This is a genomic window from Duganella sp. GW821-FHT07F09, from assembly GCF_059418705.1.
In genome coordinates this window covers 1-114,552 of sequence record NZ_JBWKQJ010000009.1, presented here as the reverse complement: position 1 = coordinate 114,552, position 114,552 = coordinate 1, and the positions used below count along the sequence as shown (strand labels likewise).

96 protein-coding genes, 1 tRNA gene and 1 pseudogene (1 of these 98 only partly in view) are annotated in these 114,552 nt (G+C 63.5%); 46 read left to right on the top strand and 52 right to left on the bottom strand.

Translation table 11 applies throughout. The features are described from left to right. Positions 1 to 2,002, top strand: partial view of a phosphocholine-specific phospholipase C gene (locus AC07P1_RS22995; protein ID WP_494698024.1) — the 3' portion only. The gene continues 176 nt to the left of window position 1, outside the view; only the last 2,002 of its 2,178 coding nucleotides appear in the window; the start codon falls outside the window, past its left edge; the stop codon is at positions 2,000 to 2,002. A gap of 19 nt (positions 2,003 to 2,021) precedes the next feature. Continuing rightward, complete coding sequence (locus AC07P1_RS22990; protein WP_494698023.1) at positions 2,022 to 2,735, top strand: PEP-CTERM sorting domain-containing protein; 714 nt, start codon at positions 2,022 to 2,024, stop codon at positions 2,733 to 2,735. Between the two features lie 85 nt (positions 2,736 to 2,820). On the opposite strand, the gene AC07P1_RS22985 is transcribed toward AC07P1_RS22990, so the two are convergent. From AC07P1_RS22985 to AC07P1_RS22940, 10 genes are all read right to left on the bottom strand, one after another. Next, positions 2,821 to 4,293: a hypothetical protein gene (locus tag AC07P1_RS22985; protein ID WP_494698022.1), complete on the bottom strand. Its 1,473-nt coding sequence runs from the start codon at positions 4,291 to 4,293 to the stop codon at positions 2,821 to 2,823. 1 nt (position 4,294) lies between these two features. After that, positions 4,295 to 4,861 (bottom strand): hypothetical protein, encoded by a 567-nt coding sequence (locus tag AC07P1_RS22980; RefSeq protein WP_494698021.1) that lies wholly within the window; start codon positions 4,859 to 4,861, stop codon positions 4,295 to 4,297. A gap of 404 nt (positions 4,862 to 5,265) precedes the next feature. Beyond that, positions 5,266 to 6,732 (bottom strand): ribonuclease G, encoded by a 1,467-nt coding sequence (gene rng, locus AC07P1_RS22975; protein ID WP_315214086.1) that lies wholly within the window; start codon positions 6,730 to 6,732, stop codon positions 5,266 to 5,268. A 62-nt stretch (positions 6,733 to 6,794) separates the two neighbouring features. Beyond that, positions 6,795 to 7,415 carry a Maf family nucleotide pyrophosphatase gene (locus AC07P1_RS22970; RefSeq protein WP_315214088.1) on the bottom strand — a complete coding sequence of 207 codons (621 nt, stop codon included), beginning with the start codon at positions 7,413 to 7,415 and terminating at the stop codon, positions 6,795 to 6,797. Positions 7,416 to 7,428: 13 nt separating this feature from the next. Further along, positions 7,429 to 7,899, bottom strand: a complete 471-nt coding sequence (gene rlmH, locus AC07P1_RS22965) for a 23S rRNA (pseudouridine(1915)-N(3))-methyltransferase RlmH (protein WP_090323211.1) — start codon at positions 7,897 to 7,899, stop codon at positions 7,429 to 7,431. A 6-nt stretch (positions 7,900 to 7,905) separates the two neighbouring features. Next, a complete protein-coding gene (gene rsfS / locus AC07P1_RS22960; protein WP_090323208.1) occupies positions 7,906 to 8,598 on the bottom strand; it encodes a ribosome silencing factor in 693 nt (230 codons plus the stop codon). Continuing rightward, entirely contained in the window at positions 8,599 to 9,258 is a 660-nt protein-coding gene (locus tag AC07P1_RS22955) for a nicotinate-nucleotide adenylyltransferase (RefSeq protein ID WP_494698020.1), read from the bottom strand. It lies immediately after the preceding gene. An 8-nt stretch (positions 9,259 to 9,266) separates the two neighbouring features. After that, positions 9,267 to 10,181 carry an oxygen-dependent coproporphyrinogen oxidase gene (gene hemF, locus AC07P1_RS22950; protein ID WP_494698019.1) on the bottom strand — a complete coding sequence of 305 codons (915 nt, stop codon included), beginning with the start codon at positions 10,179 to 10,181 and terminating at the stop codon, positions 9,267 to 9,269. Between the two features lie 5 nt (positions 10,182 to 10,186). After that, positions 10,187 to 11,455, bottom strand: a complete 1,269-nt coding sequence (gene purD / locus AC07P1_RS22945; RefSeq protein WP_494698018.1) for a phosphoribosylamine--glycine ligase — start codon at positions 11,453 to 11,455, stop codon at positions 10,187 to 10,189. 6 nt (positions 11,456 to 11,461) lie between these two features. Then, a complete protein-coding gene (locus AC07P1_RS22940) occupies positions 11,462 to 12,187 on the bottom strand; it encodes a YebC/PmpR family DNA-binding transcriptional regulator (protein ID WP_363503040.1) in 726 nt (241 codons plus the stop codon). A gap of 140 nt (positions 12,188 to 12,327) precedes the next feature. Between AC07P1_RS22940 and AC07P1_RS22935 the strand changes: the two genes are divergently transcribed. From AC07P1_RS22935 to AC07P1_RS22920, 4 genes are all read left to right on the top strand, one after another. After that, a complete protein-coding gene (locus AC07P1_RS22935; protein WP_494698017.1) occupies positions 12,328 to 13,242 on the top strand; it encodes a DMT family transporter in 915 nt (304 codons plus the stop codon). 31 nt (positions 13,243 to 13,273) lie between these two features. After that, entirely contained in the window at positions 13,274 to 13,660 is a 387-nt protein-coding gene (locus tag AC07P1_RS22930) for a methylglyoxal synthase (protein ID WP_494698016.1), read from the top strand. Positions 13,661 to 13,889: 229 nt separating this feature from the next. Continuing rightward, positions 13,890 to 14,864, top strand: coding sequence for a quinone oxidoreductase family protein (locus AC07P1_RS22925; RefSeq protein WP_494698015.1), 975 nt, complete (start codon positions 13,890 to 13,892; stop codon positions 14,862 to 14,864). Beyond that, on the top strand, positions 14,861 to 15,358 hold the full coding sequence (locus tag AC07P1_RS22920) for a DUF6328 family protein (protein ID WP_494698014.1): 498 nt from the start codon (positions 14,861 to 14,863) through the stop codon (positions 15,356 to 15,358). Before AC07P1_RS22925 ends, AC07P1_RS22920 begins: the two co-directional genes overlap by 4 nt. A 122-nt stretch (positions 15,359 to 15,480) precedes the next feature. On the opposite strand, the gene AC07P1_RS22915 is transcribed toward AC07P1_RS22920, so the two are convergent. Continuing rightward, complete coding sequence (locus AC07P1_RS22915) at positions 15,481 to 17,835, bottom strand: hybrid sensor histidine kinase/response regulator (RefSeq protein ID WP_494698013.1); 2,355 nt, start codon at positions 17,833 to 17,835, stop codon at positions 15,481 to 15,483. Positions 17,836 to 18,068: 233 nt separating this feature from the next. Between AC07P1_RS22915 and AC07P1_RS22910 the strand changes: the two genes are divergently transcribed. Then, on the top strand, positions 18,069 to 18,248 hold the full coding sequence (locus tag AC07P1_RS22910; RefSeq protein ID WP_315214116.1) for a CsbD family protein: 180 nt from the start codon (positions 18,069 to 18,071) through the stop codon (positions 18,246 to 18,248). A 77-nt stretch (positions 18,249 to 18,325) separates the two neighbouring features. Here AC07P1_RS22910 and AC07P1_RS22905 read toward each other — a convergent pair whose 3' ends face one another. Next, positions 18,326 to 19,018, bottom strand: coding sequence for a DUF4136 domain-containing protein (locus tag AC07P1_RS22905; RefSeq protein ID WP_494698012.1), 693 nt, complete (start codon positions 19,016 to 19,018; stop codon positions 18,326 to 18,328). A gap of 230 nt (positions 19,019 to 19,248) precedes the next feature. Between AC07P1_RS22905 and pepN the strand changes: the two genes are divergently transcribed. From pepN to AC07P1_RS22890, 3 genes are all read left to right on the top strand, one after another. Further along, a complete protein-coding gene (gene pepN / locus AC07P1_RS22900) occupies positions 19,249 to 21,915 on the top strand; it encodes an aminopeptidase N (protein ID WP_494698011.1) in 2,667 nt (888 codons plus the stop codon). Positions 21,916 to 21,956: 41 nt separating this feature from the next. Beyond that, on the top strand, positions 21,957 to 22,958 hold the full coding sequence (locus tag AC07P1_RS22895) for a class 1 fructose-bisphosphatase (RefSeq protein WP_494698010.1): 1,002 nt from the start codon (positions 21,957 to 21,959) through the stop codon (positions 22,956 to 22,958). 117 nt (positions 22,959 to 23,075) lie between these two features. Continuing rightward, positions 23,076 to 23,151: transfer RNA gene (locus AC07P1_RS22890), tRNA-Thr, on the top strand. A gap of 477 nt (positions 23,152 to 23,628) precedes the next feature. On the opposite strand, the gene AC07P1_RS22885 is transcribed toward AC07P1_RS22890, so the two are convergent. The 4 genes from AC07P1_RS22885 to relB all read right to left on the bottom strand — a co-directional run bounded on the left by AC07P1_RS22885 (position 23,629) and on the right by relB (position 26,592). Beyond that, complete coding sequence (locus AC07P1_RS22885; RefSeq protein ID WP_494698009.1) at positions 23,629 to 24,360, bottom strand: hypothetical protein; 732 nt, start codon at positions 24,358 to 24,360, stop codon at positions 23,629 to 23,631. A 149-nt stretch (positions 24,361 to 24,509) separates the two neighbouring features. Beyond that, on the bottom strand, positions 24,510 to 25,418 hold the full coding sequence (locus tag AC07P1_RS22880) for an S-4TM family putative pore-forming effector (protein WP_494698008.1): 909 nt from the start codon (positions 25,416 to 25,418) through the stop codon (positions 24,510 to 24,512). Further along, positions 25,415 to 26,290 carry an SMODS domain-containing nucleotidyltransferase gene (locus tag AC07P1_RS22875; RefSeq protein WP_494698007.1) on the bottom strand — a complete coding sequence of 292 codons (876 nt, stop codon included), beginning with the start codon at positions 26,288 to 26,290 and terminating at the stop codon, positions 25,415 to 25,417. Before AC07P1_RS22875 ends, AC07P1_RS22880 begins: the two co-directional genes overlap by 4 nt. Before the next feature lie 101 nt (positions 26,291 to 26,391). Next, positions 26,392 to 26,592: a type II toxin-antitoxin system RelB family antitoxin gene (gene relB / locus AC07P1_RS22870; RefSeq protein WP_494698006.1), complete on the bottom strand. Its 201-nt coding sequence runs from the start codon at positions 26,590 to 26,592 to the stop codon at positions 26,392 to 26,394. A gap of 243 nt (positions 26,593 to 26,835) precedes the next feature. On the opposite strand from relB, the gene AC07P1_RS22865 reads away from it, so the two are divergent. Next, entirely contained in the window at positions 26,836 to 27,246 is a 411-nt protein-coding gene (locus tag AC07P1_RS22865; protein WP_494698005.1) for a BPSL0067 family protein, read from the top strand. Beyond that, positions 27,233 to 27,655: an STY0301 family protein gene (locus AC07P1_RS22860; RefSeq protein ID WP_494698004.1), complete on the top strand. Its 423-nt coding sequence runs from the start codon at positions 27,233 to 27,235 to the stop codon at positions 27,653 to 27,655. The genes AC07P1_RS22865 and AC07P1_RS22860 overlap by 14 nt, the downstream gene beginning before the upstream one ends. Before the next feature lie 79 nt (positions 27,656 to 27,734). Here the strand turns inward: AC07P1_RS22860 and AC07P1_RS22855 are convergent, their stop codons facing one another. The 5 genes and pseudogenes from AC07P1_RS22855 to AC07P1_RS22835 all read right to left on the bottom strand — a co-directional run bounded on the left by AC07P1_RS22855 (position 27,735) and on the right by AC07P1_RS22835 (position 31,502). After that, entirely contained in the window at positions 27,735 to 28,046 is a 312-nt protein-coding gene (locus AC07P1_RS22855; RefSeq protein WP_494698003.1) for a lysozyme inhibitor LprI family protein, read from the bottom strand. 190 nt (positions 28,047 to 28,236) lie between these two features. After that, positions 28,237 to 28,770 (bottom strand): annotated as a pseudogene (locus AC07P1_RS22850) (hypothetical protein); the annotation flags it as partial. A 12-nt stretch (positions 28,771 to 28,782) separates the two neighbouring features. After that, complete coding sequence (locus tag AC07P1_RS22845) at positions 28,783 to 29,541, bottom strand: DUF899 domain-containing protein (protein ID WP_494698002.1); 759 nt, start codon at positions 29,539 to 29,541, stop codon at positions 28,783 to 28,785. A gap of 22 nt (positions 29,542 to 29,563) precedes the next feature. Then, on the bottom strand, positions 29,564 to 30,235 hold the full coding sequence (locus tag AC07P1_RS22840; RefSeq protein WP_494698001.1) for an NHL repeat-containing protein: 672 nt from the start codon (positions 30,233 to 30,235) through the stop codon (positions 29,564 to 29,566). Positions 30,236 to 30,281: 46 nt separating this feature from the next. After that, on the bottom strand, positions 30,282 to 31,502 hold the full coding sequence (locus tag AC07P1_RS22835) for a helix-turn-helix domain-containing protein (protein ID WP_494698000.1): 1,221 nt from the start codon (positions 31,500 to 31,502) through the stop codon (positions 30,282 to 30,284). A 102-nt stretch (positions 31,503 to 31,604) separates the two neighbouring features. On the opposite strand from AC07P1_RS22835, the gene AC07P1_RS22830 reads away from it, so the two are divergent. Then, a complete protein-coding gene (locus AC07P1_RS22830) occupies positions 31,605 to 31,997 on the top strand; it encodes a VOC family protein (RefSeq protein ID WP_494697999.1) in 393 nt (130 codons plus the stop codon). Positions 31,998 to 32,056: 59 nt separating this feature from the next. Here AC07P1_RS22830 and AC07P1_RS22825 read toward each other — a convergent pair whose 3' ends face one another. Next, positions 32,057 to 32,398: a helix-turn-helix domain-containing protein gene (locus AC07P1_RS22825; RefSeq protein ID WP_494697998.1), complete on the bottom strand. Its 342-nt coding sequence runs from the start codon at positions 32,396 to 32,398 to the stop codon at positions 32,057 to 32,059. 2 nt (positions 32,399 to 32,400) lie between these two features. After that, entirely contained in the window at positions 32,401 to 32,754 is a 354-nt protein-coding gene (locus tag AC07P1_RS22820; protein ID WP_494697997.1) for a type II toxin-antitoxin system RelE/ParE family toxin, read from the bottom strand. 264 nt (positions 32,755 to 33,018) lie between these two features. Between AC07P1_RS22820 and AC07P1_RS22815 the strand changes: the two genes are divergently transcribed. Then, positions 33,019 to 33,708, top strand: a complete 690-nt coding sequence (locus tag AC07P1_RS22815; RefSeq protein WP_494697996.1) for a hypothetical protein — start codon at positions 33,019 to 33,021, stop codon at positions 33,706 to 33,708. A gap of 122 nt (positions 33,709 to 33,830) precedes the next feature. Here AC07P1_RS22815 and AC07P1_RS22810 read toward each other — a convergent pair whose 3' ends face one another. Together AC07P1_RS22810 and AC07P1_RS22805 are read right to left on the bottom strand one after the other, a co-directional pair. Beyond that, entirely contained in the window at positions 33,831 to 34,019 is a 189-nt protein-coding gene (locus AC07P1_RS22810) for a hypothetical protein (RefSeq protein ID WP_494697995.1), read from the bottom strand. 93 nt (positions 34,020 to 34,112) lie between these two features. Next, positions 34,113 to 34,523 carry a response regulator gene (locus AC07P1_RS22805; RefSeq protein ID WP_494697994.1) on the bottom strand — a complete coding sequence of 137 codons (411 nt, stop codon included), beginning with the start codon at positions 34,521 to 34,523 and terminating at the stop codon, positions 34,113 to 34,115. Between the two features lie 249 nt (positions 34,524 to 34,772). On the opposite strand from AC07P1_RS22805, the gene msrA reads away from it, so the two are divergent. The 8 genes from msrA (at position 34,773) to AC07P1_RS22765 (ending at position 42,958) form a co-directional block, all read left to right on the top strand. Further along, a complete protein-coding gene (msrA, locus tag AC07P1_RS22800; RefSeq protein ID WP_494697993.1) occupies positions 34,773 to 35,276 on the top strand; it encodes a peptide-methionine (S)-S-oxide reductase MsrA in 504 nt (167 codons plus the stop codon). A gap of 139 nt (positions 35,277 to 35,415) precedes the next feature. Beyond that, positions 35,416 to 35,811 carry a DUF1842 domain-containing protein gene (locus tag AC07P1_RS22795; RefSeq protein WP_494697992.1) on the top strand — a complete coding sequence of 132 codons (396 nt, stop codon included), beginning with the start codon at positions 35,416 to 35,418 and terminating at the stop codon, positions 35,809 to 35,811. A 313-nt stretch (positions 35,812 to 36,124) separates the two neighbouring features. Continuing rightward, positions 36,125 to 37,813, top strand: a complete 1,689-nt coding sequence (locus AC07P1_RS22790; RefSeq protein WP_494697991.1) for a glycosyl hydrolase family 18 protein — start codon at positions 36,125 to 36,127, stop codon at positions 37,811 to 37,813. A 3-nt stretch (positions 37,814 to 37,816) separates the two neighbouring features. Continuing rightward, positions 37,817 to 38,833 carry a cupin-like domain-containing protein gene (locus tag AC07P1_RS22785; RefSeq protein WP_494697990.1) on the top strand — a complete coding sequence of 339 codons (1,017 nt, stop codon included), beginning with the start codon at positions 37,817 to 37,819 and terminating at the stop codon, positions 38,831 to 38,833. Between the two features lie 60 nt (positions 38,834 to 38,893). Continuing rightward, positions 38,894 to 39,643 (top strand): YoaK family protein, encoded by a 750-nt coding sequence (locus AC07P1_RS22780; protein WP_494697989.1) that lies wholly within the window; start codon positions 38,894 to 38,896, stop codon positions 39,641 to 39,643. 6 nt (positions 39,644 to 39,649) lie between these two features. Next, complete coding sequence (locus AC07P1_RS22775; protein WP_494697988.1) at positions 39,650 to 40,135, top strand: arsinothricin resistance N-acetyltransferase ArsN1 family B; 486 nt, start codon at positions 39,650 to 39,652, stop codon at positions 40,133 to 40,135. A 117-nt stretch (positions 40,136 to 40,252) separates the two neighbouring features. After that, a complete protein-coding gene (locus AC07P1_RS22770) occupies positions 40,253 to 42,493 on the top strand; it encodes an ATP-binding protein (protein ID WP_494697987.1) in 2,241 nt (746 codons plus the stop codon). A gap of 9 nt (positions 42,494 to 42,502) precedes the next feature. Continuing rightward, positions 42,503 to 42,958 carry a response regulator gene (locus AC07P1_RS22765; protein WP_494697986.1) on the top strand — a complete coding sequence of 152 codons (456 nt, stop codon included), beginning with the start codon at positions 42,503 to 42,505 and terminating at the stop codon, positions 42,956 to 42,958. On the opposite strand, the gene AC07P1_RS22760 is transcribed toward AC07P1_RS22765, so the two are convergent. After that, entirely contained in the window at positions 42,945 to 44,564 is a 1,620-nt protein-coding gene (locus AC07P1_RS22760) for a response regulator (RefSeq protein WP_494697985.1), read from the bottom strand. The two genes, AC07P1_RS22765 and AC07P1_RS22760, sit on opposite strands and share 14 nt — an antisense overlap. Before the next feature lie 129 nt (positions 44,565 to 44,693). Between AC07P1_RS22760 and AC07P1_RS22755 the strand changes: the two genes are divergently transcribed. Beyond that, positions 44,694 to 45,290: a biliverdin-producing heme oxygenase gene (locus tag AC07P1_RS22755; RefSeq protein ID WP_494697984.1), complete on the top strand. Its 597-nt coding sequence runs from the start codon at positions 44,694 to 44,696 to the stop codon at positions 45,288 to 45,290. A 7-nt stretch (positions 45,291 to 45,297) separates the two neighbouring features. On the opposite strand, the gene AC07P1_RS22750 is transcribed toward AC07P1_RS22755, so the two are convergent. Both AC07P1_RS22750 and AC07P1_RS22745 read right to left on the bottom strand, forming a co-directional pair. Continuing rightward, on the bottom strand, positions 45,298 to 46,431 hold the full coding sequence (locus tag AC07P1_RS22750; protein WP_494697983.1) for a branched-chain amino acid ABC transporter substrate-binding protein: 1,134 nt from the start codon (positions 46,429 to 46,431) through the stop codon (positions 45,298 to 45,300). 230 nt (positions 46,432 to 46,661) lie between these two features. Then, a complete protein-coding gene (locus AC07P1_RS22745; protein WP_494697982.1) occupies positions 46,662 to 48,491 on the bottom strand; it encodes a hypothetical protein in 1,830 nt (609 codons plus the stop codon). A 204-nt stretch (positions 48,492 to 48,695) separates the two neighbouring features. Between AC07P1_RS22745 and AC07P1_RS22740 the strand changes: the two genes are divergently transcribed. From AC07P1_RS22740 to AC07P1_RS22715, 6 genes are all read left to right on the top strand, one after another. Then, on the top strand, positions 48,696 to 49,079 hold the full coding sequence (locus tag AC07P1_RS22740) for a hypothetical protein (protein ID WP_494697981.1): 384 nt from the start codon (positions 48,696 to 48,698) through the stop codon (positions 49,077 to 49,079). Between the two features lie 75 nt (positions 49,080 to 49,154). Further along, positions 49,155 to 51,575 carry a catalase gene (locus tag AC07P1_RS22735; protein ID WP_494697980.1) on the top strand — a complete coding sequence of 807 codons (2,421 nt, stop codon included), beginning with the start codon at positions 49,155 to 49,157 and terminating at the stop codon, positions 51,573 to 51,575. 345 nt (positions 51,576 to 51,920) lie between these two features. Beyond that, positions 51,921 to 53,501 carry an MFS transporter gene (locus AC07P1_RS22730; RefSeq protein WP_494697979.1) on the top strand — a complete coding sequence of 527 codons (1,581 nt, stop codon included), beginning with the start codon at positions 51,921 to 51,923 and terminating at the stop codon, positions 53,499 to 53,501. Positions 53,502 to 53,506: 5 nt separating this feature from the next. Then, on the top strand, positions 53,507 to 54,670 hold the full coding sequence (locus AC07P1_RS22725) for an HlyD family secretion protein (RefSeq protein ID WP_494697978.1): 1,164 nt from the start codon (positions 53,507 to 53,509) through the stop codon (positions 54,668 to 54,670). After that, positions 54,667 to 56,091 (top strand): efflux transporter outer membrane subunit, encoded by a 1,425-nt coding sequence (locus AC07P1_RS22720; protein ID WP_494697977.1) that lies wholly within the window; start codon positions 54,667 to 54,669, stop codon positions 56,089 to 56,091. The genes AC07P1_RS22725 and AC07P1_RS22720 overlap by 4 nt, the downstream gene beginning before the upstream one ends. Before the next feature lie 20 nt (positions 56,092 to 56,111). Beyond that, on the top strand, positions 56,112 to 56,507 hold the full coding sequence (locus tag AC07P1_RS22715) for a lysozyme inhibitor LprI family protein (protein WP_494697976.1): 396 nt from the start codon (positions 56,112 to 56,114) through the stop codon (positions 56,505 to 56,507). Positions 56,508 to 56,677: 170 nt separating this feature from the next. Here AC07P1_RS22715 and AC07P1_RS22710 read toward each other — a convergent pair whose 3' ends face one another. From AC07P1_RS22710 to AC07P1_RS22675, 8 genes are all read right to left on the bottom strand, one after another. Beyond that, on the bottom strand, positions 56,678 to 57,136 hold the full coding sequence (locus AC07P1_RS22710; protein ID WP_494697975.1) for an AraC family transcriptional regulator: 459 nt from the start codon (positions 57,134 to 57,136) through the stop codon (positions 56,678 to 56,680). A 25-nt stretch (positions 57,137 to 57,161) separates the two neighbouring features. Further along, the gene (locus tag AC07P1_RS22705; RefSeq protein WP_494697974.1) at positions 57,162 to 60,290 is read right to left on the bottom strand and encodes an efflux RND transporter permease subunit; all 3,129 of its coding nucleotides are present in this window, start codon (positions 60,288 to 60,290) and stop codon (positions 57,162 to 57,164) included. Between the two features lie 9 nt (positions 60,291 to 60,299). Beyond that, the gene (locus tag AC07P1_RS22700; RefSeq protein WP_494697973.1) at positions 60,300 to 61,484 is read right to left on the bottom strand and encodes an efflux RND transporter periplasmic adaptor subunit; all 1,185 of its coding nucleotides are present in this window, start codon (positions 61,482 to 61,484) and stop codon (positions 60,300 to 60,302) included. 20 nt (positions 61,485 to 61,504) lie between these two features. Further along, positions 61,505 to 62,974 carry an efflux transporter outer membrane subunit gene (locus AC07P1_RS22695; RefSeq protein ID WP_494697972.1) on the bottom strand — a complete coding sequence of 490 codons (1,470 nt, stop codon included), beginning with the start codon at positions 62,972 to 62,974 and terminating at the stop codon, positions 61,505 to 61,507. Then, a complete protein-coding gene (locus AC07P1_RS22690) occupies positions 62,971 to 63,678 on the bottom strand; it encodes a CerR family C-terminal domain-containing protein (RefSeq protein WP_494697971.1) in 708 nt (235 codons plus the stop codon). Before AC07P1_RS22690 ends, AC07P1_RS22695 begins: the two co-directional genes overlap by 4 nt. 276 nt (positions 63,679 to 63,954) lie before the next feature. Continuing rightward, positions 63,955 to 65,307: a hybrid sensor histidine kinase/response regulator gene (locus tag AC07P1_RS22685; protein ID WP_494697970.1), complete on the bottom strand. Its 1,353-nt coding sequence runs from the start codon at positions 65,305 to 65,307 to the stop codon at positions 63,955 to 63,957. A gap of 48 nt (positions 65,308 to 65,355) precedes the next feature. Continuing rightward, on the bottom strand, positions 65,356 to 66,135 hold the full coding sequence (locus AC07P1_RS22680) for a 2OG-Fe dioxygenase family protein (protein ID WP_494697969.1): 780 nt from the start codon (positions 66,133 to 66,135) through the stop codon (positions 65,356 to 65,358). Positions 66,136 to 66,139: 4 nt separating this feature from the next. Then, complete coding sequence (locus AC07P1_RS22675) at positions 66,140 to 66,610, bottom strand: MarR family winged helix-turn-helix transcriptional regulator (protein WP_494697968.1); 471 nt, start codon at positions 66,608 to 66,610, stop codon at positions 66,140 to 66,142. Between the two features lie 172 nt (positions 66,611 to 66,782). Here AC07P1_RS22675 and AC07P1_RS22670 point away from each other — a divergent pair, with 172 nt between their 5' ends. Together AC07P1_RS22670 and AC07P1_RS22665 are read left to right on the top strand one after the other, a co-directional pair. Next, a complete protein-coding gene (locus AC07P1_RS22670) occupies positions 66,783 to 67,910 on the top strand; it encodes an HD-GYP domain-containing protein (RefSeq protein WP_494697967.1) in 1,128 nt (375 codons plus the stop codon). A 54-nt stretch (positions 67,911 to 67,964) separates the two neighbouring features. Continuing rightward, positions 67,965 to 69,827 (top strand): CHASE domain-containing protein, encoded by a 1,863-nt coding sequence (locus AC07P1_RS22665; RefSeq protein ID WP_494697966.1) that lies wholly within the window; start codon positions 67,965 to 67,967, stop codon positions 69,825 to 69,827. 108 nt (positions 69,828 to 69,935) lie between these two features. On the opposite strand, the gene AC07P1_RS22660 is transcribed toward AC07P1_RS22665, so the two are convergent. Then, complete coding sequence (locus AC07P1_RS22660; protein WP_494697965.1) at positions 69,936 to 70,754, bottom strand: sugar phosphate isomerase/epimerase family protein; 819 nt, start codon at positions 70,752 to 70,754, stop codon at positions 69,936 to 69,938. Next, a complete protein-coding gene (locus tag AC07P1_RS22655; protein ID WP_494697964.1) occupies positions 70,751 to 71,587 on the bottom strand; it encodes a phytanoyl-CoA dioxygenase family protein in 837 nt (278 codons plus the stop codon). The genes AC07P1_RS22660 and AC07P1_RS22655 overlap by 4 nt, the downstream gene beginning before the upstream one ends. Before the next feature lie 107 nt (positions 71,588 to 71,694). On the opposite strand from AC07P1_RS22655, the gene AC07P1_RS22650 reads away from it, so the two are divergent. Further along, positions 71,695 to 72,630, top strand: coding sequence for a LysR family transcriptional regulator (locus tag AC07P1_RS22650; protein WP_494697963.1), 936 nt, complete (start codon positions 71,695 to 71,697; stop codon positions 72,628 to 72,630). A gap of 114 nt (positions 72,631 to 72,744) precedes the next feature. Here AC07P1_RS22650 and AC07P1_RS22645 read toward each other — a convergent pair whose 3' ends face one another. Further along, entirely contained in the window at positions 72,745 to 73,785 is a 1,041-nt protein-coding gene (locus AC07P1_RS22645) for a M29 family metallopeptidase (RefSeq protein WP_494697962.1), read from the bottom strand. Positions 73,786 to 73,953: 168 nt separating this feature from the next. Here AC07P1_RS22645 and AC07P1_RS22640 point away from each other — a divergent pair, with 168 nt between their 5' ends. Together AC07P1_RS22640 and AC07P1_RS22635 are read left to right on the top strand one after the other, a co-directional pair. Next, entirely contained in the window at positions 73,954 to 74,400 is a 447-nt protein-coding gene (locus AC07P1_RS22640) for a hypothetical protein (RefSeq protein ID WP_494697961.1), read from the top strand. 93 nt (positions 74,401 to 74,493) lie between these two features. Further along, positions 74,494 to 74,922: an apolipophorin gene (locus AC07P1_RS22635; protein ID WP_494697960.1), complete on the top strand. Its 429-nt coding sequence runs from the start codon at positions 74,494 to 74,496 to the stop codon at positions 74,920 to 74,922. Between the two features lie 44 nt (positions 74,923 to 74,966). Here the strand turns inward: AC07P1_RS22635 and AC07P1_RS22630 are convergent, their stop codons facing one another. The 4 genes from AC07P1_RS22630 to AC07P1_RS22615 form a co-directional block, all read right to left on the bottom strand. After that, positions 74,967 to 77,063, bottom strand: coding sequence for a tetratricopeptide repeat-containing diguanylate cyclase (locus AC07P1_RS22630; protein WP_494697959.1), 2,097 nt, complete (start codon positions 77,061 to 77,063; stop codon positions 74,967 to 74,969). A gap of 166 nt (positions 77,064 to 77,229) precedes the next feature. Further along, positions 77,230 to 79,041, bottom strand: coding sequence for an ABC transporter ATP-binding protein (locus AC07P1_RS22625; RefSeq protein ID WP_494697958.1), 1,812 nt, complete (start codon positions 79,039 to 79,041; stop codon positions 77,230 to 77,232). After that, positions 79,031 to 80,785, bottom strand: a complete 1,755-nt coding sequence (locus tag AC07P1_RS22620; RefSeq protein ID WP_494697957.1) for an ABC transporter transmembrane domain-containing protein — start codon at positions 80,783 to 80,785, stop codon at positions 79,031 to 79,033. Before AC07P1_RS22620 ends, AC07P1_RS22625 begins: the two co-directional genes overlap by 11 nt. Positions 80,786 to 80,913: 128 nt before the next feature. Next, the gene (locus AC07P1_RS22615) at positions 80,914 to 81,774 is read right to left on the bottom strand and encodes a phasin family protein (protein ID WP_494697956.1); all 861 of its coding nucleotides are present in this window, start codon (positions 81,772 to 81,774) and stop codon (positions 80,914 to 80,916) included. Between the two features lie 271 nt (positions 81,775 to 82,045). On the opposite strand from AC07P1_RS22615, the gene AC07P1_RS22610 reads away from it, so the two are divergent. The 7 genes from AC07P1_RS22610 (at position 82,046) to AC07P1_RS22580 (ending at position 89,605) form a co-directional block, all read left to right on the top strand. Beyond that, positions 82,046 to 83,320, top strand: a complete 1,275-nt coding sequence (locus AC07P1_RS22610) for an amidohydrolase family protein (protein WP_494697955.1) — start codon at positions 82,046 to 82,048, stop codon at positions 83,318 to 83,320. Positions 83,321 to 83,530: 210 nt separating this feature from the next. Beyond that, positions 83,531 to 84,055 carry a GNAT family N-acetyltransferase gene (locus AC07P1_RS22605; protein ID WP_494697954.1) on the top strand — a complete coding sequence of 175 codons (525 nt, stop codon included), beginning with the start codon at positions 83,531 to 83,533 and terminating at the stop codon, positions 84,053 to 84,055. Beyond that, entirely contained in the window at positions 84,052 to 84,576 is a 525-nt protein-coding gene (locus AC07P1_RS22600; RefSeq protein ID WP_494697953.1) for a GNAT family N-acetyltransferase, read from the top strand. Before AC07P1_RS22605 ends, AC07P1_RS22600 begins: the two co-directional genes overlap by 4 nt. A gap of 103 nt (positions 84,577 to 84,679) precedes the next feature. Continuing rightward, positions 84,680 to 86,311, top strand: a complete 1,632-nt coding sequence (locus tag AC07P1_RS22595; RefSeq protein WP_494697952.1) for a methyl-accepting chemotaxis protein — start codon at positions 84,680 to 84,682, stop codon at positions 86,309 to 86,311. A 115-nt stretch (positions 86,312 to 86,426) separates the two neighbouring features. Beyond that, positions 86,427 to 87,929 carry a putative bifunctional diguanylate cyclase/phosphodiesterase gene (locus AC07P1_RS22590; protein ID WP_494697951.1) on the top strand — a complete coding sequence of 501 codons (1,503 nt, stop codon included), beginning with the start codon at positions 86,427 to 86,429 and terminating at the stop codon, positions 87,927 to 87,929. Positions 87,930 to 88,168: 239 nt separating this feature from the next. Beyond that, positions 88,169 to 89,083, top strand: a complete 915-nt coding sequence (locus tag AC07P1_RS22585; protein ID WP_494697950.1) for a hypothetical protein — start codon at positions 88,169 to 88,171, stop codon at positions 89,081 to 89,083. Between the two features lie 75 nt (positions 89,084 to 89,158). Then, positions 89,159 to 89,605, top strand: coding sequence for a hypothetical protein (locus AC07P1_RS22580; protein WP_494697949.1), 447 nt, complete (start codon positions 89,159 to 89,161; stop codon positions 89,603 to 89,605). Between the two features lie 35 nt (positions 89,606 to 89,640). Here the strand turns inward: AC07P1_RS22580 and AC07P1_RS22575 are convergent, their stop codons facing one another. Further along, positions 89,641 to 92,976 carry an alpha/beta hydrolase-fold protein gene (locus AC07P1_RS22575; protein WP_494697948.1) on the bottom strand — a complete coding sequence of 1,112 codons (3,336 nt, stop codon included), beginning with the start codon at positions 92,974 to 92,976 and terminating at the stop codon, positions 89,641 to 89,643. Between the two features lie 654 nt (positions 92,977 to 93,630). Here AC07P1_RS22575 and AC07P1_RS22570 point away from each other — a divergent pair. Continuing rightward, complete coding sequence (locus tag AC07P1_RS22570; RefSeq protein WP_494697947.1) at positions 93,631 to 96,300, top strand: TonB-dependent receptor; 2,670 nt, start codon at positions 93,631 to 93,633, stop codon at positions 96,298 to 96,300. A 91-nt stretch (positions 96,301 to 96,391) separates the two neighbouring features. Here AC07P1_RS22570 and AC07P1_RS22565 read toward each other — a convergent pair whose 3' ends face one another. Then, positions 96,392 to 97,045, bottom strand: a complete 654-nt coding sequence (locus tag AC07P1_RS22565) for a glutathione S-transferase family protein (RefSeq protein ID WP_494697946.1) — start codon at positions 97,043 to 97,045, stop codon at positions 96,392 to 96,394. Positions 97,046 to 97,195: 150 nt separating this feature from the next. On the opposite strand from AC07P1_RS22565, the gene AC07P1_RS22560 reads away from it, so the two are divergent. Then, positions 97,196 to 97,759 carry a TetR/AcrR family transcriptional regulator gene (locus tag AC07P1_RS22560; protein ID WP_494697945.1) on the top strand — a complete coding sequence of 188 codons (564 nt, stop codon included), beginning with the start codon at positions 97,196 to 97,198 and terminating at the stop codon, positions 97,757 to 97,759. 191 nt (positions 97,760 to 97,950) lie between these two features. On the opposite strand, the gene AC07P1_RS22555 is transcribed toward AC07P1_RS22560, so the two are convergent. After that, positions 97,951 to 99,780 carry a M2 family metallopeptidase gene (locus AC07P1_RS22555; protein WP_494697944.1) on the bottom strand — a complete coding sequence of 610 codons (1,830 nt, stop codon included), beginning with the start codon at positions 99,778 to 99,780 and terminating at the stop codon, positions 97,951 to 97,953. A 77-nt stretch (positions 99,781 to 99,857) separates the two neighbouring features. Beyond that, positions 99,858 to 102,287, bottom strand: coding sequence for a TIM-barrel domain-containing protein (locus tag AC07P1_RS22550; RefSeq protein ID WP_494697943.1), 2,430 nt, complete (start codon positions 102,285 to 102,287; stop codon positions 99,858 to 99,860). Positions 102,288 to 102,492: 205 nt separating this feature from the next. On the opposite strand from AC07P1_RS22550, the gene AC07P1_RS22545 reads away from it, so the two are divergent. The 3 genes from AC07P1_RS22545 (at position 102,493) to AC07P1_RS22535 (ending at position 107,341) form a co-directional block, all read left to right on the top strand. Continuing rightward, positions 102,493 to 103,818 (top strand): MFS transporter, encoded by a 1,326-nt coding sequence (locus AC07P1_RS22545; RefSeq protein WP_494697942.1) that lies wholly within the window; start codon positions 102,493 to 102,495, stop codon positions 103,816 to 103,818. Positions 103,819 to 103,978: 160 nt separating this feature from the next. Further along, complete coding sequence (locus tag AC07P1_RS22540; protein ID WP_494697941.1) at positions 103,979 to 105,610, top strand: alpha-D-glucose phosphate-specific phosphoglucomutase; 1,632 nt, start codon at positions 103,979 to 103,981, stop codon at positions 105,608 to 105,610. Between the two features lie 57 nt (positions 105,611 to 105,667). After that, positions 105,668 to 107,341, top strand: a complete 1,674-nt coding sequence (locus AC07P1_RS22535; RefSeq protein ID WP_494697940.1) for an alpha-amylase family glycosyl hydrolase — start codon at positions 105,668 to 105,670, stop codon at positions 107,339 to 107,341. A gap of 93 nt (positions 107,342 to 107,434) precedes the next feature. Here AC07P1_RS22535 and AC07P1_RS22530 read toward each other — a convergent pair whose 3' ends face one another. From AC07P1_RS22530 to AC07P1_RS22510, 5 genes are all read right to left on the bottom strand, one after another. Beyond that, on the bottom strand, positions 107,435 to 109,309 hold the full coding sequence (locus AC07P1_RS22530; RefSeq protein ID WP_494697939.1) for a sensor domain-containing phosphodiesterase: 1,875 nt from the start codon (positions 109,307 to 109,309) through the stop codon (positions 107,435 to 107,437). A 285-nt stretch (positions 109,310 to 109,594) separates the two neighbouring features. Further along, positions 109,595 to 111,895 carry a GH92 family glycosyl hydrolase gene (locus AC07P1_RS22525; RefSeq protein WP_494697938.1) on the bottom strand — a complete coding sequence of 767 codons (2,301 nt, stop codon included), beginning with the start codon at positions 111,893 to 111,895 and terminating at the stop codon, positions 109,595 to 109,597. 93 nt (positions 111,896 to 111,988) lie between these two features. Next, on the bottom strand, positions 111,989 to 112,357 hold the full coding sequence (locus AC07P1_RS22520; RefSeq protein ID WP_494697937.1) for a DUF3325 domain-containing protein: 369 nt from the start codon (positions 112,355 to 112,357) through the stop codon (positions 111,989 to 111,991). After that, entirely contained in the window at positions 112,354 to 113,943 is a 1,590-nt protein-coding gene (locus tag AC07P1_RS22515; protein ID WP_494697936.1) for a PepSY-associated TM helix domain-containing protein, read from the bottom strand. Before AC07P1_RS22515 ends, AC07P1_RS22520 begins: the two co-directional genes overlap by 4 nt. Beyond that, positions 113,940 to 114,251, bottom strand: a complete 312-nt coding sequence (locus AC07P1_RS22510) for an iron transporter (protein ID WP_494697935.1) — start codon at positions 114,249 to 114,251, stop codon at positions 113,940 to 113,942. The genes AC07P1_RS22515 and AC07P1_RS22510 overlap by 4 nt, the downstream gene beginning before the upstream one ends. Positions 114,252 to 114,552 lie beyond the last annotated feature (301 nt).

The window sequence follows — 114,552 nt, the reverse complement described above, 5'->3', positions numbered from 1 at the left end:
CCATTACTTCGGCACCCTGGAAGGGGTAAGGGGATTCGGCGATCCGTTTCCGGTTCCGGTGATGGACCGGCAAAATCTCTTCAATCGCAAATCGGTCTTCGTGCAGCGCTTCGCCGGCGGGGCGCCGGTGCCTGGCCGGCCCAACTGGCCCCAGGGCCGCGCCATCGCGCCGTTCCGGCTCAATACGGTGCAGGACTTTCCAGTCATGCGCGTGGCCGGGACGCCACATTCCTGGCTCGACGCCCAGCTGGCCTGGGACCACGGAAGGATGAATGACTGGTGCGCGGTCAAGCAGAACCACTCGATGGGCTATTACGCCGACGCCGACATTCCGTTCCAGTTCGCGCTCGCGCGCGCTTTTACCATCTGCGACCATTATCACTGCGCAACCCAGACCGGTACCAACACCAACCGGCTGTTCCTGTTTACCGGTCACAACGATCCTCTGGCGGCCGCAGGCGGCCCTTCGACCGACAACAGCCGCGACGACTTCAATCCGGACATGTCCACCGATTACTTGTGGACCACCTATCCGGAGCGGCTCGAAGCGGCGGGTATCAGCTGGCAGGTCTACCAGAACATGGCGGACAACTTCACCGATAACTCGCTGGCGGGATTCCGCTCTTTCCGCAACGCGTGGTATCGCCGGCCGGGCTATTCGCAATCCTTGCGCGATCGCGGCACCACGACGCGCGACCTCGACCTGCTCAAGGCCGACGTGCTTGCCAACCGCCTGCCGCAGGTCAGCTGGGTCGTCGCCACCGCCGAAGGCTCGGAACACCCGGGTCCATCGAGTCCCGCGTCGGGCGCCGACTACATCGCGCGCGTGCTGGACGCCCTGACCGCCAATCCTGAGAGCTGGAGCAAGACGGTCCTGCTCATCAACTTCGACGAGAACGACGGCTTCTTCGACCACATGCCACCGCCGGCGGTCCCGGCGTACACGAGCTATAGCGGCAACCCGGCGCAGTCGCAGCTGGCCGGCGCGTCGACCGTCGACACGACCGGCGAGTACCATCACGTGCTCAACGGCGCCGATGCACGGACGCACCACCGCCCCTACGGTCTCGGGCCGCGCGTGCCGATGTATGTCATCTCGCCGTGGACCAAGGGCGGCTGGGTGAATTCGCAGGTGTTCGACCACACATCGGTGGTGCGTTTCATCGAGGCGCGTTTCGGTGTGCGCGAGCCGCTCATCAGCCCATGGCGCCGTGCGGTGAGCGGCGACCTGCTGTCCTGTTTCGACTTCGCCAACCCGAACGACAACGGGTTCAAGCAACTGCTGCCGGAAACGGCTGCGCGGCGTTCGATGGCGCTGAGCTTGCCAAATACCAAGGTGCCCGCAACGCCGACCAGCCTGGTGGCACCCGTCCAGGCCGCCGGCGTGCGTCCGGCGCGCGCGCTGCCCTACGAACTCCAGGTGCAGGCGCAGGTGCCAGCGGGCGGTGGCCAGGTGGAGCTCAGATTCGACAACCTGGGCGAAGCCGGCGCTGTGTTTCATGTGTACGACCGCCTGGCGTTGGAGCAGGTCCCGCGCCGCTATACGGTCGAACCTGGCAAACAGCTCACAGGCCGCTGGAACACCGCATCCGCCTACGATCTTTGGATACTGGGACCGAACGGTTTTCATCGCCACATCGTCGGGGACGTGCGCGGCGCAGGCAACGCCGCATGGCCGGAGATCAGCCTGCGCGCCGAACGCAGCGCCGGCGAGCTGGTCATCGACCTGGTCAACAATGGCGCACAGCCATGTACCTTCGAACTCACCGCCAACAAGTATTACGCGAACAAGCCGTTGGAAGTGCGCGTGGTCGCACGCTCGAGGAGCACCGTCCGCCTTTCCCTGGCATCGAGTTCCAACTGGTACGACTACAGCGTGCGTGTGGCTGGCTTGCCGGGCTGGTTGCGCCGCTTCGCCGGCCATCTGGAAAACGGCTTGCCGTCTATCAGTGACCCTGCGATGCGCGGGGCAGCGCAACTCGACCAGTACCGCGTCGTTTGACTTTTACAAGGAGCTTTTCATGAAGTGCAGATTTCTCGTTGCCGCGGCGTTGTTCGCCGTGGCGTGTAGTGGCAAAGCTGACGTCATCTATGGTCAGAACCTCGTTGTCAACGGCGATGCCGAAGCAGGCGTGAGCGGCTGGACCGGCTACCCGGATTACAGCATGGTCCAGTCGGTGGACTATGGCAACAATTGGGTGCTGCCCACCCAGCCCGGCCCGGTCGATCGCGGAACCAAGATGTTCGCCGGCTTCGGCCAGTACGCCGTGGGCGTTCAGACCCTGGACTTCGGCGTGCCGACGGCCCATAACAGTTCCTATTCCCTGAGCGGATGGCTCGGCGGCTGGACCGACCAGGGCGACAACGCCCTGTTCTATGTGCAGTTTCTCGATGCGGCGAACAATGAGATAGGAAACGCCGCGATCGGTCCCGTCACCCCGCAAGATCGCGGCAACCAGACCGGCCTGTTCTACCGGGAATCTGCGGGAATCATGCCTGCTGGCACCAGCAAGCTATCGTTCTGGCTGTCGATGGAGCGTCTCGTTTCGGGCGACAACGATGGCTATGCGGACAACCTGTCCTTCATCGCGCGGGATACCGCCAGCGTGGTACCGGAACCGGGCATGGCGGCGATGTACTTGCTGGGCTTGGGCATGTTGGCCGGGGCGCTGCGCCACAAAACGCGCGCGCTTATGTCCGGGTCAGAAACTGCATCACAAGGGGGCGATCGATGAGCGGGCCGACCTCGGCGAAGTGCTTGCAGTGGACGGTGGCGACGGCATACATGGGTTGGCACCCATGAGGATGTGCGCCAGCGAATCACATGAGCATGACGTGGTGGGTCAACATCTCGGAGTGGCCCACTAGCGTCACCTCCACGGGCGCATGGTGCTGCGCCTCGGCGCTACCGGCGTCGGTATGTGGCCGGGCATTTGCCTCCGTCGAAGCATGTGCCGCTTCCTGCGCGGCGGGGAGTTTGTCGGTGACCGGCTTCGCCGTCGCGTTGGTGGTGTTTGCTGCGGGACGAGCTTGGTTCGGCGATTGCGCGATTGTGCCGTCCTCGTCGCCGGGGTCGTCACCGCCCCCACCACCGCCGGCGTCCTTCAGGTTGTGGTGCAAGATATACGATCCAGGCTTTTCCCCAGCCCAGAAGCATTTGTCGCCGACGGTGATGTGCTGTACCTGAATCTGGCCGATCGAATCGACGGCGGTCACTTTTTCCCAGCGCACCGAGGCTTGCTCGCCGTCCTGGCGCACCGCCACCTGTTTGCCAAGCAAATCAGGAGCCAGCACCAAACCCTCCGGTGTTGGAATGGGGGCGGTGTCCGAGCATTTGAGGCTCGCGCCGCTCGCGGTGGTGATCCGGAAGCCCGCTGCGGTTTTAATCTGGGAATAGCTGACCACTCCACGTCCTGGTTCCAGCGTACGCTCGTCGGCCAGCAGCATTTCGTCGCCGACCGTGATGTCACCGGCCAAGCGTCCGTCGGGCAGGAGGGAGTCGATACTGACGCAGGCTCCGACGTCGCCATCGCCGCCGCCACCGCCGTTATCGCCACCCCCTCCATCATCGCCGCCGTCGGCTGGAGGTGTGGGAGTATCGTCGGGAGGGGTGTCGTAATTGCCACCGTCGGCGCTGCCGCTTCCACCGCTGGTCGCGTAATCGTCCGGCGGGATGTATAGTGCGGCTTTGCTGGGGTCGGCGGCCCATGCCTTGCACGCGGTTTGATAGTTTGGATCCGATGCAAACTGCGTGGTCGCATAATTGACCATGCTGGCCTGGAATGCGCTCGAGCGGGGATCTGTCGTTGCCGATAGCGCCGTATAAGTCGCCAGCATGTCGTAGTAGAGATTTGGATTGGCTATTACACCGGCTACCTGGAGGTTGCCGCCTGCCTGGTGATCCTCCATCGCCACGATGAAATTGAACGCCGCCGCTTCGCCCTCCCGGGTGTAGCAATAGTTCTCCAGCGCGGCAGGTGAGACGGCGATGTTGTGCGCGTCTGTTGTTGCATTCACTCCGTGCCCGACCTCGTGTACAACCGTTTCTTTCAAGGCATCGTCAAAGCTAATGTTTTGTTTAATGGCCGTGTGCTGAACCTCGTCCGTATTCACCCGGATTACGCCGCCACTGATAATGCCGTTTTCGGATTTGTAAGCTAGAAAAGCCGAATGTTCCGTGCCGGTTACATAATCAATATAAGTTTTCCCGGCTATTAATCCGTCAACGCGTGAATGCATCGTGCCAGACGATAATGACGAGCTTATCTGCTGCAGGGTTGGAGTGGCAGGCATATTATTTTTCAGTCCGTGTTTTGTACGAGGTTTTCGAAAGCTCTATCATTGCGGCACATTGGCCAGTTTCTAAAACACTGATAGCCACGTCGAATTTTCCTTGCTTTGGAAATTTGAATTCGTATCGGCGGGCTGGAGTATAGGGTAGGGCAGGTTCGGTCAGTACCCGCTCGCTCGATGGCGAGGCAGCGACCTGGAAGAACTTGCTTAAATCTTCCTGACTAAGGCAAATCGCCTTGTTTTTGGCGATGAAATGGAGCGTTCCACCTGTGTCCCGCTCTGCAAGTCGATTGACGGTGGAATAATGAAGAAACGTGAGTTGCGCTGTTTCCCTGTCGTCTTTGGATGATGCCGAATTGCAGATTTGGAATTTCCCCTCGGTTGGATCGTCGAATGGGGTACACTTCGTATGCAATTCAACCGCTAATACCCGCGCCACCTGTTGGGGGGAAATAGGCTCGGATGATAATGCGATGGATTTTATCGCGGACAGCTTGCGGGCCGTATCGGCATTGATCTCCGCAGCGACGCTGTCGTATGAGGACAGCATCATTAATGCGGCGTACATAACTGCGCTCCAATGCCTAGGAAGTCGATTTTTAATTCGCATGCCCTTGCTCTCATCCTCATATTCAACGATTCAAATATAACATGCTCAAAAAGCAAACGTTAAATAATTAATGTATCGTAAAGTATTGCAATGTACATTGATGTAAGAATGTGAAGGTTGGTAGTTGAAGATTGGCCGGAAATTGCGATGCAGCGGCGCGCCATTGATTGTCGTCAGTAGCGGGTGCAGTTCGATACCTGTGGTTACTTTCCGAGTCGAGGGTCGGAGATGTGGAGAGATTTGCTAAGGCGAGGGATTTCCGCCATTCCAAAGTATATTGACGTTCTTGAATGCCGGCAGCGACGATTATCGTTATCCGGCACGATAGGTGCGACACTGTCGCACCAATGTAGCCCATCCACCTACATCAAGATCACGTCGTACTGCTCTTGATGGTAGGCTGTCTCCACCTGCAACGAGATTTTCTTGCCGATGAAATCCCCCAGCATCGCCAGGTGCTGGGACTCCTCCTCGAGGAACATGTCGACCACCTCCTGCGAGGCGAGAATGCGGAATTCGCGTGGGTTGAACTGCTTGGCTTCGCGCAGCAGTTCGCGCAGGATCTCGTAGCAGATGGTACGCGAGGTCTTGACCTGGCCTTTGCCGGCGCAGGCCGGGCAGGGTTCGCACAGGATGTGCGCCAGCGATTCGCGCGTGCGCTTCCTCGTCATCTCCACCAGGCCCAACGCCGAGAAGTTCGACACCGACACCTTGGTGCGGTCGCGCGACAGCGTCTTTTTCAGCTCCTGCAGCACGGCGTTGCGGTGCTCGTTGTTCTCCATGTCGATGAAGTCGAGGATGATGATGCCGCCCAGATTACGCAGGCGCAGTTGGCGCGCGATCGCGTGCGCCGCCTCCAGGTTGGTTTTGAAGATCGTGTCGGCGAAATTGCGCCCGCCGACAAAGCCGCCGGTGTTGACGTCGATGGTGGTCATCGCCTCGGTCTGGTCGACGATCAGGTAGCCGCCGGATTTGAGGTCGACGCGCCGGCCCAGCGCGCGCAGGATCTCCTCCTCGACGCCGTACAAGTCGAACAGCGGCCGCTCGCCGGTGTAGTGCTGCAATCGCGGCAGCACGCCGGGCGTGTAGGCCTTGCCGAATTCGACCAGGTTCAGATAATTCTCGCGCGAGTCGACCTGGATGGTGGCCGTGTCGTCGTGGACGAAGTCGCGCAGCACGCGCTGCGCCAGGCTCAAATCCTGGTGCAGCAGGGTGGTGGCGGGTTTGGTTTTCGCGCCGAGCGTGATCGCGCCCCAGGTCTTGCGCAGGTATTCGACGTCGGCGGCGATGTCGGAGTCCGAGGCGTCCTCCGCCTGCGTGCGTACGATGTAGCCGCCTTTTTCGTCGGCCGGCAGCAGGCTTTGGAGCCGCGTGCGCAGCGCTTCGCGCTCCGCTTCCTTTTCGATCTTTTGCGAGATGCCGATGTGGGCGTCCTGCGGCAGGTACACCAGCATGCGGCCGGCGATGGAGATCTGCGTCGACAGGCGCGCGCCCTTGGTGCCGATAGGGTCCTTGATGACCTGCACCGTCAGCACCTGGCCGTCGAACAGGATTTTTTCAATCGGGGTGGGGGCGGCGTTTTGGCCGCCGTCGTGCGGGCGCGCCTCCCAGATGTCGGCCACGTGCAAAAAGGCGGCGCGTTCGAGGCCGATGTCGATGAAGGCCGACTGCATGCCGGGCAGTACCCGCACCACCTTGCCGGAATAGACATTGCCGGCCAGGCCGCGCGTGAGCGTGCGTTCGATGTGCAGCTCTTGCACGGCGCCTTGCAAAATCAGGGCGACCCGCGTTTCCTGCGGGGTGATGTTGATCAGGATGTCTTCGTTCATTTGTCTCGGCGGCCGGCTGGCGCGGCTTCTGTGGCTATGTGAAGACTGATCATACACGCCACTTACGGCAGCGGCAAACCCGCCTGCCGCAGCAGCTGCGCGGTCTCGTACAGCGGCAGCCCCATGATGCCGGAATGGCTGCCGGCGATGTGTTCGATGAATTGCGCGGCGGGGCCCTGGATGCCGTAGCCGCCGGCCTTGTCGTACGGTTCGAGCGTGGCGCAATAGGCGGTGATGGCGGCCGGCGACAGCACGCCGAAACGCACTTCCGACACCTGCGTGATTTGCCCGGTGAAGTCGGCCGAATGCACGGCGATGGCGGTCAGAACCTGGTGGGTGCGGCCCGACAGCTGCGTGAGCATGGCGTTGGCTTCGGCGCGGTCGGCAGGTTTGCCGAGGATTTGGCCGTCGATGGTGACGGTGGTGTCGGCGGTGAGCACGGCGCGCGGCTTGAGGTGGCGGCGCTGCACCAGGTTGTAGCCGAAGGCGGCTTTTTCCTGCGCCACGCGGGCCACGTAGTCGAGCGGCGCTTCGCCTTCGATGACGTCTTCGGTGACGTCGGCGCCGCGCGGACCGTCGGCGCGCAGCAGCAGCAGTTCAAAATCGATGCCGATCTGGCGCAGCAGTTCGCGCCTGCGCGGGCTTTTGGAGGCGAGGTAGATCTTTTTTTCGACCAGTTTCATTTTTTCCGACGCATCAAACTCTGTGGTAAGGGTGGTTCTGGGTGATCGACCAGGCACGATACAGTTGTTCGGCCAACAATACCCGTACCATACCATGAGGGAGCGTCATACTGGAAATCCGGATCAGCCCTTCGGCACGGGCCTTGAGCTCCGGATCGAGGCCGTCGGCCCCGCCGATCAGGAAGGCGGTGTCGCGCCCGTCCTGCTGCCAGGCTTCGAGCTGCTGGGACAAGCCGACCGAGGTCAGGTCCTTGCCACGCTCGTCGAGGGCGATGATGCGCACCGATTTGGGCAGCGCCGCCTCGATGCGCTCGCGTTCGAGCGCCATCGCGGTGGCGGCTGTCTTGCTGCCCGAACGGTCGACCGGCTTGATTTCCTTGAGCACGATCTTCAGTTCCGGCGGCATGCGCTTCGCGTATTCGGCGAAGCCCGTTTCGATCCAGGACGGCATTTTATGGCCGACCGCAGCGATGATCAGCTGCATCGTGGATTATTCCGCGACTTTTTTGATACGCTTGATGACCGTCTTGGCCGGCGCTTCGTCCGCTTTCGGCTTGGCGGCCTTCGGCGCTTTCGGCTTCGGCGGCAGGGCTTTCAGCGCTTCGGCCGAGGCGACGGCGCTCTTGGTCTTGCCGACCTTGATGGTTTTGCCGACCGGGATGGCGGCCTTCTTGGCGGCCGGTTTCTTCTCGGCGGCCGGTTTGGCGGCGGCGGCTTTGCGGGCCGGGGTCTTCTTCTCGATCACCGGCGAGGCGTCGACGGCTTTTTTGCCGGCGGCCAGGTGGCTGGAGATTTTCTTCGGCTCGTCGGCTTCCTCGCCTTCCTTGGTCGACTTGCGCTTGGCGGCGCCCAGCTTGACCGGCTTGTCGCCCCAGATTTCTTCCAGGCGGTAGTAGGCGCGGATCGGCGCTTGCATGATGTGGACGATCATGTCGCCCAGGTCGACCAGCACCCATTCACCGGTGTCCTCGCCTTCCATGCCGTAGACGTCGCCGCCGGCGGCTTTGACCTTGTCGCGCACCGAGGCGGCCAGCGCCTTGGTTTGGCGGTTGGAGGTACCGGAGGCGATGGCGATGCGGTCGAAAAGGCTGGTCAGGTGGGTGGTGTCGAACAGCGTGATGTCTTGTGCCTTGACGTCTTCGAGGGCGTCAACGACGAGGGATTGCAGTTTTTTGATGTCCATTTAGCTTTTGTATAGATTGTGTTGTTCAATATAGTCTAGCACTAGCGGCGGGATAAGCGAGTTTGCCTGTTCCCCCCGTTGTAATGCCGCACGTATTTCGGTGGCGGAGATATCCACCGCGAAGTCTTGTGCCAGATAAGTCAGACCGTGCGGCGTGTTGCGGATTTGTTCAGGCGTTCCCATACGACTGGAGAACGCCGCGGCGACCGCCGGCGGAAGGCCGGCGGCGCCTATGTCGAAGCCAGGGCGGGCCGCTACGCAGATATGGGCGTAGTCGAACAGCGCCTGCCATTCATTCCAGGTGTCGAGCCGCTGGAGCTGGTCGGCGCCCATCACGAAAGCGATGCAGGCGTCCGGACCCAGCTCGGCGCGCACCAGGCGCAGCGTCTCGATGGTGTACGTTGGCAGGCCCTTGGCGGCGCGCTCGATCTCCTGCATATCGATCAAGACGTCGAACGGCTGGCCCTTGAAGGCGATGGACACCATCTCGGCGCGCTGTTCCGGGGTCGCCTTGAGCATGGCTTTTTGCCACGGCAGGCCGGCCGGAATCACGCGCAGCTGGTCCACTTGCAGCAATTGCGCGAAATAGGCGCCGAGGGCGATATGACCGTGGTGGACCGGATCGTAGCTGCCGCCCAGCAGTGCAACCCGCTGTGCCATGGCCTTTGTCACGCGGCCAGCCAGTCGCGGTGCGGCAGGAAGTCGGTGTACAGCGCCGCTTCCGGCGTGCCGTCCTCGGGTTCCCAGCGATAGCGCCATTTGACGATCGGCGGCATCGACATCAGGATCGCCTCGGTGCGGCCGCCCGACTGCAGGCCGAACAGGGTACCACGGTCGAACACCAGATTGAATTCGACGTAGCGGCCGCGCCGGTAGGCCTGGAAATCGCGTTCGCGCTCGCCGTACGGCGTGTCCTTGCGGCGCTCCAGGATCGGCAGGTAGGCGGTCAGGAAGGCGTTGCCGACGTTTTGCATCAGCGCGAAGCTCCGGTCGAAACCTTCTTCGTTCAAATCGTCGAAGAAGATGCCGCCGACGCCGCGCGCCTCCTTGCGGTGCTTCAGGTAGAAATACTCGTCGCACCACTTCTTGTAGCGCGCGTGCAGGTCGTCGCCGAACGGCGCCAGCGCGTCGCGGCAGCTCTGGTGGAAGTGTTTGACGTCTTCCTTGTCGCCGTAATAGGGCGTCAGGTCCATGCCGCCGCCGAACCACCATGCAGGTTCGCCGTTGATGGTGGTCGTGGTGAAGAAGCGCACGTTCATGTGCACCGTCGGCGCGTACGGATTGCGCGGATGGATCACCAGCGACACGCCCATCGCTTCCCACGGGTTGCCGCCCAAATCCGGACGCGCGGCCGACGCCGACGGCGGCAGCTTGGCGCCCATCACGTGCGAGAAGTTGACGCCACCGCGTTCGATGACGTTGCCTTCCTCGACCAGCCGCGAAATCCCGCCGCCGCCCTCCGGACGCTCCCACTCGTCGCGCAGGAAGGCCTTGCCATCGAGCGCTTCGAGCGCGTCGATGATGCGGGCCTGCAGATCGAGCAGGAAGGCCTTGACGGCCGCTGGATTCGGGGCGGAAAGCATTGTATTTAGTGCTTCAGGCCGCGCCAGCCGATGTCGCGGCGGCACTGCATGCCTTCGAAGGAGATCTGGTCGACCACCTCGTAGGCCTGCTTTTGCGCCAGCTTGACGCTGTCGGCCAGGCCGACCACGCACAGCACGCGGCCACCGGTCACTTGCAGTTGGCCGCCCACTTCGGCGGTGCCGGCGTGGAAGGTCACCGATTCCGGCGTTTCGGCCGGGATGCCTTCGATGACGGCGCCCTTGAGCGGCGCGTCCGGGTAGCCGGCGGCCGCCAGCACCACGCCGACGGCGGTGCGGCGGTCCCATTCCAGTTCGACCGTGTCCAGGGTGCCGTTGACGGCGTGTTCCATCACCGTCACCAGGTCGGTCTTCAGGCGCGACATGATCGGCTGCGTCTCAGGGTCGCCCATGCGGCAGTTGAATTCCAGGGTGCGTGGATTGCCGGCGGCGTCGATCATCAGGCCGGCGTACAGGAAGCCGGTGAAGACGATGCCGTCCTTCGCCATGCCGGCGATGGTCGGGTTGATAATCTCGCGCATCACGCGGGCGTGCATCGCAGGCGTGACGATCGGCGCCGGGGAGTAGGCGCCCATGCCGCCGGTGTTCGGGCCTTCGTCGTTGTCCTTGAGGCGCTTGTGATCCTGGCTGGTGGCCAGCGGCAGCACGTTCTTACCGTCGCACATGACGATGAAGCTCGCTTCTTCGCCGGCCAGGAATTCCTCGATGACGATGCGGGCGCCGGCGTCGCCGAAGCGGTTATCGGCCAGCATGTCGTCGACCGCCTGATGCGCTTCTTCCAGCGACATCGCCACCACCACGCCCTTGCCGGCGGCCAGGCCGTCGGCCTTGATGACGATAGGCGCGCCGTTGGCGTCGATGTAGGCGTGCGCTTGCGCCACGTCCGAGAAGGTCTGGTATTTGGCGGTCGGGATGCCGTGGCGCTGCATGAACGCCTTGGCGAAGTCCTTCGACGACTCCAGCTGCGCCGCTTCCTTGGTCGGGCCGAAGACCTTCAGGCCACGGGCGCGGAACAGGTTGACGATGCCGCCGGCCAGCGGGGTTTCCGGGCCGACGACGGTCAGGCCGATGTGCTCCTGCTCGACGAAGGTCGCCAGTTCGTGCAGATCGGTGATGTTGACGTTGACCAGGCGCGAATCGCGCGCGGTGCCGCCGTTGCCGGGGGCGACGTAGACCATCTGGATGCGTTCCGATTGCGCCAATTTCCATGCCAGCGCGTGTTCACGGCCGCCGGAGCCGACTACCAATATTTTCATAAATCCTCAGTCTTCGATCAGCGTGTTGGAATAGACTTCCTGGACATCGTCCAGCGCTTCCAGCGCGTCCAGCAGTTTTTGCATCTTGACGGCGTTGTCGCCGGTGATGACGGTTTCGGTGGCCGGCTTCATGATGATCTCGGCCACTTCGGCCTTGAAACCGGCCGCTTCCAGCGCGTCCTTGACGGCCGCGAAGTCGTGCGGGCCGCACAGCACTTCGAAGCCGCCTTCCTCGTCGGCCACCACGTCTTCGGCGCCCGCTTCCAGCGCCACTTCCATCAGCGCGTCCTCGTTGGTGCCGGGCGCGAACAGGAACTGGCCGCAATGCTTGAACATGAAGGCCACCGAGCCCTCGTTGCCCATGTTGCCGCCGTTTTTGTTGAAGGCGTTGCGAACTTCGGCCACGGTGCGCACGCGGTTGTCGGTCATGCAGTCGACGATGATGGCCGCGCCGCCGATGCCGTAGCCCTCGTAGCGCACTTCCTCGTAGGCCGCGCCGTCCTCGCCGCCGGTGCCGCGCGTGATCGCGCGTTGCACGTTATCCTTCGGCATATTGGCGTCGGCCGCCTTGTCCACCGCCAGGCGCAGGCGCGGGTTGGTCTGGATGTCGCCGCCGCCCATGCGCGCGGCAACGGTGATTTCCTTGATCAGACGTGTCCAGATCTTGCCACGTTTGGCGTCGGTAGCGGCCTTTTTGTGCTTGATATTGGCCCATTTGCTGTGTCCAGCCATGTTCAGTCTTCCTTCGGCGCGGTTTTATTCGGGGTTGGCGATAGTCGTTGCTATGCGGTGAGGGCGGTATTTTAACATAAGGCAGGGCGCCGAAACCGCCGCCCTCTGCGGCCGGGGCCGTTTGGCCTTACAATCGAGGGATGGACAAAAGCATAACGAATGTGAACCCGGCCCGGACTGCCTATCTGGGCGGCCTGGGAATCGCCATCGGCGGCGCGGTGCTGTTCTCCACCAAGGCCATCGTCGCCAAGCTGCTCTACCGTTATGACCTCGACGCCGTCACCGTGCTGGCGTTCCGCATGATCTTTTCGCTGCCGGTGTTCGCCGCCGTCGCCGTCTGGAAGATGCGCAGCGAGGCGCCGCTGTCGAAGGCCGACCGCTGGCGCCTGATCGGCCTGGGGCTGGTAGGCTACTATTTGTCCAGTTTCCTCGATTTTCTCGGGCTGCAGTACATCACGGTGGGCCTGGAGCGGCTGATTTTGTTCCTGACGCCGACCTTCGTGCTGCTGATCAGCTCCACCCTGCTCAAGCAGCACATCAGCGGCAAGCAGTGGCTGGCGCTGCTGACCTCCTATTGCGGCATCGTGTTCGTGTTCCTGCACGATCTGGATAACGGCGGCGGCAACGTGGCGCTGGGCGCGACCCTGGTGACCGGATCGGCCGCCGCCTACGCCGTCTACCTGCTGCTGTCGGGGGAGATGGTCAAGCGGCTCGGCGCGCTGCGGCTGGTGTCGTATGCGATGTGCGTCTCCAGCGTGGCCTGCATCGCCCAGTTTTTCATCCTGCGGCCGGTGTCGGCGCTGGTGCAGCCGATGCCGGTGTACGGCCTGTCGCTGGTCAACGGCATCCTGTGCACGGTGATGCCGGTGTTTATGACGATGGCCGCCGTCGAGCGCATCGGCGCCGGCGCCGCCTCGCAGGCGGGGATGATCGGCCCCGTGTCAACCTTGTTTCTGGGCGCGCTGCTGTTGGGCGAGCCCGTCACGTCCTGGCAACTGGCCGGCACCGCGCTGGTGATCGCCGGGATTTATCTGCTGTCCAAGAGTAAAAAATAAAACTGGATAAACCGTATACATGGATAACGTTATGAAAACCCGCATCGCCCTGATCGCCCACGACAAGAAAAAAGACGACATGATTTTGCTGGCGGGCGAGTACCGCGCCTTCCTGTCGACTTGCACGCTGGTTGCCACCGGCACCACGGGCGGGCGCCTGATCAACGAGCTGGGGCTGGAGGTGGACCGCAAGCATTCCGGGCCGTTCGGCGGCGACTTGCAGATCGGGTCGATGCTGGTGCAGGGCGAGATCGATTGCGTGATCTTCCTGCGCGATCCGATGACGCCGCAGCCGCACGAGCCGGACATCAACGCGCTGGTGCGGGCGTGCGACGTGCACAACACGCCGTGCGCGACCAACGTCTCGTCGGCGCATTTGGTGTTGTCGCAATTGCAGTTGCGCGCCGCGGCCGTCTAACCGATGCGTCAATCTAAAACACGTAGGGCGGATTAGCGTAGCGTAATCCGCCATGCATGCTCCGTCGGCGGCTCATACATGGCGGATTACGGCGTTCCGCCTAATCCGCCCTACGTGGTTTAGATCGTGTCGACCGCATGTGGTCGAGAGACGCGACCTTGGTTGACAGCGGCGCGGCGCAACCGTCCGAGGCGCGCTACACTGTGGCAATTACGTAACGGAGGCAGTGATGACCAAGGCAATTCGTATCAACCGCGTGGGCGGTCCGGAAGTGATGGAACTGGTGGACGTGGACCTGCCGCCGCCCGGTCCCGGCGAGGCGCAAGTGCGCCACGGCGCCATCGGCCTTAATTTTATCGACGTCTACTTCCGCACCGGGTTGTATCCACAGCCGCTGCCGGGCGGCCTGGGCATGGAAGGCGCCGGCACCGTCGAGGCGGTGGGCGAGGGCGTGACCGAAGTGAAAGTCGGCGACCGCGTGGCCTATGCCGGCCGGCCGAACGGCGCCTATGCCGAGGCGCGCAATATGCCGGCGTCGCAGCTGCTGGTGCTGCCGGAGAAGATCGGCTTCGATATCGCCGCCGCCATGATGCTGCAAGGCTTGACGGTGCAGTACCTGCTGCACCGTACCGTGCACCTGAAGGCGGGCGACACCATCCTGTTCCACGCGGCGGCCGGCGGCGTCGGCCTGATCGCCTGCCAGTGGGCCAAGGTGCTGGGCGTGACCTTGATCGGCACCGTCGGCTCCGACGAGAAGGCGGCGCTGGCGACCGCGAACGGCGCCGATCATGTGATCAACTACAACCGTGAAAACTTCACCGAGCGGGTGCGCGAGATCACCGGCGGCAAGGGCGTGTGCGCGGTGTACGACTCGATCGGCAAGGACACTTTCATCGGTTCCCTGGACTGCCTGGCGCCGCTCGGCACCATGGTCAGCTTCGGCAACGCGTCCGGGCCGGTGCCGCCGATAGCGCTGAGCGAGTTGAACAATCGTGGGTCGTTGTTTGTCACGCGGCCGTCGCTGGGGGCGTACATGGCCACGCGCGAGGATCTGGAGGCGGCGGCCAAGTCGCTGTTCGGCGTCGTCAATAGCGGTGCGGTCAAGATCGACGTGCGCCAGCGCTATAACCTGGCCGACGTCGCCCAGGCGCACATCGATCTCGAAGCACGCAAGACGACCGGCTCGACGATCATACTGCCATGAGCGGCAGCATCTTCGAGGAGGACAAGGTCAAGGGCACGCAGCGTCGCGACGAGGAAGAGGACGACGACGGCGATTTCTCCGACATGCTGAGCGAAATGCGCATCCTGTTGCCGGGTGCGCAGATGCTGTCGGCCTTCCTGATCATCCTGCCGTTCAACACCGGTTTCGCGCATATCGACCATACGGAAAAGCTGCTGTTCCTGGCGACGTTTTTCCTGGCGCTGACCAGCCTGGTGCTGTTGAGCGCGCCGGCGATCCAGCATCGTTTGATGCGGCCGTTGAAGGACAGGGCGCGCTTCAAGCGGGTGGCGACGAAGCAGATCGTGGCCGGATCGTTCGCGCTGGCGATCGCGCTGGTGCTGGGGACCGATCTGGTGATTTCGGAGGTGTTCGGCTCCACGGTAGGCATGGTCATGGCCGGCATCATGGCGGCGTTGATCGCCGTCGCGTGGTGGTTGATGCCGATGTATTTGAAGCGCCATTCGGGCGTTTAATATCAAGAGCCACGGAGGCACGTAGGGCGGATTAGGCGGAACGCCGTAATCGGCCATCGATGCGCCGCCGACGGCTCAACCATGGCCGATTACGCTTCGCTAATCCGCCCTACGTGTTTCCGTTAACTAAGCGCGTTTTCCAGCTGCGCGAAATTGAACGGCTTCAGCAAAAACTTCGCCGACGCGTCCGACAGCCCGGCATTGTCCTTGTCATGCCCACTGACGAACACGATATCCAGCTCTGGCTGCCCGGCCCGCGCCTGCGCCGCCAGGTCGATGCCCGACATGCGCGGCAGGCTGATATCGGTCAGCAGCACATCGATATCCCCGCGCTCCATGCGTTGCAAGGCCTCCTCGGCCGATCCCACCGCGTCGACCATGTGTCCAAGCGACTCCAGCAACTCCGCTGTCAGCATGCGCGCGTCCTCGTTGTCCTCGACCAGCAGGATGCTGCGACGGCGTCCGCCGCCGGGCTGCGCCGGCGCAGCCTTCATGCTCGACCTCTCCCGGTGCAGCGCTTCCACGTGCTGGCGGTTGGCGAACATGAACCGGATCTTGCGCGCCAAATCTTCGCGCCGGTAGGGCTTGCTCAGCAACTCCACGCCGGCGTCGAGCCGGCCGCCATGCACGATGGCGTTTTGCGTGTACCCCGACGTGAACAGGATCTCCAGCCCCGGCAAAATGGCCTTGGCCCGGCGCGCCAGGTCCGGACTGCGCAATTCGCCCGGCATGACCACGTCGGTGAACAGCAGATCGATCGGCAGGCCGCTGTCGATGATCGATAGCGCGCTTTGGCCGTCGGCCGCCTTGAGCACCGTGTAGCCGAGGCCCTTGAGGATTTCCACCACCGTCTCCTGCACCTGCGGGTCGTCCTCGACCACCAGCACGGTTTCGTTGCCGCCGATTACAGGACCGTTGAGCGCCGCCGGCAGGGTTTCGAGCTCGGCCATCGAACGCGGCAGATAGAGCTTGAACGTGGTGCCGTGGCCGACTTCGCTGTAGACCTTGATGTGGCCGCCGCTTTGCTTGATGAAGCCGTAGGCCATGCTCAGCCCCAGGCCGGTGCCTTCGCCCTCGCGCTTGGTGGTGAAGAAGGGCTCGAAGATCTTGTCGGCCAGGTCGGACGGGATGCCGCAGCCGGTGTCGGAGACGGCCAGCATGACGTACTGGCCGGCGCACACCTCCGGATGGCCGGCGCAATAGGCGGCGTCCAGCTCGGCGTTGCGCAGCTCTATCGTCAGCTTACCCTGGCCATCCATGGCGTCGCGGGCGTTGATCGCCAGGTTCAGCAGCACGTTTTCCAGCTGGTTGGGGTCGATCAGCGTGTGCCACAGACCGTTGTCGACCGCCAGTTCGACCGCGACCGATTCGCCGATCGCCCGTTGCAGCAGGTCGTCCATCGCGCCCAGCAGCTCGCGCAGGTCGGCCACCACCGGTTTGAGCGGGTGGCGGCGGGCGAACGACAGCAATTGCGAAGCCAGCCGCGCGCCGCGTTCGACCGCGATCGACGCCGTCGTCAGCCGCTTCATGGTCGCCTCGTTGGTGTCGGCCGACAATTGCAGCAGTTGCAGATTGCCGGAGATGATTTGCAGCACGTTGTTGAAGTCGTGGGCGACGCCGCCGGTCAACTTGCCGATCGATTCGAGCTTTTGCGCCTGCAGCAGCGCCGATTCGGTTTCCCGCAGCGCTTCGGCGGCGCGTTTTTCGTCGGTGATGTCGCGCCCGACGGCGTGGATCAGGTCGACGTCCGGCACCGCCGTCCAGGAGATATCGCGCCACGAGCCGTTCGCGTGGCGGTAGCGGTTTTCAAAGCGCAGCGTGGTCAGGCCGCTGGCCAGCCGGCCCACCTCGTTCGACGTGGCGGCATGGTCGTCCGGATGCACCAGGGTCATGAAGTTGCGGCCGACGATGGCCGGCGCCTCGTAGTCGAGGATCGTGGTCCAGGCCGGATTGACGGAGACGATCTCCGAGTTGAAATCGGCCACCAGCATCAAGTCGGTGGACAGGCGCCACATGCGGTCGTGGTCGGCGGCCTGCTGGTTCATCAGCTTGCGCTCGCGCTCGTCCGCCTCGCGTCGCCGGGTGATGTCGCGCGAGATCGACAGCAGGCCTTGCAGCGAGCCGTCACTGCCGAGCAGCGGGCTGACCACCACGTCCCACCACTTGGGCGTGCCTTTGGCGGTGGGGCAGAACGCCTCGAAGTGGCCGATGCCGCCGGTGCGGGCGGTTGACAGGGCGTTGTGGACTTGCTGGCGGGTCGCTTCGGGCCACAGGCTGGGCCACATCTCGCCGCACACGGCGCCAAAATCATCGATCTCCATCGCGCACTGGCCGTTGACGTTCATCCCCAGCAGGCTGCCATCGATGCCGATGATCTTGACGCAGTCGGGGCTGTTTTCGAATATCGACAGGTAGGCTTGCCGACGCGAGGCATCGGCGCTCGCCGCTGTCAGTGCGGTGTGATCGTGTGTTTCCATAAGCTCCAAAGGCCGGGACGGATTTCGCGGTAGAAAGTTGTGCGGTCTCGCGGGGTCTGGGCCAGTGGCACGCACGCAGTGTACATCAGCGTACACAAGGGACGGCGTCTTGTTGAGTAAAAAAAATCAACGATGCAGGTTAGGTACGCAAGCGTACAGATGAGTTAGCGCGGGTTGGCTATTCTGTGTCTCAAGCCAAGCCATTCCGGTTTGCACCAATCAGGAGCAACATCATGAACAAAGACCAAATCGAAGGTAAGCTGAAAAACATCGGCGGCAAGATTCAGGAAGAAGTCGGCGATCTGATCGACTCGCCAGAGCAAGAAGCCAAGGGCCTGCGCAACCAGGCCGAAGGTAAAGTACAAGAGAAAGTCGGCGACGTGAAAGAAGCCGTCAAAATCGTCACCAAGTAAGTTTGGTCGCGGTTGAAAAAAAGCCCCTGTGTGCCGATGCACACAGGGGCTTTTTCATGGGGAAGCGCTAAAGCACGTCAGTTGGTCCGGGCCGGCGCGGCCTGTCCGGCCACCGCCGCCGGCGCCTCCACCGCCTGGGTGGTCGGATCGATCTTGAGGTCGACCCGGCGCGGCACGCCGCTCTGGCCGGGGAAGCCGGTGAACGCGCTTTGCACCAGCGCCGGCATCACATACGGCGTGGCCTGGATCAGGCTGGTGTTTTGTACCGTCACGTCATACAGCTTGCGGCCGGTCGTGGTGTTGATGGTCACGCGCAGCTGGCGCTGGTATTGGTGCTTGATGCGTTCTTCCATGCGCATCGAGTGGAAGCGGAACGGGTCATAGAAATACGGACGATAGCCCCAGCGCGAATAACCCCAGCCATAACGGCCGTAGCCCGGACCCCAGTACGGGCCCATGAACGGATCGTCCGCTTCCAGCACGCGCACCGGATGGTCGATGGTCACGTATTTCATGCCCACCAGCAATTTCGGCTGTTGGCCTTCGGCGGCTTGGCGGAAGCCCAGCTTGGCCAATTCATTGCTCACAAGAACTTGGTAGCTGCGGTATTCCAGGGTGTCGTCGGCCCCTTGCGGCGCTTCGAAGGCATAGGTTTTGTCCGGCAGGTCGGTAGGCCAGTCGTTGAAGGCGGTGACGTTGCTGCGGATGGTGGTGGCGCAGCCGGTCAACAGCATGACGGCGGCAGTCGCCAGAATGGCGAGATATTTCATGATGATGCCCTCTCAGGTAAGACGGTATGTTCCAGTGCTAAGTTTATGACGCACGCCCGGACGTTGCACGATTATTACAGATTGTTACGGCAGCGTGGAGACAAGCAACTTATTTAGTGCAACTTATTTGGCGAACCCGGCTCCGACCATGTCCGTCGCGGGCGATTCACACGTCCGCCGGCGCTGGTATTGGTAAAATAGGCTTTTGCCTACGTCCACCCAGAGCCCCCATGCGCACAGATAGCAGCCCCACGACGATATATCGCAAAGATTACACCCCGCCAGCTTTCCTGGTCGATACGGTTGAACTGGGATTCGATCTCGACCCCGATCGCACCGTGGTGGCCAATCGCATCACGATGCGCCACAACCCCGCGAGCCAGAGCCAGGACATCGTGTTGCACGGCGAGGAGATCGAACTGGTGCAGGTGCGCATGAACGGCAAAGCGCTGGCGCCGACCGAATACAAGCTCGACGGCTCGACGCTGACGATCAAGAAGGCCCCGGACAAGGTGGTGCTGGAGATCGAAACGCTGTGCGCGCCGGTGCAAAACACCACGCTGTCGGGGTTGTACGTCTCGAACGGCAACTTCTTCACGCAATGCGAGGCCGAGGGCTTCCGCCGCATCACCTATTTCCCGGACCGTCCGGACGTGATGGCCAAATACACCGTCATGCTGCGCGCCGACAAGGCCGCTTATCCGGTGCTGCTGTCGAACGGTAACCTGATCGAAGAGGGGGACCTCGACGACGGCCGCCACTACGCCAAATGGGAAGACCCGTTCAAGAAGCCGTCCTACCTGTTCGCGCTGGTCGCCGCGCGCCTGGTGTGCCAGGAAGAGAAGTACACGCTCAACTCCGGCCGCGAAGTGCTGCTGCAGGTGTGGGTGGAGGAGGGCAACCTCGATAAGACCGACTACGCGATGCAGTCGCTGAAAAACTCGATCCGCTGGGACGAGGAGCGCTTTGGCCTGGAACTGGACCTGGACCGCTTCATGATCGTCGCCGTCGGCGACTTCAATATGGGCGCGATGGAGAACAAGGGCCTCAACATCTTCAACACCAAGTTCGTGCTGGCCAATCCGCGCGTGGCGACCGACGTCGATTACGCCGGCATCGAGGCGGTGGTGGGCCACGAGTACTTCCACAACTGGACCGGCAACCGCGTCACGTGCCGCGACTGGTTCCAGCTGTCGCTGAAGGAAGGCCTGACCGTGTTCCGCGACCAGGAGTTCAGCGCCGACATGATCGGCACCGACAGCGGCCGCGCCGTCACCCGCATCGACCAGGTGCGGACCTTGCGCCAGGCGCAGTTCCCCGAGGACGCCGGCCCGATGGCGCACCCGGTGCGTCCGGACTCCTTCGTCGAGATCAACAACTTCTACACCGTGACCGTGTACGAAAAGGGCGCCGAAGTGGTGCGCATGTATCAAACCCTGGTGGGCCGCGAAGGCTTCCGCAAGGGCATGGACCTGTACTTCAAGCGGCATGACGGCCAGGCCGTCGAATGCGACGACTTCCGCGCCGCCATGGCCGACGCCAACGGCCGCGACCTGCGCCAGTTCGAGCGCTGGTACAGCCAGGCCGGCACGCCGATTGTCACCGCGCGCACGCGCTACGACGCCGTCAAGCGCAACTTCGACATCATCCTCAGCCAGCGCTGCGCCGCATCGGCCGGCCAGTCGGACAAGCTGCCGTTCCACATTCCGGTGGCGGTCGGCCTGTTGTCGGCCAGCGGCAAGGACCTGCCTTTGACTTTAGAGGGCGGCAAGCACGCCAAGGGCGCCACCACGGTGGTGCTGGAGTTGACCGAGCAAGAGCAGATTTTCCGCTTCCGCAATGTCGACGAACGTCCGACGCCGTCGATCCTGCGCGACTTCTCGGCGCCGGTGGTGCTGGAATACGACTACACCGATTCCGAGCTTCTGCACCTGTTCAGCCATGACAGCGACCCGGTCAACCGCTGGGAAGCGGGCCAGCGCCTGGCCATGGCGCGCCTGCTCAAACTGACCGCGCAAGTGGCGGCCGCCGGCGGCAGCGACGCCAACCTGAAACTGGACGCCACCTTCATCAGCGCCCAGCGCACCTTGCTGACCGACGACACGCTCGATCCGGCCTTCCGCGAGTTGGCCCTGATCCTGCCCTCGGAAACCATCATCGCCGAGCAGATGGACGTGGTCGACCCGCAGGCGATCCACACCGCGCGCCAGTTCATGCGCCGCACCATCGGCGCCGCGCTCAAGACCGAGTTGCTGGCGCAGTACCACGCCAACCAGACGCCGGGCGACTACAGCCCGGACGCGCTGTCGGCCGGCAAGCGGGCCTTGAAGAACCTGTGCCTGTCCTACCTGATGGTGGCGCCGGACATGGCGGAGCTCAAGCTCGCGCAACAGCAGTTCGAAAAGGCCGGCAACATGACCGACCGCTCCGCCGCGCTGGTGGCGATGATCCACAGTGGCGCCGAAGCCGGCCCGTATCTGAAGAACTTCTACGAGGACTTCGAAAGCGAAGCGCTGGTCGTCGACAAATGGTTCGCCATGCAGGCGTCGGCGCCGACCACCGACGTCGCCGGCGTGCGCAAGTTGATGCAGCACCCGGCCTTCACCTTGAAGAACCCGAACCGCGCGCGCAGCTTGATCTTCAATTTCACCAGCGGCAATCCGTCGCAGTTCCACGCCGCCGATGGCAGCGCCTACGAATTCTGGGCCGAGTACGTGATCAAGCTCGACGCCATCAACCCGCAGGTCGCCGCGCGGCTGGCGCGCGGCATGGACCGCTGGCGCCGATACGCCCCGGCGCTGCAGGCCAAGATGAAGCGCGCGCTGGAAAAGGTCGCGGCCCGCGCCAAGCTCTCGAACGACGTGCTTGAAGTGGTGACCAAGGCGCTCGCGAACTAACAAAAGATTTAAACGATTTATATTTCACCACAAGGGAAACCATGAAACGCATCAGCCTCACTCAATACCTGGTCGAAGAACAGCGCCAGAACAACTCGATCCCGGCCGAACTGCGTCTGCTGATCGAAGTGGTCGCGCGCGCGTGCAAGACCATCAGCCATGCCGTGGGCAAGGGCGCGCTGGGCGAAGTGCTCGGCACCGCCGACACCGAAAACGTCCAGGGCGAAGTGCAGAAAAAGCTCGACATCATCTCCAACGAGATCCTGCTCGAAGCGAATGAATGGGGCGGCCACCTGGCGGCGATGGCGTCGGAAGAGATGGAAACCATCCACCCGATCCCGAACCGTTATCCGAAGGGCGAGTACATGCTGACCTTCGACCCGCTGGACGGCTCCTCGAACATCGACGTCAACGTCTCGATCGGCACCATCTTCTCGGTGCTGAAGGCGCCGGAAGGCATGGGCGAACCGACCGAGGAAGCGTTCATGCAGGCCGGCACCAAGCAAGTCGCCGCCGGCTACGCCGTCTACGGCCCGCAGACCATGCTGGTGCTCACCACCGGTAATGGCGTCAACTGCTTCACGCTGGACCGCGAAATGGGTTCGTGGGTGCTGACGCAGCGCGACATGAAGATCCCGGCCAAGACCAAGGAATTCGCCATCAACATGTCGAACGCGCGCCACTGGCACGCGCCGGTCAAGCGTTACGTCGACGAGCTGCTGGAAGGCGAAAACGGCCCGCGCGGCACCAACTTCAACATGCGCTGGGTGGCCTCGATGGTCGCCGACGTGCACCGCATCCTGAACCGCGGCGGCATCTTCATGTACCCGGCCGATACGCGCGACACGTCGATGCCGGGCAAGCTGCGTTTGATGTACGAGGCGAATCCGATGGCCTTCATCGTCGAGCAGGCGGGCGGCTCGGCCACCGACGGCACCCAGCGCATCATGGACATCCAGCCGCACAAGCTGCACCAGCGCGTGCCGGTGTTCCTGGGATCGCGGGACGAGGTGGCGGTGGTGACTGGCTACCATCAGGGCTGATTAGGCCGTTTCTAGCCTGTTTGGCGCACAAAGCAATGACATTTTTGCAGCATGGCTAAAATTTATCGGTTTAGGGCTAGCGTGCAGTAAGAAATATTTGTTAGAATGTGCGACTTCGCCGCTTTAGCTCAGTTGGTAGAGCAGTTCATTCGTAATGAAAAGGTCGCCAGTTCGATTCCGGCAAGCGGCACCAGAACACAGTAGTTTGCTGTACTAGAAGTCTAAAAACCCGCGTTCTCCTCTGGAGGCGCGGGTTTTTTGTAGCTGTGGTCTTTGGCGAGATATTGCCTGATGCATCAGTCCATTTGTCTGCCGCCGGCTCGAGACAATCAGAGCCAGTATTTTAACCATCAACTGATAGTGCAAAACGTTGGGACCTTGGGACATAGGGTCGCCGGGTCGCCGAGAGCAGAAGGCATTTGCTCTTGGGACCAGTGATCGTAGGCGGAAGGCTTATCGGCATCTGCAAGTCCTAGCTTCGTGTGTTAGCGGGGGAGCGTGCTCCTGGCCCAGTTTATGCCAGATCGTGCCGCAGCGTCGCCAAATTACTCTAACTTACTTGCATACCGCCCATCAACTAGCCTCTCATGAGCTCGATGCCGGACTGAGGCAAATTAGCTGGACACCGTTTTCGTATAAGTCCGCACTCCTATGCTCGCGCTAGTTCCGGTCAACTATCCTCACTGGATGGCATTAGCATATCCGTGGGATTATTCGCTAACAGAGGAAGAGGCGTGTTGCTGGGCAACTCTTCCGCCCTTGCTTGTGTATTCCAGACAATTTGCGAAATTTCAACAATTCTATCGACGAACGGTTTCGCGTCGTTACCAAATTTTCCGAATGCTACGCCAGCATCGCCAATAAGTCCCCAAAATTTGTCTAAGTCCGACACTCGCTTATGGAGTTCAGATTGCAATCTCTCAAGCCGTGCTAATAGGCGGCTGCGATGGTTATCTTCAAAAAGCGCGGAAGAGGTGAGCTGATCGCGTAGTTCACTGATTAAATCCTGAATCCTAGAAACGTCGGCGGTCGAAAATTCGTAATTGAACTTTGTTCCTAATAGCGTTGCAAAGCGATTCTTGATACGTGCAAGATCTACTGCTGCCAAATCTTTTTTCTTTTCTTCTTGTAAATGTTGTAGGAATTGGTATATTTTAGTGCAGTTATCGGAAGTGGTGCCGTCCATTTTGGGAAAGGTTAACCCCATATTTAAAAGATTTCCTTCCTCAATTGCGCTTAGTAATCCGAACGCTTCAAAAAGTATTTCTTCCTGTTGACCTCCCCAGTCGCCCCCACCTGACATTTGCTCTTGCACCTCTTCAATTGCAGTCTTGCAAATGCGCACGGTGGCGGCAAGAGGGTCGTCTCCAACGCTTGATATGAATTCTTCAGAGAAAAACATATTATCCTTATGGTGTAGTTCCGATCATTGTGGGGGCGTGACATTAGGCCTAATTTGTAAGCCTAATGCCGTCATCGATACTTTCGTCGGGCACGTGCTTTTGTCCGTGAGATGAGTGTGAATGAGACGAACCACTGTTATAGATGTCACTAAAGGCCGAGTTTACTCTTTGCTTCTCGGACCAGTTCAAGGGCACCTCTGTTCATTTGTCCTTCATGGTCTTCACGGAGCCATTTAAAAAACATATCGAAAATGGGCTGGTTACGCTTACGGCCATCGAATATCTCATCCTGCAGTGCTCTAGAAGCTTTTTGCATCTCGGGAATGCTTGCGCCAGCTATTGCTTCATTCCAAAGTTTCTCTGAGTGTGCTTTTAATTTATCTAAGCGTTCCGCCGCGTCCCGTTGCTCGACTAACTGCCTAATACCGAGTACATAGGTTGCCGAAAACGGCACCATAACGCGGACAACAAATTCCTCGAAAGTTAAACCCATGGCGAGCGAAAACCAGACTGCTGCTGCTGCAAGCACAGAGAGAACCACAGTGACAATTGCGGCATATCGTCTACGTAGTTTTGAGTCCCACCAACAGTTCGACCTCTGACAAACGATAGCTCCCCAATGCAAAGGCAATTGTTGAACGCTATGGGGATACCAGTCAGAGAGCGAGGGCATTCTATTTGCCCAGGTTTTATATTTCATCGCCTGCTCAAAGATTAGCTCGGGATCCAATTTTTTGCCAACTTTTAGCTCGTTCCATGAAAGCGATAGCACGTCGCAGTCAAATAGTTCCTGAGCTTTGGCTGCGGACTCTCGGAGCCGTTTTTGCCATGGTGTGAAACAGAGCACGTCAAGTAGAACAGCCATTATTCCCCACAGAGCAATATAGCTTTTAAGGTCTGGGACAGAAAGGCCGAGCAAAGCAATTGCGACACCGACGATTCCGCTAATGAGGAATTGAGTTCCCATTACTTTTTTTGCGCTGGCATAAAGCTGCCGTTGAGCTGCAAGACGTTCTAGTTGATTTGGCTCATTTTGACGGGTGTTGATGGTACTCATGTCCGGTAGTAGCTTGGAAATTTGTTATCGTAAAGAGTGCGCCACCAATCAAATGCCTCGCTAATTTTGCCTCCTGACTCCGCAATCCAAGCTTTTTCTGCACGTGTTGAGGCGGTGGCAAGTTTTGAGAGCGTCTCTACTCGTGCTGCGTCAGATTTGCATGCGCGAATATATCCGGAAAACCCCATCGGATCTTGCATGCCTGGGAGACCTTCATCGCATAATTTCCGAAGAAAAGCCTTTATGTCAATCGAAAAAATAATGGCATTTTCCCCATCGGCATATTTGGCAATCTTCATTTCCAAATAAAAAGATGAGATCGGTACTTTCTGATAATACTTCCATGCTTTGATGAAACGTATCAAAGTCTTTACTTTTCCGCCGTGTCTATCATCGACCTGTTTTACGTAAGCATTGTGCGCATCAGGACATGCGCGCATCCAGCCACCCTCACAATCGGCGATTTCATAAACTTTATATCCATGCTCATCCTTGATGTAGTCAGCCGGCACAACTTCGGTATCCTCAGATCGATATGTTCCAAACGGTATTGATATGGCCGGGCAACTGACACTCACACCAGTCGACGGGAAGCGGGCGTCTAAAGCGTTCTTGACTTTGATCAATGAGGCGGTAGAGGTTTGAGTAAGCTGACTTGTGGGAATGGAGGCTAGGTAGTCGACGTCGCTATAGCCCGAGACACTTGTGCCATTGCCGAAGGAACCAATCCTGACGAATCGTGTCAGGCCAAAGTTATTCTTAAGGCAAGCCTCTATTGAGGTTCGATGGCTTTTCGCCGCTGTGGTCTCCCCCACGGTCGCCTTGAGATTGGTGAGAAAGTCAGCAAAACCTTCGTCGATGCTACGCGGCATAACTCTTCCAAGTTTTCGTGGTTGACGATGCTATATTATCACTATTTAATGCATATTGGAAAAGTTTCATAGTTTACAAACCAAGCTGTCTCATGCTGGTCTTACGGTGCATCGGTCGGTTTGTTTTTTCGCTGTTTTGACGCGATCAGAGCACGCATTTCAGCCATAACCTGATGATGCGGGATGCTGGGATTTGGGTCGTCGAGGGCCGCCTGCACCTGTTCCCGGAACCACCGATCGTACGCTGCCGCATCTTCTACAGCAGAAAACCCTGATTCGCTGGGAGAAAGGGGCGTGCTCATAAGCTCAAGGTTACACCATGCGGTGTCAGTGTCCTCGAATTTCGCAAGTTGAGTACGACGCTGCTTCCGAATCAAAAAAGTGGTTGATCGGAAACATATCGGCACCGGGACGGAAGCGCGCAGTAGAACTGACCGGTCACCTCTGATCTTTCGCAATTGCGCGTCCCGGTTGTCTTGACTCAGCCCAAGTGGCCTCTTAGAAAGGCGTTCAACAATGGGGCTTTTATCTTGTCGGAGGGGGCCATGCCACATTTATACGAAAAGGCCGCATTGTTGGAGGGGCAGGAGGTTGTCGACGGGGCCAACTGCGTCAGACTTGTACAGAGTTACTCGAAAGTTGGACTGGCGGCGCATTGGCGGCCGGGTGTCCGGGTGCTCGATAGTCGCGGCCTTAGAGTGGGCACGGTGATCGCAACTTTCGATAAATTTGGGAGGTATGCGAACCAGAATCGAGGCAACCACGCGGCCTTTTTTGTCGGCCTAGGCGCTACCGATCCGAAGACTGGGAAGCCAGGGAGTATCATCGTCATCGAACAGTTTAAGGGGCTTCATCGCATCCAGCGCCGCGCGATCCGGGCCAGGGTAAAAACCAAGGCCGAAGGCGGTCTCTATAGTGATTCAGATAATGCGACTACTTTCTATGTTGTCGAATAGCGTGCTTGCGCTCGGTCTTCTCGTCGTGCTGACCGCGTCCGCCGAGCCGATTAGCTTGCAGTGCCCGGCGCGTTATCTTGGTGAACGGCACGTAATTGACCGAGCCCCCGCTGGGTGGGACGGTTTCGTTTCTATCGAGAAGGGCTCGCTGCTCCGGGCCGCTGGTGCCTATACAGCGGAAGCAAGGGATCAATTTGAGTTACGGGGGGCGGACCTGCCCCGAGGCGCGGGCCGCGAATTCGGCTTCGAAGGCACCGCCGAGGACGGCGAGAAGTTCGTTTACTGCGGCTATGGCGATGGATCGGATATTCGCCTGGTGCACCGGTTGCCTGTGGCAGTTAAGCGCTGTGAAATAAGAGAGCAAAGGTCACGGCAGCGACTTGTGGCCGCCAAGATCCGGTGCGAATGATTGCACTCTGGCCGACCAGCTTGACGACTGTCTACTGTGAATTCGGCGTTCTGCATGCTCATGCAGTTACGTCGGCGTTCTACTTTGCCGACAGCGTAGACATGTCGGTGTTGAGTTGTTTGATGCGCCCGATATCCAGTTCGATGCGGCAGGTAAGGCGTCGCATCTCAAGCGCGTTACCGATTGCGCCGCCGCTAAGAAAATAGGCGAAGGCGCATTGCGCATCTCGATATTGCTCGTACGCTTTGTTGGAAGCTCTGAGCTTTTTCTTCGCAAGGTCGATGAATCTTGCATCCTCGTCCCATTTTGAAATCGCGGCAGCAGCTTGCTCTTCGGCGCGCTTCAGTGTTGCGTTACTCGCGCGAGATTCCTTCTCTAGACATTCCCGCATTTCTGCTTGCGAATAGGCACCGCATTGTTCGAGCGCCGTAGGCTTGCTTTGGAGTTCGGCAGTCCTGACTTTGCCGGAAAAGGCCGACAACGCAAATGCGCAGACCAGAACGATGAGATTTGAAATTCGCATGAGGATTTCCTTCATTTGCTGGAGCCGGCGCCGTGGCGTTCCGACCCCGCCACCTTGGGTTGATGCCGCGACAGGCTACCACGGCGATCACGCCCGTGACCGCGAGCATGGCGGCGGTGTGGACGCCGACGGCAGCTAGCGCCATGGCCATCGAGCCGGTCGCAGTGATCTCGCGCGCCGGGGTGTCGGACAGGCACAGCGGGATCAGCGCCGGCACCAGCATCAGGCCCGAGCCATGCGCCGTCGATATCATCAGCGACCATAAAGCAAGCGCCGCCGGGCCGCCAGGATTGGGTCGATGCCGGCGCAGCAAGCGGCACAATTGATGCACAACGATGCCGGCGAACAGCGCGGCCGCCAGCCACCACAGCATAGTACGATCCGTCACCAGCCCCGACGCCACCGCAGCCGCCACCAGCGCCACCGATGCCGCGTGTCCGACCGCGATCGGCACCAGCGCCCACAGTGCCTGTCCGCTGTCGCGCGCCCGCACGCCGCGCGCGACAGCGAACATCCAGCCGGTCGCAGGGTTCAGCCCGTGCAGGGCGCCGACCCCGGCGACCGCCAGCCATGGAAGCCAGTTGGACACGATCTCAGCTACCGCTCAGGCGCCTGCCGCGCAGCAAGAAGCTGCAGGTGCGGCCGCCGGTGCCGTCTCATAACGGTCATGGTGGCACACCCATTCCATCGGATACGACAGGCCGTCTTCGTTGCGCCCCAGCGGCGTCAAGTCAAGGAAGTTATAGGTATGCATCATCACTTCCACCCCGCGTCCGTAGGTGGAGTAGGTCAGGTAGACCTGTCCCGCATCGTCCTTGTAGAACACGCTAATGCCCGGGGCGTCCGGATGCGGGAACGGCTGCTGGACATAGTTGTAATAGACCGCGCCGCGGGCCATCTCCTCCGGCGTGAAACTGACATGGAAGTCGTAGTTGAATTCGCTCTCGCCCGACGAAACCCACTGGAACTGCCAACCCATCCGCCTGCGCATGCGCTCCAGATCGGCCAGCGGCGCGCGCGAGACCGCCACTACCGTGGTGTCGCGCTGCGCCAGATGCGCCAGCGCGCCATCCGTATGGTCGGCCATGTACGAGCAGCTCTTGCAGCCCTGTTCGGCGCCCGGCGTGTACATGAAGTGTTGCACCACCAGTTGGCGGCGGCCTTCGAATAGTTCGGCCAAGGTGCGCCGGCCGGACGGCGTGTCGAACACGTAGTGCTTGTCGATGCGCACCCACGGCAACGCTCGGCGTTCGCGGGCGACCTGGTCCTTCAAGTGCGTCAGTTCCTTTTCGCGCGCCAGCAGCGTCTTGCGTTGTGCAAGCCATAGGTCCGCCGAGACGACGGAATGATGTGGTGTGTTCATGATCTGCTCCTTTCGAACCTGGTCAACGTGGGGATTGCGGACGGCGCACGGCGCGCACCTTGCCGCCGGGGCCGCCGCCGGCGTAAAACAGGTCGCCGCCATCGGATTCGAGCCCGCTGACGCCGGTGCCGGTCGGCATGCCCAGCCGCTCCAGCACGGCGCCGCTGGCCGGATCGATGTGCACCAGTTCGCTCTCGTCGCCTTCCCAGGTGCCGTGCCACAGCTGGCCGTCGACCCAGGTCACTCCGGTGACGAAGCGGTTCGATTCGATGGTGCGCAGGATCTTGCCGGTGGCCGGGTCGATCTGGTGGATCTTGCGGTCGCGGTACTGGCCTACCCACAGGCTGCCTTCGGCCCAGGCCATGCCGGAGTCGTTGCCGTCGCCGGGCGCCGGGATCGACGCCACCACCTTGCCGCTGGCGGGATCGATCTTGTCGATGCGACGCTCGGCGATCTGGTACAGGTGGGTGCCGTCGAAGGCGGTGCCGGCGTCGCAGGGGCAGGGCAGCGAGTCGGTCGGGTCGCCGCTGGCCGGGTCGAAGGCGATCAGGCGCTTGCCGGTGGCGGCCCAGACGCGCTTGCCGTCGTGGGTGACGCCGGCGACGGTGTCGGTGTCGGGGAAGGGGCCGTATTCGCGCACGATCTCGGCCGGGCGCAGTGTCGGTTCGGCGGGTTTGCTGGTTTTGCTGGTCATGGTGGTCTCCTGTGGATGCGCCCTGGATCGGCGCCGCAAGAGCACTTTATGCCATCTGCGATGCGGCGGGGAGTAACAAGATTGTCGTGTATCCGGCCAGCGGCGGCGCTAGCCAACGCTGGGTGCGGGCGCGTCCGATGGAGCGCACCCGGCCATCGGCCGCCAGATCGGCCAGCGCGCGCTGCACGGTGCGCTGGCTGGCGTCCAGGGCTAATGCGAGGGCCGAGGTCGACCAGGCGGCGCCGTCGGACAGCAGCGCGATCAGCGCGCCCTGTTCGCCGTCGACGGGTGGCGCCAGCAGCGCCACTTCGCGCCCGTCCAGCGGGCGCAGCACGAATCCTCTTGCCGTCGCTTCGATCCGCGCCAGCGGCGTGATCAGCGCGCGCAGGCGGCCGATCTCGACCCGCAGGCGGGCGCGGTGGGTCTCGTCCGGTTGGCGGGTGTTGAAGGCGCTGTCGATCAGCGCCTCGCGGTCGACGGCGGCGGGCCAGGCTTCGGCCAGCGCACGTGCCAGCGCGAACAGCACGGGACGTCGGGCCAGCGGACGCCAGTGCGGGCCGGTGCCGATGCCATGGCGGCAGGCGTCCACCACCAGTGCGCCGGAGTCGAGCAGGTCGGCCACTTCGTCCAGCAGCAACGGGCGCGCCTGGCCGGCGGACAGGCGGCGCGCCGCCGGATGCGTCAACGCGCCGCGCGCCGCTTCCACTTCGGCCGTCAGCGCCGGCAGGCGGGCGCGTTCGGCCGCTGCCTGCGCGCGGGCCAGCGCGGCGCGGGCGGGGACAACGTCGAGGGAGCGCAGGCCAAGTTCCGCCGACGCCAGCTCGGCGACGGCCGCCAGGGCAGGCGGCAGCGGGTGGCCGTCCAGATGGGACAGTTGCGCTTGCGCCTCGTCGAGCCGGCCCAGCAGCAACAGCTTGCGCACGGCAATGAGCCGCGCCTGCATCGCGTTGGCGTGGTCGGCATGGGCTTCCAGCGTGGCCAGCGCGGCCGTCAGCGCGCGCGGCGTGCCGCTGAAATCGCGCACGGCCAGCGCCACTTCCGCCTCGGCCACCACGCAGCGGGCCCGCGCCAGTTGCTCGTGCGCGCCGAAACCACGGGCGGCGCGCTTGAGCAGTTCGCGTGCGCGCGGGTGCTCGCCGAGTTGGGCCATGGCGATGCCGCGCAAGGCCAACGCCGGCGGGTCGTCGCGCAAGGCGACATGCTTGAGGGCGCCGAGGGCGTCGCCGGCGGCAAGGGCCCGCGCGGAGGCGGCGATCAGGGAGTCCATGGCGAGAGCATACACTTGGCGCGATTGATTTCGCGGAATCGGTCAAGGTACACTAGCTGCGGCGCATCGCCACTCGACTTCAATAGACTAAAGGACGGGCAAATGTTCAGTCATGTGATGATCGGTTCGAATGATATCGAACGCTCCAAACGGTTTTACGATGCTGTGCTCGGCGTGCTTGGCGCAGGTGAGCCGTTCCGCAATACTGCGGCTGCCGGCCATGAGCGGCTTTTTTATCGACACGAAGGAAATACTTTCGCCGTGACCCAGCCGCTCAATGGGGAGCAGGCGTGTTGCGCGAACGGCGGCACGATCGGTTTCAAGTGCACCTCTCCCGAGCAGGTGCGGGAGTTTCACGACGTGGCTGTCGCGCATGGCGGCAACACGTGCGAAGAGCCACCCGGCCTGCGCGATGGCAGCTTGGGGGCTATGCACCTCGCTTATGTTCGCGATCCGGATGGAAACAAGCTTTGCGCGCTTTATCGCGTCAAATAGCGGACCTTATCTGCCACGGTAGCTATTTGGCACTTGCTCATCCACGGTGGTGAGCAGAGTTACGCGATCACAACCGTGGTTTGTCCAAGCGCGCTCCTGCTTTCCTTCCTCACCACAATGTCCACGTCGCAGCCGAGCCGGTTCAGGCACTCGATCAACTTTGCCTGGCTAATTCCTCGAAATTTACCGCGCAGTAAGTCGGAGAGTTTTGGCTGTGTCATGCAGAGCATCTCGGCGGCGTGTTGCTGCGTTAATTGTCGATTAGCGATGATCTGAGCGATCTGGTGCGCGAGTCCGGCTTTCACCAGCATTTCGTCGGCGTCAGGACGTCCTAGGTCGGCGTAAGGGTTGTTGCTGCCGTCCTCGATGATAATGCCGCTAACGGCTCTGGTCGTATTCATGTTCAGCAACCCTTCTCAAGTGCGATCACGGCTTTCAGGCGGGCTTCGATTAGGTCTATGTCTGGTTTGGGCGTTGCTATGCCGCGCGTTGACTTCTTTTGAAAGCAATGCAGCACATAGACTGCCGTTGGGTAACGTACTGTGTACACAGCGCGATAGGTGTCACTGTGGTAATGCTCAACCACCTCGAGCACGCTACCGCCACCGAAACCCTTTAACGGCTTCGCATCGCTATGCTTGCCACCTGTCTGCGCCAGATGTAGCGCGTAGCCGAAGAAGTCTTGCACCTGATCCGGCATCGCAGCCAAGTCCTTTTTTGCCGATCCAACCCAGCGCAACGGTCGTATGGCCAGCATGGTTTGATTATATCTAAATGTGGAAGGGCCAATTGCCGGAACTGCGGTGACGCTCGTCGTCCCTTACCTCGGTCGCTCAGTATTTTTTAAGGTAACTCGTTAGTGAACTTGCCGTTTGACCGAAATCACCGTGCATAGGATTCGCGCGACCAATCCGGAGAAGGCCGCGTGCCTGCTACCAAGCCTCTAGTGTTAAGTGCGCTCCCAACTGCTCAAATAATGTAAGATCATTTTGATAACTTACTTCACTAGGGAGAATACCGGATGAAACGCAATGCCCTCATAGGCGCCATGATCGTGGCCGCAGCGCTCGCGGCTTGCAAAAAGCAAGAGAAGGTCGAGGAGGCGCCGGTCGTCGCCGCGCCCGTTCCCGTCACAGCGCCAGACCCGGCCACCGCCGGCAAGATCCCGGCCGCCGAGCAGACCGATGAACAGCGCGAGATGGCGAAGAAGCAGGCGCTGTTGGCCTACGGCGTGATGGAGGATAAATACATCAACGATCCGCGCGCGCAGTGGGCGACGGAGGCCAAGGCCAGCTCTGTGTTCGGCGATCAGGATGGCAAGACGCCGGCCGATTCGAATCTGGCCAAGAACGCGATCGGCCCTAGCGATGGCAATACGTGGACCAACAATCATACCGACCAGGGTTTCGATTGGCTCGAGGCCACTTTCGCGACACCGGTCAATGCCACCGAGGTGCGCATCGTGTTGCCGAGCGGGCAGGGCGTGGAGGCGATCAACAAGGTGGAGTTGCAGGACACCGACGGCAAGTGGAACACCGTGTGGGAAGGTGTGAGCGATGTGAAGAAAGATGATCGCGGCAACCGCACTTGGTTCGTTAAGACTTTTAACAAGACCGCTTACAAGGCGAAGGCTGTGAAGGTCACTTACGCGAACAACCTGCAGCACGACTATAAGGTTATCGATGCGGTGCAGTTGGTGGGGGATAAGTGATCGTGGGATCTTGCATGAGCCGTGAGCGGCGCATGCATGGCGGATTACGCTTCGCTAATCCGCCCTACGTGGTTTAGATTTATTCGTCGCCAGCAGTCTTATTCGTCGGTCGACGGTCCTTGTTACAGGTTGTCGGCGGCGCGGCGCTTGTCGGGCTCGTTGAGCACGCGGGCGATGACCGGTAGCGGGACGCCGGCGTCTTCCAGGAAAAGGGCGGCGGCTTCGCGGCCGTCGGTATCGAGCATGGCGATGCCTGCGTGGACGGCGATGGCCTTGGCGCGGTCTGGTCGGGAACGTCGTTCTATCATCATGTGGCCTCCTGTCGTTAAGAAGACAGTATCACAAAAGCAATGGCATTGCGCGCACGGGCCGCGTGCCCGGAACCGGGCCGCGCGGCGCCGCCGTTATGCCATCTTGCGCGCGAAGCCGGCGCGTATGTCGCAGGCGCTGCCGATGGCGCGCAGGATTTCTTCCATGCCGGCCGGTTTGGTGATGTGCTGGTCGAAGCCGGCATCGTGCGTGCGTTGGCGCGTGCCCTTGTCGCCCCAGGCCGTGAAGGCGACCAGCGCGAGATCGCTAAATTCCGGCTGCGCGCGCAAGGCGGCGGCCACCTGGAAACCGTCCATGACCGGCATGCCCAGGTCCAGCAGGATGACGTCGGGCGCGAAGTCTTTTGCGCTCTGCAATCCGTCGGCGCCGCTGTAGGCGACGGCGGTCTGGTAGCCGTACAGGCTGAGCAATTCCGCCGCGACGTCGGCCGCCTGGCTGTTGTCGTCGATGATGAGTATGCGTTTGGTTGAGTTGGACTGGTCCATGATATCGATCGAAAAAGTGGGCAACTGAAGCGTTGCGTCTTTCGGCTGGGGCCAGGCCGGATTTGGTTGCGCGTGCGGTGAATCTGGGCACGGCGGGCAGGATAAGAATTGCTTTCCTGAACTAAATTATAAAGGGAAACCAGTATGCAAAGGCAAGGTATTTAACATTTCTGTGCGGATAATCCTCTCTATTTCTTGAATAATTGCATAGGCGTCACCACTTAGGTTCAGATCCAATATCGAAAAGGAATGATGATGACGATTGAGAAAGCTATTTTGGCCGGTGGTTGTTTTTGGGGCATGCAGGATTTGATACGCAAGATGCCGGGGGTCGAAAGCACGCGCGTGGGTTATAGCGGCGGCGATGTGCCCAATGCGACTTATCGTAATCACGGCACGCATGCCGAGGCGATCGAGATTAATTTTGATCCGGCCGTCATCAGCTATCGCAAAATCCTGGAGTTCTTTTTCCAGATTCACGACCCAAGCACCGCCAACCGCCAAGGCAACGATGTGGGCACGAGTTATCGTTCGGCCATTTTCTATGTCGATGACCAGCAAAAAGCGACGGCCGAGGACACCATCGCGGATGTGAACGCGTCCGGTTTGTGGCCCGGCAAAGTGGTGACGGAGTTGTCGCCGGCAGGTCCGTTCTGGGAGGCGGAACCGGAGCATCAGGATTATCTGGAGCGCATTCCCAACGGCTACACCTGCCATTACATTCGTCCGGACTGGCGGCTGCCGAAGCGCTGAGACGGTCTGAACTTCGTTATGCGCACGTAAAAGTTCTTTGTAAACAACGGCTTGGAAATCGGAAGGTATACGGAAGGCGGCGTTCTCGACTGGTGGATACAGTGCACTCATGCACTTGCGTCCACCAGGAGAATACATCATGAGTCAATTATTTACCGCCGTTTATGAAGTCAACAGCGCCGTCGATGGCGGCCCGACCCTGCGGCTGAATCTGGTCGTCGATGGGCGCAACGACAGCGTCGTGGGCCACGTCCAGCTTGATGATTTTTCCGGCGCCGGCAAGGCGATCTCGGTGCGTGGCCATCATGTGGAAATCGACGGCGAGCAGCCCATGCAGGCCATCGTGCTGGCCGGGACGCCGACGATTTTTCCATGCACGGATGAAGACCCGAGCGCTTTCCAATTGCTGATGGTATTGCCGACCGCCTGGAAGGATGGGCAGGTTTGTTACAAAATGAGTTTCGGTAAAAACGCCCCCCGCGTTCTGGAAATCCACGACGGTATTGCGCGTGCGGTTATGCAAGGCGCGAATTAATGCGGTTTATATTTATACCTGCTTCACTACCACTTTTTTATCGTGCCAAATTGGTACTCGCCGATTAACAAAATGTTTATTGGCGGGTACTCTATTGCCAGTTTCATCCTCCGATAACGCGGCCCGCCATCATCGTTAGTGCGCGCTTACTATCCATGTCCTGACTGCTATCTTTCATTTCCCCCGAGATTGTTTTCTTTGAGTAACTGGTATTAGAGTGGATGTAATTATTAAAACCACTTGACTACCAATTCTTTCGGTTCCATCCTGAAAAAACAAGAAAAGCATAGATCACCCACCCGAAGGAGAGATGATGGAACATGCAGTGAAGGGGAACGCGGCCGTAATGGGCCTGATCGCCGGCATGCTGGCGGCTTGCGGCGGGGGCGGCGACACCCCCGCTTCCGATACATCGAACAAATTGCTGGCGGCGGTGCAAACCGCGGCGGCGGCGGCCGATGTTTGTCCGGCCTGGTCCTCCACGGCGATCTACACGGTCGACATGTGCGTGACCTACAACGGCGCCGTCTACAAGGCCAAGTGGTGGACGCAGAATAACGTGCCCGGCACGGAGCAGTGGGGACCCTGGGCTTTGCAAACCACCACGCCGACGCCGACTCCCACGCCGACGCCCACGCCGACGCCCACTCCAACACCGACTCCAACGCCCACCCCGACTCCAACACCAACGCCGACACCGATCCCGGGCGGCCGCGAAATCGGCTCCTACTTCGCGCAGTGGGGCGTCTATGGCCGCAATTACGAAGTGGCCGACATCCACACCACCAAAACGCCGGTCAACGGAGTGCAGACCAGCGTGGCCGACCAGCTCACGTTCATCAACTACGCTTTCGCCAATACCTACGCCAAGAACGGCGGCTATGAATGCGACATGGTGACCAAGGCCGAAACCGGCGGGTCGAATCCCAACTCGCCGGACGCCGGAACCGGTGGCGATGCCTACGCCGATTATCAGCGCTCGCCGGCGCGCACGGTCAACGGCCAGGCCGTGCCATGGGATGCGCCGTTGAGCGGCAACTTCCTGCAACTGAAGCTGCTCAAGGCCGCGCATCCGAACCTGAAGATCTTCATTTCGCTGGGAGGCTGGAGCTGGTCGAAGAATTTCTCGGCGGCCGCCAAGACAGACGCGTTGCGCAAGCAGCTGGCCAAGTCCTGCGTGAAGATGTTCATCGCCGGCGACCTGCCGGTCCAGGATGGACGCGGCGGCGCGGGCGCGGCCAAGGGCGTGTTCGACGGTATCGACATCGACTGGGAATACCCGGGCGGCGGCGGCCAGACCTACAACACCGTCGATACGGTCAACGACAAGCGCAACTTCACCTTGCTGATGGCGGAATTCCGCGCGCAGCTCGACGCGCAGGGCGCCATCGACGGCAAGCGCTATGCGCTGACGGCGGCCATCGGCGCGGGTGGCGAGAAAATCGCGCAAACCGAACCGGCGCTGTACGGCCAGTACATGGACTGGGTCAATCTGATGACCTATGACTTCCACGGCGGATGGGAAGCGACCACCAATTTCCACGCGCCGCTGTACCATGATCCGGCCGATCCATCGACCGGCAATCTGGCCAAGTACAACAGCCACGATTCGATCACCGCGCTGGTGGCCGCCGGTATGCCGCGCAATAAGATCCTGCTCGGCGTGCCGTTCTACGGACGCGGATGGAAGGGCGTGGCGGCAGGCCCGAACGGCAACGGCCTGTATCAAAGCACCGGCGGCCCCGCGACCGGCGCCTACGAGGCCGGGATCGACGACTACAAGGTGTTGATTAACAAAACCGGGTCGCGCTGGTATCATCCAGTGACCAAACAGCTGTACCTCTACACCGGCGGCGGTGAGTGGTGGAGCTACGATGACCCCACCGTGATCGCGACCAAGATGCAGTACGTTCGCGATCAAAACCTGCGCGGCGCCTTCTCCTGGGAATTGGACGGCGACGCCAACGGCGCCCTGACCAACGCCGTCTGGATAGGACGTTAAACGATGATGCGCCATGCCACCGTTACACCCGTAGCCGTCAACGACGCATGGCGCACCTGGATCGCCGAGAACCTGATGCTGGGCGGCCGGCCGGAGGGCCTGGTCGGTGTTTTGATCCAGTCCGGCATCAGCGAGCAGGATGCGCTGGCGGAGGTCGATGCCGCGCTGCGCAGCCCTTACCTCAAGGGGGCGTCGCGCTTGCACAACCGGCTGGCGAAGCGCGACTGGGTGCTGGGCATCCAGTCGCGATTGAACCGTCTGGCGCCGGTGGAGGTGCCGCGCCGCGAGCGCCTGTCCGGTGATGCCTTCCTCGAGGAGCACTACCGCCGCAACCAGCCGGTGATCATCACCGGCATGCTGGACGACTGCGTCGCCCGCACCAAGTGGACCCTGGATTATTTGAGCGATCATCTGGGCGAGCGCGAAGTCGAGGTGCAGTTCGGCCGCGACGCCGATCCGAACTATGAATTGAACAGCCAGGCGCACAAGCGCCGGATGCCTTTTGGCGAGTACGTGGAACTGGTGCGCGCCAGCGGCCGCACCAACGATTTCTACATGACCGCCAATAACGACGAGAGCAACCGCGAGGCGCTGCGCGGGCTGATGGACGATCTGCCGCCGTTGGCCGAGTATCTGAACGAGGAGCGCCGCGGCTTTTTCTGGTTTGGGCCGGCTGGCACGGTGACGCCGTTTCATCACGACCTGACCAACAACTTCATGATGCAGATCGCCGGCCGCAAGCGGGTGCGCCTGATCGCGCCCTGCGATATTCCCCACCTGTACAACCAGCGGCACTGCTTCACGCCGGTCGACGGGCGGGCGATCGACGTCCAGCGCTTCCCCATGATGGCGAACGTGCCGGTGATCGACTGCGTGCTGGAACCGGGAGAGATCCTGTTCCTGCCGGTCGGCTGGTGGCATTTTGTCGAAGCGCTCGATATCACCATCACCATCTCCACCACCCATTTCAGGTGGGATAACGACTTCTATTCGGCTTACCCGTCCGATCACGACTTTTGATCCGCAAGTCCGGATCGATTACAATCGTGTGGCCGACAGTAGACCGCAAGCGAGGCCGCCATGCCCATGCACTACCTGCGTGCCTTGACCGGTCCGCACCGCACCGATATCAGCAACCGCCGCCTTGGCCGCGCGCTGGCCTTCGTGGCCGGCGCGGTCAACGCCGGCGGTTTTTTCGCAGTGGGGCAGTACACTTCCCACATGTCCGGCATCGTCTCGGCGCTGGCCGACAACGCGGTCCTTGGCGACATGGCGCTGCTGCTGGCGGGGGGCATATCGCTGTTTGCCTTCTTCCTGGGCGCGGCCACCTCCGCGATCCTGATCAACTGGGGCCGCCGCCGGGACGCGCATAGCCGCTACGCGCTGCCGCTGATGCTGGAGGCGGCGTTGCTGCTGGTGTTCGGCTTGATGGGCAGCCGGCTGGCGGAGCACGGCCATATTACCGCCATCGTGGCACTGCTTTGTTTTGTGATGGGACTGCAGAATGCCATCGTCACCAAGGTGTCGCGTGCCGAGATCCGCACCACCCACGTCACCGGGCTGGTGACCGATATCGGCATCGAGCTGGGCAAGCTGTTTTACTGGAACCGGGGGCAGGTCGGCGGGGATGGCGCGGCGCCGGACAAGGTCGTGGCGGACCGCAATCGATTATCCTTGCTCTGTTCCTTGCTGGGCGCATTTCTGCTTGGTGGCCTGCTTGGCGCGTTCGGCTTCAAGCTGTTGGGTTTTATCGCCACCGTCCCTTTGGCGCTGGCGGTGCTGTCGCTCGCGATCATTCCCCTTTTCGACGATTTTTATCACACGCATTGACTTACGATGATCAGACCCGCCACCCCGGAAGATGCTTCCGCCATCGTCGACATCTACAACCATTATGTCGCCACCACGGTGATCAGTTTTGAAGAACGCCCCGTCACGCCGGACGAAATGGCCGGCCGCATCCGCGACGTGATGGCGGCCTTGCCCTGGCTGGTGTACGAGTCCGGGGGCGTTGTGGTGGGCTATGCCTACGCGACCAAGTGGCGCGTGCGCAGCGCCTACCGCTATTCGGCGGAGACCAGCGTGTACGTCGCGCCGGGGCAGGGCGGGAAGGGCATCGGCTCGGCGCTGTACAAAACCCTGCTGGAGGACCTGCGTGCGCGCAAAATCCATATGGCCATCGGCGGCATCGCGCAGCCCAATCCGGCCAGCGTGGCCCTGCACGAGCGCCTGGGCTTCGAGAAAGTGGCACATTTCAAGCAGGTGGGCCGCAAGTTCGACCGCTGGATCGACATGGGTTACTGGGAGCTGCGACTGGGCTAGCCGTACTTCCACGTCGCCCCTGGCGTTGACCCGTTATTGGCGGCGCATCGTGCGTCGGGGCCGGCCAAAAATTGATATGATGCGGCTTTGTTAACACCGGGTTCGCCCGCAGCCATCATGCCACAGGCCAGCACCGACACCGAATTAGCGACATGCGACAGCGAGCCGATACGCACGCCCGGCAGCATCCAGCCGCACGGCTTCTTGCTGGCGCTCTCGCCACAGCTCGCGGTGCTTCAGGCCAGCGACAATCTCGCCGATTTCACCGGCATTCCTCCCGAGAAGGCGCTCGGCCGCCCGCTCGCGGACGTCATCGGCGCCCGCAGCGCGCAGGCGCTCGAACGCAACCTGGGCGGCGGCCAGTTGCGCGAGCGTCCGGCCTATATCGCCACGGTCGGCCTGGAGGGGGAGCCGTTCGACGTGCTGGCCCACGCCTACGACCATTTGCTGGTGCTCGAATTCGAGCGCGCGCGCGGCACCATCGAAGCCGGTATGCAGCAGCTGTATCCACTGGTCGGCGATTTCCTCAACAAGATCAGCGACGCCGACACCATCGTCGAATTGTGCCAGCTGGCCGCCAGTGAAATCCGCGCGCTGACCGGTTTCGGCCGGGTGCTGGTCTACAGCTTCGACGAGGAGGGCCACGGCAATGTGCTGGCCGAATGCCTCGACGAAGGGTACGACGGTTATCTGGGCCAGCGCTTCCCCGCCAGCGACATTCCGCGCCAGGCGCGCGAGCTGTACCTGTCCAACCGCATCCGCCTGATCCAGGATGCCGACTACCAGCCCTCCCGGCTGGTACCCGCCGAAAATCCGCTGACCGGAAAACCCAACGACCTGTCGTTCGCGTCGCTGCGCAGCGTCTCGCCGATCCACCTGCAATACATGCGCAACATGGGAACGATGGCGTCGATGTCGGTGTCGCTGATCGTCAAGGACAAGCTGTGGGGCCTGATCTCCTGCCACCACGCGCAGTCGCGCCACCTCAGTTTCCATCAGCGCAGCGTATGCGAGCAGCTGGGGCAAATCCTGGCGCTGCGCATCCGTAACCGCGCCGACGCCGACCAGCTGCAGTTCCGGCTGGAGGTGCGGCGCGTGATGGTCAGTCTGCTGGGCGGGCTGACGCAGGGCGCGGACTTCATCGAGAACCTGCGCAGCGTGCTGCCAGAGCTGCTGCGCTTCGCGCGCGCCGGCGGCGTCGCCATCGTGGTCGACGACCGCTTGATCAGCTATGGCGACACGCCGAACGACGAGCAGATACGCGGCCTGGTGGACTGGCTCAGCGCCAACGTGCACGAGGACCTGTTCCACAGCGACCGCCTGGGCACCGTCTACCCCGAGGCTTCGGCCTACACCGCCTCCGCCAGCGGTTTGATGGCGATGCAGATCTCGCGCATCCATCAGCACTATCTGCTGTGGTTCCGGCCCGAGGTGGTGCACACCATCGACTGGGCGGGGCGCCCGGAAAAGATGGAAAAGTCCCCCGGCATGCTGTCGCCGCGCACCAGCTTCACCAGCTGGCGCGAGGCGATTCACGGCACCTCCGCGCCGTGGCACGAGGGGGAACTGGAGCTGGCGCTGGAATTCCGCACCGCGCTGTTGGGGATTGCGCTCGAGCGCGCCGAGCAGATGGCCGATCTGGCCGAGGAACTGGGCCGCGCCAACAAGGAGCTGGAGGCGTTCTCGTATTCGGTGTCGCACGACCTGCGCGCGCCGCTGCGCCACATCGTCGGCTTTTCCGACCTGCTGATGGAGACCGCCGGCAGCGACAATCCGGAACGGCGCCAGCGCTTCCTGGTCAACATCAAGGAATCGGCGCGGCTGGCCGGCAAGCTGGTGGACGATCTGCTCAGTTTTTCGCAGATGGGCCGCGCCGCCTTGCGGCCCGTGCGGGTGCGCATGGACGACCTGGTACGCGGTTGCATCGACAAGCTGGCCCCGGATATACCGGCGCGCCGCATCGATTGGCGGGTGTCGCCGTTGCCGGAGATCGTGGCCGATCCGTCCTTCCTGCAACTGGCGTTGTACAATCTGCTCTCCAACGCCGTCAAGTTCACCGCGCAGAGCGATCCTGCCGTCATCCGCATCACCAGCGAGCAGCTGCCCGAGGAAACCGTGTTCCATGTCGCCGACAATGGCGTCGGCTTCAACATGGATTACGCCCACAAGCTGTTTGGCGTTTTCCAGCGGCTGCACCGCATGGAGGACTTCCAGGGCACCGGCATCGGCCTGGCGAATGTGCGGCGTATCATCGAGCGTCACGGGGGCCGCGTTTGGGCGTGGTCGGCGCCGGGCGAGGGAGCGACGTTCTCCTTCGCCATACCGACCAACACCAATACAAATACCGATAAAGTTTGAGGCACGCCTATGTTAAAGCCTATCCTGCTGGTTGAAGACAACCCTCACGATCTGGAGCTGACGCTGATTGCGCTGGAACGCAGCCAATTGGCCAATGAAGTGATCGTCGTGCGCGATGGCGCCGACGCGCTCGATTATCTGCATGCGCGCGGCGGCTTCGCCAACCGGGAGCAGGGCAACCCCGCCGTGGTGCTGCTGGACCTGAAACTGCCCAAGGTCGACGGCCTGGAAGTGCTGGCCGAGATCCGTGGCAGCGCCACGCTGAAAAGCATCCCCGTGGTGATGTTGACGTCCTCCCGCGAGGAGCAGGACCTGATCCGCAGCTATGAGCTGGGCGTGAACGCCTATGTGGTCAAGCCGGTCGATTTCCAGGAGTTCGTGCGGGCGATCGCCGACCTGGGGATATTCTGGGCGGTGCTCAACGAGCCGCCGCCGGGGTCGCACCGCTACGTCAAGCCGCAGTGATGGTGCCGCGCTTGCGCAGCAGGTGGCGGATGCGCGAGCTGAGGGTTTCGACGGTATAGGGCTTTTGCAGCAGATTGACCCCCGGCGGCAGCTTGCCGTCGTGCGACAACACCCCTTCCGCGTAGCCCGAAGTGAACAGGATCTGCGCCAGTGGCAGCTTTTCGCGTACCAGTTCGCTCAATTCCAGGCTGCTCACGCGGCCCGGCATCATCACGTCCGTGAACAGCAGGTCGATATGGAGGCCGCCGTCGATCAGGTGCGTGGCCTGTTCGGCGTTGGCGCTGCTCAATACCTTGTAGCCCAGCGTCGACAGCATGTCGACGGTCGCTGCGCGCACCGCTTCCTCGTCCTCCACCACCAATATCGTTTCCACGCCGCCGGTCAACGCCGGCAGTGCCGCGCTGTGTTCGGGCTCCGCCTGCGCGTCGCTGCGGCGCAGGTAGATCTGCACGCAGGTGCCGGCGCCCAAGGTGCTTTGCAGGGCGATCTCGCCCCCCGATTGCTTGACGAAACCGTAGGCCATGCTCAAGCCCAGTCCCGTGCCCTGGCCGGTCGGCTTGGTGGTGAAGAATGGTTCGAATGCGCGTTGCATCACCTCCTGCGACATGCCGGAGCCGGTGTCGGCGATCTCGATCAACACGTAGTCGCCCTGGCCGTCGCCGATCTTGGACAGCTGCTCCGAGCCGGATGGCAGGTTGCGGGCGCGGATGGTCAAGGTGCCGTCGCCGCCCATGGCGTCGCGCGCGTTGATGGCCAGGTTCAGGATCACGTTATTGAGCTGGCTGACATCGACGTCGGTATTCCACAGGCGCGTGGCGATATCGGCGATGACCACCGCGCGCGGACCGAGCACGCGGCGCAGCATGTCGTCCATATCGGCCAGCACCGGCGTCAGGTCGACCACCGCGCTTTGCAGCGGCTGGCGGCGCGCGAACGCGAGCAGGTGCGCGGCCAGCCGCGCGCCGCGCTCGACGCCGTTGAGCGCGTTCTCGATGCGCGCCATGCCTTGCGGATTGACGTCGCCGACCATTTGCAGCAGATGCAGGTTGCCGCTGATGATTTGCAGGACGTTGTTGAAATCGTGGGCGACGCCGCCGGTCAGTTGGCCGATCGCTTCCATTTTCTGCGCCTGGTGCAGGGCGGCCTGGCTGACCCGCAGTTCCTCCTCGCGCTGGCGCAGTTCGAGGAAGGCGGCGTCGCGCTGCTGGCGCGCCTGGTAGGCGGCGCAGTGGTAGCGAATGCGCGCTTCCAGCTCGCGCGCCTCCGGCCACTTGACCAGATAGTCGTTGGCGCCGAGCGCGAACGCCTGCGCCTTGATGTCGGCATCGTCCTCGGACGACAGCAGTATCACCGGCAGATGCTCTGTATATGGATCGGCGCGCAGCATGCGGATCACGTCGAAGCCGTCGGCGCCGGGCATGCGCAGGTCGACCAGCAAGACGGTCGCTTCGACCTCCTTGCACAGCTGGACGGCCAGCTCTGCGCGGTTGTCATAGCGCAACGTGATGCCTTGTTGGCGCGCCATGTGATAGCCGATCAAGTCTTCGGCCATGGCCTCGTCGTCGATCAGCAGGACGGAGCAGTTTCGGGATTGGTTTTGGTTCATAGGCAGTATGCTGGTAGTACATAAATTTTACCTGAGCTCTATTTTTCACGAAGTCGCCGCCTTCTACTGTGCGCGCGCTAGCATTTCGCTGTGTAAAATCTTGTCATCGCTAAGAAATTGGGAAATATCTTGGAAGAAATTTCCATCGTGGAACAAGACGTGCTGGCCGCCTTGCGGCAGGCCACCGCGCAGCGGCACGCCGAGCTCGACACCAACACGCCTTTGGCGGCGGGGACGGCGGGGCTGCGCGCGTATCACGATCATTTGCGGCTGCTGGAGCAGTGGCTGGCGCCGATCCAGGACTGGATGGCGCAATTCGATGACGGTCCGGGGCTGCCTCCTTATCTACATGCGATCAGGCTGGATCTGGCGCATCCGGCATTCGCTGGAATGCCACCGTCGTCGCACGGCGGGACAGCCGTGGCATGGCCCGCGCGATGCGGGGCGGCGTGGCGCTGGGGTGTGTGTTATGTGATCGAAGGGTCGCAGCTGGGCGGGGCGGTGCTGTACAAAAGGCTGGCGGAGCGGCTGGCGCCCCATCCGCTTGACTATCTGCGCGGCTCGGGTTCACCGGGGCCGCGCTGGCAGCAATTCATCGCGGCGCTGCGCGAACACGTCGTGGATGCGCGGGAAGTCGCCGAGGCCTGCGCAGGCGCCCGGCAGGCCTTCGACAGCCTGATCGCGTTGAACCGTGCGCGATCGGCCACCGGGTCGACCGCGAAATAATGACGGGTCAATAGCTGGTCAAGGGCACCGGCTGGCCGCCTTTGAAGGTGAAGATCGTCACCGGCGACTGCTTCATGTCGCCACGCTCGTCAAACGCGTAGGTGCCGGCGATGCCTTTGTATGAACCGGAGCCGATGACCGCCGCCACCTTCTGCGGATCGACCGAATTCGCTTTCTGCATCGCTTGCGCGTACATCATGGTGGCATCGTAGTACGACGCCGCGTAGACGTCGGCGTCCTGCTTGTAGCGCGCTTTGTACTTGGCTTTGAACGCCGGGCCGCTGGAGGCCTTGTCCAGGATCGCGCCACCCTGCGAGCACAGGACGTTGTCGGCCACCGCGTCGCCACCGAGCTTGCCCATCTCGCCGGTGCAGATGGTGTCGCCGCCCAGCAGTTTGGCGGTGATGCCCAGCTGCTTCATCTGGCGCACCATCGGCGCCGCCTGCGGCGCGTAGCCGCCGAAGAAGATCGCCTCGACCTTCTTGTTTTTCAGCTTGGTCAGGATGGCGTTGAAGTCGAACGCCTTGTCGGTGGTGAACTCGTGGCCGGCCACGGTCATGCCGGAGGCTTTCGCCTGCTTCTTGAATTCCTCGGCCACGCCTTGGCCGAAGGCGGTGCGGTCGTCGATCACGGCGACGTTTTTGAACTTGAGTTCATTGGCCGCGTACAGCGCCATCTTGGAACCGAGCTGGGAGTCGCTGGCGTTGACCCGGAACAGGCCCTTGTAGCCTTGCATCGTGATCTTCGGATTGGTGGCGATGGTGGCGACCAGCACACCGGCATCGTTGTAGGCGCGCGAGGCGGGTATCGCCACGCCGGAGTTGTATGGGCCGACGACGTATTTGACGCCGTTGTCGATCAGCTTTTGCGCGGCGGCGACGCCGGCTTTGGGGTCGCCCTGGTCGTCCTCCGACAGCAGTTCGAACTTGAGCTTTTTGCCGGCCACGGTGATCGGCTTGGCGTTGAGCTCCTCCACCGCCAGGCGCGCGCCGTTCTCGTTGTCCTTGCCCGAAAAGGCCTGCGCGCCGGAGAGCGGGCCGCTATGGCCGATCTTGACCACGGTGTCCTGGGCGTAGGCGCCGGTGGCGGCCAGTAGCGCCGTGGCGGCGGTGATGTGCTTCACGCTGTGCTTTAAAGTCATGCGAACTCCCGATGTCGTTGTTATGAAATGCAATCCGTGATTATCGCTAAAAACGAATCGTATTATCGTGTGACTTTGGCGCGGGATCGGGAATTATTTGGCGCGATCGGCCTTCAAAGGCGGGGCGGTCGAAATTTAATTCGGTGGGATGGCAGTGGCCGTGCATGGCGGTGGCGGGATGGCGCGTCTTCGAGGCGCCATCCTTGTGCCGATTTCCGCATGCCCGCGCTTTACTGGCCGGGTCCGATGCCGCGCGTTCTGGCCGGCCCGGTGACGGCCGACACGCGCGGCGTGGCGCCGACGGCCGTCTGGGTGGCACGCGCATTGGCGCCAAGGAGCGCCGGGTCGGTGATGTTGTAAGCGGCGATGGCCGCCGCCAGCGCGGGATTGCCCTGCAGCGGATTGGTTTGTACGGTGGACGCCTGCACGGCGGCGACTTGGGCGGCGCGCGCCTGCTGCGCGGCGTCCGCCGCCGCCGCGTTGGCGGCGGCCAGGTTGCTGGCGGTGGTCTGCGCGGCGGCTGCCTGTTGGGCGGCGATGGCGCCGGCGGCGTTGGCCGCCTCCGGCGTCGTCGTCGCTGCCAGTGCGGCGCGTGCCTGCGCGGCGGCGGCGCTGGCTTCGGCGCTCTGCGCCGCCAGTGCGTCGGCCGCGCTTTGCGCAGCCTGTGCCTGCGCCAGCGCCGACGCGGCGGCAGCGTTGGCCGCCGCCAGGTTGGTGGCCGCGTTTTGCGCCGCGACGGCCTGCTGCTCCGCGGTCGCATTGGCGGAATTGGCGGCTGCCGCGGCGGCGGCCGCGTTCTGCGCGACGTTTGCCTGCGTCGCCGCTTGCGCGCTGGCGGCGGTGGCCGCGCTCAATCCGGATGCGGCCTGCTGCCGCGCCGCCTGTGCGGCAGCCGTGGCCTGCGCGGCGTCGGACGCCGCCTGGGCCGCGCTGCGCTCCGTATTGGCATTGGCCGTAGGCTGGTTCTCTTCCGCCGCGTCGGCAGCCTGGCTTTGCTCCGCCTGGTCGGCCGCTTGCAGCGATTGCGCGGTCTGGGTCTGCTGGGATGGCAGCGCGTTGATGTCGGCTTCCCGCGCGTTGGCTTCCTGGATGTTGGCTTCCCGCGCCTCGGCGTTCTGCGCGGCGATCACTTCGGCGGTGGATGCCTGCAGCGGATTGACGATGGGTGAATCCGGCGCCGTCGTCCGTGGCGTGAGCGGTTGCTCCAGCTCCGCCCGTTGCGCCGCCAGCCTGTCGGCGGCGGTGTCCGGCAACGGAATCTGCCTGAGCAGATCGAGTTCGGCGCGCGCCAGGTCCAGCCGCGCGTTGGCCACCAGATCTTCCGGCGTCAACGCATCCTGCTGCGCGCCGGCCAGCGCGGGCAGGGCGCCGCTGCCGGCCGCGCTCAGCTGCTCGGCAAAGCGCGTCGCCAGCTCGCTAAACGTGTCGAGCGTGTTTTGCAGCGTGTTGGTGGTCGACTGGTTGTCGGTGTTGAAGGAGGCGCGCAAAATCTCATTGTCGAGCGAGAGGCCGGCGGCGGCGTCCGACAACAGCGGTGGCTGCAAAGTGACACCGATCCGGGAGAGGCTCTGGGCCAGGCTTTGGGCGGCGCTCTGTGGTTGATTCGGCTGGTTCGCCTGGTTCGCCTGGTTCAGCTGCTGGGCCGCATTCGCGCCGAAGGTCTGCCGGTTCAAGCTTTCCACCAGGTTGTTGAGCAGCGAAGGTCCTTGCGGTTGGGCCTGGTTGAACTCGACGCTGGGCAATAAGTTGAACGCATTCACTACATTTTGCGTGGCGTCATTTAATGTGGCCGCCCGGGCGGCGGCCTCCCGCGGATCGGCGCCGTTGGCGACCGCCGTTTGCAATTGGGCGATCTGCTCGCGGGATTGCGACACCGTCAGCAAAAAGTTGGCTACGGGCGACAAGTCCACCTGGACCGAAGCTTGCGCGGGAGCATCAATGGCGGAGCCGACCGGGGCGATCGTCGAGGAGTTGACAGAGTCGACCGCCGCCGTTGGCGACACCAGCGGAAAGTTTGCCGGGTTCGGCCCGCTCAGCGTTGTGGATGAGATGGGAAACATGGCGCTCTCCTCGGATCGGCTTAACGGTATTTTATCCCAGCATCCTCCTTACCGGCGGCCGCGTCCGTGTGGCAACTCACTTAATGAAACAACTTCGCCCGTGGTCGCCCTTTTGTTAGATTGCGCACGGTAGCGTTTGACCAACAAGCCTATCTTGGTTCCTGCAGTGTTGAAACAAACGACCAACAACCGAGAGGAACCATCATGGAAAACAGCATCGATACTAAAATCAACGGTACCACTGGTAACAGCACCCGCGACGGCGTGACCCAAATTGGCAAGGACCTGCGCGCCGATGCGCACGCCGCCATCGACCGCGTCGCCGACAAGGTTCCACCGACCGCCGACCGTCTGGCCACTCGCGCCCACAACGGTGTCGACAAGGTCGCCGACGGCGTCGAAAGCGTCTCCGGCACCGTGGACAGCGTCTCCGAGCGTCTGGCTGTCCGCAGCAAGCAAGTCACCGAAAGCTACAAGAAGCTGGCCGAATCCGGCCGCAGCCACGTGCGCTCCAGCCCTGCGATTTCGGTGCTGATCGCCGCCGCCGCAGGCTATGGCATTTCCAAGCTGCTTAACTCGCGCAAGTAATCCAGGCTGCCCGACCGGTATCGCTGCTGGTGCGTCCGGCGGCCCGTGCGGGCGCCGTTCACCAAGGGACACCCAATGGCAACTAGTAAAAAGACACCAGCCCCCGTTATCGGGGCTGGTTCCGTATTGAGCACCGTTTCCGGACCATCATCGGCGACGCCCCCGGCCAGTTTGGGCGGCGTGCCACAGGAAGCCGCCTTGCTGGCCAAGGTGAGTGGCACCCAGGCGGTGGCACAAGGCATGCCCTTCAACGCCAATAAGCCCGGCGAGCATGGCGACGCCTCGCGCGCGCCGCAACCCGGCCAGACGGTCGCCCCGCCGCATCCGATCGCCACCGCCAGCACCACCGGCGAAACCAGCGTGTCGCCGAAGATCGGCGCCGGCGTGCCGCCCCACGGCGTCAACAACACCATCGAGTCGCTCGACCGCGTGCGCGTCGACTCGGCCGACCAGCGCCTGACCACCAACCAGGGCGTGCCGGTCGCCGACAATCAGAATTCGCTCAAGATCGGGCTGCGCGGCCCGACCGCGATGGAAGACTTCATCCTGCGCGAAAAGATCACCCATTTCGACCATGAGCGCATTCCGGAGCGCGTGGTGCACGCGCGCGGCTCCGCCGCCCACGGTTACTTCGAAAGCTATGACGATTTGAGCGCCGTCACCCGCGCCGCGCCGTTCGCCGCCGCAGGCAAACGCACGCCGGTGTTCGTGCGCTTCTCCACCGTCGCCGGCGAACGCGGTTCGGCCGACACCGTGCGCGATGTGCGCGGCTTCGCCGTCAAGTTCTACACCGACGAAGGCAACTGGGATTTGGTCGGCAATAACATGCCGGTCTTCTTCATCCAGGACGCGATGAAGTTCCCGGACCTGGTCCACGCCGTCAAGCCGGAGCCGCATTTCGCGATGCCGCAGGCCTCCAGCGCGCACGACACTTTCTGGGATTTCGTAACCTTGATGCCGGAATCGACCCACATGCTGCTGTGGCAGATGTCGGACCGCGCCATCCCGCGCAGCTACCGCACCATGCAGGGCTTCGGCGTGCACACCTTCCGCCTGGTGAACGCGGACGGCGTGTCGGTGTTCTGTAAATTCCACTGGAATCCGGTGCCGGGCACGCACTCGCTGGTATGGGACGAGGCGGCCAAGATCATCGGCGCCGATCCCGATTTCCATCGCCGCGACCTGTGGGAAGCGATCGAGGCGGGCGCCTACCCCGAATGGGAACTGGGCCTGCAGATCTTCACCGAGGAACAGGCGGAGCAATTCCCGTTCGACGTGCTCGATTCGACCAAGATCGTGCCTGAAGAACTGGTGCCGGTGCAAATCGTCGGCAAGATGACCTTGAACCGCAATCCGGACAACTTCTTCGCCGAGACCGAGCAGGTGGCCTTCTGCACCGCGCACGTGGTGCCGGGCATCGACTTCACCAACGACCCGCTGCTGCAAGGACGTATCCACTCGTATCTGGACACGCAGATCAGCCGCCTGGGCGGCCCCAACTTCCACGAGATCCCGATCAACACGCCGGTGGCGCAGGTGCACAACAACCAGCGCGACGGCATGCATCGCCAGGCCATCGCGCGCGGACGCGTGGCTTACGAACCGAACTCGCTGGCCGGCGGTAATCCGTTCCAGGCCGGGATGGCCGGTTTCCAGACCGCCTTCAGCAGCGTGAAGCAGGCGCCGGAGGACAAGGTGCGCGGCAAGCCCGAGCTGTTCGCCGACCACTATTCGCAGGCGCGCCTGTTCTGGATCAGCCAGACGCCGTCGGAGCAAAGCCACATTGTCAACGCCTTCAGCTTCGAGCTGGGCCGCGTGCAGACGCCTGCGATTCGTGTGCGCCTGCTGTCGATGCTGGCCAACGTCGATCCGGTGCTGGCCGAAGGCGTGGCGCAGGGCCTGGGCCTGGAGGTGCCGGCGCCGATGCCGTTGGCGACCACCGCGCCGCAGCCCCACTATGCACCGTCGCCGGCGCTGTCGCTGCTGGCGCGTCCTGGCGCCGTGGGCGTCCAGGCGCGCAAGGTCGCCATCCTGGCGGCGCATGGCGTCGATGCCGCCGGTGTCAAGGCGATCTACGCCGATTTGCTGGCCGCCGGCGCGGTGCCGCGCCTGGTGGCGCCGCAGCTGGGGCAACTGGTCGCCGCCGATGGCAGCGCGCTGGATGTGGAAATCACCATCCAGGGCGGTCCGCCGGTGCTGTACGACGCGGTGGTCGTGGCCGACGGCGACGCCAGCGTCAAGATGCTGATGGGTGACGCCGACGCACTCGATTTCGTGCGCCAGCAGTTCCGTCACTGTAAGCCGATCCTGGCGGTGGGGGCGGGCGCCGACTTGCTGCGCAAGGCCGGCGTGCCGGAGAAAATGGAAGACGGTTCGGCCGATCCATCGCTGTGGTGCGTGGCGGCTGGCGGCGTGGTGCCGGCGCTGACGGAGTTCAAGCATGCGCTGGCCGCGCATCGCAACTTCCAGCGCGAAGTCGAAGCGGTGGCGCTGTAAAGTAGGATGGGACCGGGGAGTTTTGCGAGACCACGGTTCCACGTAGGGCGGATTAGCGCAGCGTAATCCGCCATCTATGCGCCGCCGACGGCGCATGCATTGGCGGATTACGGCGTTCCGCCTAATCCGCCCTACGTGTCTCTGTGGTCAGTCTGCGTCCCCTTCCTTTTGGAACTTCAACAATCACGTGCATAGTGATATGCTCGTCCCCAGCAACCTCTACCCATAAAAGACCCATAAGAACTGGCATCGATGGACGTGTACGCCCCTCAAGTCTGGCTTCCGCACGAGCGACCGACATTACCCGGATCGCCATCGAGTCCTATCCACACGACCGAGCGCCGGGTGGCGTTCTTCATCATCGGCTTCATCGTCGCCATCACCGGTGGATTGGGCAATGCGCTGGTGCTGGTCAACCTGCCTTACCTCCAAGGTTCGCTGGGCGTCTACTCGGCCGAGATCCAATGGCTGCCGGCCGCCTACGTGATGGCCAACGTCTCGATGAACCTCCTGCTCGTCAAATTCCGCCAGCAGTACGGCCTGCGGCTCTTCACCGAACTATTCCTTGTGCTGTACGCGGTCGCCACCGTCGCCCACTTGTTCGTGCACGGCCTGGCGTCGGCCATCGCGGTGCGCGCCGCCCACGGCATGAGCGGCGCCGCGCTGTCTACCCTGGGCCTGTACTACGTGCTGCAAGCGTTCCCCGCCCAGCACCGCATCAAGGCGGTGGTGCTGGGCATCGGCTTCTCGCAACTGGCGCTGCCGATGGCGCGCCTGTTCTCGTCGGACCTGATGGAGTTCGGCGAGTGGCGCGGCCTGTACTTCTTCGAACTGGGACTGGCCCTGGTGTCGTTGGCCGGCGTACTGTTCCTCAAGCTGCCGCCGGGGGACCGCATCAAGGCCTTCGAGAAAATGGACTTCGTCACCTTCGCACTGTTCGCTCCCGGCGTGGCGCTGCTGTCGGCGGTGCTGGCGCTGGGCCGCACGGTGTGGTGGTTCGAGTCGCGCTGGCTGGGTCTATGCCTGGCCGGCGCCATCGTGCTGATCGCCGCCGCGCTGCTGATCGAGCATAACCGCGCCCGCCCCCTGATCAACACACGCTGGCTCAGCACCGCCAATATCGCGCGGCTGGCGTTGTCCGTGCTGTTGATCCGCATCGTACAGTCGGAGGCCAGCGGCACGGTGGGCTTCCTGCAGGCGCTGGGTTTGAACAACGACCAGATGCAAACGCTGTGGATCGTCGTCATGATCGGCACCCTGGCCGGCCTGCTGGCGAGCGCGTTGACGATCACGCCGGCGCGCATTCCCGCGCAGTTGATGCTGTCGCTGGTGGTGATGGCGATCGGCGCCTATATGGATTCCAACGCCACCAATCTGACCCGTCCGGCCGACCTGTATGTGAGCCAGTTCCTGCTCGGATTCGGCGGTGCCTTGTTCATCGGGCCGACGTTCGTATCCGGCTTTGGCGCCGTGATCGCCGCGCCGAGCAATCTGGTCAGCTTCTCCGTGATGTTCTCGATCACGCAAACCCTGGGAAGTTTGCTCGGCTCGGCGATCGTCGGCACCTTCCAGGTGGTGCGCGAGAAGTACCACTCCAGCATCCTGGTCGAACATCTGACCCTGCTCGATCCACAGGTGGCCGCGCGGATTCAAAACGGCGGTGCTTCGCTCGGCGCGACCCTGGCCGATCCATCGATGCGCAACGCCCAGGGCGTGGCGTCGCTGGGCGCGGCCGCCACGCGCGAGGCCAATATCCTCGCCTACAACGATGTCTTCCTGATGATTACGCTGTTGGCGGTGCTCACGCTCGCATGGATGCTGGCGCGCTACCTTTGGTCGATCTGCGTGGTGTGCCAGCCCAGTCCCGCGCAGAACGCGCAGACCGGCATGGCCAACGTCTCTCTTAACAATTCCGGATCACGCTGAACGACATGGCTACCAATATTCCCGATACGTCCACTCCTCCTTCCGCCCCGGCCGCCGCCGCGCCGCCACCCGCGCCCACGGCGCCAAGCCGTCGCGGGCAGATCGTTTCGACCATCGCGTTTTCGCTGGTCGCCCTGATCGGTGTACTGATCGTACTGTACGCGTGGCGTTTGCCGCCTTTCAGCAGCGCCATCGTCTCGACCGAGAACGCGCTGGTGCGCGGGCAGGTCACCTTGATCGGCACGCAGTTGTCGGGGTATGTCGTCGACGTCAAGGTGCAGGATTTCCAGCAAGTGAAGCAGGGCGATTTGCTGGTGCAAATCGACGACCGTATCTATCAGCAGCGCTACGAACAGGCGCAGGCGCAACTGGCGGCGCAAAAGGCGGCGCTGGCCAACTGGGACCAGGCGCGCAAAACGGCGGCCGCGGGCGTGCTGCTGAACCAGGCCACCTTGGCCAACGCGCAAGCGCAGGCGGCCAAGTCGCAGGCGGATCTAGGCCGCGTCAATTCGCTGGCGGCCGATGGTTCGCTGTCCTTGCGCGAGCAGGACGCGTCGAAGGCGGCCCAGGCGCAGACGGTGGCCGCGGTGGCGCAGGCGCGCGCCAATCTGGATATCGCCAAACAGCAGGTGCAGTCGGTGACCGTCAACAAGCTATCGCTGGAGGCGGCGGTGGCCAACGCGGAGGCCGCGCTGAAGGCGGCCAGGGTGGATCTTGAGAATACGCGCATCATCGCGCCGGAGGATGGCCAACTGGGGCAGGTCACCGTGCGCAAGGGCGCCTATGTCAACACCGGTGCCAACCTGATGGGATTGGTGCCGCGCCAGCTATGGGTGATCGCCAATCTGAAAGAGACGCAGATGAACAACGTGCAGGTGGGGCAAAGCGCCACCTTCAAGGTCGATGCGCTGGACGGCGCGGTGCTGACCGGGCAGGTGGAACGGATCTCGCCGGCCACCGGTTCGGAGTTCAGCGTGCTGCCGGCCGATAACGCGACCGGCAATTTCGTCAAGATCGCGCAGCGCATACCGGTGCGCATACGCATCGACCCGGGACAGGCCAAGGCCGCGCGGCTGGCGCCGGGGATGTCGGTGATCGTCAGCATCGACACGTCCGCCGTTCTCGATGACTCGGATGGCAAGCCCGCCACCGCCGGAGCCGGTCGATGAATTGCCGGCGACTGTTACAAGGCCGGCGCGGAGCACTGCGCGCCGTATCCATCGCGGCCATGCTGGCGCTGGCCGGTTGCGCGGCCAAGGTTGGCCCGCCACCGGCATCGACGCTGGAAACGCCCGGCGCCTGGCGCACCGCGCCCGACATCGGCGCAGGCCAAAGCGCCGCGCCGGTCGAGCGGCAATGGTGGCAGGCCTTCGGCGATCCGGTTCTGAGCGCGTTGGTGAACAAGGCGCTCGAACACAATGGCGACTTGCGCATCGCGCGCGCAAGGGTGGCGCAGTACCGCGCGCTGGTGGGTGTCGCGGCGGCGGGGCAGAAGCCGAACGTTGTCGTCGATACCGCGCCGACCCGCACGCGCCAGTTGGCGTCCAACGGCCAGCCGTACGTCACCAATGTCTATCAGGCGGAGATCCAGGCCAGCTACGAAGTGGACGTGTGGGGCCGGCTGGCCGCCGCGACCGATGCCGCCACCGCCACCTATCAATCGGAGCAGGCCAACGCCGATGCGGTGGCCCTGTCGATCGCCGCCACCGTCGCAACGGGCTATCTGAACCTGCGCGGGCTCGATGCCCAACTGGCGCTGACCGAGCAAACCCTCAAGCTGCGTGGCGAGTCGCGCGACCTCGCCAAACGCCAGTTCGACGTCGGCTACAGCTCGCGGCTGGAGTGGCTGCAGGCGCAGGCCGAGTACCAGACCACCGCCGAGCAGGTGCCGCAGTTGAAGCGGTCGATCTTCGAGCAGGAGAACGCGCTGGCCATACTCACGGGCGGCAATCCCGGGCCGATTGCGCGCGGTGCGGAGTTGGCACAACTGGAGCCGCCGCCGGTGCCCGAGGGGCTGCCGTCGGAGCTGCTGCGCCGGCGCCCCGATATCGCGCGGGCGGAATACAACCTGGTCGCCGTCAACGCCAATCTACGGGCCACGCGGGACCAGTTGCTGCCGTCGTTCAAGCTGACGGCCGTGGGCGGCATCCAAAGCCTGAAGATGCACGATTTCCTGAATTCGCCGACGGCGTTGTGGCGGCTGACCGGCGCCATCGCCGCGCCGGTGTTCGAGGGCGACCGCGTGCAGTCGCAGACCGACTCGGTGGCGGCGCAGCGCGACCAGCTCACTTTTGCGTACGAAAACGCGGTGCGCACGGCGTTCGCGGAAACCGATAACAGTCTCGGGGCGCTCCATCAATTGAAGGAGCAGGCGGTCCAGAACGACGCGCGCCGCGCCACGGCGGCCGAGACGCTGCGCATCGCGCACAATCGGTATCGCAACGGCTATGCCTCGTATCTGGAGGAGCTGGATGCGCAGCGCACCTTGTACAGCGCCGATGTCGGACGGCTGCAGTTGCGCACGCGGATACTGGTGGCGTCGGTCGATCTGTATCGCGCCATGGGCGGTGGCTGGGTGGCGCAACCGTAGTTTTATTCGAGGGGATTTTTATGATGATAGATAAATTGGTTTTGCCGGGTTTGGCGCTGTCGTTGTTGTCGGCGAGCGCATGGGCGGATTGCAGCGCCCCCGCGACCCAGTCCGAGATGACGCAGTGCGCCGGGCAGGCTTATTCGGCAGCCGACAAGAAGTTGAACCTTGCTTATAACGAGTATCGCACGCGCCTGAACGCCGAGCAAAAGAAGAAGCTGACGCAGGCGCAGCTTGCGTGGGTCAAGTTCAGGGACTTGTCTTGCGCGTTCGAGAGTTCGGGCGTGGAAGGCGGCAGCGCCTATCCGATGGTGCGCAGCGGCTGTCTCGCCGCGAAAACCGAGAGCCGGCTGAAGGAGATCAAGGCGCTGCAGGATTGCCAGGAAGGGGATATGAGTTGTCCCGCGCAGAAGTGAGCGCGGAGGTATGCATGCCGTGGAGACACGTAGGGCGGATTAGGCGGAACGCCGTAATCCGCCATTTATGAGCCGCTGACGAAGCATACATGGCGGATTACGCTGCGCTAATCCGCCCTACGTGTCTCCGTGGTGGGCGTGTCTCCGTGGTGTGGCTGTCCTCGTGGCCTCTATTTGACTGGAATGCAGAGTTCAGCGGTGAACACGCCCGTCTCCGGGTCCATCGCGTAATCGGCCGGGTAGCGTTCCATGCAAGGGCCGGGGGCGAACATGCCCTCGGACTGGATCTGCCCGAAGAATTCCCCCCACGCCCCCGGCATCTGGTCGGCCGTGCCTTTGAATTTGGCCACCGCGTAGCGGCCGGCCGGCAGCGTCGCTTCCTTGGCCGGTTCGGCGATCGGATAATCGGCCGCCACGCCGACGCAGGCGTCGTAGCGGCATTCGTTCGGTGGCGTCGTGCCGGGGTCGTCCTGCGCCACGCCGTACGTCACGCGGTTGTGCAAGCCGAAGGCTTTCTGCCACGGCGTGAACACCTCTTTCCAGAACTCGCCGATGCCCGCGCCGTACGGACCCTTGTAGCGCAGATACGCCACGCGGACCGCCGGCAGTTCCCTGATTTCGTATTCCATGTTTGTCTCCATGTTGGATGCTTGATTAATGTCCGCCGGCGACTTTGCGCAGCGGCGGGTCTTTTTCGCCGGCCGGCGCCGGATGGCGGCGCAGTTTGCCCATCAGGCGCCCAAGCAGATGTTCCAGATCGTCGATGTAGGTGAACACGGCTGGCACCACCAGCAGGCTCAACAGCGTCGATGTAATCAGGCCGCCGATCACCGTGATCGCCATCGGCGAACGGAAGCTCGGGTCGGCGCCCCAGCCCAGCGCCAGCGGCATCATGCCGGCGCCCATGGCGATGGTGGTCATCAGAATCGGGCGGCTGCGCTTGTGGCAGGCGTCGACCAACGCGTCGAAGCGGTTCATGCCTTCCTGGCGCGCCAGAATAGCATAGTCGACCAACAAGATTGAGTTTTTCGTAACGATCCCCATCAGCATGATCAGGCCGATCATCGACGGCATCGACAAGGCGCTGTTGGTGATCAGCAGCGCGACGAAGGCGCCGCCGATCGACAGCGGCAGCGCCGCCAGAATCGTCACCGGCTGCATGAAGTCCTTGAACAGCAGCACCAGCACGCAGTAGATGCACAACACGCCGATCAGCATCGCCAGGCCGAAGCTGGCGAACAGCGCCGCCATCTCCTGGGTGTCGCCCAGTTCCGCGATCTTGACCGACGGCGGCAGGTTTTTCAGCGTTGGCAGCGCGCGCGCCTCCGCGTCCACTTCGCCCAGCGCGCGCCGGCCCAGTTCCACTTCGAACGTGACGTTGCGGCTGCGGTTGAGGCGATTGATCTGCGCCGGGCCGCTTTCCATCGTGATGGTGGCGACGGTGGCCAGCAGCACCGGCCCGTTTTTGCCCGGCACTGTCAGGCGCCCGATGGCATCGAGGTCGGCGCGCACGGAGTCCGGCAGCTTGACGCGGATCGGCACCTGGCGCTCCGGCAGATTCATTTTGGTCAGGTCGGTGTCGTAGTCGCCGGCGGTGGCCACGCGCACGGTCTGGCCGATGGCGTTGGCGGTCACGCCCAGATCGGCCGCCTTGGCGAAGTCCGGCGTGACGATGATTTCCGGGCGCACCAGCGAGGCGCTCGATCGCACGTTGCCCACGCCTTGCAGCGTGCGCATTTCGCGTTCGACCTTCTGCGCCGTGGCTTGCAGCACGACCGGGTCGTCGCTGCGCAGCACCAGCTGCAGCTTGACGCCGTTGTCCGGCGGGCCGACCTTGAAGCGGGCGCCAGGGATGGCGTCGAGACGGCTGCGAATCTGGTCGTCGATATCGGCCATCGATTCCTTGCGGTCGGTGCGGTGCACCGTGGTGAGAGTCAGCACGGCGCTGCGCGCCTCGGCCGCCGCGCCGGGCGCGAAGGCGTCGCCGCTGGAACCGCCGCCGATGGAGCTGAACACCGCTTTGACGCCGGGTACTTCCATCGCGGCCAGGCGCGCCCGTTCGGCGATGACGGACGTTTCGGCCAGGGTGGAACCGGGCGGCAGCTCCAGGTTGATCTGGGTTTGCGCGCGGTCGGCGGCCGGCACGAAGCCGGTCGGCAGCATGCCCACCAGCGAGATCGAGCCGACGAAGAACGCGGCGGCGGCCAGCGCCGTGATGCCGCGATGCTTCAGGCACCAGCGCATCACGCGCAGGTAGCGGACCATCATCCAGCTATCCTTTTCCTCCGCGTGCGCGATGGGCTTGAGCAGGTAGGCCGCCATCATCGGCGTCAGCAGACGCGCCACCACCAGCGACGCCAGCACCGCGATCACCGCCGTCCAGCCGAACTGCTTGAAGAACAGGCCGGCGACGCCGCTCATGAAGGCGGTCGGCAGGAACACCGCCACCAGCGCGAAGGTGGTCGCTATGACCGCCATGCCGATTTCGTCGGCCGCTTCCATCGCCGCCTCCATCGGGCTTTTACCCATGCGCAGGTGGCGCGCGATGTTTTCGATTTCGACGATGGCGTCGTCGACCAGCACGCCGACCACCAGCGCCAGCGACAGCAGGGTCACGGTGTTGAGGGTGTAGCCGAACAGGTAGATGCCGAGGAAGGCCGGCATCACCGACAGCGGCAGCGCGGCGGCGGCCACCAGGGTGGCGCGCCAGTCGCGCAGGAACCACCACACCACCAGCACCGCCAACAGCGCGCCTTCGTACAGCAGCTCCATCGAGCCGTCGAAGTTCTCCTCGACCGGATGGGCGTTGTCGATGACCTGTTTCAGCACCACTTTCGGGTTGTTCGCCTCCAGCTCCTTGACCGCCTCGCGCGCGCCCTTGGCCACGGCCAGTTCGCTGGCGCCCTTGTTGCGGAAGATTTCGAAGCCGATCACCTGCTTGCCGTCCTGCAGCGCGATGGCGCGCGGTTCGGAGACGGTGTCGGTGATGGTGGCCACCTGGTCGAGCCGCACGCGGCGACCGTCCGTCAATGGCAGATCGATGGCCGCCAGTTCGGCCGCGCTCTTGACGGTGCCGATGGTGCGCACCGATTGCTCGGCGCCGCTGACGTCACCGCGTCCGCCCGGCGCTTCCTTCTGCACCAGCCGCAACTGGCGCGACACGTCCAGCGCCGACACGCGCAGCGCCGCCATGCGGGCCTCGTCCAGTTCCACGCGGATTTCGCGGTACACGCCGCCCACGCGCTTGACCGAACCGATGCCGGGCACCGCCAGAAGGCGCTTGGCGACGACGTTGTCGACGAACCAGCTCAGCTCCTGCTGGTCCATTTTCTCGCCGGGCACCTGCGCGGCGGCGGCGGTGAAGGTCAGCACCACGCGGCCGGCGGTGGAGGCCTTGGTCACGGTCGGGTCGCGCAGCTCGGCCGGCATGTCGGCTTTGATGCGGGCCACGGCGTCGCGCACGTCGTTGACGGCGTCGGAGATCTGCTTCTCCAGCACGAATTCGATGGTGGTGGTCGAGACGCCGTCCAGCACCGTGGTGTGGATGTTCTTCACGCCCTGCAAAGTGGCGACGGCGTCCTCGATCTTGCGCGCCACCTCGGTTTCCAGCTGCGCCGGGGCGCTGCCGTCCAGGGTGGCGGTGACGGTGACGATCGGAAGTTCGATGTCGGGGAAGTCCTGCACCGGATTGGCCTTGTAGGCCATCAGCCCCGCCAGGGTAAGCAGGACGAACAGCATGATCGCCGGGATCGGGTTCTTGATCGATAAGGAGGAAAAATTCATGGCGTGTCCTTATTTGGCCGTTGGCGCGACTGCCGCCGGACCGGCCGCGCGCGCGGGCACGCCCTCGGCGACGACGTGTACCAGGTCGCCGTCGTTGAGGAAGCCGGCGCCGCGTAGCACCACCTGCATGTCGGCCGTCAGGCCGCCCTTGACCTCGATGCGATCGCCCAGGCGGCGGCCCGGCTGCACCTTGATCTGACTGACCTTGCTGTCGGTGTTCAGGCGGAACACGAAGCTGAAGCCGTCGCGCACCACGATCGACTGCTGCGGCACGGTCAGCGCATCCGATTTACCCAGCTCGAACTGGCCGCTGGCGAACATGCCGGCCTTGAACGGCGCCTCGCCGGCGCCGGCGTTCAGCGGCAGGTCGACATACACCAGCGCGGAGCGGGTTTGCAGGTCGACGGTCGGCGCGATCATGCGCACCTTGCCGGTCACTTCGCTGCCGTTGGCCGCCTTGACGATGGCCGGTGTGCCCGGCTTGAGGCTGCGCAGGTCGTTGGCCACCACCTCGGCGCGCCATTCCAGGCGGCCCTGGCGGATCATGCGGAACAGCTCCGTGCCCGGCGCCGACACGGAGCCGACGGTGGCATTGGCGGTCCTGGCGGAGATGATGCCGCTGTCCGGCGCCACCACCCTGGTGTATTTAAGGCGCAGCTGCTGGTTCGCCAACGCCGCCTTGGCCGAGGCGATGCGGGCGTTGGCGGTTTGCTCGGTGGTGTTGTACTGGCTGATTTGCTGCGCGCTCAGGGCGCCGGAGTTTTGCAGGGTGCGCGCGCGCGCCGCGTTGGCCACTGCGTCGGCGGCGTTGGCCTCGGCCTCCCGCAGCGCGGCTTTCGACTGGGCGATGTCGGCGTTGATGGTCTCGGCCGAGAACACGGCCAGCACCTCGCCGGCCTTGACGACGTCGCCGACGTTGACGCGCACCTCGGTCAGGCGCAGGCCGTTCGATTCGCTGCTGACGCTCGCCTCCTGCCAGGCGGCGACGTTGCCGTTGGCGGCCAACTTGATCGGCGCGCTGGCGGTCGATGGCCTGGTGGTGGTCACGGTCAGCGCGGCCTTGGGCGCTGTGGCCTTCTTTTCATCGGCGGCCTGCGTGGCCGGCGAGTACACGGCCATGCCGATGCCGCCGGCGACGAAGACTGCCAGCAGGGCGATGGCGAGCGGTTTCAGATTGGTTTTCAGAGTTTTCATGATGGACGAATAGGTTGTTCTTATTGGACGTTGGCGCCGTTGGCGTTGGAGGTGGCGACTGCAGGGGCGCCGTCGGCCGGCGCGCTCCAGCCGCCGCCGGCGGCGCGGTAAAGCGATACCCAGGCGGCGCTGCGTTCGCGCTGCAGGTTGATGACGGTTTGTTCGGCGGCCAGGCGGGTGCGGCGCGCGTCCTCCAGTTCGAACAGGCTCGCCATGCCGTTCTTGTAGCGGTCTTCGACGGCGGTGAAATTGACGCGGTAGCCTTCCAGCGCGGTCTGGGCGTCGGTGGCGCGGGCGGCGGTGCCGTCCAGGTTGACCAGCGCCTGTTCCAGTTCGCTGACGGCCTGGCGCACCGTGGAGCGGTAGTTTGCAACGGCGTAGTCGTAGCGCGCGCCGGCCGCGTCGACGTTGGCACGGCGCCGGCCGGCGTCGAAGATCGGCACCGACACCGACAACGGGCCGATGGTCCAGGTGTCGGTCTTGGTGTTGTCGCCGCCGGAGCGGAAGTTGGCGATGCCGACCGAGCCGGATAAAGTCAGGCGCGGATAGCGCTGCGCCTGGGCGTTGCCCACCTCGGCGCTGGCGGCGGTCACTTCGCGTTCGGCGGTGAACACGTCCGGGCGCTGGTTCAGCGTATTGGCAGGCAGCGCGGCGATGGCCATGGCCGGCGCCACCGCGTCGGCGGCGGCCACGCCACTTTCAACGCCTTTTGCCAATTCGTGGCGCAGTTCCGCTTCCGGCAGCGCCGTCAGCGCCACCAGCACCTTGACGTTGACGTCGCAGGTGGCGCGCTGGGTCAGGTAGCGGTTATTGCCTTCGGCGGCGCTGGCGCGTGCCAGCGCCAGATTGGCGGGCGATTCGAAGCCGGCGGTCGCGCTCAGCTCCGTCAGGCGCGCGGTGTCGGCGCGCGAGGCGGCGTCCTGTTTGGCCACGGCCAGCAATTGTTGGCAGGCGCGCAGCGCGTAGTATTGGTTGGCCACTTCGGCGGCGACGGAGACGCGGGCGTCATGCCAGCCGGCGTGCGCGCTGTCGAGGCGCGCCTGCGCGGCGTCGCGGGTGGCGCGGTTGGCGCCGAAAACGTCGATCTCCCAGGATGTTTGCAGCGCCGCCTGCGAGGTGGTCCCCATCGGCATGGCCGATTGCTGGTTGGCGCGGCTGATGCTGCCCGTGCCGTCGAGCGTCGGCGCCAGCGCGGCGCCGGCGGTCACGCGGTCGGCGCGCGACTGCGCGATGCGCGAGGCGGCCGACGCCACCGTCGGGCTGACCGCCTGCGCCGATTCGATCAGTTGCACCAGCAGCGCGTCGGCCTGGTGGCGCCACCAGGTGGCCAGGTCGGCCTGGTTGCCGTTGTGCGGCAGCTGCGAAGGCAGCGGCGCCTGCCACTGTTGCGGCGCGCGGGCGTCGACGTGCGGCGCCGGCGGCGTCAGGGCGCAGGCGCTAAGCGCCGTGGCGACGGCCAATGCCGCCGTCGCGCGTACGATAATCTTCATGCTTTCCTTTGGAGTCTAAGTTTTTCGGCATTGAACAGCGCTTCGGCATAGTCGACCAGCCGTTCGCCCCACGCGGATATCGCCTCCGGCGTGGACAACATATGCGGGGTGATCGCATTGATGACGTCCTGGGAGATCATTAATTGTATGCAGAGCGCGGGAATTGAATAAGCCAGCCGGTGGACATCGTCGGTCGCCTCGGTCAGGCCCAGATGGCGGCACAACACCCCGACCAGCGCCAAGTGCTCGGGTTTGATGTTGTTTTCCACTTCCATCGCCCACAGCCCGGTGGGCTCGAGCATCTCGCGGAAGAACAGGCGCAACATCACATCGGCCTCCTGCTGCTGATGCAGCAGGGGGGCCATCATCTGCCCGTAATAGCCCTCCAGCGATTCGCGCAAGGTGAAGTGCGGCTGGTCGAAGGCGGCGATAGCGCCCCCCGGCTCGGCGCACATGAAAGTGAAGCAGGCCTGGTACAGGCCCGCCTTGTCGCCGAAGTAGTAGCTGATGGCGGCGACGTTGGTGCCGGCCGCCTGGGCGATCTCGCGCGTGGAGGTTTTGGAAAATCCCTGCTGGCCGAACAGCCGCATCGCCGAGACAAGCAGGCGCTCGCGCGACTGCTCGCCATCGGAGCGTGGCTTGCGGACGTCGTCCGCTGGCTGGCTGGAGGCCGTGGTGGTGGGGGAGGTGGGTTTAGCGTTCATGGCGGGATTACATCACATAACTCAAACAAATGATATAACTAAATCATTTGTTTAATTTAGTGATGAACTATCGCACTGCAGCAGAGCCAACCGATGGTCAACTCTGCCGTGAACCGAGAAAAAAGGGCAAAAAAAAAGCCCGCCACCGTGAGGTTGCGGGCTAAATTCCAATGTTCAGCGAACGGTTGGAGGAGACAGTTCCAATATATCCCCATTTATGTTGCGGTGCAATACGGTAGAAATACTGTATTTATGTCGCCACAGTGCATACTCAGGCTAACCGCGACGCGGCAACGCCAGGGTGAACGTGCTGCCGTGGCCGAAATCGCTTTTGAAGAACAGCGAGCCGCCGATCAGGTTGGCGAGGTTCTGGCACAGGTACAGCCCCAGGCCGGCGCCTTCCGCGTGCCGGGTCGACGTCGAATCGAGCTGCGAAAACGCCTGGAACAGTTTGCTCTGGTCTTCCTCGCGGATGCCGGCGCCGCTGTCGGCCACCGAGAACTCGATGATGTTCTGGCCTTCGCCCGGGCGCAGCGCCAAGGTCACGCGCACGGTGCCCGTTTCGGTGAATTTGATGGCGTTGTTGCCAAGGTTGAGCAGGATCTGCGTCAGCGCGCGACGGTCGGTCTCCAGCACCACGGCCCCCGGCGCCAGATCGAGCTCAAGCGCCAGCCCTTTTTGCAGCGCCAGCGGACGCAGGGTGTCGACGACGTCGGTGACGAGCTCCTGGCACTGCACCGTTTCCAGCTCCAGGGTCACCTTGCCGGCTTCGATCTTGGCCACGTCGAGGATGTCGTTGATCAGCGAGAGCAGATGGCGCGCGCTGGTGCGGATGGTGTTGAGCTGCTTGTCCTGTTCCGCCGTCAGCGGGCCGGGTAGCTTCATCAACAGCGCGCCGGTGAAGCCGATGATGGCGTTGAGCGGCGTGCGCAGCTCGTGCGACATGTTGGCGATGAAGGCCGACTTCATGCGGCTGGCCTCGGCCAGCTCCAGGTTTTTCAGCGCGATCTCGCGGTTGATGGTTTCCAGCTCGCCGGCGTGGTGGGCCAGGCGCATATTGAGCTCGATCACCTGGCGTTCGCGCGCCTGCAGTTCGCTGTTGACCTGCACCGCCTGCTCGTAGGTGGAGATCAGCAGGTCGAGGATCTGCTGGCGTTCGGCGTTGATGAAGTGCTTTTGATCGCCCAGGTAGAGGGCGATGCCGACCTCCATGTTCTGGTTCTTGCGCAGCTTCTGGTTCATCAGCATGTGGCCGATGCGGTTGAGCAGATAGTCCTCCGCGTACGGTTTGCGGATGAAGTTATCGGAGCCGCATTCGATGCCGCGGATGATGTCCTTCGGGTCCATCAGCGACGTCACCAGGATCACCGGGATGTCGCGCAGGGCCGGATCGGTCTTGATGGCGCGGCACAAGGTGTAGCCGTCCATTTCCGGCATCACGATGTCGGACAATACCAGGTGCGGCTTGCGTTCGCGGATCGCTTCCAGCGCCAGCCGGCCATTGCCGGCCACGCGGGCCTTGTAACGCATCGACTGGATCAGGCGGCGCAGTCTTTCGGCCTGGGTAGGGCTGTCTTCGACGATCAGAATTTCGATTTCGTCGGGCTGTATCTCGTAGCTGGCGTCCACAGACGGCCCTCCTGATTGCGGTATTTAGCTGATGTGACTATATCGGATTTAGCTCTCAAGCAGGGGATTTTCCTGCCCTTGGAAACTGCCCGCGCGCCAGGTTAGCACCAGCGTGTCGCGGTGCCCATGCCCGGACAGCGGCTGGATCGGCGTCGATTCGTGGATCACGGTGGCGTCGTCGAGCAGCAGCATGGTCCACGGCGCGGTCATCGTGAAGCGTTTGCCGTTCGGTCCATCGGCTTCAAAGATGCGAGTCTCCCCGCCTTTGATATCGGCGCGCGCGATCAGGATCACGGCGACGAAATCGACGCCGTCGCGGTGCGCGCCCTCGGGCGTCGGTCGGCCGATGCCGTCGGTGGTGTCGATGCGGAACTGGTGCGCCTCCACGTACCACGGCTTGCCGGCATGGGCGTCGCCGCGCGCGGCGGCGCACACCTGGCCGATCGCCGCCACCAGCGCGTTCCAGGCCGGTTGCGCCACGGTCTCCGGCAGCATCGGCTCGAACAGGCGGTTCATGCCGCCGTGCAGGGCGTTGTACTCGAGCGGCTGCCAGTGGGCGCGGTGGGTCGTCTGCGTCAGCCGCGCGCCGTCCTGCACGAAGCACGAGTGGCGGCGGCGCCGATAGCGCCCGCCGTCCTTCAGATAGTTATCCAGCTCCAGCGCGTCCCAGCTTGGAATGAGCGCGTTAAGCTCGGCCAGCGGCACGCCGGCCAGCGCGGCCACGTCGTCCGGCGCCAGCAGCGCGTAGCCGGCGCCGCGCAGCGCCGCCACCGTGTCGCCCGGCGGCGTGAAAATCGGGGCGGAGGTCGTCGGGGCGGAGGTCGTCATGCGCTTAGTTGGCCGAGGCCATCAGGCTGGCGCGCAGCGCGTCGAGCTGCTGCTTCATGCCGACCACCTCGTCCAAGGTGCACTTGGTCGCTTGCAGGATGGCAGGCGGCAGCTTGGCCGCCTCGTGGCGCAGCGCGTCGCCCTGCGGCGTGAGCGTGATGATGACCTGGCGCTCGTCGCTGGCGGCGCGGGTGCGGGTCAGCAACTCGGCCTGCTCCATGCGCTTGAGCAGCGGCGTCAAGGTGGCCGAATCGAGGAACAGGCGCTCGCCCACCTCGGAGACGGTGAGCTCGTTTTTCTCCCACAGCACCATCATGACGAGGTACTGCGAATAGGTCAGGCCCAGGCCGCGCAACAGCTTGCGATAAATTTTACTCATCGCCAGCGATGTCGAATACAGCGCAAAGCACAGCTGCCCGTCCAGCTGCGGCACGGCGGCTGCCGTGGTGTCGTCGGGTTGTTTTTTCGTGTTCATGCTTCCATTATGGGTAGTGCGCTATACAATTGCAAGCGATGGCGTGTAAAAAATATTCGGCGGCAGATTAGGCTGATCATCCGGCCCCACTCAGTTATGATGGGGTTGAGATGCTGCGCGGACCAGCAAGCGACAGCCGTTGTATAGGACTAAATCCGGGGGGTAGCGGTACATGAACGTCAAAAAAGCCATCGTACTCATCGTCGACGAGGCTTCGGACAATCTGATCGAGATGAATCGACTGTTGCAGAAACAGTACGAAATCCGGCTGGCCAACAGCGGCCGGGCGGCGCTGTCGGTGATGCAGCAGGTGCCGCGCCCGCATCTGGTTGTGCTGGACACGGCGCTGCCCGACATCGACGGCTACGCCGTCTGCCAGCAGCTCAAATCGAACCCCGACACCGCCGACATCCCGGTGATCTTCCTGCAAGCCGGTGAAGGGCGCGACGAGGAGCGCGCCCTGATGGAGGGCGGCGCCGACGTCGTCGCCAAGCCGGTGGTCGGCGACGTGCTGCGCGCGCGCGTCGACACCCACCTGCAGCTGCGCCACTCGCGCGAGCTGCTCAAGCAGCAGCGCAACCTGCTCGAACACGTGGTCGAGGAGGTCACGCTGGAGCTGGGCCAGATGCTCGACGCGATGATCTGGGCGCTGGCGTCGCTGGCCGAGACGCGCGAATACGAGACCCCCAACCACCTGCGCCGGGTGCAGCACTACGTGGTCGCGCTGGCGCGCCAGCTGCAAGGGCACAAGCGTTTTTCCGAGGAACTCAGCGACGCCAACATCAAATCGCTGTACAAGGCCGCGCCGCTGCACGACATCGGCAAGGTGTCGATTCCCGACGCCATCCTGCTCAAGCCGGACCGCCTGACCGAGGCCGAATTCGCCGTCATGAAAATGCACACGGTGTACGGGCGCGACGCCATCGTCAACGTCGAAAACCACCTCGGCTACACCAACACATTCCTGCGCTACGCGCGCGAGATCACCTACTCGCACCAGGAGAAGTACGACGGCTCCGGCTATCCCGAGGGCCTGGCCGGCGAGGCGATCCCGATGTCGGCGCGGCTGATGGCGGTGGCCGACGTCTACGACGCGCTCATTTCCAAGCGGGTCTACAAGCCGGCCTTCACCCACGAGACGGCGATGGAGATGATACGCCAGGCCAGCGGCGAACATTTCGATCCCGACGTGGTGGACGCCATGCTCACGGCCGAGGAGGAATTCATGGCCATCGCCGAGCGCTATAGCGACAGCCAGGGCGACGAAGGCGGCGACTCCCTGCCGTTCGTCGCGACCTGACCCGGCGCCGGCATGCGCTCGCGCGGCTTACTGGCTTTCGCCACCGGCATTTGCGTGACAGTCGGCACTTGCTATGTGGTGGCCACCGAGCAGCGCGCGCAGGTGCGGGCCAACTTCCAGCGCGACGCCGACAAGGTCACGCGCGACACCGAGGTGCGGTTGCAGACCTACTTCGACATGCTACTCAGTATCAAGGGCATGTACGCGCTGGACGACCGCATCGACCGCGCCAGTTTCAACCGCTTCATCCGCGAGCTCAGGCTGGACCGGCGCTATCCCGGCTTCCAGGCGATCCAGTTCGTGCGGGTGGTGCCGGAGGAGCGGCTGGCCGCGTTCACCGAGTCGGTGAGGCGCGACACCAGCGTCGACCCGCACGGTTATCCGGAGTTCCACGTCCATCCGGCCACACGCCGGCCGGTGCACTACATCATCGAGTACACCGAGCCGCTGAAGGGCAACGAGAATGCCTTCGGCCTCGATCTGGCGATGCTGCCGCCGCATTTGAAGTCGCTGGAGATGGCGCGCGACAGCGGCGACATCGTCGCCACCGAGCGGATCACCTTGGTGCAGGACAATAGCGGCGAACCGGGTTTCGTGGCGCGCGCGGCGGTCTTCCGCAACGGCATGCCGACCCGGACGGCCGAGCAGCGCGCCGAGGCGCTGGTGGGATTCGTCGCCATCGTCTTCCGCGTCAACGCCCTGATGCGCGAGGTGATCGACGCCCCCTTGCTCGAGCATCTGCACGTGCGGATCGAGGACAGCGGATACGGCGGCACGGCCATGCCGCCCGCATCGAGCGAGACGCTGTTGTACGACAGCGACGGCAAGGTGGACGCCATCGAACCGGCCAAATTGCTGCCGCTCGAGCTAACCTCGCTCAAGGTGCTGCCGGTGGGGCACCGGCGCTGGCTGCTGCGCTTCCACGGCCACGAGGGATCGCGCTACGGCAGCTCGTCGATGCCGGTGCTATTGATCGGCGTGGCGGGATTCATCATCAGCGCCTTGATCGCGGCGTTGCTGGTGTCGGGGCGGCGCCTGACCGACGCCAAGCACGGACTGGAACACAGCCTGGCGGAGCTGGAGCGGCAAAAGAGCAACGTCGAGCAGGCGCGCAGCGATCTGGCGTCGGTGGTGCAGACGCTCAAGCAGGCGCAGACCAATCTGGTGACGTCGGAAAAAATGGCGGCGCTGGGCGCGCTGGTGGCCGGCGTCGCGCACGAACTGAATACGCCGATCGGTAACAGCTTGCTGACGGCCAGCGCGCTGAGCGACATGGTGCGCGACTTCGAGCGGCGGCTGGCGGCCGACGGCGGCCTGAAACGCTCGGCGCTGGAGGCGCACCTGGCCGAGGCGCGCAAGGCCTGCGACATCATGAACAACTCGCTGACGCGCGCCGCCGATCTGATCACGTCGTTCAAGCAGGTGGCGGTGGACCAGGCCAGCGGCCAGCGGCGCAAGTTCCATCTGGAGGACGTGGTGCGCGACACGCTGGCGACCTACGCGACGCAGTTGCGGCGGCGCGTATGCGAGGTCAGTGTCGATGTGCCGCACGACCTGGAGTTCGATTCCTATCCGGGCAGTATGAGCCAGGTGCTGAGCAACTTGATCGGCAACGCGCTGCTGCATGGTTTCGACGGGCGCGATAACGGCGCCATCAACATCAGGGCGCGGCGCAGCGCCGAGGGCTCGGCGACGCTGGAATTCCGCGACGACGGCGTCGGCATGACGTCGGGCACGCTGCACAAGATCTTCGATCCGTTCTTCACCACCAAGCTGGGGCAGGGTGGCTCGGGGCTGGGGATGAATATCGTCTATAACATCGTGACCGGCGTGCTGCGGGGGACGATCAGGGTGGAGGCGGAACCGGGCAAGGGCACGTGCGTGACGTTGGAGTTGCCATTGGATCCGCCACGGTGACACGTAGGGCGGATTAGCGCAGCGTAATCCGCCATGCATGCGTATCGGCGGCTCATAGATGGCGGATTACGGCGTTCCGCCTAATCCGCCCTACGTGTTTTATTGGTCTCAAGTGCCGTACCGCTGGCGCAGCAGCGCCAGCATCGCCACGTTCAGCTCCCACGCGTTCGACACTTCCTTTTGCGTGTAGGGCAGCGTTTGCGTGTACGGCACCGGGCCGAATTCCGGCGTCAATGTCAGGCGCTCGGCGCCGGCCGCGCGCCGCAGGCGCACCACCTCGTCCCACCACGACAGATGCGCTTCCAGCGCGGCCTGCGATTCCGGCGCGCGGAAGTCCGCCACCTGCGGCCCCTGCGGATGGCCGACGCGCGCGTGGATGTGGCGCACATGCGGCAAGGTCGCGGCCAGGGTTTGCGGCTGGTCGTCGAGCAGCGATTCGCAGGCGCAGCACCAGTGCGACAGATCGGCCGTCAACCGCAGCTCCGGCATCCGCCGCAGATACGGCAGCAACAGCATCGGATGCGCGCTGAAGCGGCTGCGGTGGATCTCGTGGTAAATCGGCACGCCGTGCCGGCGCGAGATGGCGTCCGCCAGCTCCAGCAGCTCGCCGTTTTGCTCCGGCGTGAAGTAGTCCTTGCCGGTCTGCGAGTTCACGTGCAGCGGCTTGGCGGCGCAGGCGTTGTTCAGCAACTCGTCCAGCGCCGCGCGGTGCGCGTCGAAGGCCGGCGCCAGCGCGGTTTCCCACTGCGACGCGATCAGTCCCAAGCCGGCGGCGGCGATGCGGCCGGTCCAGTCCCCGCGCGCGGCGGCGTCCAGCGGCAGCGACATTTCGATGCCGTCGAAACCGGCCGCCTTGACGCGGTCGACGAACACCTGCGGCGCCAGCTCGTTGTTGCCCCAGTGGGCGGCGAAGATTTGTACGATCAAAGGAAGCCCCGCACCGGGAAGCTGGCGTCGCGCTGGATCCAGTTCAGCGGCGAGTATTCGGTGGCGGCGTCGGTGACGTGCAGCGTGTAGGCGTGGCGCGAGAACGCCGAGCGGTTCGGCGCGCTGTAGTGCGGCAGCAGGCCGTGGAAGCATACCAGGCTGCCGGCCTTGCATTCGAGCGGCACGGCGGTGCTGTCGTCCGGCCACGGCATGTCGCTCAGTTTTTCCATGCGCACGTGGTCGCCGGTGCGCAGGAAGCGTTCGCGCATCGGACCGCGATGGCCGCCCGGCTCGGCCCACATGCAGCCGTTTTCCAGGGTCGCGTCTTCCAGCGCGAACCAGAACGTGGTCACGCTCACCGGATCGGTGTCGAAGTAGGTGGCGTCCTGGTGCCAGCGCACCTCGCCGCCGATGCCCGGCTGCTTGAAGATGTACATCGACTGCCACACCTGCGCGTCGTTCAGGCCCAGGTCGCGGGCGACGGCGACCAGGCGGGCGTCGGCCGAGAAGGTGCGGAACGCCGGATCGAGATCGTGCATCGCGTGGCCGATCTTGTTGATCGACAGCGACTTGTCCTGTTTCAGCTCGCCGTCCGGGCCGAAGGCCTCCTCTTCGAAGAAGCAGCGTATCGTGTTGTCGGAGCGCAGGAAGTAGTCGTCGGTGGTTTTTTCCTGTTCGACGGTGCTGAAGATGCCGGCGCCTTTCGGGTCGAATTCGTTGACAATCTGCGCGGCGCGGGCGCGCAGCGCGGCGATCTCGGCGGCGCTTTTGAAGTCCGGCAGCACGATGTAGCCATCGCGTTGATATTGTTGTTTTTGCGCGTCTGTCAGCATGTCCGGCTCCGGAATGATAGTGGTGATGAGGCATTGTACGGCGCGGCGCGGGGTCGAACAATCCGCAAAAGGTTGACACATTGTCGTCAAAATGGAGACAATCAAGCATGGATCAATTGCGCGCAATGGAGATATTCGTCGAGGTGGCAAGGCTGCGCAGCTTCAGCGAGGCGGGCCGCCGGCTGGGGCTGACTCGGGCGATGGTCAGCAAGCACATCCTGCAGCTGGAGGACCGGTTGCAGGCGCGCCTGTTGCACCGCTCGACGCGGGAGGTGAGCCTGACCGACGCCGGCCAGGCCTACCTGGCGCCGTGCATGGCGACGGTGGAGCAGGCGCGCGAGGCGGCGCGCGTGGTTGCCCACAGCGGCGCGGAGCTGGCCGGGCCGCTGCGGATACAGGCGCCGTCCAGCTTTGGCAGCGAATGGCTGGCCGGGGCGGTGGCGCGTTTCAACATGATGCACCCGCAGCTGTCGCCGATGCTGTACCTGGACGACGCGCTGCTCGATCCGATCGAGCATGGCTTCGACCTGACGATACGGGTGGGCGGCATTCCGGACGTGCACGCGCTGGCCATGCGCCCGTTGGCGCCGTGCCGCGGCGTGTTGTGCGCGTCGCCGGATTATCTGGCGCGGCATGGCGTGCCGCGCATGCCGGAGGATTTGCACGATCATCGCTGCCTGCACTTCAGCCATCTGACCGACGGCACGGCGTGGCATTTCAGCAAAGGCGGGGAGCGGCGCACGGTGCGCGTGCAGGCCGCGTTCACGGCCAATAATGGACTGGTGCTGCAGCAGGCCGCGCAGCAGGGGTTGGGCATCGTCTACAACACGACCTTCCTGGCCTGGCGCGCGCTGACGGAGGGGACGCTGGTGCCGGTGCTGGCCGACTGGGAGCTGCCGCTTAACTATCTGAGCGCGCTTTATCCGGCCAGCCGCCAGCCGTCGCCCAAGGTGCGGGCGCTGATCGATTTTCTGGTGGCGGAGTATCAGCCGGTGCCGCCTTGGGACAGCAAGTTGGCTTTGACTGACCACGAATCCACGTAGGGCGGATTAGCGTAGCGTAATCCGCCAATGCGTGCGTTACGGCGGCTCATACATGGCGGATTACGGCGTTCCGCCTAATCCGCCCTACGTGTTTTAGATGGGTTTTTAAGCCACCTAAACTTGCCACGCGCCGTCGCGGTACACCTGCTCGTCGTCCAGATACACCGCCTCCGTCACCGCGAACACGTCGACGTGATAGCGCGCTTCCTTGCGCTTGAACTGCGGCTTGGCGTACACGCCGTGCTTGGCGCCCAGCGACAAATGGATGCCGCACATGCGTTCGAAGGTGCCGATGTCGTCGACCATGCAGTCGCGCGAAAACGCCCGGTTCATGCCGAAACCGAGCTCGCGCAGCCACACCTCGCCCTCGTGCGCGCGGATGATGGCGAGCATGTTGTCGAATTCGGGCGTGGCGTTTTCGGCGCCCACCACGCGGCCCTTTTCAACGATCAGGGTGACCGGCGCGGCCGGCTTGTTGACTAAAAACGCGGTGTCGCCGAAGACGAAGATGCGTACCCGCCCGTTGACCGCCTCCAGGTCGCGCGCCTCGGTGAACACCTCGCCCAGCGGGAACTGGCCGCCAACGTTGTTCATTTCGCTGTAGTCGCCGATATTGAGCTTGGCCGATTCGAACGGCGACCCGAACACCAGCCGCTCGCCGTCGCCGCTGTCGACCACGCCGTGTTGCGCGGCGTCGATGCGGGCCTTGAGCGCATGGCCGACGCCCCGGTAGTAGGCCGGGTCGTAGGCCAGCGAAGCGATGTAGTGCAGCCCCTGTTCGCCCGGCATGCGCGACAGGTGCACATGCTCGATCACCTTCAGGCCGCGCTTGAACAATTCGATACGGATGCGGAAGGCTTCGAGCCGGAAGCTGGTCGACTGGATCAGCACCACCAGGTCGCCCGCCGCCATGCCGGCGAAGGCGGCCAGCACGTCGTCCGGCGAGACGGTGTCGAAGTCGACGAAATGCGCGTCCGGCACCACGCGGCGGTAGGCCTCGGTCAGCGCCCGGTTGAGGTCGGTGCGGGTGTCGTGGACGATCAGCGCGGCGCGCGGCGCGGCGTGTTCGATGGCCAGCGCCAGGGTGTCGCGCACATTGCGCTCGGCCGTGTCGACCGCGTAGTCGGGAATGTCGCCAAAGCGGGAGGTAGTCATTGAGGAAACAGGGTCTGCCGTGGGGAAGGCGCCATTATAAGGGCTTTCATATGGGTATTCGCGCCGCCGCCACGCCGCAGCGCATTCTCCTTGTAATGACCAGGGGAGCGATATAGAATCGGGAATATAGCCTAGCAGCAACTCCTTGGCATAACAACAGGAAGCATGATGACGGTAATAATGGGACAGGATTTGCCGCTGGAGCGCCCGGACGCGAACGGACGCGCCGCGTTGTTCGTGCCGACGGCCGGCATCAAGGAAGACGTGCTGGAGACGGTGCGCAAGGGTTCGGCCATTGTCGGTTTCGGCAACCATGACCGGACGTTAACCATCTATTACGAGAGCAACCGCTTCAACGAACCGAACCTGGTCAAGTGGGAGCAGAAGGCGCGCAAGGCCTTCGAGCGCCTGGCCGACAACCTGCCGACGGTGTCCAAGATGGTCAGCAAGCCGGAGAACTTCGAGCAGGTCGGCTACATCAGCAGCAAGGGCATCCTGATCCGGCGCATGGAGAAGCTGCTGAACTGGCTGGAGACGTCGGAGGCCGCCGAGACCGCGCCGACATCGGAAAACATCGTCTTCACCCCGCCTCCGCCGCCCAAAAAAATCGACTGAGCCGCTGGTCTTCCTGTCATGATGTCCCGTGCGCTGCGTCGGCACGGGATGTTGTATGTTAATGACAATATGTAATTCTTGAGGGAGACGATGATGGCTACTAATACAAGCACGACCATTCGCGGCGCCGGCGCCTTGCTGCTGGCGATGGCGGCGCTGCTGGGCGGTTGCCAGAAGGACGATCCGAGCGAGGCCGGCCCCGCCGAGCGCGCGGGCCGCAAGGTCGACGAGGCCACGGCCAGGGCCGGCAGCGAGCTGAGCCAGGTGCGCGACACCGCCGGCCAGCAGATGAGCGAAGCGGCCAGGGACACCAGCCAGAAGATCGACCGGGCCGCCGAGACGGCCGGCGAAAAACTGGACCGCGCCACCGATACGGCGGGACAAAGGATAGACAGCGCCGCCACCACGGCCGCGCAAAAGCTCAACGAGGCCAGCGAGGCGGCCGGCCGCAAACTGGAGCGGGCTGGCGAGAAAATGCAGGAAAAGGCGCAGGAGCGCGAAGCCACTACGCCGGCGAAGTAACGGCGATATAAGAGCTGAAGGCGAGCTAAAGGCGAGCTAAAGGCTCAGGCGGCGGCCGGCGCCGACGCCCGCGCCGCCGTGTCGCCCGACACCACGCTCAAATCGACGAAACCGTCGCGCCACGCGCGTTCCAGGTCCTGTTCGATCGCCTCCATCGACGTGCGCTCGAGGTTGGCGAAGCCGCGCACCCCGTATGCCCGGTTGCGTCCATGCGACTTGGCCAGGTACAGCGCCATGTCGACCAGGTTGACGGCCCGCTCCCACGGCAGCGGCACGCCGCCCGGCGTGAGCGGGAACGGCGAAAACCCGACCGACACGTTCACCGAAATCTCGTGCCCCTGATAGCGGATCGTCTGCGACGAGATCCCCGTTAGTATCCGCTGCGCGATGTCGTCCAGGCCGTGGCGCGGACTGGCGGGCAGGAAGGCCAGGAATTCCTCGCCGCCCCAGCGCACGATCATGTCGGTCTCGCGCAGCGCGATGCGCAAATTCTCGGAAATCATTTTGAGCACCGCGTCGCCGGCGGCGTGGCCGTAGGTGTCGTTGACGTTTTTGAAGTGGTCGACGTCGAGCAGGAACAGCGCGCCGATGATGTCATTGCGGTGCTCGGCGCGTTTTTCCACTTCCGGCGCCAGCTTCTCCTGCGGCTTGAGGCCGCGCATGTACTCCTGGAAGTGGCGCCGGTTGTACAGCGACGTCAACGGATCGAGCGTCGATTGCGCCTTGAGCTCGAGGTTTTTCTCTTCCAGTTGCGCGTTGGCGTTGCGCACCTTGCGGTACAACATGCCGATCATCACCGAGGCCAGTCCGAACACCAGCGCCAGCAGCCACCAGATGCGCTGCTGCAGGCGGCGGTTGTCGATCTCCACGCCCTTGAGCTGGTTCTCGCGGCTGAGTAGCTCGATCTGGCGCTGCTTCTTTTCTGCCTCGTATTTTCCCTGTAGTTCCAGCATCGACTTCTGGCGCTGCTTTTCGAACAGCTCATTCGAGAGCTGCCGTTCGCGGTGGTAGGCCGACAACGCGCCGGCCAGGTCGCCCGAGCGCTCCAGCGCCTCGCCATATTCATGCAGGACGGCTTGCAGGTCGGGCTTGTTGTTTTCCTGCTCGTAGCGCGCCATGCCCGCCTCGTACTGCTGTTTTCCCTCGGCGATGCGGCCCATGGACAGATAGGCCTGGCCCAGGTTCACGCGCGCCGTCGCCGCCGTCGACGGATCGTTGGTGCGCTCCGTCGAGCGCAGCGATTCGAGCGCGTAGTGCGCCGCGCGCGGATAGTCCTTCTCCTTGAGGTAGCTGTCGGACAGGTTCACCAAGGTGACGCCGACCATGCGTTCGGCGCCCAGCTTGCGTTCCAGTTCCAGGCTGAACAGCAGCGCCCGCAAGGCGCGCTTGGGCTGGCCGGAATCGATCGCCAGGCCGTATTCGGTGTTCTTGGCCATCGCCATGCGCCCCGGCGACTTGAGCTTTTCGGTTTCGGCCAGCAGCTCATCCAGGGTCTCGGAGGCCTGCTCGTATTCCTTCATCTGCGTGTACAGCTTGGCCAGCGCGTTGAGCGCGGCGGCCGGCATCGCCGGGTCGTCGCGCACCGTGCGCGACAGGTCGACCGCCTGTTGCAGCTTGATCAGCGCCTGCGGGAAGTTGCCCTGCTCGGCGTAGCTCTGGCCGGCCGTGATGGTCGCCTGCGTGCGCAGCGCGGCGTTGTCGGTGCCCATGGCCAGTTTTTCGGCGTCGAAGGCGAGGGCGTGCGCGGCGTCGACCTCGGCCTTGGCGGACAGCACGTAGACCTTGTTGAGCAGGCCCTTGGCGACGATGACGTTGTCTTTGAGGCTCTTGCCGTAGGCGATGACCTGTTCGGCGCCGGCCATCGCCTCGGTGTTGTCGCCCATGCGCATGCGCGAGGCGCTGATCTGGACCAGCAGTTCGGCGCGGGTGTAGGGGGATTTGTCGGCCGCCTCCGGCTGCAAGGTCAGCAGCTCGGCGAGCGCCTTGTCGGGGACGAAGCGGCTTTGCTCGCGGATGTCGAACAGGCGGCTGTTGAGGGTGGCCTCGTCCATCTGGGCGAAGGCCGCCACGGGACACAGCGCGAGAGCCGCCGCCAGTGCGCCGGTACGGGCCTGGATCAACCACCAGCTGTTTCTCTTCACCGCCAACGCCAAGCCCCTTGAATACGCCCCGCCACTGCGGAGTAGTGCGGGTAATTATATTCTTGTTGCAACTACGAAAGTCTGTGGTGCGCGTATTTTTCCTTGAAAAGCGCACACCCGTGCCGGTATGCGTTTCCAAGTTGATAAATGAAGCCGGCCGAAGGGGTTACGCGGCCAGCTGCTGCAACAGGTACAGCCGCTGATACAGCCCGCCGTCGATCTGCATCAGCTGCTCGTGCGGCCCGGTCTCGGCGATGCGGCCGTGATTGAGCACGATGATGCGGTCGGCGTCGCGGATCGTCGACAGCCGGTGCGCGATGGCGATCACCGTCACCTTGCCGCGCAACTCGTTCATCGCCACCTGCACGATCTGCTCCGTTTGCGAGTCGATGTGCGAGGTCGCCTCGTCGAGCAGCAGGATGCGCGGTTGCCCCGCCAGCGCGCGGGCGATGGCGATCAACTGCTTTTGGCCGACCGACAGGCGCGAGCCGCCTTCGCCCAGCGGGGTTTCGTAGCCCTGGTCGAGCGCCGTGATGAAGTCGTGCGCGTGCGCCGCGCGCGCCGCCGTCTCGATCTGCTCCTGCGTCAGGCCGCGCCCCATGTCGATGTTCTCGCGCGCGGAGGCGGCCAGCAGGAACGGGTCCTGCGGCACCAGCCCGACCTCGGCGCGGAAGCGTTCGTTGTCGATCTCGTCGAGCGGCACGCCGTGGATGGCGATGCTGCCGTGGCGCGCCGGGTAAAAGCGCAGCAGCAGCGACAGCAGGGTCGATTTGCCGCTGCCGGTATGGCCGACGATGCCGAAGAACGCCCCCTGCGGGATCTTCAGCGACAGGTCGTGCAGCACCGTCTGGCCTTCGTTGTAGGCGAAGTTCAGATGGTCGATCGCCACGGCCGGCCGGGCGTCGTCGTCGCGGCGGTCGGTCACGCCGTGGCTGGCGCGGTTGTTGCCATTGCTCGGCGCTGTCGCCGTATGCTCGTTGGCCGCCGCCTCATCGAGCAGGGTCGCCACGCGCGCGCTGGCCACCACCGCCTGCTGCAATTGGCTGAACTGCATGGTGATCTGGATCAGCGGCTCGATCACGCGCGCCAGGTAGCTGATGAAGGCGTACAGCACGCCGACCTCGGTGGCCGTCATCTCGCGGTTGCCGAACATGAAGATCACGGCGGCCAGCAGGATGATGTTGAACAGGTCCAGCGCGGGGCGCAGCAGCCAGGCGTTGGCGCGCAGCTCGGCCAGGCGCGCCGTGTAGTGGTCGTGGTTGGTGGCGGCGAAGCGGGCGCCGAAGCGGGCCTCGGCGTTGTTCGCCTGTAGCACGCTCATGCCGCCGATCGACTCGGCCATCTGGCCATTGATGTCGCTGCGCAGCGCGCGGGCGCGGGTGACGGCCGGCGCGCTCCAGCGCTGGTACAGCCAGACGATCACCAGCACCGCCGGCAGCAGCGCCAGCACCATCGACATCAGGCGCCAGTCCAGCCACGCCATCGCGGCGATGGTGCCGACCAGGACGATCGTGCTGTCGAGCATGACGAACAGCACCTGGATGTACAGGTTCTTGACCGCCTCGGTGTCGTTGGTCACGCGCGAGACCAGCTGGCCGGTGATGGCGCGGTCGAAGAACGACATCGGCAACAGCAGCACATGGCCGTAGACCATTTGCCGCAGCCGCATCACCGAGCGCATGGCCAGGCCGGACAGGCGCACCAGCTGCAGGTAGCGCAGGCCGCTGGCGATCCAGCCGGTCAGCAGCAGGCCGGCCAGCAGCGCGGCCATGCGCGGCCAGTCCAGGTGGCGCGGCAGCAGGTGTTCGTCGATCAGCGCCTTGCCCATGATGGGGCCGAGCACCTCGAGCAGCGCGGCCAGCATCAGCCACATGACGGCCCAGCCCAGGTGGTGCTGGTCGGGGCGGGCGGCGCGGTGCAGCAGCGCGAACGCCTGGCGCGTCTGGCTGCCGGTTTTTTCTTCGGTATTAGAGGGCATCGAGACTGGCTTCCAATTGTTGATAGCGCCACTGGCTGGCATACCAGCCGTCCTGCTCCAGCAGTTGTTCGTGGCTGCCGGTTTCGCTGATGCGGCCGTCGCGCAGCACGACGATCAGATCGGCGTTGACGACGGCGCTCAGGCGGTGGCTGGCGATGACGGCGCTGCGGCCCGGGCGCGCCCGGCGCAGTTCCTCCAGGTGCTCTAGGATGCGCGTCTCGGTGCCGGTGTCGACCGCCGACAGCGCGTCGTCGAGCAGCAGCAGGTCGTTGTCGGCCAGCAGCGCGCGGGCGATGGCCACGCGCTGGCGCTGGCCGCCGGACAGGGTGATGCCTTTTTCGCCGACCTCGGTTTCATAGCCGTTGGGGAAGTTGAGGATGTCATCGTGGATGGCGGCCAGGTTGGCGGCGTGTTCGACCTGGGCGCGGGTGGCGCCGGGGCGGGCCAGCGCGATGTTGTCGGCGATCGACGACGAGAACAGGAACGATTCCTGCGGCACCCAGCTGATGGCCGCGCGCAGCGCGTGCAGCCGGTACTGGTCGAGCGGATGGCCGCTCCAGCGCACGCTGCCCGATTGCGGCGTGAGCTGGCGCATCAGCACGCGCAGCAAGGTCGATTTGCCGCAGCCGGTGGGGCCGACCAGGCCCAGCGTCTGGCCGGGCTTGAGTTCGAGCGTGATGCCGCCGAGCGCCGGCGCCGATTGTTCCGGGTAGGCGTAGCCGACGCCGGCCAGCGTCAGCGGGCCGGGTTCGACCTTGGTCAGGCTGCCGTGGTCGTCGATGGCCAGCGGCGCGTCGAGCATCGGTTGCAGGCGCTGCCAGGCGGCGCGTCCGCGTTCGATCAGCGACAGCACCCAGCCGGCCGCGAACATCGGCCAGATCAACTGGCCCAGGTACATGGTGAAGGCGGTCAGCGAGCCGATGGTCAACTGGTCGTGCCACACCAGGTAGCCGCCCAGGCCGATGGTCAGCGCGCTGGCGGCGGTCAGCGTCAGGCCGACGGCCGGTTCGTATGCCGCTTCCCACACCTGCGCGCGCAGGCTGGCGTCGGACGCGTGTTGCGCCAGCTCGCCGAACTGCTTGGCGCTGCGCTGTTCGAGGCCGAGCGCGCGCAGGGTGCGCACGCCGGACAGGGTTTCCTGCACATGGTCGTTGAGGTCGCTGAAGCGCTTGAGCGAATCGGTCGAGGCGGTGTGGATGTGGCCGGAGATATACCAGAAGGCCCAGCCCATCAGCGGGAACGGCAGCAGGGCCACGCAGGCCAGGCGCCAGTCGACGCCGAGCAGCATCACGCCGAGCACCAGCACCAGGGTCAGCGCGCCGTCGAAGCCGGCCAGCATGGCCTCGCCGGCGGCCATCTCGATGGCGTCGATATCGTTGGTGGCCAACGCCATCAGGTCGCCGGTGCGCTGGCGCTGGTAGAAGCCGGCGCCCTGCAGCGACATGCGCGCGTACAGTCGGGTGCGTAGCGACACGCCCAGTTTGTAGGCGGCGCCGTACAGGATCTGGCGCCAGGCCACGCGCAGGAAGTAAATGGCCAGGCCGATCAGCAGCAGGCCGCCGATTTCCATCAGCAGGGCGTTGCCGGACAGGGTGTGGGCGGCCAGGCCGTCGATCATGGAGCCGACCTTGCGCGGCACCCAGACGGTGAGCGTCGCCACGCCGGCCAGCATCAGGCCGGAAACGGCATAGGCGCGGCTGTGCTGGCGTACAAAGCCGCCAATCAGCGCTGAGAGTGTAGACATGTTGCCTCGGAATAGCGTGGGGCCGGCGGAAGGTTGCCGGCGCGTAGTCCGTTAGGATACAGCAAGGCAAAGAAAAGCGGGCCGGAGCCCGCTCGTTTGATGCTTGTGGGTGCTGCGGGACTGGCCGGTTATTTCTTGCCTTTGCCGCCGCTGATCATGTCGAGCGGCTTGCCCGGCGCCGGTTTGGCTTTCGGCGCCACTTCCTTCAGCTTGGGCGGCTTGGCCTCCGGCGCCAGCGCGATCGGCTTTTGCGCCGGCGCGGGGAAGGACGACTTGACCGGGTCGGGCTTGACCTCCGCCTTGACTTCGACCGCAGCGGGCGGCTCGATCGGGGCGGCGGCCGGTTTCGGCTTGACCGGGGCCTTGGCCGCCTTCTGTGGCGGCGCGGCGACCGGTTCGTTGGCCGAGGCGGTCGACGCCTCCGCGATCACGGGCGCGTTGTCCGGCGTGGCGACGGCGGCCGAGACGGCCGCGGCCAGCGTCGGTGGCGGGGCCGCCGGCCCGGAAGCCGGTGCTGTTTCGACCAGCGGCGCGACAACCGGGGCGGCCGATGCCAGCGGCGCGGGCTTGGCGACGGGCACCTGGGCGGCGGCCTGGGCCGGCTTGAGCACGGCGGCCAGCGGCGAGGCCTTGGCCAGCTCCTGCGCCTGCTGCTGAGCCTGTTTGATGCCGCTCTGCGCGCTTTGCAGCAGCTCGGTCTGGGCGGCGGTGGCGATGTTGACCAGCTGACGGCCGTAGGCCAGCAGATTGTCGAAGCCGGTCGGCTGCGCCGCGTTCAGGCTGAAGAGCTCCTGGGCATCCTTGGCCTCCAGCAGCTTCCTGGCGGCGGCCGACGATTTCTCGACCGAGGCCTTGGTGGTGCTGAGGTTCAGCGCGATGACTTTTTCGGCGCTGTCGACGGCCGTGCTGGCGAAGGTGTTGAAAATCTTAAACTGTGCTTCCAATTGCGATTTCGTGACGGCGGAAAACTGTTCGGTAAGCGAAGACATGGTTTCTCCTGGGACGACGGTGGAATGTCTGTTGCGATGCAATATAAGAACATTCTAGCGACGAACAACAGGGTTGGAAAGTTATTTTTTGTGCCATTGAAGAAAGAGTGCTGCTAGGAAAAATGCGGAGTGGACACTATCTCACCAAAGTTTGATCCAGCGCAAAATGTCGCAGCCACTCGCGCTCTGATTGCTGCGCTGCAACAAGTGGTGTATTTGGGTGAAAGTGACTACAATCGGCTTACTGAAAAACAACGCCGGGAGCGTCCCCATGGATGTGGTCATCCGCAATGCCAATCTGGCCGACGGCCGGCAAGGCGTCGATATCGCCATTGAAGACGGGCGCATCGCCGCGATCGGTCCCGCGCTGCCGGTCGCGGCCGGGCGCGAGATCGACGCCGCCGGCGATCTGGTCAGTGCACCCTTCGTCGACGCCCACTTCCACATGGACGCCACGCTCAGCTACGGCCTGCCGAGGGTCAACGCCTCCGGCACTTTGCTTGAGGGCATAGCGCTGTGGGGCGAGTTGAAGCCGGACCTGACGCAGCAGGCGCTGATCGAGCGCGCGTTGCAGTATTGCGACTGGGCCGTGGCGCGCGGGCTGCTGGCGATCCGCTCGCACGTCGACGTCTGCGACGACCGCCTGCTGGCGGTCGAGGCGCTGCTGGAGGTCAAGCGGCTGGTGGCGCCGTACCTGGATTTGCAGCTGGTGGCGTTTCCCCAGGACGGCGTGCTGCGCAGTCCGACGGCGCTGGCCAATCTGAAGCGCGCCATCGCCATGGGCGTCGACGTGGTGGGCGGCATTCCGCATTTCGAACGAACGATGGCCGACGGCGCCGAATCGGTGCGCATCCTGTGCGAGTTCGCCGCCGACCAAGGCTTGCGTGTCGATATGCACTGCGACGAATCGGACGATCCGCATTCGCGCCACATCGAAACCCTGGCCTATGAAAGCAACCGGCTCGGCCTGCACGGCCGGGTGACCGGTTCGCACCTGACGTCGATGCATTCGATGGACAATTATTACGTCAGCAAGCTGTTGCCGCTGATCCGCGAGGGCGGCGTGGCGGCCATCGCCAATCCGCTGATCAACATCACCTTGCAGGGGCGCCACGACAGCTATCCGAAGCGGCGCGGCATGACGCGCGTGCCGGAGATGCTGGCGGCCGGCATCGACGTCGCCTTCGGCCACGATTGCGTGATGGACCCGTGGTACAGCCTGGGCTCGGGCGACATGCTGGAGGTGGCGCAGATGGGCCTGCATGTGGCGCAGATGACGGGGCAGGACGCGATGCGCGCCTGCTTCGAGGCGGTGACGACGACGCCGGCGCGCATCCTCGGGCTGGAGCATTACGGCATCGCCGTCGGCAATCACGCCGACCTGGTGCTGCTGGACGCGGCCGATCCGGTCGAGGCGATCCGGCTGCGCGCGGCGCGGCGCCTGGTGATGCGGCGCGGCGCGGTGATCGCCGAATCGCCGCGCGCGCATGCGCGGCTCAATTTGCCGGGGCGGGCCGACAGCGTCAATTTCCGCCTGAACCGGTAGCGGCTGGACTTGCCGGCGGAAATCCATGACAATTGGATACGATTGTGCACGCTGGCTAGTGATAAACCACGGAGGCACGTAGGGCGGATTAGCGCAGCGTAATCCGCCATGCATGCATTTCGGCGGCGCGTGCATTGGCGGATTACGGCGTTCCGCCTAATCCGCCCTACGTGTTTCCGTTGCACTTACACTTTCCGTAATGGAGCCCACTTGAAAGAGATCGCCATCCGCGCCGCCACGGAAGCCGACTTCGGCGCCATGTGGGAGATTTTCCAGCAGCTCATCGCCAGCGGCGACACCTATTACTTCGCCGCCGACACCAGCCGCGGGGATTGCCACGCCTACTGGTTCGGCCCCGGCGTGCAATCGTATGTCGCGCTGCTCAACGGCGAGCGCCTGGTCGGCATGTACCGCCTCATTCCCAACCAGCGCGACCGTGGCGCCCACGTGGCCAACGCCTCGTTCATGGTCAGCCCGGCGGCGCAGGGCGTCGGCGTCGGCAAGCTGCTCGGCGGCGACTGCCTGGACCGCGCCCGCGCCCAGGGCTACCTGGCGATGCAGTTCAACTACGTGGTCAGCTCCAACGTGGCGGCCGTGCTGCTGTGGAAAAAACTCGGCTTCACCATCGTCGGCACCTTGCCGCGCGCCTATTACCACCAGTATCTGGGCTACGTCGACGTCTACGTCATGTACCAGTTGCTGGACGATCCCTCCCATTGGCCCGACGCTTCATGAACATACTGGACACCGAACGCCTGCGCCTGCGCACCATCGAAGTCGATGACGCCGCGTTTTATTACGAACTGGTCAACGACCCGACCTGGCTGGAATTCATCGGCGACAAGGGCATCCGCAGCCTCGACGACGCGCGCGCCGCCATCATCGACGGCCCGCGCGCGATGCAGCAGCGCTGCGGCCATTCGCTGTATGTGATGGAGCGCAAGAGCGACGGCCGGGCGCTCGGACTGTGCGGCCTGATCCAGCGCGATACGCTGCCCGAGCCCGATATCGGCTACGCCATCCGCCCCGAGTTCTTCGGCCGGGGCTATACCCATGAGGCGGCCGTCGCCGTGCTGGCCTACGCGCGCGGCGTGTTGGGCATGAAGCGCGTGCTGGGCTTGACCGATCCGGGCAACGCCAATTCGATCGGCTTGTTGCACAAGCTGGGCCTGAGCTTTGTCGAGAACCGGCCGCTGCCGCCCAATGATCGTCCTACCAATATTTACTGCATCGAGTTTCCGCCGACACCCATCTGATCTGTTGCAACGGAGCGAATCCGCCGGATTTCTGGCGTGCCGGTCTTGGCATCCTTGCGCCGCTAGCGCATGATGAAAATCAATTCTTGCCACTGGAAAAACTATGAAACTCGGCGATCTCAAGATAGGTGTTCGACTGGGGCTGTTGGGCGCGTTCTTTTTTGTCGCGCTGGCGATTGTCGCCACCGGCGGCTGGCGCGCGCTCGATAGCAGCACCGCGCGCAGCGCGCAGGCCTTGCAACGCTCGCTGGCGCTGAGCCAGGCCATCGACACCGCGCGCGGCGCCCAGGTCGAGTTCAAGATCCAGGTGCAGGAATGGAAGAACATCCTGCTACGCGGAAACGATCCGGCGCTGCTGGACCGCTACACCAAAGCTTTCGTCAAAGTCGGCGAGGCCACCCGCGCCGACCTGCAAAAGCTGGACGGGCAACTCGACGCATTAAAGCTGGGCACGCCGCTGGTCGACGACGCCATCAAGACGCAGACCGAGTTGGGCACGCGCTATCTCGAGGCGCTCAAGCAGTACGACCCCGCCAATCCGGAGAGCGCCAAGGTGGTCGACAACCTGGTCAAGGGCATGGACCGCGAGCCGACCAGGAAAATCGACGATATCGTCGTCTACATCGGTAAGGAATCGAACCGCCTGATGCAGCAGATGGAAGAGGACAGCCGGGCCGCGCACGCCGAGGCCATGCTGGTCATGGGCATCACCCTGGCGGTGACCCTGGTGGTCGGCTGCGCGACGGTGTTCTGGCTGATCAAGAGCATCACCGTGCCCTTGCACGCCGCCGTGGGCGTGGCGCAAACGGTCGCCGGCGGCGACCTGCGCAGCGAGGTGCGGGTCGATAGCAAGGATGAGATCGGCGAGCTGCTGGGCGCGCTCAGGACCATGCAGACCAATCTGAGCGGCATCGTCGGCAAGGTGCGCGCCGGCACCGAGACCATCCACGGCGCGACGGTGGAGATCGCCGCAGGCAACCTGGACCTGTCCGGCCGCACCGAGCAGCAGGCCAGCTCGCTCGAGGAGACGGCGGCGGCGATGGTGGAGCTGACCACCACCGTCCAGCAGAACAACGCCAACGCCAACGAGGCCAGCAAGCTGGCCGACGTCGCCTCGCGGGTGGCGGTGCGCGGCGGCGACGCGGTCGAGCAGATGGTGCAAACGATGGGCTCGATCAACGAGTCCTCGCGCAAGATCGTCGACATCATCGGCGTGATCGACGGCATCGCCTTCCAAACCAATATCCTGGCGCTCAACGCGGCGGTGGAGGCGGCCCGCGCCGGCGAGCAGGGGCGCGGTTTCGCGGTGGTGGCGTCCGAGGTGCGCAACCTGGCCCAGCGCTCGGCGTCGGCCGCCAAGGAGATCAAGGCCTTGATCGGCGACTCGGTCAGCCGCGTCGAAGCCGGCAGCCGGCTGGCCGGGCAGGCGGGCGAGACGATGGGCGAGGTGGTCAGCAGCGTGCAGCGGGTGACGGCCATCATCGGCGAAATCTCGGTCGCCAGCGGCGAGCAGCGCGAAGGCATCGAACAGGTCAGCATCGCCATCAGCCAGATGGACAGCGTGACCCAGCAGAACGCCGCGCTGGTGGAGGAGGCCGCCGCCGCGGCCGAGGCCCTGACGCAGCAGGCGGCCAGCCTGTCGGAGGCGGTCAGCATCTTCAAGCTGGAGGAGCAGGGCCCAGGGCAGGTGGCGCGGTTGCCGGCGTCGAAACGGCGTCCGCTATTGCCCGCTTGAGCACCATGTGAATCAGGTTTGACGCCCGTCAAGCGCCCCGCCGAACGCGCATTGCTGACAAGCAGTCTCCATTATGATTTCCTCTTCATCGCTGTACCAAAAGAAGAGGGATCCCATGGAGCTCCTGTGGCCGGCATTGATAGGCATCACACCTTGTCTGTTGGCGCTTTGGTATGGCGAAACGCGCGCGCGCGTGCTGCGCCGCCGCTGCGCCCATTTGCAGAGCGCGCTGGAAACCCAGCGCGACACCGAGATGCGGCTCGACTTCATCGCCCACCACGACTGCCTGACCGGCTTGCCCAACCGCCTGCAGTTCCAGCTGCGGCTTGAGCATGGCGTGGCCTACGCGCGGCGCCACAAAAGCCTGCTGGCGGTGCTGTTCGTCGACATCGACCACTTCAAGCACATCAACGACACGCTCGGCCACGACGCCGGCGACCAGGTGCTGGTGCAGTTCTCGCAGCGGCTGCGCCAGTGCGTGCGCGAGGTCGACACCGTGGCGCGCCAGGGCGGCGACGAGTTCATCCTGTTGCTGACGGAGCTGCGCGACGCCGACGGCGCGCGCCAGGTGGCCGAGAAGATCATCGCCGCCATCGGCGCGCCGTTCACCATCCATGGCGAATCGCTGCGGGTGGCCGCCAGCGTCGGCGTGGCGGTCTATCCGGACGACGACGAAAGCCTGGAAGACCTGGTCGAGAAGGCCGACCTGGCGATGTACGCGGCCAAGCAGCGCGGCAAGGGCACCAGCGTGCGCTTCCTGCCGAGCATGCAGGTCAAGGCGTACTCGCGCCTGATCCTGGAGACGGCGCTCAGGCACGCGCTCGACCACAAGGAATTCGTCCTCGCCTACCAGCCCAGGCTCGACCTGCGCGAACAGCGCGTCACCGGCGTCAAGGCGCTGCTGCGCTGGAACCATCCGGAGCTCGGGCTGGTGATGCCGCTCGATTTTCTGCCGGTGCTGGAGGAGAGCGCGCTGATACTGCCGGTCGGCGCATGGGTGCTGGCGACGGCGGCGGCGCAGGCGCGGCTCTGGACGGAGCGGGGACTGCCGCTGACGGTGTCGGTGCACCTGTCGCCGCGCCAGTTCTACCAGAAGGACATCGCCCAGACCTTCGCCACGATACTGGAGCAGGCCGGCGTGCCGGGCCACTGTATCGAGCTGGAAATCACGGAGGGCATGCTGATCGACCGCAACCAGAACTGCGAGGCCACCTTGCGGCAGCTGAAGGGCCTCGGCGTGCGGATCTCGATCAGCGACTTCGGCACCGGCTACGCCTCGCTCAATTATCTGCGGCGCTTCCCGGTGGACGTGGTCAAGATCGACAAGAGCTTCATCGACGAACTGCACGGCGCGCGCCAGTCCGCCGATACGCAGGATGCCCCCGGCGCCAAGGGCGCGGCCGACGGCGCCATGGTGCGCGCCATCATCGCGATGGCCCACACGCTGAACATGAGGGTGGTCGCCGGCGGCGTCGAAACCGGCGACCAGCTGGCGCGCTTGATGGCGATGGACTGCGACGAGGCGTTCGGCTTTTGTCTCAGTCCGGCCGTGTCGCCCGCCGAAGTGGAAACCTTGCTGGCCAACCGCGATCCGCGCAACGAATTGATTATTTCGTAGCGGTCCTTGTCGTCATAAGCCTATATCCCCCCATTCAACATGGGTATTCTCAGCGGATAGAAACTTACTTTCATCTTAGTATTAATAAATAATAAACGTTTACATAAATAGAATCTAACCATATAATTTTTTCGCTCGGGCTCGCTTTAACGGAGGCCGGGCGGTAGTCGAATAGCCTGGGCGCAAAGACGGTAATGCGCTTTGTCCGAAAATTTGCTTTTTAAAATAAAAGGAAAATAATGGCAACTGCACTATTTGAGACTTTTAAGACGCGACACGTGATTGCAGCCCTGATTTCATGCGCGGTTTCATATCAAGCTCTGGCGGCGCATGCTCTCCCTGATCGGCTACGTGGCGGCGAAACCCTGACGTCCGGCGAAACCCTGGTGTCGCCCAACGGCGCGGTGCGCCTGGAGATGAAAAGCACCGGCAATCTGGTGTTGACCCGGTTGGCCGACAACGCGACGCTCTGGCAGTCGGGTACCGCGCAAGCCGGCTCCTACGCCTTGATGCAAACCAGTGGCAACTTCGTCGTCGTGAGCCCGAGTTCCCAGATATTGTTCCAGTCGGGCTCGGCCAACTCGACCGCGTATGTGATGCTGCAATCCGACCACAATCTGGTCGTCTACACGGCGACCCGCTCGCCATTGTGGCACACGGTGACCGGCATTCCCAATCCGCCGCCCTACAGCACGCCCGCCTACATGCCCGCCTATTGGAACGACGGCGCGATCAGGCCCTATAATAATTGCTACAATTACGCGAACAACAAGCGTACCGACCGGTTCTCACAGCCGGGCTGGGCACATGGCTATAGCGGCTATGACATCACTGTAGCGCAGGTGCGCGCCGCCGCCATCGCCGATGGCTTGGAACCGACCGATAGCTCGTCCGTCTCCCCGGTGGGTAAAACCAAAGTCGCGCTGGTGGTGGGCACGGTGGGCGGTTCGCCGGACTATCATTGGTACCGGAAAGACATCAATGGTCTTTGGACCCATAAACCGGGCGGCACCTCGGCCACCAACCTGGACAACAGTGGCGTGGCCATCACCAATCCGGAAACGGCCAACCGCGGCGGCTACATCCACTTTGGCGGTTATTTCTTCACATCGTCTTCTGATTCCCAAGGACACGGGCACCAGGTAATTTACTAACCCATTCGAGAGGAATAGAATAAGATGAAACGATATTTGACAGCGGTCGCATTCGCCCTGGTAGGAACTTTTACTATGACGGCTCAAGCACAAACGCCAACGCTCAAGAAGGAAACGCTTAAAGTCGAATTGATGGTCTTTTCGGGCCGTGCCAACCCGACCTTTACCATCACCGACGAGAGTGAAATTCAGGAGATTCTCAATCTCGTGAAAAATCTGCCCCAGAAAAAGCTGAAGGAAGGCGAAACCGGCCTGCCGCCGTCTAAACTGGGTTATCAAGGCTTTACTGTCACAAATAATACGAAGACGTCGCCGGAAATTAAATCGTTCGTGGTGAACGGTTCGGCCGTGTTACTCGATTCGCCTTCGACCGCCGGCACCCTGGCGGCTCGGGGCGGTGTGGCTGAATATGCGGCTCGCGCCGATTCGAGCGCATCCCTCGAAAGCAAGTTGCTGTCTCATGCAAAAGAGACCGGCATTGCCAGCGAGGAAATGCTCGAGGCCATCCAGGACTCGAAGTAAGCCGGGTTGCTTGACTGTTCGCCGTTACGAAGTGCTTACTTCGTAGCGGCGAAGAACCAGGTCAGCGGCAGGTGGGCCCGCGCCGCCCACGATTTCTCGTTGTGGACGCCGTCTGGCGATTCGTAAAAATATAAATCCTCATCCAGCTTGTAGCCTTGCGCCAGCATGGCGTCGCGCATTTTCAGCGTGTGCTCGATGCCGTCCTTTTTCGACCCGGCGTCGATGTAGAACTTGACCGGCTGCCGCGCGGGCACGTTCTTTATGAACGCGCCGTCATTCCACCAGAACGAACCCGATACGCCACCGGCCTTGGAGAAGATCTCCGCATGCCGCTGGGCGATGTACACCGAGGCCAGGCCGCCCAGCGAAGAGCCCATGATGGCCGTGTGCTCGCGGCCGGGCAGGGTGCGCAGGTTGGCGTCGGCCCACGGTTTGACCGTATCGACGATGAAGGCCATATAGGCGTCGATTTTGCCGCCACCGTGTTTCGGGTCGCAGCAGGGCGTGTATTCGTCCATGCGGTCCTTGGTGTTGTCGATGCCGACCACGATGGCCGGTTCGACGGCGCCGCCGGCGATCAGGCGGTCCATCGTGGCGCCGATGTCCCACGCGACGCCGAAGGCGGCGGTTTTGGCGTCGAACAGGTTTTGGCCGTCGTGCATGTAGAGCACCGGATAGCGGCGCCGAGGATTGTTCTCGTAATCCGGCGGCAGGTAGATGCGCAGATTGCGGCTGTTGCCGAGTTGCGGCGACGCGAAATTTTCGACGATGCGGATGGTGCCCGCGGGCGCGGGGGATGCGTCTACGCTGGAGTCGGCGGCCGCCTGCGGGGCCACCGGCATTACGCGCACACCGTGGATGTCGACCTTGTTCGACGGTCCCTTCACGCCACCGGCATCGCTGTAGGTGGTGTTACTTTTCAGGTAGGTCATGTTGTAGTGGTCCTCCAGTTCCAGACGGTAGCTGCCGGCTTTGAGCACGGCGCGGATCGGCGTCGAATACGAGGGGCCGGCCTGCTCCGGCGAGTGTGGCAACTGCACCACGCCGGCCGCGACGACCTTGCCGCTGTCGTCCTTCAACGACAACCATTTTACGCCGCCGCTGATGCCCAGGTTGATCTGGTGTGCAGTGTTGCGGTACTTGATCTGCAGCGCGTAGCTGCCGTCACGCGCCACCTTGATGTCGCGCACCGCCAACTTGTCCGTCGGCGCTCCCCAACCGGCGATATGCCCGCCGGTGGCGGCAATGTCGGACTGGATGCGGGCGTCGCCGGCGCCGATCACGGTGCCTGTTTCGAGGCAGACCGGCGCGCTGTGGTGGCTGCGGTTGCCGGAGCCGGTGTACATCGCCTCCACCGCGTAGCACAGGTTTCCGCCGTCGCCTTTGTCGAGGCGCGGCGCGCGGCGGTCGGCCCACTTGTTCGCCGTGACGCGTTGCGTCGCCAGTTCGCCGTTGCGATAGATGTTGTAGACCACGCCCTTGCTGGCGCCCTGATACGCGATATGCAAAGTAGGGACGCCGTAGGCGCCGCGTTCCAGCTTGACGATGCGCGGCTCGGAGGGCGCGTACACCGCCGGATCTTCGACCAGCGGCTTGGCGCCGACGTCGCGCTTCTCCTGCCGCCCCGGCAGCAGCCCGCCCAGCCGGATGTCGATCGTGTTGTCGTCGGCCAGAGCCGACCAATCCAGTGATTGTGTGGCGGCCTTGCCGTTCACCGTTACGCTGTCGACCGCGTAGTAGCCCTGCGTGGCCGATGGCGCGGCGACGGGCAGCAGCAGGCGTACCCGCATGCGTTTGCCGCGCACAGTCAGGTTGTTCAGCGTCGCCACGTCGCTGCCGGCGAAGGCTTCGCGGCGCAGTTTGGCCGTGACGAAAGGCCGCAACGCGATGCCGCTGTCCGTCGTCCGCACGCCGAATATCTCTCCCACCACCATGCCGAGATAGGCGCCCACGGACCACAGCTGGCGGCGCGAGTTGACCACCGGCCCGCTCAGGTCGACTTGCTTGCCGTCCACCTTGCGCTTATCCTCCAGCATCGGCTGGCCCGACAGCCATTCCAGATTCTCCATGTTGGACAGGTTCAGCGCGGCGCCGCGCATCAGCGTGTCGTAGGCCGCATCGGCCACCGCCACGTTGCCGTGCATCGCCGCCGCCTTGAGGCCATACGCCGTGACGAAAGGCCACATGGCGCGGTTGTGATAAACGGCCATGCCGGTTTGCTGCGGATAGATCACCGGCGCGCCCAAGGGACCATGCGGATAGCGCGCCAGGATGCTTTGCGCCTGCCGTTCGTCGGCGATTCCGGTGACGATAGCCAGCGATTGTCCCAGCCAGTCGTACTTGTACAGCGGCGCGCCGTCGAAGTGGCCGGCGGTCAGGCTGCTATACATGCCGGTGTCGGCCTGCCAGAAGCGCTGGTTGATGGCGCGCTTCAGATTCGTCGCCCATGCGGCGTATTTGTCGGCCAGCGCCTTGTCGCCCTGTTGCGCCGCCAGTTGCGCGGCCAGGGTCAGCGCCTTGTAATGACCGGCGTTGGTCGACAGCGCCTTCGACGTCGCCATGCTGGCCAGGTCGCCCGGTATCCATGCCGCGTAGCTTTGCTCGCGCCAGTCGAGGAATGATTCCTCGCCGTTGTAAAGACCATCGGCGCGGTCGTAGACGGCGATCCTGTCGTTTTCCAGCGTATTGGTGAGCGCCTTTAGCGCGGTGGCGGCGAACGCGCGGCGCTCCTCCGGCGCCAGCGCCTTGAGGGCCTCGTCCGCGCCGAAGGCCCAGCTTATACGGTCGGTGCTGACCGGCCAGCTGCCGCCGCTGCCGGTGTCCTGGATGATCTGCAGGCCGTCCGTGCTGCCGGCGACGTGCGCGCCCGGCTTGACGCCATCGCGGTAGCCGGAGAGCTTGAACAGCAGCGAGTTGCGCACGCGTTGCGGGTCCAGCATGCCAAGGCCCAGCGACGCGGCGTAGGACAGGTCGCGGGTCCACACGTAGTGCCATAACTCGCCGGTTTCGAAGCACTCGCAGGGGATGGCGTTGCCGCCGTTGTAGCTGCCGTCGCGGATTTCGCTGACGGAGTCCTGCTTCATCTCGACTCCGGCCAGCGCGAACAGCGCGTCGAAGGCCAGGGTGCCGCCGCGGACCGTCGGCAGGACCGCCGATTCCTGATAGCCGATTTGCTGCTGGCCGCCTTCGCGCACGCGCATCGTGGTCGCTTGCGTGTAGCTGCGCAGTGTGGCGCCGGCATCCGGCGTCGCGTAGCGGACGGTTTCCTGCTTGCCGTCCCAGGTCGGATAGTTGACGGTGGCGGTCGTCGCGGCCGATGCCAGCGAAGCGACGGACATGGCGGCGCACAGCGCGGTCAGGCGAAAACTCATTGTTCTATCTCCAGTGTGATGCTTTTCTTTGCACGGTGTCCCCGTGCGCCTCCAAGTAGTCGTACTACAAGACGGATTTTTAAGTCTCGAGTCCGGCTTACTCACGGTCGGGCCAGAGAATACTCTGAATGTCGGAGGCTATCAAACCCCCGGCGAAGGCTAAATTTACTCGAAATACAAAAATCTTGTGGTTTTTCGGCAGCACGAGCGAATCGCGCGCTTTGTTGCGGCTCGCCCAGGCCCGCGGGCGCTTGAAACTCAGCAGTAAACTGACATTTGCTTTCAAAAACACGTCGTTTTTTCGGAAAATATGTAGTTCTACTACATATCATTCGGCAAGCTCCTGTAGTGGAAATACAACGACAAACACATCTTCATAGGGAGGCCGCTTGTGCCCGAGCCCCGCAATCCGTAGGTAAACAGAAGTTCAATTGACAGTGAATCTAGTTTTAGTACAAAATTCTTGCCAGAACGTCTTGAGAACGTCAGCTTTTCCTTGGATTCCCGTGTAGTTGTGACGCCCCGATGCGGTGCGCCTGATGTTGCGGGAAATTAATTTATGTCGTGTTGAGGGGACATTGAATGAGTATTTTCGCAAATAAGCGCAGCAAGACCGCTGCATTTCCATTAAAGCCGGTCGCAGCGGGGTGCGCTTTGTTTGTAGCCGCGTTGGCCAGCCCGGCCTATGCGCAGACCACCGCCGACGCGCCGGCGGCGACCGAGGTGCCGATCGCGTCCGTCGTCGTGTCCGGTATCCGTCGCGGTATCGAGGGCGCCATCTCGGTCAAGAAGGATTCCAGCTCCATCGTCGAGGCCATCTCCGCCGAAGACATCGGCAAGCTGCCGGATGTCAGCATCGCCGAGTCGATCTCGCGCCTGCCGGGCCTGGCCGCCCAGCGCGTCGCCGGCCGCGCCCAGGTCATCAGCGTTCGCGGCCTGTCGCCCGACTTCTCCACCACCTTGTTGAACGGCCGCGAGCAGGTCAGCACCGGCGACAACCGCAGCGTCGAATTCGATCAATACCCGTCCGAGCTGATGAGCGGCGTGACCGTGTACAAAACGCCTGACGCCGGCCTGGTCGGCCAGGGCCTGTCCGGCACCATCGACATGCAAACCGTGCGTCCGCTGAACTTCTCCAACCGTACCGTGGCGTTCAACGCCCGTGGCGAGAAGAATTCGCTGGGCAAGATCGGCAACGCCAAGGACACCGGCAGCCGCTTCAGCGCCAGCTATATCGACCAGTTCGCCAACCGCACGATCGGTATCGCGCTCGGCTACGCGCGCCTGGAAACCCCTATCCTGTCCAATGAAACCGGCCTGTACGAGCCGTGGAAACGCGACGCGCGCAACGGCCTGCCGGCCGGCACCTTCGCATCGAACGGCATCAAGGCCGTGGCCCGCAGCGGCGAGAACCAGCGCGACGGCGTCATGGGCGTGCTGCAATACCGTCCGAGCAAGCAATGGACCAGTATCCTCGACGTGTACGCGTCGCGCTTCAAGGCCGAGGAAACCGCCAACCAGCTGGAAATCTCGCTGGAGCAGGGCGAGTCGAACTACAACCCGGTCCAGGTCAACAACGGCACCATCGCCAGCGGCACGCTCAACAACGTGCGCCCGCTGGTGCGCGGCATGTACAACAAGCGCAAGGATGATATCCGCGCGCTGGGTTGGAGCAACGAATTCCGCAACAGCGACTTCACCATCTTCGCCGACCTGAACTACTCGAAGGCCAAGCGCAACGAGCTGAGCCTGGAAAACAATCTGCAATACAGCAATGGCGGCGCGTCGGCGCTGCTGGACAAGGTCAACCTGGGCTACGGCAACGGCGGCTACTCGCAGATGACCACCGGCCTCGATTACAGCAACCCGGCCAACCTGTTCGTCGGCAACACCATCTACGGCTCCGGCTACGGCAAGGTGCCGAGCGTGGAAGACGAGTTGAAGGGCGCCAAGCTGACCGCCAACGTGCGCGCCGGCGGCGATCTGGAAAAAGTGTTCTCGAGCTTCGACTTCGGCGTCAACTACGCCGACCGCAGCAAGAGCAAGCGCCAGCCGGAAGGCAGCATCAACCTGGTCGGCGCGCCTGTCTCCGTGCCTGGCAGCCTGCAGTATGGCAATGCCGACCTCGGCTTCGCCGGCGCCGGTTCGATCCCGACCTGGAACGTGCCGGGCATGGTCAGCCAGTTCATGTCGTTCCAGCCGAGCGAAGACCTGACCTACCTGATCCCGAAAGCGTGGACGGTCAACGAGAAAGTCGTCACCAGCTTTGCCAAGGCCAACATCGAGACGGAGCTGAGCCCGACGGTCAGCCTGCGCGGTAACATCGGCGTGCAGATGCAGAACACCAGCCAGTCGTCCGATTCGCGCTATGTCGACAACAGCGCGCCGGTCGGCAGCCAGATCAAGCCTGTCCACGACGGCAAGAGCTACACCGACTTCCTGCCGAGCATGAACCTGGCCTTCGGCTTCGAGCACGACCAGACCGTTCGTTTCGGCCTGGCCAAGCAACTGGCCCGTCCACGGGTGGACCAGATGCGCTCGGCGCTGGAAATCAACGTCGACACCACCAAGCGCGAGCCGAACGCCAGCGGCGGCAATGCCCAGCTGGATCCATGGCGCGCCAAGGCGTTCGACATCTCGTACGAGAAGTACTTCGCCAAGAAAGCGTATGTCGCCGCCGCCGCGTTCTTCAAGAAGCTCGACACCTACATCTTCACGCAAACCAAGAGCTACGATTTCTCCAACTACTTCCCGGCAGGTTATCTGATGCCGGACGGTCGTCCGCTGGCCTCGCGCACCGGCAACTACACCGCCGCCTATAACGGCAACGGCGGCATCCTGAAGGGTGTGGAGCTGTCCGGTTCGATGCCGCTGAATATGCTGACACCGGTGCTCGACGGCTTCGGCGTGAGCGCCAGCGCCACCTACACCGAGAGCAAGATCGCCATTGAAGATCCAAGCGGCAGCATCGGTTCGAACATCCCGCTGCCGGGCTTGTCGAAGCGCACCACCAACCTGACCGCCTACTACGAGAAGAATGGTTTTGAAACGCGCATCAGCCAGCGTCGCCGTTCCGACTTCGTCGGCGAGATCGGCAACTTCTCGAACGACCGCGCGCTGCGCTACGTTGTGGGCGAGAACGTCGTCGACTTCCAGATCGGCTACACCTTCAACAGCGGTGCCATGAAGGGCGTGGGCCTGGTCCTGCAGGTCAACAACCTGCGCAACGCCGCGTATGAAACCTACAACGGCGATCGCGCCCAGCAGCTGGAATACGCAAAGTATGGCCGCACCGTGATCGCTGGCGTGAACTACAAGTTCTAAACCGGTTGTATCTCCGCTCTTCAGCCCCCGCCAGCGCAAGCCGGCGGGGGTTTTTTTATGGCGAGGCTCGATACTTATCGGCGTCCGGCGGTCAGTGCTGGCCGCTGCGCTGCTTGACGCTCGGGCGTTCCGATACGCGTGCGTGCCACGAGGCCAGCGCCGTCAATTCTTCCGGGATGCCGATGCCTGCCGCCGCCGCGTGCAGCAGGGCGCCGTAGGCGGTGATGTCGGCCATCGAGAAGCGCTCGCCGGCGATGTACGGGTGCGTGCCCAGCACGCCGTTGAAGTAGTCCAGCCCGCGCTGGAACCTGGCGAACTGGCGCTCGCCCCATTCCTTGCGATGCGCCCACTCCGGACTCTTGTACGCTTCCAGGACCGGTCCCAGGCCCGGTGTCGCGTGGTGGAACCAGTTGCCGATGGCGTCGATCAATTGGTCGTCCGCGCGCTTTTGCATCATGTGGATGACGGCCTTTTCGCGTGGCGTGGTGCCTGTCAGGATGGGATTGCCATCGAGGTTGTCGAGGTATTCGGTGATGGCGACGCATTCGGAAATGAAGGTGCCGTCGTCGAGTTCCAGCACCGGCACCACGCCGGAAGGATTCTTGGAGAGGAAAGGTTCCCGTTTGTGCTCGGCGGCGAACAGGTCGACCGGGACGAATTCGATCCGGGCGTCCAGCCCTTTTTCTGCCAGGACGATGCGGATGCGGGCGGGGTTGGGGAAGCCCGGGGTGTCGTGAATTTTCATTGTTGCCTTTGGTGTGAGTTGATCTACCTTTCGGTAGATAGATTACAATCGGTTCGAACGATAGACGTATTCGGCTTTATCTATCTATCGATAGGTAGATACTAAGGCCGGATGTTTTGCCGCGTCAAGCGATTTTTATTGAGGATGGATATGGCAAGCGACAAGAAGCAGGAAGTGATGATGGCCGCGCGGCTGATGGTGCAGGCGAACGGCTACAGCGCCTTGAGTTTTCGCGACCTGGCGGAGGCGGTGGGGGTCAAGAGCTCCAGCATCCACTACTATTTCCCCACCAAGGGGGATTTGGGGGCGGCGCTGGCGCGTCAGTACACCGAGGAGTTTTTGGCGTATTTGAACGGGTTGGTCGACGAGAAGCTCGATTGGCAGACTTGTATCGCCCGGTATGTGGAGGTGTTTCGCGATACGCTGCTGCGCGAGAACCGCATGTGCATGGCGGGGATACTGGCCGCCGAGCGGCCCGGCCTGGCGCCGGAGGTGAGGGTGGAGGTGGAGCGGTTCACGACCTTGATTGTCGAGTGGCTGGCGCGCGTGCTGGCAAGCGGCAAGCCTAAGATGGCGCCGGCGGCCGTCAAGTCGTGGGCGTTCGCGGTGTTTTCGGCGGTGGAGGGCGCGCAGCTGGTGGCGCGCGGGTGCGATGATGTGACGGTGTTCGATCGGACCTTGGAGGCGTATCGGGCAGCGGGGTTGCTGCCCTGAGCACGGTGGGGGGGCGAGGGCGGCTACGTGTTTCCGCGACACTCAAACTCTCGCGGAGATACGTAGGGCGGATTAGGCGGCACGCCGTAATCGGCCATGTGTGAGCCGCTGGCGGCGCTGGCATGGCCGATTACGCTTCGCTAATCCGCCCTACGTGTTTCCGTGGCTGTTTTCACTTGCGCGGGTTCCGCTTACTGCTTTTGGGCGGCGGCGAAGGCGGCGTTCTGCTGGTCGAGCCACGTTTTCAACGGGGCGAAATACTCCAGCAGCGCGCCGCCGTCGATCTTGTCCTCGCCCGATATCGCCTTCAGCGCTTCCGGCCATGGCTTGCTGGCGCCCATCGCCAGCATCTGCTGCAGCTTGGCGCCGGCCTTGGCGTTGTCGTACACCGAGCAGCGGTTCAAAGGACCCGTATAACCGGCTTCGCGGCACAGCGCGCGGTGGAACTGGAACTGCAGCATGTGCGCCAGGAAGTAGCGTGCGTACGGCACGTCAGCCGCGACATGGTACTTGGCGCCGGCGTCGAATCCGCCCGGCGCGATCGCCGCCGGGCGCTTCACGCCCATGTACTGCTCGCGCAGCTGCCACCAGGTCTTGTCGAAGTCCTCAGGCTTGGTCTTGCCGGCATAAACGTCCCAGCGCCACTTGTCCACCGAGTACGCGAACGGCAGGAACGCGACCTTGGCCAGCGCGCGGTTCAGCAGGTCGCCGATGTCGGCGTCCGCCGGCGGCGCCTGCTCCATCAGGCCGACCTTCTTCAGGTAATCGGGCGTGATCGACAACGCGACGGTGTCGCCGATGGCTTCATGGAAGCCGTCGTTGGCGCCGTTGCGGAACATGAAGGGCTGCTTGTTGTACGCCAGGAAGTAGTACACGTGACCCAGCTCGTGATGGATGACGGTGAAGTCCTCGGCCGTCGGCGTGATGCACATCTTGATGCGCACATCGTCCTTTTCGTTCAGCGGCCAGGCGGAGGCGTGGCAGACGACGTCGCGGTCGCGCGGCTTGGTCAGCAGCGAGCGTTCCCAGAACGTGGCCGGCAGCTTCTGCATGCCCAGCGAGGTGTAGAAACGCTCGGCGTACTGCGTCATTTGCTTGGCGTCGGTCTTGCGCGCTTCCAGCACCTTGGTCAGGTCGTAGCCGCTGGCGCCGGTCTTCGGCTTGAGGATCGGGTACAGGTTGTCCCAGCTCTGGCTCCACATATTGCCGAACAGGTGGGACGGGATAGGGCCGGTCAGCGGCACCACGTCCGGGCCGTAGGTTTCGCGCAGCTTGTAGCGGGTGTAGGTGTGCAGCGATTCGTACAGCGGTTTGACCTGCTGCCACAGGCGTTCCATCTCGGCGGCGAAGGCTTCCGGCGGCATGTCGTACTGCGCGCGCCACATGGCGCCCGTGTCGGCAAAGCCCATCTGCTTGGCGCCCTTGTTCGACAGCGCGATATATTCGGTGTACTTGTCCTTGTACGACGGCGATTGAGCGTGCCAGCCCAGCCACATCTCCTTCAGTTTGGGCTCGTCGCGGCTGTTCGCCAGAACCTTTTCCATTTCGCCCAGCGCCATGCAGGCGTCGCCGGTGCCGTCGTCCTTCTTGACGCAGTATTTGGCCTTGCCGTAGGCGCCGTTCAGCGCCGCCTGCAACTGGGCATACTGTTCGCGCTCCTTCGGATCGGCGAAGACCAGGGTTTGCTGCAGCAACATCAGCTTGCGCGCCGATTCGGCCGGCAGTTTCAGGCCGTTGAAGCGGCGCGCGCCGATCGCCGCTTCGCCGGACGCCGTCAGATAGCGTTCGGCGAAGTAGGAGGTGATCGCCTCCGTGTCGTCGGTGATGAAGTTGGAACCGACCCAGGCGCCGCGCGCCTGTTCGTTGTTCAGTTTATTGAGGCGTTCTTCCGTGTCGGCCAAAAAGCGTTCCGCTTCGGCGACGGTGGGTTTTTTTGCGGGGGCGGCCAGCGCGGTAACGCTGACGGCTGTCATGGCGGAAGCCGCCAGCAGCGTGCTGATAATTTTTGGTGTCAAGTGCATCTCCCTGGGTAGTCGTATCGGCCATTGAACCAATCGCCTCGACGGGCGACGATTCAATAGCCGAGAATCATACACGCTTACAGGGCGATGGAGACGGTCCGCGAAGGCATGGCGTTGGGTGGAAGCACCAGCGTCAGCAGCTTGCTGCCGGCGTCCCAGGCGAAGGTCGTCACCTTGCCGTCGACCCGCACCGAGGCCGGCTTGGCGCCAACGTTGTGCACCGTCAGATCGACGCTGCGTTCCGGCCGGCGGTAGTTGTCGCCGATGGCCGAGTCGATATTGATCGACAGGCCGCGTCGATACACCTTGCTGGTGAAGGTCACCAGCTCGTACTTGCCATGTTCGAACGCCTGCGCGGTCAGGCCGTCGTCGTCATACAGCTTGCCGGTGGCGGTTTTCACCGAGGTGTCGTGGTAGTAGTGCAGCTCGATGTTCTTGGTGGTGTAGTCGCGCGTCGTCTGCACCACGCGCGTCATTGGAATGAAGGCGCCGGCGCGCACGTACACCGGCACGTGGTCCGGGCTGAGTTTTACCGACCGCGTCGCGCCGCCGGCCTGCCGCTCGCCGGTATAGAAATCGAACCACGCGGCGGTGGCGGGGAAGTAGACGTCGGTCTTGGTGGCGCCGGCCTTCATCACCGGCGTGACCAGGAAGTCCTTGCCCCACAGGTAGGTTGACGACATCGCCCGGACCTTGGCATTGCCCGGCTCCTCGTACACCATGGGGCGCATCAGGGGCAGCCCTTTCTGGTTGTTGTCGAAGGCGAGCGTGTAGTTATATGGCAGCAGACGATAACGCATGCGGATGGCGTCGCGCGCCAGCGCCTTGGTTTTGTCGTCGCGGAAGATCGGCTCCGACGGCACTTCCTCCTGCGCGTGCGGGCGGAACACCGGCTGGAATACGCCGTATTGCAGCCAGCGCGCATACAGTTCGTTGTCCAGCACCGGGTTGGCGAAGCCGCCCAGGTCCGAGTGCATATAGCCCGCCCCCTGCATCCCCATTTGCAGCGAGATCTCCGGCTGCGATTGCAGTCCGGCCCAGCTGCGGTCCACATCGCCGGACCACGGGATGATGCCGTAGCGCTGCGTGCCGGAGTAACCGGCGCGCATCAGGATGAACGGGCGCTCGGTGGGGAAATCCTTCTCGTAGCCCTCGGCCACCAACCTGGCCCACTGGTGGCCGTAGATGTTGTGGACCTCGTCGGCGCCGCCGGTGGCGTGGCGCATTTCGGTCGGGTGCAGTTCCGGCTCGCCCAGGTCGCCCCAGACGCCCGTCACGCCCTGCAGGCGCAGGTCGCGGTAGATATTCCACAGCCAGTCCTTGCCGGGCTGGCCGAAGATGTCGATCAGGCCCGTGTGGCCGAAGAAGAAGTCGTAGGCAAGCGGCGCGCCGTTGGCGTCGGTGCCGAGGATCTTCTTGTCGACCGCTTCCTTCCAGCGGCTGGAGGTGTCGACGATGAACGGCTCGCTGATGACCACCGTCTGCACGCCCTTTTGCTTGAAGTCCGAGATCATGCCGATCGGGTTGGGGAAGTTGTCGGCGTCCCAGGCCAGGTTGCCCATCGTGCCCTTGACCTCTTTGCCGAACCAGTACAGATCGAAGACGATGGCGTCGAGCGGGATGTCGTCGGCGATGAATTTGTCGACCACCGCGCGCGCTTCCGTTTCGCTGTGGTAGCCGAAGCGCATGGCGAAGTTACCGAAGGCCCAGCGCGGCGGCATCGGCTGCTTGCCGGTCAGGTAGGTGTAGTTGTCGACCACGTCCTCCCATTTGTCGCCGGCGACGATTTGATAGGTCTTGCGGCCGCCGATGGTTTCCCAGCGCAGGCTGTTGTCCTTCTTGCTGTCGAAATCAAGGTAGCCGGTGCGGGTGTTATCGAAATGGAGCGCATAGAGTTTCGACGATAGCGCGATCGGCATGCCGTAGTTAAGCTGCTTCGATGTCGCGCCGTAGCCGTAGTCCGCCTTGTTATACAGCGTGAAGCGGTTGCCGCGCCGGTTCATGCCGACCGCGCGCGCGCCTGCGCCGTACAAGGCCTCGTCCTTGTCGAGCGCGAATTCGATCGCCTCCAGCACGCGCGGCGCGCCCTTGTTGATATCCTTGCTGCCGGTCGCGACGTCGTCGGTGACCTTCATGTAGCCCTTCTTCTCCGCGACCAGCTGTTTGCCCTTGTACGCGTACGAGATCTGGAACGGCGACTTGGTCACCGTGACCACCAGGCCCGGCGTCGCGTACTCGATCTTGTTGGCCTTGTCGGAGAACGAGGTGGTCACCGCCGCCGGCGCCAGCACCACCGCGTGCGAGGCCGGATCGGCCGTCTCTCCCTCGGGGATGAAGGTGGTTTCGATGATGCTGCGGGTGTAGGGCTTGATCAGATAGACGCCGTCGCTGGTGCGCACTTCCATATAGCCGCCATGCAGCGTGGCGCTGGCGAAGATGCGGCCGGCGTTCTGCGCCAGCGCGGACGGGGCGTGGCCGGCAAACAGGGTGAACAGGGATAGTGGCAAAAATGCAAGTTTTACGAGGGGATTGCTTGTCATGTCGGGTAGGAGTCTCGTGGATGTTATGTATTCTGTTGTTTGGCTACATTTGGCGATAAAATTTGGTCCAAGGCGCGCCGTTTGGCGTTATTTTACCTCGGTATCCTTTCAATTGACACACATGGGGTGCCGTGTTATTTTGCTACAAATTTCAATAAACGGGACGCGTCGCATGAAATCTTCCAGCAGCAAGCCCATACTGTCGTTCTGGCAGCTATGGAATATGAGCTTTGGCTTTTTCGGTATCCAGTTCGGCTTCGCGCTGCAGAATGCTAACACCAGCCGGATTTTCTCCACGCTCGGCGCCAATCCCGACGACTTGTCCCTGTATTGGTTGGCGGCGCCGGTCACCGGCCTGCTGGTGCAGCCGATTATCGGCTACCTGAGCGACAACACCTGGCACCCGCAGTGGGGCCGCCGCCGTCCGTTCTTCTTCATCGGCGCCGTACTGGCGTCGCTGGCGCTGTTCCTGATGCCGAATTCCTCGGCGCTGTGGATGGCGGTGGTCGTGCTGTGGATGCTCGACGCCGCGATCAACGTGTCGATGGAGCCGTTCCGCGCTTTTGTGGGCGACAAGCTCGGACCGTCGCAGCAGACCGCCGGCTTCGCGATGCAAACCTTCTTCATCGGCTGGGGCGCGGTGATCGCGTCGCTGCTGCCGACCATCTTCGCCGACTATCTGGGCGTGAGTAATGTGCCGGTCAACGGCGCCATCCCGGACACCGTGCGCTATTCGTTCTACGCCGGCGGCGCGATCTATATGACCGCCGTGATGTGGACCTTGCTGACCGCGAAGGAAGAACCGCCGAGCGACCTGGAAGCGTTCCGCGCCGAGCAGCAGCGCACCCGGGGCCTGGGCCGCGCGCTGACGGAGATCTTCAGCGGCTTTGGCAAAATGCCCAAGACGATGGTGCAGCTGGCGGCGGTGCAGTTCTTTACCTGGATCGGCCTGTTCGCGATGTGGATCTACACCACTAACGCCATCGGTGAAAACGTCTACGGCACCACGGACGCGCAATCGGCCGCCTTCCAGCAGGCCGGCAACCACGTCGGCGTCATGTTCGCCGTCTACAGCGGCGTGTCCGCGTTGGCCGCGTTCATCCTGCCCATCTTCGCGCGCCACACCAGCCGCAAGTTCGTGCACATGACCTGCCTGGCCATCGGCGGCGCGAGCCTGATCAGCCTTTTCGCGATCCGCGATCCGAACATGGCCTTCGTGCCGATGATCGGCGTCGGCATCGCCTGGGCCAGCATCCTGACCATGCCGTACGCGATTTTGGCCGGCGCGCTGCCCGCCAGCCGCATGGGCTACTACATGGGCGTGTTCAATTTCTTCATCGTGATTCCGCAGATCGTCAGCGGCCTGCTGCTCGGCTTCATGACCAAGCAGGTGTTCGACGGCCACGCCGTCAAGACGCTGATGCTGGGCGGCGTGTGCATGCTGGTGGCGGCGATTTTGACCATGTCCGTCCAGGATAACGCGGACCCGGAGGGTTGATGCTGTAATATTGTTCGTGAGACAAGTATGTTGTGCGACGCGATTTGGCCGGAACAGGTACAACCGTCGCAGCGCGGTGACGCGCGGCCAGGCGGAGTTGTAACCCGTCGTTGTCACCCCGATTTCACCAATTTGTCATTCTTATCCACCCGGAGCGAACATGAGCATTCAGACAGTCACCACCACACCTTTCCCTGGCCAGCGGCCGGGGACTTCCGGCCTGCGGAAAAAAGTCACCGTCTTCCAGCAGCCGTCCTATCTCGAGAACTTTGTGCAAAGCGTGTTCGATACGCTGGGCGACGTCGCCGGTAAAACGCTGGTGGTCGGCGGCGATGGCCGCTTCCACAACCGCGAGGCGGTGCAGGTCATCCTGCGCATGGCGGCGGCGCACGGCTTTGCCAAGGTGCTGGTGGGCCAGGGCGGCATCCTGTCGACACCAGCCGTCAGCTGCGTGATCCGCAAGCACGCCGCGCTGGGGGGCATTGTGCTGTCGGCCAGCCACAATCCGGGCGGACCGGATGGTGACTTCGGCATCAAGTACAACATCGCCAACGGCGGCCCGGCGCCGGAAAGCCTGACCGAGGCGATCTACCAGCGCACCGAAGCGATTACCGCCTACCGCATCAGCGACGCCGCCGCGATCGACCTGAATAAAATCGGCGCCTCGCGCATCGAGCAGATGGACGTCGAAGTGATCGACTCCGTGGCCGACTACGCGGAACTGATGCAGGAGCTGTTCGATTTCGACGCCATCAAAAAATTATTCGGCGGCGGCTTCCGCATGTGCTTTGACGGCATGTCCGCCGTCTCCGGCCCCTACGCCAAGGCGATCCTGGAAGGGATGCTGGGCGCGCCGGCCGGCACCGTCATCAACGGCGAGCCGCTGGAGGACTTCGGCGGCCACCACCCGGACCCGAATCCCGTCAACGCCGCCCAACTGATCGAACTGATGGCCGCCGACGATGCGCCGGACTTCGGCGCCGCGTCGGACGGCGACGGCGACCGCAACATGATCGTCGGCCGCAAGTTCGACGTCACCCCGTCGGACAGCCTGGCCGTGCTGGCAGCGAACGCGACCCTGGCGCCAGGCTATAAGGCCGGCCTGAAAGGCATCGCCCGTTCGATGCCGACGTCGCAGGCGTCCGATCGCGTGGCCGCCGCGCTGGGCATCCCGAGCTTCGAGACGCCGACCGGCTGGAAGTTCTTCGGCAACCTGCTCGACGCCGGCCAGGCTACGCTGTGCGGCGAGGAGAGCTACGGCACCGGCTCGGACCACATCCGCGAAAAAGACGGCCTGTGGGCCGTGCTGTTCTGGCTTAACCTGCTGGCCGTCACCGGCAAGTCGGTGGAGCAGCTGGTCGGCGAGCACTGGGCGCGCTTCGGCCGCAACTACTATTCGCGTCACGACTACGAGGGCGTGCCGGTCGAAGGCGCCAATGAGCTGATGGATTCGTTGCGCATCAAGCTGGCGACCTTGAAGGGCCAGGACCTGGGCCACTACGTGGTCGATTTCGCCGACGATTTCGAATACACCGATCCGATCGACGGTTCGGTGTCGAAGAAGCAGGGCATCCGCATCGTCATGACCAACGGCTCGCGCATCGTGTTCCGTTTGTCCGGCACCGGTACGGAAGGAGCGACCTTGCGCGTTTATCTGGAACGCTACGAGGACGATCCTGCCATGCACCACCTGCCTACACAGCAGGCGCTTTCCGCATTGATCTTGATCGCCGAGCAGGTCGGCGGCATTGAAGGATGGACCGGACGCGCGCGCCCGACCGTCACCACATAACACCATAAGGACGACAGCATGGAATGGACGAAGTGGAGTACACGTACGACTCTTGCAATGGCTTTGGCGCTGGCTTTCGGCGCACCGGCAATGGCCGCCGAACCGGCTGCCAAATCGGCGGCAACGCCGGCCGCGGCAAAAAAGCCATTTTTGTGGGAGAACGCCACGGTCTATTTCCTGCTGACGGATCGCTTCAACAATGCCTTCACCGGCAATGACCTGGCCTATGGCCGCAACGCCGACGCCGCGCCGCTGCGCGGCTTCATGGGCGGCGACCTGGCCGGGATCACCAACAAGATCAACGACGGTTACTTCGACAGCCTGGGCGTGAACGCGATCTGGCTCACGCCGCCGGTGGAGCAGATCCACGAAGGCACCGACGAAGGCACCGGTAAATCCTACGGCTTCCACGGCTATTGGGCGAAGGACTTCACCGCCGTCGACGCCAACCTGGGCACCGAAACCGATTTCCGCAATTTCGTCGAAGCCGCGCATGCGCGCGGCATCCGCGTCATCCTCGACGTGGTGATGAACCACATCGGTCCGGAGACGACGATCGACAAGGCATGGCCGCAGCAGTGGGTGCGCACCGAACCGGCGTGCACGCACAAGGACGCGAAGAGCACCATCGAATGCACCCTGGTGAAGAACCTGCCCGACGTGCGCACTGACAGCAACGAGGAAGTCGAGTTGCCGCCGCAGCTGGTGGAGAAGTGGCGACGCGAAGGCCGCTACACGCAGGAGGTCAAGGAGCTCGACGAATTCTTCAAGCGCACCGGCTACCCGCGCGCGCCGCGCTACTACCTGATGAAGTGGCACGCCGACTGGATACGCAAGTTCGGCGTGGACGGCTTCCGCGCGGACACCGTCAAGCACGTCGAGGCGGGGGTGTGGAAGGAATTGCGCACCGTCGCCGATGCGGCGTTCGAGGACTGGAAGCGCGCCAATCCGGACAAGAAGCTCGGCGACGACAAGTTCTACATGACGGCGGAAGTCTATAACTACGACATCGCCCACGGTCAGAATTACGATCTGGGTGGGCAGAGCGCCAATTACTATCAAAACGGCTTCGATAGCGTGATCAATTTCGGCCTGGTGCGCGACGCGAACAAGGATTACGAGTCGCTGTTCAGCAGTTATTCGAACACGCTGCATGGCGGCGCGTTGAACGGCTACTCGGTGCTGAACTATGTCGATTCGCACGACTACGACCAGCCGTTCGACCGCGAGCGCAAACGGCCGTTCGAGAGCGCGACCAAGTTGCTGCTGGCGCCAGGCGCCGTGCAGATCTACTACGGTGACGAAACCGCGCGCAAGCTCGATCAGGCCGACGCGGTGGGCGACGCCAAGCTGCGCACCTTCATGAACTGGGATGAGCTGGAGCAGAACACGGCGCGCGACGGCTACAAGATCGCCGACGTGCGCGCGCATTGGAGCAAGTTGGGTTTGTTCCGCCAGGCGCATGTGGCGGTGGGAGCGGGCGTGCACCAGCAACTGCAGGCCAAGCCATATGTGTTCAAGCGGACTTATGACAAGGGCGGGTTGCGCGACAAGGTTGTCGTCGCGCTGGACCTGCCGACCGATAAGGCCACCACGATCAATGTGCACGGCGTGTTCGCCAATGGCCAGAAGGTCAAGGACTACTACTCGGGCAAGACGGCCGTGGTCAAAGGCGGAAAAGTCGGTTTCGGCACGCGCAACGCGATAGTGCTGATCGGTAGGGCGGATTAGGCGGAACGCCGTAATCGGCCATCTTTGTGCTGCCGGCGGCGCATGCATGGCCGATTACGCTGCGCTAATCCGCCCTACGTGTCTCCGTGGTGCCTAACGCGCCTGGTGGCGACGGCGGGAGGCCGCCATGCTGATCTTCGGCCGCGCTAATGAGCACAATGCGCGCGGTTCGCGTCGTGGAGCGGCGGCGGCAACCGCTTCATCCCATGCGCTGCTGTCGCGGCACCAGGCCGCGAAGGCATCCACCTCCAGCGGACGCGCGAACAAATATCCCTGCGCCTCGTCGCAGCCGGCCGAACGCAGGAAGGCCAGCACGTCGCCGCGCTCCACGCCTTCCGCCACCACCCGGTGTCCCAAATCCTGCGACATCGTGATCATCGTCCTGACCAAGCCCTGTTGACGATAGTCGTCCTCCAACCCCAGGATGAACGACTGGTCGATCTTGACCACGTTGGCCGGCATGCGCTGCAGGTACGACAGGCTGCTGTAACCGGTGCCGAAGTCGTCGATCGCCAGGTGCACGCCGGTGCCTGCCAGCGCTTCGAGCATGGCGTTGGCCTTGACCGGCTGCTCCATGATGGCGCTTTCGGTGATCTCCAGTTCCAGGCACTCCGGTGGCAAGCCGTATTGTTCCAATCCGGCGACCACGCGGTCGGCCAGGTCCGGCTCCAGCAGATTGGAGGCCGAGACGTTGAGCGACAGCCGCAGCTCCAGGCCGGCCTTGCGCCACGCCTGCTGCTGGTGCAAAGCGCGGTTCAGAACCCACGCCGTCGTCGCCTGGGCCAGGCCGGAGCGCTCGATGATGGGAATGAATTCGCCGGGCCCGATCGGGCCGAGCGTCGGGTGGGTCCAGCGCAGCAGCGCCTCGGCGCCGACGCATTCGCCGCTGGCGATGTCGACGCGCGGCTGGTAGACCAGCCGCAGTTGATCGCGGCTGGTCAGCGCCGCCGCGAAGTCGTTGAGCAGGTTGAAACGGCGCCGGTACAGGCGGTCTTCCACCGCCGAGTACACGGCGACGTGGGTGGCGCTGTCGATGGCGTCGTGCGCCGCGCTTTGCGCCTGGCGCAGCACATTCATGGCGTCGGCGGTGCCGACTTCGAACGGTGTGACGCCGATCGACGGCGTGGTGACGAACCGCAGCTTGCTGATGCTGACGGCCATCTCCAGCTTCTCTTCCAGGACCCGTATGTAGTCGTCCAGCGTCATGTCCGGCTCGGACAGCAGCGCGAACTGCATGGCGGCGACGTGGTAGACCTTGCGGTGTGGTCCCGTCTCGGCGCGTATCCATGCCGCCGAATCGATCACCAGCTCGTCGAGGAAGGAGGGATTCAACGCGCGTGCGGCGTGCGACATCTGTTCGGGGGTGGCGAGGTTGATCAGCACCGCCAGACGCTGCTCGTCGGCGGGGCGCTCGCGCTGCATATCCTGGAAGTCTTCGATGAACTGGTTGCGGTTCGGCAGACCGCTGAGCGGGTCCATGCGGCCCAGCGCGTGATGCATCTCGATCTGCGACATGACCATGGCGGCGAGGTCGGACAGGATGTCGAGTTCCGCCTTGGTGGTCTCGCGCGGCTCGGTGCCGAGCACGCACATCGCGCCCAGGCAGTAGCCGTCGATGGTGGTCAGCGGCGCGCCGGCGTAGTAGCGGATGCCGCTGGCGGCCAGCGGGCTGTCGCGAAAGGCCGCATCGCTCAGCATATCCGGGATCACCAGCACGCGGCTGCTGTCGGCCACTTCGCCGCAGGGCGCGTGCAGGCGGGGGATCGATGTGTGCTCGACGCCGACGCGCGACTTGAACCATTGACGGTCGGCGTCCGTCAGCGACACCGCCGCAATCGGCAGGTCGAACAGGCGCGTGGCCATGCGGGTGATGCGGTCGAAGGCGTCGCTGGGCGGCGTGTCGAGCAGATTGAGTTTATTGAGCGCCTCCAGCCGGCGCGCTTCATTGAGTTGGCAAGAAATAGTCATGATCCGGTCATTTTGTTATTTGGTTGACAAGGTGCTATTCAATGCGGGGTGGGGCACTGGCGGGCGCCGCATGGCCTGTTGGTCATCGGGGCCTTTGAACGACGCAGGGTGAGGGCGTGTCTGAGGCTCGGCGGCTGGCTTGTTTGCAATAAAGAAAATATTATTGCGTTGACGTAATAAATCATAGCATGATTTTTAGATCGCAGCGTAGGATAGGCATGAAAAGTTGCGTTCGTGCAAACAGCGACAGACCTGCAAGGGCGGGACGAAGTCCGCCCTGTGGTTTTATTGATACTGTGGATCGGTGGAGAGGGAATAGGGCGCGTCGGCCGGGGCGGTGGCGCGCCGTGTTTCGGGCCGCTCCGTCATATCGAAGTCCAGCCTGGCGCCGCGCATCAGGTCCGCGTGACCGAGCCAGTTCTTCGAAGTGGCCTTGCCATCGACCTTCAGCGAACGCACATAGCGCTTGCTGTCGCTGTTGGCGGGCGCGTTGATGACGATGGTTTTGCCGTTTTCCAGCTTCAGCGTCGCCTTGTTGAACAGCGGCGCGCCGACCACGTACTGTGGCACCGCCGGCGTGACCGGGTAGAAGCCGAGCGCGGAGAAGACGTACCAGGCGGAGGTCTGGCCGTTGTCCTCGTCGCCGCAGTAGCCGTCCGGCGTGGGCTTGTACATGCGGTTCATCGTCTCGCGCACCCAGTACTGGGTTTTCCAGGGCGCGCCGGCGTAGCCGTACAAGTAGATCATGTGCTGGATCGGCTGGTTGCCATGCGCGTACTGGCCCATGTTCGCGATCTGCATTTCGCGGATTTCGTGGATCACGGCCTTGTAGTAGCTCTCGTCGTAAACCGGCGGCAGCGTGAAGACTTCATCGAGCTTGGCGACGAACTTCTCGCGCCCGCCCATCAGGTCTATCAGCCCGTTCACGTCCTGGAACACCGACCAGGTGTAGTGCCAGCTATTCCCTTCGGTGAAGGCGTCGCCCCACTTGAAGGGATTGAACGGCGACTGGAAGGTGCCGTCCTTGTTCTTGCCGCGCATCAGACCCGTCTCCGGATCGAACAGTTTTTTGTAATTCAGCGCGCGCTGGCCGTAGATGGCGATCTCGGAGCGCGGCTTGCCCAGCGCCTTGCCCAACTGGTAGATGGCGAAATCGTCGTACGCGTATTCGAGCGTGCGGGCGGCGTTCTCGTTGATTTTGACGTCGTATGGTACGTAGCCCAGTGCATTGTAGTAGCCGACGCCGGCGCGGCCGACGGCGCTCATCGGGCCTTCGTTGTTGGCGCCGTGCTTGAGCGCCTGCCACAGCGTTTCGATATCGTAGCCGCGCAGGCCCTTGATGTACGCCTCCGCCACGACCGAGGCGGAGTTATTTCCGATCATGACGTTGGCGTAGCCGGGGCTGGACCACTCGGGCAGCCAGCCGCCCTCCTTGAAATCGTTGACCAGGCCAGCCTGCATCTCGCGGTTGATCGACGGGTACATCAGATTGAGGAAAGGGTAGAGCGCGCGGAAGGTATCCCAGAAGCCGGTGCCGGCGAACATATACCCGGGCAGGACTTGGCCGTTGTACGGACTCCAATGGACGATCTGGTTGCCGGCGTCGATCTCGTAGAGCTTATTCGGGAAGAACAAGGTGCGATACAGGCTGGAATAGAAGGTGCGCGTCTGCTCCTCGCTGCCGCCTTCGACGTCGATGCGGCCCAGCGTCTTGTTCCAGATATCCCTGCCTTTTTGCGCCGTCGTGTCAAAGCTGTCGTTGGCCAGTTCGCGCTTCAGGTTCAATTCCGCCTGTTCCTCGCTGATGAAGGAGGAGGCCACCTTCATGCCGACCTTTTCGCCTTTCGCGGTCTTGAAGCCGACCAGCGCGCCGGCATGGTCGGCCGCCAGTTCCAGCACCTCGCCGGCCAGCTGGTCGCCGTTCCACAGCCTGGTGGAGGCGAACGGCTTGTCGAAGTGGATGACGAAATAGTTCTTGAAGTTCTTGGGCAGCGGACCGCGCGCGTGGCGGGTGCTGTAGCCGACGATCTTCCGTTCGGCCGGAATAACCTTGATGTACGAGCCTTTGTCGTAGGCGTCCACCACCACGTAGGCCTCGTCGGTTTGCGGGAAAGTGAAGCGGAACTGCGCGGCGCGCTCGGTTGGTGTGATCTCCGTCGTCACGTCGGCGTCGGCCAGATAGACGCTGTAGTAGTAAGGCTTGGCCACTTCGGCCTTGTGTGAGAACCAGCTGGCGCGGTCGTCCTGCGTGAATTTTGGTTTGCCGCCCGTCTGGCCGACCACCGGCATGATGGCGAACTGGCCGTAGTCGTTCATCCACGGCGACGGTTGGTGCGTTTGTTTGAAGCCGCGGATCTTGTCGGCGTCGTAGGTGTAGGTCCAGCCGTTGCCCATCTTGCCGGTTTGCGGCGTCCAGAAATTCATCCCCCACGGCAGCGCGATGGTCGGGTAGGTATTGCCGTTGGAGAGTTCGGGTTTGCTGGCAGTCCCCATCAGCGGGTTGACCCAGTCGACCGGATCGACGACTGGCGCCGCCGATGCCAAGCCGGTTAACGCGAACAACACAGCCGAAAGATAAGGTTTCATGATCAGATGGGACGATGGCGGATCCAAAAAGATACCACGTCCGCCAGCTCCCATCTAATCCGCCATGCATGCGCCGCCGACGGCATATGAAGATTAACGCACCAGCACCGCCACCCCGGCGCCCAGCAGCGCCAGAGAGCCAGCCGCCATACCGCTGCGCGGCAATCGCCGCACCGCGTAGGTAAGCATCAGCACCGCCATCCACCCAGCCGCCGTCAGCGCCCCCAGCCACAGCACCCAGCCCTGCGAACTGCCCCGCAGCGCCAGACAAGCCAGCAGCGACAACAACAGCTGCCCGCACCCGAACCACCGCAACCTGCGGCGCTGCGCCGGCGATGGTTCCGTGCCGCGCCCGTGCACGTCGGCCCAGTGGCGATCCATCGCCAGGCCCAGAAAAGCGAATCCCGAAAACGCCCCGGCCACCGCCGCGCATCCCGTCATTGCCGCGTAAATCGAAGTCATGCCGCATTCCCCGCAAGTCGGGTTTTTGTCACTGGCGCACGTCCCAGTCGTGCCGAAGCATAAAGCAGCAGGCCGCCGATCAGCAAGGTCACGCCGTCGAAGCCGGCCAGCGTCCACAAACCATTCGGAATGCTGACCAGCAGATGGGCGCCGCCGGTCGCGCCGTTGAGCACCGGCAGCAACGCGAACAGCAGGCCGCCCACGAGCAACTGCAAGCGCCACATCGGGCGCGATGGCCAGGCCAGTCCCGCCACCATCGCAACCGCCCAGGCGGTGAAGAACCAGCTGACTTCCGCCGCCGGACGCTCCGCCAGCCCCACGGGCAGCAGACGGTTGGCCCAGAAGTACGCGGCCATGGCCACCGGCAGGCCGGCGACCGCGCCGATATTGAGGCCTTCTACCAGCCGCAGGCCGAAGCCGATGCGGCCCGCCTTCAAATGCTTGGGTTTTTCCCTGACTGCCCACAGCAGCAGGCCGGTGGCGGCCATCGCGCTGCCGGCCAGGCCGGAGATGAAGAACAGCGCGCGCAGCAAGGGATCGGCGAAGTGTCCGATGTGCAGCCCGTACATGACGCCGCGTGTCGCCACGGCGGCGCCGCGCCCCGCGTCGGGCGACGGCAGCGGCCTGCCGGTTGCGCCGTCGTAGATCAGCGTCGGCAGGTCCGAGCTGACGCCGCGCCCCTCCTGCTGGGTGACGGCGATGGTCGCCGCCGCGTCGTTGGGGAAGTCGACCGTTATCCGTCCGGCTGGCGCGCCGCCCCAGGCCTGGCTGGCGTGGGCGAGCACGGGGCCGAGCGGTGTCAATGGCGCGGCCACGCCGGAGGCTTTGGCGCCTTGCGGAGAGCCGGGGAACAGCTCGGCGAAGAAGGCTTTGTCGTTGTTGTTGTAGGCGACCTTCACGCCCCACGGCATGTACATGAACATCAACGTCACCAGGCCGGTGTAGGTGATCATCAGATGGAAGGGCAGCGCCAGCACCGCGCTGACGTTATGGAAATCGAGCCACGAACGCTGGCCTTTGCGCGGACGGAACGTGAAGAAGTCCTTGAAGATGCGCTTGTGGGTGACGATGCCGGAAAGGATGGCGACCAGCATCGACATGGCGCAGATGCCGACGATCCAGCGCGCCACCGGCACCGGCATGTAGTGCAGGTCGAAGTGCAGGCGGTAGAAAAAGTCGCCACCGCGCGTGGAGCGGGCTTCGGCCAGTTCCACCCCGGTGGCCGGGTCCAGCAGGGCCTCCTCGAAACGGCGGCGGCCTTTGCCCCTGCCTTTGGCCTTGCCTTCGCCGGCCGGCGGCGCCCACATGGTTTGTACCGCCGGCTCGCGGCCGCTGGGCAGGGACACGAACCAGCGCTCGCTGTTGGGGGCGCGCTTTTGCAGCACGCGCGCGGCTTGATCGGCCGCCACCGCCTGCGTCACCGGTGCGACGGCTGCCCGGTGCAGCTCGGGTTTCATCCACAGCGTGATCTCATCGCGGTAGTAGCTGGACGTGCCGGCCATGAAGATCAGCATCAGCACCCAGCCCACCAGCAAGCCTGACCACGTGTGCAGCCATGCCATCGATTGACGGAAGCCTTCCTTCATGCCGCCGTTCCCTGCGTGCCCAGCGCGAGCAGCAGCATGAACGGCAGCGCCGCCAGCAGAAGGCCGCCCAGCGCGCGCAAGGGTGTGCGCGCGGCGAAGCACCACATGATCGCGCACGGATAAATAATCAGGCCTGTCATGGTGGCGGTCAGCGCGGCTTCGACGCGGGCGATGGGCAGCCACATGGCCAGCGTCGCCGCGATCGCGGCCGCCACCGCGTAGCCGCCGAAGATGGCGATCAGCGCGCGCAGGGCGACGCCGGCGCGGTAGCGCAATTGGGGCGCTTTCTGGGACTGCGACACGGTCATACGGGTCTTTCAAGGGAGAAGGGAGGTTTCTCTCTTTGATGGCGGTGACGTGGCTGGTGCGGGACGGGCTGCGGGCGCAAACGCAAATGAGAATTATTCCATTATCGCGGGAGCGGGGCGATTTGGCAAGCGAACGCGATAAACCAAGGCAATCCAAGCGGGGTCAGTGCCGACATTCGGACACGAACTGAACGGCATTGCCGATGTGCTCGTGTCCGAATGTCGGACCTGACCCTGAGCCTTCCCCTCAAATTTTAAATGTCGGGATCAACGATCTCAGCTCATCAAGAGCGATGGTGAG

What these genes read in the sequence shown, in the direction of transcription:
- AC07P1_RS22990 (WP_494698023.1), top strand. Translation starts at nt 2,022, where the DNA reads ATGAAGTGCAGATTTCTCGTTGCCGCGGCGTTGTTCGCCGTGGCGTGT.
- AC07P1_RS22985 (WP_494698022.1), bottom strand. Translation starts at nt 4,293, where the DNA reads ATGCCTGCCACTCCAACCCTGCAGCAGATAAGCTCGTCATTATCGTCT.
- AC07P1_RS22980 (WP_494698021.1), bottom strand. Translation starts at nt 4,861, where the DNA reads ATGTACGCCGCATTAATGATGCTGTCCTCATACGACAGCGTCGCTGCG.
- rng (WP_315214086.1), bottom strand. Translation starts at nt 6,732, where the DNA reads ATGAACGAAGACATCCTGATCAACATCACCCCGCAGGAAACGCGGGTC.
- AC07P1_RS22970 (WP_315214088.1), bottom strand. Translation starts at nt 7,415, where the DNA reads ATGAAACTGGTCGAAAAAAAGATCTACCTCGCCTCCAAAAGCCCGCGC.
- rlmH (WP_090323211.1), bottom strand. Translation starts at nt 7,899, where the DNA reads ATGCAGCTGATCATCGCTGCGGTCGGCCATAAAATGCCGTCCTGGATC.
- rsfS (WP_090323208.1), bottom strand. Translation starts at nt 8,598, where the DNA reads ATGGACATCAAAAAACTGCAATCCCTCGTCGTTGACGCCCTCGAAGAC.
- AC07P1_RS22955 (WP_494698020.1), bottom strand. Translation starts at nt 9,258, where the DNA reads ATGGCACAGCGGGTTGCACTGCTGGGCGGCAGCTACGATCCGGTCCAC.
- hemF (WP_494698019.1), bottom strand. Translation starts at nt 10,181, where the DNA reads ATGCTTTCCGCCCCGAATCCAGCGGCCGTCAAGGCCTTCCTGCTCGAT.
- purD (WP_494698018.1), bottom strand. Translation starts at nt 11,455, where the DNA reads ATGAAAATATTGGTAGTCGGCTCCGGCGGCCGTGAACACGCGCTGGCA.
- AC07P1_RS22940 (WP_363503040.1), bottom strand. Translation starts at nt 12,187, where the DNA reads ATGGCTGGACACAGCAAATGGGCCAATATCAAGCACAAAAAGGCCGCT.
- AC07P1_RS22935 (WP_494698017.1), top strand. Translation starts at nt 12,328, where the DNA reads ATGGACAAAAGCATAACGAATGTGAACCCGGCCCGGACTGCCTATCTG.
- AC07P1_RS22930 (WP_494698016.1), top strand. Translation starts at nt 13,274, where the DNA reads ATGAAAACCCGCATCGCCCTGATCGCCCACGACAAGAAAAAAGACGAC.
- AC07P1_RS22925 (WP_494698015.1), top strand. Translation starts at nt 13,890, where the DNA reads ATGACCAAGGCAATTCGTATCAACCGCGTGGGCGGTCCGGAAGTGATG.
- AC07P1_RS22920 (WP_494698014.1), top strand. Translation starts at nt 14,861, where the DNA reads ATGAGCGGCAGCATCTTCGAGGAGGACAAGGTCAAGGGCACGCAGCGT.
- AC07P1_RS22915 (WP_494698013.1), bottom strand. Translation starts at nt 17,835, where the DNA reads ATGGAAACACACGATCACACCGCACTGACAGCGGCGAGCGCCGATGCC.
- AC07P1_RS22910 (WP_315214116.1), top strand. Translation starts at nt 18,069, where the DNA reads ATGAACAAAGACCAAATCGAAGGTAAGCTGAAAAACATCGGCGGCAAG.
- AC07P1_RS22905 (WP_494698012.1), bottom strand. Translation starts at nt 19,018, where the DNA reads ATGAAATATCTCGCCATTCTGGCGACTGCCGCCGTCATGCTGTTGACC.
- pepN (WP_494698011.1), top strand. Translation starts at nt 19,249, where the DNA reads ATGCGCACAGATAGCAGCCCCACGACGATATATCGCAAAGATTACACC.
- AC07P1_RS22895 (WP_494698010.1), top strand. Translation starts at nt 21,957, where the DNA reads ATGAAACGCATCAGCCTCACTCAATACCTGGTCGAAGAACAGCGCCAG.
- AC07P1_RS22885 (WP_494698009.1), bottom strand. Translation starts at nt 24,360, where the DNA reads ATGTTTTTCTCTGAAGAATTCATATCAAGCGTTGGAGACGACCCTCTT.
- AC07P1_RS22880 (WP_494698008.1), bottom strand. Translation starts at nt 25,418, where the DNA reads ATGAGTACCATCAACACCCGTCAAAATGAGCCAAATCAACTAGAACGT.
- AC07P1_RS22875 (WP_494698007.1), bottom strand. Translation starts at nt 26,290, where the DNA reads ATGCCGCGTAGCATCGACGAAGGTTTTGCTGACTTTCTCACCAATCTC.
- relB (WP_494698006.1), bottom strand. Translation starts at nt 26,592, where the DNA reads ATGAGCACGCCCCTTTCTCCCAGCGAATCAGGGTTTTCTGCTGTAGAA.
- AC07P1_RS22865 (WP_494698005.1), top strand. Translation starts at nt 26,836, where the DNA reads ATGCCACATTTATACGAAAAGGCCGCATTGTTGGAGGGGCAGGAGGTT.
- AC07P1_RS22860 (WP_494698004.1), top strand. Translation starts at nt 27,233, where the DNA reads ATGTTGTCGAATAGCGTGCTTGCGCTCGGTCTTCTCGTCGTGCTGACC.
- AC07P1_RS22855 (WP_494698003.1), bottom strand. Translation starts at nt 28,046, where the DNA reads ATGCGGGAATGTCTAGAGAAGGAATCTCGCGCGAGTAACGCAACACTG.
- AC07P1_RS22845 (WP_494698002.1), bottom strand. Translation starts at nt 29,541, where the DNA reads ATGAACACACCACATCATTCCGTCGTCTCGGCGGACCTATGGCTTGCA.
- AC07P1_RS22840 (WP_494698001.1), bottom strand. Translation starts at nt 30,235, where the DNA reads ATGACCAGCAAAACCAGCAAACCCGCCGAACCGACACTGCGCCCGGCC.
- AC07P1_RS22835 (WP_494698000.1), bottom strand. Translation starts at nt 31,502, where the DNA reads ATGGACTCCCTGATCGCCGCCTCCGCGCGGGCCCTTGCCGCCGGCGAC.
- AC07P1_RS22830 (WP_494697999.1), top strand. Translation starts at nt 31,605, where the DNA reads ATGTTCAGTCATGTGATGATCGGTTCGAATGATATCGAACGCTCCAAA.
- AC07P1_RS22825 (WP_494697998.1), bottom strand. Translation starts at nt 32,398, where the DNA reads ATGAATACGACCAGAGCCGTTAGCGGCATTATCATCGAGGACGGCAGC.
- AC07P1_RS22820 (WP_494697997.1), bottom strand. Translation starts at nt 32,754, where the DNA reads ATGCTGGCCATACGACCGTTGCGCTGGGTTGGATCGGCAAAAAAGGAC.
- AC07P1_RS22815 (WP_494697996.1), top strand. Translation starts at nt 33,019, where the DNA reads ATGAAACGCAATGCCCTCATAGGCGCCATGATCGTGGCCGCAGCGCTC.
- AC07P1_RS22810 (WP_494697995.1), bottom strand. Translation starts at nt 34,019, where the DNA reads ATGATGATAGAACGACGTTCCCGACCAGACCGCGCCAAGGCCATCGCC.
- AC07P1_RS22805 (WP_494697994.1), bottom strand. Translation starts at nt 34,523, where the DNA reads ATGGACCAGTCCAACTCAACCAAACGCATACTCATCATCGACGACAAC.
- msrA (WP_494697993.1), top strand. Translation starts at nt 34,773, where the DNA reads ATGATGATGACGATTGAGAAAGCTATTTTGGCCGGTGGTTGTTTTTGG.
- AC07P1_RS22795 (WP_494697992.1), top strand. Translation starts at nt 35,416, where the DNA reads ATGAGTCAATTATTTACCGCCGTTTATGAAGTCAACAGCGCCGTCGAT.
- AC07P1_RS22790 (WP_494697991.1), top strand. Translation starts at nt 36,125, where the DNA reads ATGGAACATGCAGTGAAGGGGAACGCGGCCGTAATGGGCCTGATCGCC.
- AC07P1_RS22785 (WP_494697990.1), top strand. Translation starts at nt 37,817, where the DNA reads ATGATGCGCCATGCCACCGTTACACCCGTAGCCGTCAACGACGCATGG.
- AC07P1_RS22780 (WP_494697989.1), top strand. Translation starts at nt 38,894, where the DNA reads ATGCCCATGCACTACCTGCGTGCCTTGACCGGTCCGCACCGCACCGAT.
- AC07P1_RS22775 (WP_494697988.1), top strand. Translation starts at nt 39,650, where the DNA reads ATGATCAGACCCGCCACCCCGGAAGATGCTTCCGCCATCGTCGACATC.
- AC07P1_RS22770 (WP_494697987.1), top strand. Translation starts at nt 40,253, where the DNA reads ATGCCACAGGCCAGCACCGACACCGAATTAGCGACATGCGACAGCGAG.
- AC07P1_RS22765 (WP_494697986.1), top strand. Translation starts at nt 42,503, where the DNA reads ATGTTAAAGCCTATCCTGCTGGTTGAAGACAACCCTCACGATCTGGAG.
- AC07P1_RS22760 (WP_494697985.1), bottom strand. Translation starts at nt 44,564, where the DNA reads ATGAACCAAAACCAATCCCGAAACTGCTCCGTCCTGCTGATCGACGAC.
- AC07P1_RS22750 (WP_494697983.1), bottom strand. Translation starts at nt 46,431, where the DNA reads ATGACTTTAAAGCACAGCGTGAAGCACATCACCGCCGCCACGGCGCTA.
- AC07P1_RS22745 (WP_494697982.1), bottom strand. Translation starts at nt 48,491, where the DNA reads ATGTTTCCCATCTCATCCACAACGCTGAGCGGGCCGAACCCGGCAAAC.
- AC07P1_RS22740 (WP_494697981.1), top strand. Translation starts at nt 48,696, where the DNA reads ATGGAAAACAGCATCGATACTAAAATCAACGGTACCACTGGTAACAGC.
- AC07P1_RS22735 (WP_494697980.1), top strand. Translation starts at nt 49,155, where the DNA reads ATGGCAACTAGTAAAAAGACACCAGCCCCCGTTATCGGGGCTGGTTCC.
- AC07P1_RS22725 (WP_494697978.1), top strand. Translation starts at nt 53,507, where the DNA reads ATGGCTACCAATATTCCCGATACGTCCACTCCTCCTTCCGCCCCGGCC.
- AC07P1_RS22720 (WP_494697977.1), top strand. Translation starts at nt 54,667, where the DNA reads ATGAATTGCCGGCGACTGTTACAAGGCCGGCGCGGAGCACTGCGCGCC.
- AC07P1_RS22715 (WP_494697976.1), top strand. Translation starts at nt 56,112, where the DNA reads ATGATGATAGATAAATTGGTTTTGCCGGGTTTGGCGCTGTCGTTGTTG.
- AC07P1_RS22710 (WP_494697975.1), bottom strand. Translation starts at nt 57,136, where the DNA reads ATGGAATACGAAATCAGGGAACTGCCGGCGGTCCGCGTGGCGTATCTG.
- AC07P1_RS22705 (WP_494697974.1), bottom strand. Translation starts at nt 60,290, where the DNA reads ATGAATTTTTCCTCCTTATCGATCAAGAACCCGATCCCGGCGATCATG.
- AC07P1_RS22700 (WP_494697973.1), bottom strand. Translation starts at nt 61,484, where the DNA reads ATGAAAACTCTGAAAACCAATCTGAAACCGCTCGCCATCGCCCTGCTG.
- AC07P1_RS22695 (WP_494697972.1), bottom strand. Translation starts at nt 62,974, where the DNA reads ATGAAGATTATCGTACGCGCGACGGCGGCATTGGCCGTCGCCACGGCG.
- AC07P1_RS22690 (WP_494697971.1), bottom strand. Translation starts at nt 63,678, where the DNA reads ATGAACGCTAAACCCACCTCCCCCACCACCACGGCCTCCAGCCAGCCA.
- AC07P1_RS22680 (WP_494697969.1), bottom strand. Translation starts at nt 66,135, where the DNA reads ATGACGACCTCCGCCCCGACGACCTCCGCCCCGATTTTCACGCCGCCG.
- AC07P1_RS22675 (WP_494697968.1), bottom strand. Translation starts at nt 66,610, where the DNA reads ATGAACACGAAAAAACAACCCGACGACACCACGGCAGCCGCCGTGCCG.
- AC07P1_RS22670 (WP_494697967.1), top strand. Translation starts at nt 66,783, where the DNA reads ATGAACGTCAAAAAAGCCATCGTACTCATCGTCGACGAGGCTTCGGAC.
- AC07P1_RS22655 (WP_494697964.1), bottom strand. Translation starts at nt 71,587, where the DNA reads ATGCTGACAGACGCGCAAAAACAACAATATCAACGCGATGGCTACATC.
- AC07P1_RS22650 (WP_494697963.1), top strand. Translation starts at nt 71,695, where the DNA reads ATGGATCAATTGCGCGCAATGGAGATATTCGTCGAGGTGGCAAGGCTG.
- AC07P1_RS22645 (WP_494697962.1), bottom strand. Translation starts at nt 73,785, where the DNA reads ATGACTACCTCCCGCTTTGGCGACATTCCCGACTACGCGGTCGACACG.
- AC07P1_RS22640 (WP_494697961.1), top strand. Translation starts at nt 73,954, where the DNA reads ATGACGGTAATAATGGGACAGGATTTGCCGCTGGAGCGCCCGGACGCG.
- AC07P1_RS22635 (WP_494697960.1), top strand. Translation starts at nt 74,494, where the DNA reads ATGGCTACTAATACAAGCACGACCATTCGCGGCGCCGGCGCCTTGCTG.
- AC07P1_RS22625 (WP_494697958.1), bottom strand. Translation starts at nt 79,041, where the DNA reads ATGCCCTCTAATACCGAAGAAAAAACCGGCAGCCAGACGCGCCAGGCG.
- AC07P1_RS22620 (WP_494697957.1), bottom strand. Translation starts at nt 80,785, where the DNA reads ATGTCTACACTCTCAGCGCTGATTGGCGGCTTTGTACGCCAGCACAGC.
- AC07P1_RS22615 (WP_494697956.1), bottom strand. Translation starts at nt 81,774, where the DNA reads ATGTCTTCGCTTACCGAACAGTTTTCCGCCGTCACGAAATCGCAATTG.
- AC07P1_RS22610 (WP_494697955.1), top strand. Translation starts at nt 82,046, where the DNA reads ATGGATGTGGTCATCCGCAATGCCAATCTGGCCGACGGCCGGCAAGGC.
- AC07P1_RS22600 (WP_494697953.1), top strand. Translation starts at nt 84,052, where the DNA reads ATGAACATACTGGACACCGAACGCCTGCGCCTGCGCACCATCGAAGTC.
- AC07P1_RS22595 (WP_494697952.1), top strand. Translation starts at nt 84,680, where the DNA reads ATGAAACTCGGCGATCTCAAGATAGGTGTTCGACTGGGGCTGTTGGGC.
- AC07P1_RS22590 (WP_494697951.1), top strand. Translation starts at nt 86,427, where the DNA reads ATGGAGCTCCTGTGGCCGGCATTGATAGGCATCACACCTTGTCTGTTG.
- AC07P1_RS22585 (WP_494697950.1), top strand. Translation starts at nt 88,169, where the DNA reads ATGGCAACTGCACTATTTGAGACTTTTAAGACGCGACACGTGATTGCA.
- AC07P1_RS22580 (WP_494697949.1), top strand. Translation starts at nt 89,159, where the DNA reads ATGACGGCTCAAGCACAAACGCCAACGCTCAAGAAGGAAACGCTTAAA.
- AC07P1_RS22575 (WP_494697948.1), bottom strand. Translation starts at nt 92,976, where the DNA reads ATGAGTTTTCGCCTGACCGCGCTGTGCGCCGCCATGTCCGTCGCTTCG.
- AC07P1_RS22565 (WP_494697946.1), bottom strand. Translation starts at nt 97,045, where the DNA reads ATGAAAATTCACGACACCCCGGGCTTCCCCAACCCCGCCCGCATCCGC.
- AC07P1_RS22560 (WP_494697945.1), top strand. Translation starts at nt 97,196, where the DNA reads ATGGCAAGCGACAAGAAGCAGGAAGTGATGATGGCCGCGCGGCTGATG.
- AC07P1_RS22555 (WP_494697944.1), bottom strand. Translation starts at nt 99,780, where the DNA reads ATGCACTTGACACCAAAAATTATCAGCACGCTGCTGGCGGCTTCCGCC.
- AC07P1_RS22545 (WP_494697942.1), top strand. Translation starts at nt 102,493, where the DNA reads ATGAAATCTTCCAGCAGCAAGCCCATACTGTCGTTCTGGCAGCTATGG.
- AC07P1_RS22540 (WP_494697941.1), top strand. Translation starts at nt 103,979, where the DNA reads ATGAGCATTCAGACAGTCACCACCACACCTTTCCCTGGCCAGCGGCCG.
- AC07P1_RS22535 (WP_494697940.1), top strand. Translation starts at nt 105,668, where the DNA reads ATGGCTTTGGCGCTGGCTTTCGGCGCACCGGCAATGGCCGCCGAACCG.
- AC07P1_RS22530 (WP_494697939.1), bottom strand. Translation starts at nt 109,309, where the DNA reads ATGACTATTTCTTGCCAACTCAATGAAGCGCGCCGGCTGGAGGCGCTC.
- AC07P1_RS22525 (WP_494697938.1), bottom strand. Translation starts at nt 111,895, where the DNA reads ATGAAACCTTATCTTTCGGCTGTGTTGTTCGCGTTAACCGGCTTGGCA.
- AC07P1_RS22520 (WP_494697937.1), bottom strand. Translation starts at nt 112,357, where the DNA reads ATGACTTCGATTTACGCGGCAATGACGGGATGCGCGGCGGTGGCCGGG.
- AC07P1_RS22515 (WP_494697936.1), bottom strand. Translation starts at nt 113,943, where the DNA reads ATGAAGGAAGGCTTCCGTCAATCGATGGCATGGCTGCACACGTGGTCA.
- AC07P1_RS22510 (WP_494697935.1), bottom strand. Translation starts at nt 114,251, where the DNA reads ATGACCGTGTCGCAGTCCCAGAAAGCGCCCCAATTGCGCTACCGCGCC.